Annotated in this window: 111 protein-coding genes, 1 tRNA gene, 1 other RNA gene and 4 pseudogenes; 83 read left to right on the top strand and 34 right to left on the bottom strand. The window is 63.5% G+C overall.

From position 1 onward, the window contains the following. Positions 1-18 precede the first annotated feature (18 nt). The gene (gene fsa / locus X739_RS150505) at positions 19-675 is read right to left on the bottom strand and encodes a fructose-6-phosphate aldolase (protein ID WP_023771766.1); all 657 of its coding nucleotides are present in this window, start codon (positions 673-675) and stop codon (positions 19-21) included. A 91-nt stretch (positions 676-766) separates the two neighbouring features. Here fsa and X739_RS150500 point away from each other — a divergent pair, with 91 nt between their 5' ends. The 8 genes from X739_RS150500 to X739_RS150465 all read left to right on the top strand — a co-directional run bounded on the left by X739_RS150500 (position 767) and on the right by X739_RS150465 (position 9,636). Further along, positions 767-2,950 carry a primosomal protein N' gene (locus tag X739_RS150500; protein ID WP_023794832.1) on the top strand — a complete coding sequence of 728 codons (2,184 nt, stop codon included), beginning with the start codon at positions 767-769 and terminating at the stop codon, positions 2,948-2,950. A gap of 49 nt (positions 2,951-2,999) precedes the next feature. Further along, complete coding sequence (locus tag X739_RS150495; protein WP_023771765.1) at positions 3,000-3,695, top strand: aspartate/glutamate racemase family protein; 696 nt, start codon at positions 3,000-3,002, stop codon at positions 3,693-3,695. Positions 3,696-3,791: 96 nt separating this feature from the next. After that, complete coding sequence (locus X739_RS150490; RefSeq protein WP_023771764.1) at positions 3,792-4,187, top strand: DUF4345 family protein; 396 nt, start codon at positions 3,792-3,794, stop codon at positions 4,185-4,187. Positions 4,188-4,433: 246 nt separating this feature from the next. Next, complete coding sequence (locus tag X739_RS150485; RefSeq protein ID WP_023771763.1) at positions 4,434-4,994, top strand: F0F1 ATP synthase subunit delta; 561 nt, start codon at positions 4,434-4,436, stop codon at positions 4,992-4,994. Then, positions 4,994-6,523, top strand: a complete 1,530-nt coding sequence (gene atpA / locus X739_RS150480) for a F0F1 ATP synthase subunit alpha (RefSeq protein ID WP_015315171.1) — start codon at positions 4,994-4,996, stop codon at positions 6,521-6,523. Before X739_RS150485 ends, atpA begins: the two co-directional genes overlap by 1 nt. Before the next feature lie 46 nt (positions 6,524-6,569). Continuing rightward, on the top strand, positions 6,570-7,454 hold the full coding sequence (locus tag X739_RS150475; RefSeq protein WP_023771762.1) for a F0F1 ATP synthase subunit gamma: 885 nt from the start codon (positions 6,570-6,572) through the stop codon (positions 7,452-7,454). A 70-nt stretch (positions 7,455-7,524) separates the two neighbouring features. Next, complete coding sequence (atpD, locus tag X739_RS150470) at positions 7,525-9,117, top strand: F0F1 ATP synthase subunit beta (RefSeq protein WP_023771761.1); 1,593 nt, start codon at positions 7,525-7,527, stop codon at positions 9,115-9,117. Between the two features lie 111 nt (positions 9,118-9,228). Beyond that, complete coding sequence (locus tag X739_RS150465) at positions 9,229-9,636, top strand: F0F1 ATP synthase subunit epsilon (RefSeq protein WP_023771760.1); 408 nt, start codon at positions 9,229-9,231, stop codon at positions 9,634-9,636. 112 nt (positions 9,637-9,748) lie between these two features. Here X739_RS150465 and X739_RS150460 read toward each other — a convergent pair whose 3' ends face one another. Further along, positions 9,749-11,281: a mannitol dehydrogenase family protein gene (locus X739_RS150460; protein WP_023771759.1), complete on the bottom strand. Its 1,533-nt coding sequence runs from the start codon at positions 11,279-11,281 to the stop codon at positions 9,749-9,751. 151 nt (positions 11,282-11,432) lie between these two features. Here X739_RS150460 and uxaC point away from each other — a divergent pair, with 151 nt between their 5' ends. The 8 genes from uxaC to X739_RS150420 all read left to right on the top strand — a co-directional run bounded on the left by uxaC (position 11,433) and on the right by X739_RS150420 (position 18,596). Continuing rightward, positions 11,433-12,845, top strand: coding sequence for a glucuronate isomerase (uxaC, locus tag X739_RS150455; protein WP_031252060.1), 1,413 nt, complete (start codon positions 11,433-11,435; stop codon positions 12,843-12,845). A 33-nt stretch (positions 12,846-12,878) separates the two neighbouring features. Next, positions 12,879-13,856: a TRAP transporter substrate-binding protein gene (locus X739_RS150450; protein WP_023771757.1), complete on the top strand. Its 978-nt coding sequence runs from the start codon at positions 12,879-12,881 to the stop codon at positions 13,854-13,856. Positions 13,857-13,918: 62 nt separating this feature from the next. Continuing rightward, a complete protein-coding gene (locus X739_RS150445; RefSeq protein WP_023771756.1) occupies positions 13,919-14,443 on the top strand; it encodes a TRAP transporter small permease in 525 nt (174 codons plus the stop codon). A gap of 3 nt (positions 14,444-14,446) precedes the next feature. Continuing rightward, positions 14,447-15,727, top strand: a complete 1,281-nt coding sequence (locus tag X739_RS150440; RefSeq protein ID WP_023784229.1) for a TRAP transporter large permease — start codon at positions 14,447-14,449, stop codon at positions 15,725-15,727. Between the two features lie 111 nt (positions 15,728-15,838). Further along, complete coding sequence (locus X739_RS150435) at positions 15,839-16,612, top strand: FadR/GntR family transcriptional regulator (RefSeq protein WP_023771754.1); 774 nt, start codon at positions 15,839-15,841, stop codon at positions 16,610-16,612. Positions 16,613-16,634: 22 nt separating this feature from the next. Next, the gene (kduI, locus tag X739_RS150430; protein WP_023771753.1) at positions 16,635-17,486 is read left to right on the top strand and encodes a 5-dehydro-4-deoxy-D-glucuronate isomerase; all 852 of its coding nucleotides are present in this window, start codon (positions 16,635-16,637) and stop codon (positions 17,484-17,486) included. Next, the gene (gene kduD, locus X739_RS150425; protein WP_023771752.1) at positions 17,483-18,247 is read left to right on the top strand and encodes a 2-dehydro-3-deoxy-D-gluconate 5-dehydrogenase KduD; all 765 of its coding nucleotides are present in this window, start codon (positions 17,483-17,485) and stop codon (positions 18,245-18,247) included. The genes kduI and kduD overlap by 4 nt, the downstream gene beginning before the upstream one ends. 10 nt (positions 18,248-18,257) lie before the next feature. Next, positions 18,258-18,596, top strand: a complete 339-nt coding sequence (locus X739_RS150420) for a cupin domain-containing protein (RefSeq protein ID WP_023771751.1) — start codon at positions 18,258-18,260, stop codon at positions 18,594-18,596. Positions 18,597-18,750: 154 nt separating this feature from the next. Here X739_RS150420 and X739_RS150415 read toward each other — a convergent pair whose 3' ends face one another. Next, the gene (locus X739_RS150415) at positions 18,751-20,172 is read right to left on the bottom strand and encodes a coniferyl aldehyde dehydrogenase (protein WP_023771750.1); all 1,422 of its coding nucleotides are present in this window, start codon (positions 20,170-20,172) and stop codon (positions 18,751-18,753) included. 237 nt (positions 20,173-20,409) lie between these two features. Here X739_RS150415 and recQ point away from each other — a divergent pair, with 237 nt between their 5' ends. Continuing rightward, a complete protein-coding gene (gene recQ / locus X739_RS150410) occupies positions 20,410-22,245 on the top strand; it encodes a DNA helicase RecQ (protein ID WP_023771749.1) in 1,836 nt (611 codons plus the stop codon). A gap of 56 nt (positions 22,246-22,301) precedes the next feature. Here recQ and X739_RS150405 read toward each other — a convergent pair whose 3' ends face one another. The 3 genes from X739_RS150405 to X739_RS150390 all read right to left on the bottom strand — a co-directional run bounded on the left by X739_RS150405 (position 22,302) and on the right by X739_RS150390 (position 24,667). Beyond that, positions 22,302-23,645, bottom strand: coding sequence for a phospholipase D-like domain-containing protein (locus X739_RS150405; protein ID WP_023771748.1), 1,344 nt, complete (start codon positions 23,643-23,645; stop codon positions 22,302-22,304). Position 23,646: 1 nt separating this feature from the next. Continuing rightward, complete coding sequence (locus tag X739_RS150400; RefSeq protein ID WP_348524172.1) at positions 23,647-24,090, bottom strand: low affinity iron permease family protein; 444 nt, start codon at positions 24,088-24,090, stop codon at positions 23,647-23,649. A gap of 487 nt (positions 24,091-24,577) precedes the next feature. Continuing rightward, positions 24,578-24,667: transfer RNA gene (locus X739_RS150390), tRNA-Ser, on the bottom strand. Positions 24,668-25,069: 402 nt separating this feature from the next. Between X739_RS150390 and X739_RS150385 the strand changes: the two genes are divergently transcribed. From X739_RS150385 to X739_RS150375, 3 genes are all read left to right on the top strand, one after another. Continuing rightward, positions 25,070-25,741 carry a 50S ribosomal protein L21 gene (locus X739_RS150385; protein WP_023771745.1) on the top strand — a complete coding sequence of 224 codons (672 nt, stop codon included), beginning with the start codon at positions 25,070-25,072 and terminating at the stop codon, positions 25,739-25,741. Between the two features lie 100 nt (positions 25,742-25,841). Next, positions 25,842-26,111, top strand: coding sequence for a 50S ribosomal protein L27 (rpmA, locus tag X739_RS150380; RefSeq protein WP_015315190.1), 270 nt, complete (start codon positions 25,842-25,844; stop codon positions 26,109-26,111). 119 nt (positions 26,112-26,230) lie between these two features. Next, positions 26,231-26,818: a GNAT family protein gene (locus X739_RS150375; protein WP_023771744.1), complete on the top strand. Its 588-nt coding sequence runs from the start codon at positions 26,231-26,233 to the stop codon at positions 26,816-26,818. A 99-nt stretch (positions 26,819-26,917) separates the two neighbouring features. Here the strand turns inward: X739_RS150375 and X739_RS150370 are convergent, their stop codons facing one another. Continuing rightward, positions 26,918-27,787 carry an endonuclease/exonuclease/phosphatase family protein gene (locus X739_RS150370; protein ID WP_023771743.1) on the bottom strand — a complete coding sequence of 290 codons (870 nt, stop codon included), beginning with the start codon at positions 27,785-27,787 and terminating at the stop codon, positions 26,918-26,920. 132 nt (positions 27,788-27,919) lie between these two features. Between X739_RS150370 and obgE the strand changes: the two genes are divergently transcribed. The 5 genes from obgE to X739_RS150345 all read left to right on the top strand — a co-directional run bounded on the left by obgE (position 27,920) and on the right by X739_RS150345 (position 33,412). Continuing rightward, positions 27,920-28,951, top strand: coding sequence for a GTPase ObgE (obgE, locus tag X739_RS150365; protein ID WP_023771742.1), 1,032 nt, complete (start codon positions 27,920-27,922; stop codon positions 28,949-28,951). Positions 28,952-28,955: 4 nt separating this feature from the next. Continuing rightward, complete coding sequence (gene proB / locus X739_RS150360) at positions 28,956-30,092, top strand: glutamate 5-kinase (protein ID WP_023771741.1); 1,137 nt, start codon at positions 28,956-28,958, stop codon at positions 30,090-30,092. A 3-nt stretch (positions 30,093-30,095) separates the two neighbouring features. Beyond that, positions 30,096-31,382: a glutamate-5-semialdehyde dehydrogenase gene (locus X739_RS150355; protein WP_023771740.1), complete on the top strand. Its 1,287-nt coding sequence runs from the start codon at positions 30,096-30,098 to the stop codon at positions 31,380-31,382. 27 nt (positions 31,383-31,409) lie between these two features. Beyond that, positions 31,410-32,042, top strand: a complete 633-nt coding sequence (locus X739_RS150350; RefSeq protein ID WP_023771739.1) for a nicotinate-nucleotide adenylyltransferase — start codon at positions 31,410-31,412, stop codon at positions 32,040-32,042. Positions 32,043-32,113: 71 nt separating this feature from the next. Then, a complete protein-coding gene (locus tag X739_RS150345; RefSeq protein WP_023771738.1) occupies positions 32,114-33,412 on the top strand; it encodes an MFS transporter in 1,299 nt (432 codons plus the stop codon). On the opposite strand, the pseudogene X739_RS01000000166140 reads toward X739_RS150345, so the two are convergent. Then, a pseudogene (locus tag X739_RS01000000166140) lies at positions 33,413-34,334 on the bottom strand (mechanosensitive ion channel domain-containing protein). Between the two features lie 242 nt (positions 34,335-34,576). Between X739_RS01000000166140 and rsfS the strand changes: the two are divergent. From rsfS to X739_RS150305, 8 genes are all read left to right on the top strand, one after another. Further along, on the top strand, positions 34,577-34,954 hold the full coding sequence (gene rsfS / locus X739_RS150340) for a ribosome silencing factor (RefSeq protein ID WP_015315198.1): 378 nt from the start codon (positions 34,577-34,579) through the stop codon (positions 34,952-34,954). 82 nt (positions 34,955-35,036) lie between these two features. Continuing rightward, positions 35,037-35,519, top strand: a complete 483-nt coding sequence (gene rlmH / locus X739_RS150335) for a 23S rRNA (pseudouridine(1915)-N(3))-methyltransferase RlmH (RefSeq protein ID WP_023771736.1) — start codon at positions 35,037-35,039, stop codon at positions 35,517-35,519. Positions 35,520-35,676: 157 nt separating this feature from the next. Beyond that, on the top strand, positions 35,677-37,026 hold the full coding sequence (locus X739_RS150330) for a murein hydrolase activator EnvC (RefSeq protein WP_023794834.1): 1,350 nt from the start codon (positions 35,677-35,679) through the stop codon (positions 37,024-37,026). A gap of 1 nt (position 37,027) precedes the next feature. Continuing rightward, positions 37,028-38,359 carry a S41 family peptidase gene (locus X739_RS150325; RefSeq protein ID WP_015315201.1) on the top strand — a complete coding sequence of 444 codons (1,332 nt, stop codon included), beginning with the start codon at positions 37,028-37,030 and terminating at the stop codon, positions 38,357-38,359. A gap of 184 nt (positions 38,360-38,543) precedes the next feature. After that, positions 38,544-39,725 carry a divergent polysaccharide deacetylase family protein gene (locus X739_RS150320; protein WP_023794835.1) on the top strand — a complete coding sequence of 394 codons (1,182 nt, stop codon included), beginning with the start codon at positions 38,544-38,546 and terminating at the stop codon, positions 39,723-39,725. Positions 39,726-39,762: 37 nt separating this feature from the next. Further along, a complete protein-coding gene (locus tag X739_RS150315; protein ID WP_023771733.1) occupies positions 39,763-40,284 on the top strand; it encodes an RNA pyrophosphohydrolase in 522 nt (173 codons plus the stop codon). A 72-nt stretch (positions 40,285-40,356) separates the two neighbouring features. Then, a complete protein-coding gene (alr, locus tag X739_RS150310; RefSeq protein ID WP_023794836.1) occupies positions 40,357-41,502 on the top strand; it encodes an alanine racemase in 1,146 nt (381 codons plus the stop codon). Positions 41,503-41,593: 91 nt separating this feature from the next. Next, positions 41,594-42,850, top strand: a complete 1,257-nt coding sequence (locus X739_RS150305; RefSeq protein ID WP_023771731.1) for a D-amino acid dehydrogenase — start codon at positions 41,594-41,596, stop codon at positions 42,848-42,850. A gap of 60 nt (positions 42,851-42,910) precedes the next feature. On the opposite strand, the gene X739_RS150300 is transcribed toward X739_RS150305, so the two are convergent. From X739_RS150300 to X739_RS150290, 3 genes are all read right to left on the bottom strand, one after another. Beyond that, the gene (locus tag X739_RS150300) at positions 42,911-45,055 is read right to left on the bottom strand and encodes a phosphatidylserine/phosphatidylglycerophosphate/cardiolipin synthase family protein (protein ID WP_023794837.1); all 2,145 of its coding nucleotides are present in this window, start codon (positions 45,053-45,055) and stop codon (positions 42,911-42,913) included. Beyond that, entirely contained in the window at positions 45,052-45,495 is a 444-nt protein-coding gene (locus X739_RS150295) for a hypothetical protein (protein ID WP_023794838.1), read from the bottom strand. The genes X739_RS150300 and X739_RS150295 overlap by 4 nt, the downstream gene beginning before the upstream one ends. A gap of 188 nt (positions 45,496-45,683) precedes the next feature. Then, a complete protein-coding gene (locus tag X739_RS150290; protein WP_023794839.1) occupies positions 45,684-46,565 on the bottom strand; it encodes a LysR family transcriptional regulator in 882 nt (293 codons plus the stop codon). Between the two features lie 159 nt (positions 46,566-46,724). Here X739_RS150290 and X739_RS150285 point away from each other — a divergent pair, with 159 nt between their 5' ends. Continuing rightward, a complete protein-coding gene (locus X739_RS150285) occupies positions 46,725-48,221 on the top strand; it encodes a CoA-acylating methylmalonate-semialdehyde dehydrogenase (protein WP_023771728.1) in 1,497 nt (498 codons plus the stop codon). 235 nt (positions 48,222-48,456) lie between these two features. Further along, positions 48,457-48,762, top strand: coding sequence for a hypothetical protein (locus tag X739_RS150280; RefSeq protein ID WP_023771727.1), 306 nt, complete (start codon positions 48,457-48,459; stop codon positions 48,760-48,762). A 25-nt stretch (positions 48,763-48,787) separates the two neighbouring features. On the opposite strand, the gene X739_RS150275 is transcribed toward X739_RS150280, so the two are convergent. Then, positions 48,788-49,480 (bottom strand): GntR family transcriptional regulator, encoded by a 693-nt coding sequence (locus tag X739_RS150275; protein ID WP_031252061.1) that lies wholly within the window; start codon positions 49,478-49,480, stop codon positions 48,788-48,790. 69 nt (positions 49,481-49,549) lie between these two features. Here X739_RS150275 and X739_RS150270 point away from each other — a divergent pair, with 69 nt between their 5' ends. From X739_RS150270 to X739_RS150215, 13 genes and pseudogenes are all read left to right on the top strand, one after another. After that, positions 49,550-50,443: a dihydrodipicolinate synthase family protein gene (locus tag X739_RS150270; RefSeq protein ID WP_023794840.1), complete on the top strand. Its 894-nt coding sequence runs from the start codon at positions 49,550-49,552 to the stop codon at positions 50,441-50,443. Positions 50,444-50,489: 46 nt separating this feature from the next. Continuing rightward, a pseudogene (locus X739_RS01000000166145) lies at positions 50,490-51,828 on the top strand (FAD-dependent oxidoreductase). A gap of 14 nt (positions 51,829-51,842) precedes the next feature. Further along, positions 51,843-52,844 (top strand): 4-hydroxyproline epimerase, encoded by a 1,002-nt coding sequence (locus tag X739_RS150265; RefSeq protein WP_023794841.1) that lies wholly within the window; start codon positions 51,843-51,845, stop codon positions 52,842-52,844. A gap of 333 nt (positions 52,845-53,177) precedes the next feature. Further along, positions 53,178-54,080: a branched-chain amino acid ABC transporter permease gene (locus tag X739_RS150260; RefSeq protein ID WP_023784250.1), complete on the top strand. Its 903-nt coding sequence runs from the start codon at positions 53,178-53,180 to the stop codon at positions 54,078-54,080. Between the two features lie 4 nt (positions 54,081-54,084). Beyond that, on the top strand, positions 54,085-55,680 hold the full coding sequence (gene livM / locus X739_RS150255; RefSeq protein ID WP_023771721.1) for a high-affinity branched-chain amino acid ABC transporter permease LivM: 1,596 nt from the start codon (positions 54,085-54,087) through the stop codon (positions 55,678-55,680). Continuing rightward, complete coding sequence (locus X739_RS150250) at positions 55,680-57,161, top strand: ATP-binding cassette domain-containing protein (protein WP_023794842.1); 1,482 nt, start codon at positions 55,680-55,682, stop codon at positions 57,159-57,161. The genes livM and X739_RS150250 overlap by 1 nt, the downstream gene beginning before the upstream one ends. Further along, positions 57,161-57,889: an ABC transporter ATP-binding protein gene (locus tag X739_RS150245; RefSeq protein ID WP_015315220.1), complete on the top strand. Its 729-nt coding sequence runs from the start codon at positions 57,161-57,163 to the stop codon at positions 57,887-57,889. The genes X739_RS150250 and X739_RS150245 overlap by 1 nt, the downstream gene beginning before the upstream one ends. A gap of 16 nt (positions 57,890-57,905) precedes the next feature. Next, on the top strand, positions 57,906-58,253 hold the full coding sequence (locus X739_RS150240) for a DUF6867 family protein (protein WP_023771719.1): 348 nt from the start codon (positions 57,906-57,908) through the stop codon (positions 58,251-58,253). A 137-nt stretch (positions 58,254-58,390) separates the two neighbouring features. Further along, the gene (locus X739_RS150235) at positions 58,391-59,509 is read left to right on the top strand and encodes a branched-chain amino acid ABC transporter substrate-binding protein (RefSeq protein ID WP_023771718.1); all 1,119 of its coding nucleotides are present in this window, start codon (positions 58,391-58,393) and stop codon (positions 59,507-59,509) included. Between the two features lie 289 nt (positions 59,510-59,798). Further along, positions 59,799-63,257, top strand: a complete 3,459-nt coding sequence (gene pyc, locus X739_RS150230) for a pyruvate carboxylase (protein ID WP_023794843.1) — start codon at positions 59,799-59,801, stop codon at positions 63,255-63,257. A gap of 157 nt (positions 63,258-63,414) precedes the next feature. Next, entirely contained in the window at positions 63,415-63,675 is a 261-nt protein-coding gene (locus X739_RS150225; protein WP_015315223.1) for a DUF2312 domain-containing protein, read from the top strand. A gap of 49 nt (positions 63,676-63,724) precedes the next feature. Further along, positions 63,725-64,165, top strand: a complete 441-nt coding sequence (locus X739_RS150220; RefSeq protein ID WP_023771717.1) for a hypothetical protein — start codon at positions 63,725-63,727, stop codon at positions 64,163-64,165. Then, positions 64,166-64,465, top strand: coding sequence for a hypothetical protein (locus X739_RS150215; RefSeq protein ID WP_023794844.1), 300 nt, complete (start codon positions 64,166-64,168; stop codon positions 64,463-64,465). 66 nt (positions 64,466-64,531) lie between these two features. Here the strand turns inward: X739_RS150215 and msrB are convergent, their stop codons facing one another. The 4 genes from msrB to X739_RS150195 form a co-directional block, all read right to left on the bottom strand. Continuing rightward, positions 64,532-64,936 (bottom strand): peptide-methionine (R)-S-oxide reductase MsrB, encoded by a 405-nt coding sequence (gene msrB / locus X739_RS150210; RefSeq protein WP_023771715.1) that lies wholly within the window; start codon positions 64,934-64,936, stop codon positions 64,532-64,534. 103 nt (positions 64,937-65,039) lie between these two features. Next, a complete protein-coding gene (locus X739_RS150205; protein ID WP_023794845.1) occupies positions 65,040-66,230 on the bottom strand; it encodes a VWA domain-containing protein in 1,191 nt (396 codons plus the stop codon). A 6-nt stretch (positions 66,231-66,236) separates the two neighbouring features. Then, entirely contained in the window at positions 66,237-66,683 is a 447-nt protein-coding gene (locus X739_RS150200; protein WP_023771713.1) for a GNAT family N-acetyltransferase, read from the bottom strand. A gap of 88 nt (positions 66,684-66,771) precedes the next feature. Further along, entirely contained in the window at positions 66,772-67,608 is an 837-nt protein-coding gene (locus tag X739_RS150195; protein ID WP_023794846.1) for a MoxR family ATPase, read from the bottom strand. 259 nt (positions 67,609-67,867) lie between these two features. Between X739_RS150195 and X739_RS01000000166150 the strand changes: the two genes are divergently transcribed. The 8 genes and pseudogenes from X739_RS01000000166150 to X739_RS150165 all read left to right on the top strand — a co-directional run bounded on the left by X739_RS01000000166150 (position 67,868) and on the right by X739_RS150165 (position 72,300). Next, positions 67,868-68,173, top strand: coding sequence for a DUF4345 domain-containing protein (locus X739_RS01000000166150; RefSeq protein ID WP_245273868.1), 306 nt, complete (start codon positions 67,868-67,870; stop codon positions 68,171-68,173). Positions 68,174-68,198: 25 nt separating this feature from the next. Next, a non-coding RNA gene (ssrS, locus tag X739_RS1000000168055) (6S RNA) lies at positions 68,199-68,354 on the top strand. A gap of 95 nt (positions 68,355-68,449) precedes the next feature. Then, on the top strand, positions 68,450-69,037 hold the full coding sequence (locus tag X739_RS150190) for a 5-formyltetrahydrofolate cyclo-ligase (RefSeq protein ID WP_023771710.1): 588 nt from the start codon (positions 68,450-68,452) through the stop codon (positions 69,035-69,037). Between the two features lie 63 nt (positions 69,038-69,100). Continuing rightward, positions 69,101-69,925 carry a YmdB family metallophosphoesterase gene (locus tag X739_RS150185; protein WP_023771709.1) on the top strand — a complete coding sequence of 275 codons (825 nt, stop codon included), beginning with the start codon at positions 69,101-69,103 and terminating at the stop codon, positions 69,923-69,925. Positions 69,926-69,993: 68 nt separating this feature from the next. After that, positions 69,994-70,761, top strand: a complete 768-nt coding sequence (locus tag X739_RS150180) for a TerC family protein (RefSeq protein ID WP_031241363.1) — start codon at positions 69,994-69,996, stop codon at positions 70,759-70,761. 34 nt (positions 70,762-70,795) lie between these two features. Continuing rightward, positions 70,796-70,954, top strand: a pseudogene (locus X739_RS150175) (transcriptional regulator); the annotation flags it as partial. Between the two features lie 253 nt (positions 70,955-71,207). Continuing rightward, positions 71,208-71,957, top strand: coding sequence for a YebC/PmpR family DNA-binding transcriptional regulator (locus tag X739_RS150170; RefSeq protein WP_023794848.1), 750 nt, complete (start codon positions 71,208-71,210; stop codon positions 71,955-71,957). 16 nt (positions 71,958-71,973) lie between these two features. Then, on the top strand, positions 71,974-72,300 hold the full coding sequence (locus X739_RS150165; RefSeq protein WP_023771705.1) for a SelT/SelW/SelH family protein: 327 nt from the start codon (positions 71,974-71,976) through the stop codon (positions 72,298-72,300). Between the two features lie 30 nt (positions 72,301-72,330). On the opposite strand, the gene X739_RS150160 is transcribed toward X739_RS150165, so the two are convergent. Further along, positions 72,331-72,807, bottom strand: coding sequence for a DUF1772 domain-containing protein (locus tag X739_RS150160; protein ID WP_023794849.1), 477 nt, complete (start codon positions 72,805-72,807; stop codon positions 72,331-72,333). Between the two features lie 145 nt (positions 72,808-72,952). Between X739_RS150160 and X739_RS150155 the strand changes: the two genes are divergently transcribed. Further along, positions 72,953-73,582: a TetR/AcrR family transcriptional regulator gene (locus X739_RS150155; RefSeq protein WP_023771703.1), complete on the top strand. Its 630-nt coding sequence runs from the start codon at positions 72,953-72,955 to the stop codon at positions 73,580-73,582. Positions 73,583-73,665: 83 nt separating this feature from the next. Here the strand turns inward: X739_RS150155 and rpmE are convergent, their stop codons facing one another. Next, complete coding sequence (rpmE, locus tag X739_RS150150) at positions 73,666-73,887, bottom strand: 50S ribosomal protein L31 (protein WP_010912060.1); 222 nt, start codon at positions 73,885-73,887, stop codon at positions 73,666-73,668. A gap of 205 nt (positions 73,888-74,092) precedes the next feature. On the opposite strand from rpmE, the gene X739_RS150145 reads away from it, so the two are divergent. Continuing rightward, on the top strand, positions 74,093-75,892 hold the full coding sequence (locus X739_RS150145; RefSeq protein ID WP_023771702.1) for an ABC transporter transmembrane domain-containing protein: 1,800 nt from the start codon (positions 74,093-74,095) through the stop codon (positions 75,890-75,892). A 49-nt stretch (positions 75,893-75,941) separates the two neighbouring features. On the opposite strand, the gene X739_RS150140 is transcribed toward X739_RS150145, so the two are convergent. Beyond that, the gene (locus tag X739_RS150140; RefSeq protein WP_023794850.1) at positions 75,942-77,432 is read right to left on the bottom strand and encodes a carboxypeptidase M32; all 1,491 of its coding nucleotides are present in this window, start codon (positions 77,430-77,432) and stop codon (positions 75,942-75,944) included. 140 nt (positions 77,433-77,572) lie between these two features. Here X739_RS150140 and X739_RS150135 point away from each other — a divergent pair, with 140 nt between their 5' ends. Then, positions 77,573-77,926 carry a DUF1304 domain-containing protein gene (locus X739_RS150135; RefSeq protein ID WP_023794851.1) on the top strand — a complete coding sequence of 118 codons (354 nt, stop codon included), beginning with the start codon at positions 77,573-77,575 and terminating at the stop codon, positions 77,924-77,926. Positions 77,927-78,029: 103 nt separating this feature from the next. Here X739_RS150135 and X739_RS150130 read toward each other — a convergent pair whose 3' ends face one another. The 9 genes from X739_RS150130 to X739_RS150090 all read right to left on the bottom strand — a co-directional run bounded on the left by X739_RS150130 (position 78,030) and on the right by X739_RS150090 (position 86,166). After that, entirely contained in the window at positions 78,030-78,455 is a 426-nt protein-coding gene (locus X739_RS150130) for a hypothetical protein (protein ID WP_023771700.1), read from the bottom strand. A 251-nt stretch (positions 78,456-78,706) separates the two neighbouring features. Then, positions 78,707-79,738, bottom strand: a complete 1,032-nt coding sequence (locus X739_RS150125; RefSeq protein WP_023784262.1) for a peptidoglycan -binding protein — start codon at positions 79,736-79,738, stop codon at positions 78,707-78,709. Between the two features lies 1 nt (position 79,739). Continuing rightward, a complete protein-coding gene (locus X739_RS150120) occupies positions 79,740-80,765 on the bottom strand; it encodes a MotA/TolQ/ExbB proton channel family protein (RefSeq protein ID WP_023771698.1) in 1,026 nt (341 codons plus the stop codon). Positions 80,766-80,885: 120 nt separating this feature from the next. Continuing rightward, positions 80,886-81,572 carry a hemolysin III family protein gene (locus X739_RS150115; RefSeq protein ID WP_023794852.1) on the bottom strand — a complete coding sequence of 229 codons (687 nt, stop codon included), beginning with the start codon at positions 81,570-81,572 and terminating at the stop codon, positions 80,886-80,888. A 132-nt stretch (positions 81,573-81,704) separates the two neighbouring features. Beyond that, positions 81,705-82,505, bottom strand: a complete 801-nt coding sequence (locus X739_RS150110) for an inositol monophosphatase family protein (RefSeq protein WP_023771696.1) — start codon at positions 82,503-82,505, stop codon at positions 81,705-81,707. An 89-nt stretch (positions 82,506-82,594) separates the two neighbouring features. Beyond that, positions 82,595-83,161 (bottom strand): elongation factor P, encoded by a 567-nt coding sequence (gene efp / locus X739_RS150105; protein ID WP_015315249.1) that lies wholly within the window; start codon positions 83,159-83,161, stop codon positions 82,595-82,597. 276 nt (positions 83,162-83,437) lie between these two features. Then, complete coding sequence (locus X739_RS150100; RefSeq protein WP_023794853.1) at positions 83,438-84,478, bottom strand: tetratricopeptide repeat protein; 1,041 nt, start codon at positions 84,476-84,478, stop codon at positions 83,438-83,440. Between the two features lies 1 nt (position 84,479). After that, complete coding sequence (locus tag X739_RS150095) at positions 84,480-85,127, bottom strand: thiamine phosphate synthase (RefSeq protein ID WP_023771693.1); 648 nt, start codon at positions 85,125-85,127, stop codon at positions 84,480-84,482. A 133-nt stretch (positions 85,128-85,260) separates the two neighbouring features. Next, entirely contained in the window at positions 85,261-86,166 is a 906-nt protein-coding gene (locus tag X739_RS150090) for a DMT family transporter (RefSeq protein ID WP_023771692.1), read from the bottom strand. A 131-nt stretch (positions 86,167-86,297) separates the two neighbouring features. Between X739_RS150090 and X739_RS150085 the strand changes: the two genes are divergently transcribed. The 3 genes from X739_RS150085 (at position 86,298) to X739_RS1000000169335 (ending at position 87,591) form a co-directional block, all read left to right on the top strand. Further along, entirely contained in the window at positions 86,298-86,747 is a 450-nt protein-coding gene (locus tag X739_RS150085; protein WP_023771691.1) for an Lrp/AsnC family transcriptional regulator, read from the top strand. A gap of 186 nt (positions 86,748-86,933) precedes the next feature. Next, on the top strand, positions 86,934-87,200 hold the full coding sequence (locus tag X739_RS150080) for a hypothetical protein (RefSeq protein ID WP_031247822.1): 267 nt from the start codon (positions 86,934-86,936) through the stop codon (positions 87,198-87,200). Positions 87,201-87,414: 214 nt separating this feature from the next. Then, positions 87,415-87,591 (top strand): hypothetical protein, encoded by a 177-nt coding sequence (locus X739_RS1000000169335; protein WP_023771688.1) that lies wholly within the window; start codon positions 87,415-87,417, stop codon positions 87,589-87,591. Positions 87,592-87,694: 103 nt separating this feature from the next. Here X739_RS1000000169335 and X739_RS1000000169340 read toward each other — a convergent pair. Beyond that, positions 87,695-87,805 (bottom strand): annotated as a pseudogene (locus X739_RS1000000169340) (transposase); the annotation flags it as partial. 220 nt (positions 87,806-88,025) lie between these two features. Here X739_RS1000000169340 and X739_RS150070 point away from each other — a divergent pair. After that, positions 88,026-88,796 (top strand): sulfite exporter TauE/SafE family protein, encoded by a 771-nt coding sequence (locus tag X739_RS150070; protein ID WP_023794855.1) that lies wholly within the window; start codon positions 88,026-88,028, stop codon positions 88,794-88,796. A gap of 14 nt (positions 88,797-88,810) precedes the next feature. Here X739_RS150070 and X739_RS150065 read toward each other — a convergent pair whose 3' ends face one another. Further along, on the bottom strand, positions 88,811-89,362 hold the full coding sequence (locus X739_RS150065; protein WP_023794856.1) for a DUF2269 family protein: 552 nt from the start codon (positions 89,360-89,362) through the stop codon (positions 88,811-88,813). A 326-nt stretch (positions 89,363-89,688) separates the two neighbouring features. Here X739_RS150065 and X739_RS150060 point away from each other — a divergent pair, with 326 nt between their 5' ends. The 8 genes from X739_RS150060 to X739_RS150025 all read left to right on the top strand — a co-directional run bounded on the left by X739_RS150060 (position 89,689) and on the right by X739_RS150025 (position 95,123). After that, positions 89,689-90,069 (top strand): hypothetical protein, encoded by a 381-nt coding sequence (locus X739_RS150060; RefSeq protein WP_023794857.1) that lies wholly within the window; start codon positions 89,689-89,691, stop codon positions 90,067-90,069. A 384-nt stretch (positions 90,070-90,453) separates the two neighbouring features. Further along, a complete protein-coding gene (locus tag X739_RS150055) occupies positions 90,454-90,987 on the top strand; it encodes a DUF1465 family protein (RefSeq protein ID WP_015315258.1) in 534 nt (177 codons plus the stop codon). A 94-nt stretch (positions 90,988-91,081) separates the two neighbouring features. Beyond that, positions 91,082-91,594 carry a crossover junction endodeoxyribonuclease RuvC gene (gene ruvC / locus X739_RS150050; RefSeq protein WP_023794858.1) on the top strand — a complete coding sequence of 171 codons (513 nt, stop codon included), beginning with the start codon at positions 91,082-91,084 and terminating at the stop codon, positions 91,592-91,594. Between the two features lie 13 nt (positions 91,595-91,607). Beyond that, entirely contained in the window at positions 91,608-92,228 is a 621-nt protein-coding gene (gene ruvA, locus X739_RS150045) for a Holliday junction branch migration protein RuvA (RefSeq protein ID WP_023794859.1), read from the top strand. A gap of 68 nt (positions 92,229-92,296) precedes the next feature. Continuing rightward, positions 92,297-92,581: an AbrB/MazE/SpoVT family DNA-binding domain-containing protein gene (locus X739_RS150040; RefSeq protein ID WP_023794860.1), complete on the top strand. Its 285-nt coding sequence runs from the start codon at positions 92,297-92,299 to the stop codon at positions 92,579-92,581. After that, entirely contained in the window at positions 92,578-92,982 is a 405-nt protein-coding gene (locus X739_RS150035) for a type II toxin-antitoxin system VapC family toxin (protein ID WP_032924243.1), read from the top strand. The genes X739_RS150040 and X739_RS150035 overlap by 4 nt, the downstream gene beginning before the upstream one ends. After that, the gene (gene ruvB / locus X739_RS150030; protein ID WP_023794862.1) at positions 92,979-94,016 is read left to right on the top strand and encodes a Holliday junction branch migration DNA helicase RuvB; all 1,038 of its coding nucleotides are present in this window, start codon (positions 92,979-92,981) and stop codon (positions 94,014-94,016) included. Before X739_RS150035 ends, ruvB begins: the two co-directional genes overlap by 4 nt. Before the next feature lie 210 nt (positions 94,017-94,226). Continuing rightward, positions 94,227-95,123 (top strand): metallophosphoesterase, encoded by an 897-nt coding sequence (locus X739_RS150025; protein WP_023771678.1) that lies wholly within the window; start codon positions 94,227-94,229, stop codon positions 95,121-95,123. A gap of 8 nt (positions 95,124-95,131) precedes the next feature. On the opposite strand, the gene X739_RS150020 is transcribed toward X739_RS150025, so the two are convergent. Next, a complete protein-coding gene (locus X739_RS150020; RefSeq protein WP_023794863.1) occupies positions 95,132-96,382 on the bottom strand; it encodes a cellulase family glycosylhydrolase in 1,251 nt (416 codons plus the stop codon). Between the two features lie 55 nt (positions 96,383-96,437). On the opposite strand from X739_RS150020, the gene ybgC reads away from it, so the two are divergent. The 9 genes from ybgC to ftsH all read left to right on the top strand — a co-directional run bounded on the left by ybgC (position 96,438) and on the right by ftsH (position 106,459). Further along, entirely contained in the window at positions 96,438-96,917 is a 480-nt protein-coding gene (gene ybgC, locus X739_RS150015) for a tol-pal system-associated acyl-CoA thioesterase (protein WP_023794864.1), read from the top strand. 269 nt (positions 96,918-97,186) lie between these two features. Then, positions 97,187-97,897 (top strand): protein TolQ, encoded by a 711-nt coding sequence (gene tolQ / locus X739_RS150010; protein WP_023771675.1) that lies wholly within the window; start codon positions 97,187-97,189, stop codon positions 97,895-97,897. Between the two features lie 9 nt (positions 97,898-97,906). Beyond that, a complete protein-coding gene (gene tolR, locus X739_RS150005) occupies positions 97,907-98,362 on the top strand; it encodes a protein TolR (RefSeq protein WP_023784270.1) in 456 nt (151 codons plus the stop codon). A gap of 7 nt (positions 98,363-98,369) precedes the next feature. After that, positions 98,370-99,527, top strand: a complete 1,158-nt coding sequence (locus tag X739_RS150000; protein WP_023794865.1) for a TonB family protein — start codon at positions 98,370-98,372, stop codon at positions 99,525-99,527. A gap of 40 nt (positions 99,528-99,567) precedes the next feature. Further along, the gene (gene tolB, locus X739_RS149995; RefSeq protein WP_023771672.1) at positions 99,568-100,878 is read left to right on the top strand and encodes a Tol-Pal system beta propeller repeat protein TolB; all 1,311 of its coding nucleotides are present in this window, start codon (positions 99,568-99,570) and stop codon (positions 100,876-100,878) included. A gap of 248 nt (positions 100,879-101,126) precedes the next feature. Further along, positions 101,127-101,633 carry a peptidoglycan-associated lipoprotein Pal gene (gene pal / locus X739_RS149990; protein WP_015315272.1) on the top strand — a complete coding sequence of 169 codons (507 nt, stop codon included), beginning with the start codon at positions 101,127-101,129 and terminating at the stop codon, positions 101,631-101,633. A gap of 212 nt (positions 101,634-101,845) precedes the next feature. Continuing rightward, a complete protein-coding gene (gene ybgF, locus X739_RS149985) occupies positions 101,846-102,940 on the top strand; it encodes a tol-pal system protein YbgF (RefSeq protein WP_023771670.1) in 1,095 nt (364 codons plus the stop codon). Between the two features lie 58 nt (positions 102,941-102,998). After that, positions 102,999-104,408 (top strand): tRNA lysidine(34) synthetase TilS, encoded by a 1,410-nt coding sequence (gene tilS / locus X739_RS149980; RefSeq protein ID WP_023794866.1) that lies wholly within the window; start codon positions 102,999-103,001, stop codon positions 104,406-104,408. A gap of 122 nt (positions 104,409-104,530) precedes the next feature. Next, positions 104,531-106,459, top strand: coding sequence for an ATP-dependent zinc metalloprotease FtsH (gene ftsH / locus X739_RS149975; protein WP_023775386.1), 1,929 nt, complete (start codon positions 104,531-104,533; stop codon positions 106,457-106,459). Between the two features lie 67 nt (positions 106,460-106,526). Here ftsH and X739_RS01000000166155 read toward each other — a convergent pair whose 3' ends face one another. Continuing rightward, positions 106,527-106,895: a helix-turn-helix domain-containing protein gene (locus tag X739_RS01000000166155; RefSeq protein WP_023794867.1), complete on the bottom strand. Its 369-nt coding sequence runs from the start codon at positions 106,893-106,895 to the stop codon at positions 106,527-106,529. Positions 106,896-107,078: 183 nt separating this feature from the next. On the opposite strand from X739_RS01000000166155, the gene X739_RS149970 reads away from it, so the two are divergent. Together X739_RS149970 and X739_RS149965 are read left to right on the top strand one after the other, a co-directional pair. Beyond that, entirely contained in the window at positions 107,079-107,843 is a 765-nt protein-coding gene (locus X739_RS149970; protein WP_023794868.1) for an SDR family oxidoreductase, read from the top strand. A 28-nt stretch (positions 107,844-107,871) separates the two neighbouring features. Next, complete coding sequence (locus X739_RS149965; RefSeq protein WP_023794869.1) at positions 107,872-108,741, top strand: NAD(P)-binding domain-containing protein; 870 nt, start codon at positions 107,872-107,874, stop codon at positions 108,739-108,741. Positions 108,742-108,810: 69 nt separating this feature from the next. Here the strand turns inward: X739_RS149965 and X739_RS149960 are convergent, their stop codons facing one another. Both X739_RS149960 and X739_RS149955 read right to left on the bottom strand, forming a co-directional pair. Next, positions 108,811-109,263 (bottom strand): hypothetical protein, encoded by a 453-nt coding sequence (locus X739_RS149960; RefSeq protein ID WP_023794870.1) that lies wholly within the window; start codon positions 109,261-109,263, stop codon positions 108,811-108,813. Between the two features lie 291 nt (positions 109,264-109,554). Then, positions 109,555-110,427, bottom strand: coding sequence for a hypothetical protein (locus tag X739_RS149955; protein WP_023794871.1), 873 nt, complete (start codon positions 110,425-110,427; stop codon positions 109,555-109,557). Positions 110,428-110,795: 368 nt separating this feature from the next. Here X739_RS149955 and glmM point away from each other — a divergent pair, with 368 nt between their 5' ends. Further along, the gene (glmM, locus tag X739_RS149950; RefSeq protein ID WP_015315278.1) at positions 110,796-112,151 is read left to right on the top strand and encodes a phosphoglucosamine mutase; all 1,356 of its coding nucleotides are present in this window, start codon (positions 110,796-110,798) and stop codon (positions 112,149-112,151) included. Positions 112,152-112,383 lie beyond the last annotated feature (232 nt).

Raw genomic sequence — 112,383 nt, forward strand, 5'->3', positions numbered from 1 at the left:
CATTGGAGCTGAATAGTCTCAGCCGATTTTCTGGCCGGTCTTGGCCCAGTCGGCGGTGAACTGCTCCAGACCCTTGTCCGTAAGCGGGTGCTTCACCAATGCCTTCAGTGTCGCCGGCGGTGCGGTCACGACGTCGGCGCCGATGAGCGCCGCCTGCTTGATATGGTTCACCGTGCGCACCGAGGCGACAAGGATCTCGGTCTGGAAATCGTAATTGTCGTAGATCTGGCGGATCTCCTGGATCAGTTCCATGCCGTCCGCGCCGGTATCGTCGACGCGGCCGACGAAAGGCGAGATGAAGGATGCGCCGGCCTTGGCCGCGAGCAGCGCCTGATTGGCCGAGAAGCACAGCGTGACATTGACCATTCGGTTCATCTCGGTGCGGATCGTCTTGCAGGCTCTCAAGCCGTCCAGCGTCAGCGGCACCTTGATGCACACATTGGGCGCGATCTTGGACAGCACCTCGGCCTCGGCCATCATCTGCTTGTACTCGCTCGCCACGACTTCCGCCGAGACCGGACCTTTGACGATGTCGCAGATCTGCTTGGTGACCTCGGCGATCTTGCCGCCGGATTTCAGGATCAGCGACGGATTGGTGGTGACGCCATCGAGCAGCCCCAGATCGTTCAGCTCACGGATATCCTTGACGTCGGCGGTGTCGACAAAAAATTTCATGGCGGGTCTCCTGACGATTTCGTCGTGCTTGGGAAGGCACGTTCAGCCTTGCTCTTTGATCTAGACCAAAGTCGGGGCAAGGTCACGCCTCATGATCGAAGATTCGCCCTTTGTCGCAGCCGCACCGGTGCTGGTGCCGATGCCGGCCGAACGCCCCTACACTTATGCCGTGCCGGCCGGCATGCGGGTGGTGCCGGGCTCGATCGTGCGCGTGCCGCTTGGGCCGCGCCAGGTCGCCGGCATCGTCTGGGACGGCGTGGTCGAGCAGGTCGATGCCAGGAAATTGCGCCCGATCGAACAGGTTTTCGACTGTCCGCCGATCGACCGCGCCATGCGCCGCTTCGTCGACTGGGTGGCGCAATACACGCTGTCGGCGCCGGGCATGGTGGCGCGCATGCTGTTGCGTGCGCCGGAAGCTTTCGATCCCGAACCCTGGATCGAAGGGCTGCAGCGGACACTCGTCATGCCGGATCGGATGACCGATGCGAGGACGCGGGTGCTGGAGACAGCCGAAGGAGGGCTTGCCTGGACGCGCTCGGGGCTGGCGCACGCCGCCGGCGTGTCGTCGACCGTAATCGAGGGGCTGAAAGCGCAAGGCGTGTTCGAAACGGTGATGATCCCGCCGCGCCCTGTGGTGGCCGCACCCGACCCAAGCTATGCCCTGCCGGACCTGATGCCGGACCAGAACGACGCCGCGTCGATGCTGCGCGCCAATGTCGCGGCCGGCGCGTTCAATGTCTCGCTGCTCGATGGTGTTACCGGTTCGGGCAAGACCGAGGTCTATTTCGAGGCGGTGGCCGCCGCGCTCGATCAGGGCAAACAGGTGCTGATCCTGCTGCCGGAAATCGCGCTGACGCATGCTTTCCTCGAACGGTTCCAGGGGCGCTTTGGCGCCAAGCCGGCCGAGTGGCATTCCGACCTGCCGCCCAGGATGCGCGAAAAAGTCTGGCGGCAAGTGGCGGAAGGGGGCGTGCGTGTCGTCGCCGGCGCGCGCTCGGCGCTCTTCCTGCCGTTCAAGCAGCTCGGCCTGATCGTCGTCGACGAGGAGCACGACCCGGCCTACAAGCAGGAAGACCGCGTTTTCTACAATGCGCGCGACATGGCTGTCGTGCGCGGCCATATTGGCGGCTTTCCCATCGTGCTGGCGTCGGCAACGCCTTCGGTCGAGAGCCGGGTCAACGCCAGCCAGGGCCGCTATGCCAGGGCTGTGCTTTCCGCCCGCTTCGCCGAGGCGGCACTTCCCGATCTCAAGTCGATCGACATGCGCCGCGCGCCGCCGGCGCGTGGCGGCTTCCTGTCGCCGGTGCTGATCGACCATATGCGCAAGACGCTGGAGAAGAAGGAGCAATCGCTGCTGTTCCTCAACCGGCGGGGCTATGCGCCGCTGACGCTATGCCGGGTCTGCGGCCACCGTTTCGGCTGCCCGGTGTGCTCGGCCTGGCTGGTCGAACACCGCTTTCGCGGCCAGTTGGTGTGTCATCACTGCGGTCACAATGAGCGCCGGCCGGAAGCCTGCCCCGAATGCGGCACGCTCGACCATCTGGTCGCTTGCGGGCCGGGGGTGGAGCGCATCGCCGAAGAGGTCGTCACGCATTTCCCGGACGCGCGCACCATCGTGCTGTCGTCGGATATCATGGGGGGTGTACGGCGGTTGCGGCTGGAACTGGAGGCTATCGCCAATGGCGAGGCCGATATCGTCATCGGCACGCAACTGGTCGCCAAGGGTCACAATTTCCCGAACATGACGCTGGTCGGCGTCGTCGATGCCGACCTAGGCCTTGCCAATGGCGATCCGCGTGCCGCCGAGCGCACCTTCCAGCTGCTCAGCCAGGTGACCGGCCGTGCCGGCCGCACCGGCAAGAAGAGCCTTGGCCTGCTGCAGACCTTCCAGCCCGACCATCCGGTGATGCGGGCGATCGTCTCCGGCGATGCCGAGTCTTTCTACCAGCGCGAGATTTCAGAGCGCGAACGCGCTGCCTTGCCGCCCTTCGGCCGGCTGGCAGGCGTCATCGTCAGCGCGGTGACGCGGGCGGAAGCGGAAGCCCATGCACGCGGCCTGCGCCGCTCCGCACCGGAGGCGTCGGATCTGTTCGTGCTAGGGCCGGCGGAAGCGCCATTATCGTTGCTCGGCGGTCGCCACCGCTTCCGCCTGCTGATCCAGGGCGAACGGCGCGCCGACATGCAGGGGTTCATCCGCACCATGCTGGCCAACGGTCCGAAACAGCGCGGCTCGGTTCGGGTGCAGGTCGACATCGACCCGCAGAGCTTTTTGTAGGAACACAAATTCAGCTCCAGCTGTCACGACGAGAGAAACGGAAGATCTGATGAAAACCTTAGGCCTGCTCGGCGGCATGAGTTGGGAATCGACCGCCATCTACTACCGCCTGCTCAACGAGATCGTGCGCGAGCGGCTGGGCGGCCTGCATTCGGCGAGGCTGCTGCTCTGGTCGTTCGATTTCGCCGAGATTGCCGAACGGCAGCATGATGGCGACTGGGACGGTGCCGGCGCGCTGCTGATCGATGCCGCGCACAAACTTGAGGCCGGCGGTGCGGAGGGCCTGCTTCTGTGCACCAACACCATGCACAGACTGGCCGACCAGGTGCAGGCGGCTGTGTCGATCCCGCTCATCCATATCGCCGACGCAACCGCGGCCACGGTCAGGCAGGCCGGCCTGCGGCGGCCAGCGCTGCTGGCAACGCGGTTCACCATGGAGCAGGACTTCTACAAGGGCCGGCTTGCCGACAAATATGGCTTGTCGCCAGTGGTGCCAAATTCGGCCGGGCGCGACATGGTGCATCGCGTCATCTACGAAGAACTCTGTCAGGGCATCGTCACAGAAGCCTCGAAGGCGGCCTATGTCGCCGAGGCAAACCGCTTGCGCCGCGACGAAGCCGCCGACAGCCTGATCATGGGCTGCACCGAGATCACCATGCTCATCGGCCAGGAGGATTTCGACATTCCGGTTTTCGACACGACGCGCATCCATGCCGAGGCGGCGGTGGAATTCGCACTGAGTTGATGCGCGTCTCCTAAAGTGGCTGAAGCCATCTGGCGCCGGGTCTTTCCTTCGCTAGAATGTCGGTGATTTTCAAAACAGGGCATTTCGAGGGACACGATGGATTTTGCGCTTCCATGGCCGACGAGCCAGGGCGAATGGCTGGCCTGGTCGAGCGCGGTCTTCACCGTGCTGCTCGGCCTTCTGTTTTTCCTGGCGCCGGGGCTGGCGTTCCGTATCCTGCGCCTGCAGGCGAAACCCGAGAAGGCGGCGGCGATCGCCGAGGGGCGCGGCCGCATGTCGGGCTTTTATCTCGGAGTCGGCCTGTGCTGCATCCTGCTCGCGCAGCCGCTGGTCTACATGGCGCTCGGATTTTCATGGCTGTTCACTGCCTTCGGCCGGCTGCTGTCGATGATGTCGGATGGCGCCAATACACCTTTCAATTGGATTTCCATTGTGGTGGAATTGGCGCTCGCGGCCTTGCCGCTCGCCTTTGCCTTCGGCTTTGTGCCCTGAATCCTGGGGTATTCAGGCGCGCGGGACGCTGATCTTTCGCCGGATGCGACAATAGTGCCTGAAAACCATGCGGAACGACGCATTGCGGTCTTAAAATGCCTGTGCTAGACGGCAATCGACTTTCGGCCGGGGATAGCGGAAGCCGCGCCTCCGTGCTTGAAAAAATGCAGTAAGGTCAAAGATTTAGCCAGAGTTTTTGCTCGCGCCAACAATCTGCGGCCTGTCAGACAAGAGAAAAGACGGTCCGTGGCTCAATCGTCATCGCCAATCTCAGGTGTCGCAGAACGCTATGCCGGTTCGCTGTTCGAACTGGCATCGCAGGCAAATTCCGTCGCCAAGGTCGAGGCCGATCTCACCAGTTTCGAGGCCATGCTCGCGGGCAGTGGCGACCTCACCCGGCTGATCAACAGCCCGGTATTCTCCAGCGAGGACCAGGCCAAGGCCATCGGGGCGATCGCCGACAGGGCCGGCATCATCGGTCTGACCGGCAATTTCCTGCGCGTCGTCGCCAAGAACCGCCGCCTGTTCGCGGTGCCCGGCATGATCAAGGCATTCCGCCAGATCGCCGCTGAGCACCGTGGCGAGGCTGCCGCCGAGGTGACGTCGGCTCATGAGCTGACCGCGGCCCAGCAGACCGAACTCAAGGCCGCGCTGAAGGGCGTTGCCGGCAAGGACGTGGCCATTTCCGTCACCGTCGATCCATCGCTGCTCGGCGGGTTGGTGGTCAAGATGGGCTCGCGCCAGATCGATACGTCGCTCAAAACCAAACTCAATTCGCTCAAGCTTGCACTGAAAGAGGTCGGCTGATGGACATCCGCGCCGCGGAAATTTCCGCAATTCTGAAAGATCAGATCAAGAATTTCGGCAAGGAGGCCGAGGTCTCCGAAGTCGGACAGGTGCTGTCCGTCGGTGACGGTATCGCCCGCGTCTATGGCCTCGACAATGTCCAGGCCGGCGAAATGGTCGAATTCCCAGGCGGCATCCGCGGCATGGCGCTCAACCTCGAAGCCGACAATGTCGGCGTCGTCATCTTCGGCGCCGACCGCGACATCAAGGAAGGCGACATCGTCAAGCGCACCGGCGCCATCGTCGACGTTCCTGTCGGCCCCGGCCTGCTCGGCCGCGTCGTCGACGCGCTTGGCAACCCGATCGACGGCAAGGGCCCGATCAAGGCGACCGAACGCAAGCGCGTCGACGTCAAGGCACCAGGCATCATTCCGCGCAAATCGGTCAACGAGCCGATGTCAACCGGCCTCAAGGCCATCGACGCCCTGATCCCGGTCGGCCGCGGCCAGCGCGAGCTGGTCATCGGTGACCGCCAGACCGGCAAGACCGCCATCATCCTCGACACGATGCTCAACCAGAAGTCGGTGCACGATAACGGCCCGGAAAAGGAAAAGCTCTACTGCGTCTACGTCGCCGTCGGCCAGAAGCGTTCGACCGTCGCGCAGTTCGTCAAGGTTCTGGAAGAGCGCGGCGCGCTCGAATACTCGATCATCATCGCCGCCACCGCTTCCGACCCGGCGCCGATGCAGTTCCTGGCGCCGTTCGCCGGCTGCACCATGGGCGAATATTTCCGCGACAACGGCATGCATGCGCTGATCAGCTATGATGATCTGTCGAAGCAGGCCGTCGCTTATCGCCAGATGTCGTTGTTGCTGCGCCGCCCGCCAGGCCGCGAAGCCTATCCCGGCGACGTCTTCTACCTGCACTCGCGCTTGCTCGAGCGCGCCGCGAAGCTCAACGACGATCTGGGCGGCGGATCGCTGACCGCCCTGCCGATCATCGAGACGCAGGCCAACGACGTGTCGGCCTATATCCCGACCAATGTGATCTCGATCACCGACGGCCAGATCTTCCTCGAAACCAACCTGTTCTTCCAGGGCATCCGTCCGGCCGTCAACGTCGGCCTCTCGGTCAGCCGCGTCGGCTCGGCCGCGCAGATCAAAGCGATGAAGCAGGTTGCCGGCTCGATCAAGGGCGAGCTCGCGCAGTACCGCGAAATGGCGGCCTTCGCGCAGTTCGGCTCGGATCTCGATGCCGCCACGCAGCGCCTGCTCAACCGCGGATCGCGCCTGACCGAACTCCTGAAGCAGCCGCAGTTCTCGCCGCTGAAGACGGAAGAGCAGGTCGCGGTGATCTTCGCCGGCGTCAACGGCTATCTCGACAAGCTGCCGGTCAACCAGGTCGGCAAGTTCGAGCACGGCCTGCTCAGCCACATGCGTGCGGCGGGCAAGGACGTTCTCGACGCCATCCGCAAGGAAAAGGCGCTTTCGGACGATCTGCGCGCCAAGCTCAAGGCCGAGATCGACGCCTTCGCCAAGACCTTCGCCTGAGCGAAGCGCCAGTCCGGATGAGACAAGACGGGATCAGGTTTGAAGCATGCCTTCATTAAAAGACCTTCGTAACCGTATCGCCTCGGTCAAGGCGACGCAGAAGATCACCAAGGCGATGCAGATGGTCGCCGCGGCGAAGCTGCGCCGTGCGCAAGAGGCGGCGGAAGCGGCGCGCCCCTATTCGGAGCGCATGGGTTCCGTGCTGGCCAACATCACCCAAGCGATCGGCGGTGGCGGCGATGCGCCGGCGCTGATGACGGGCACCGGTAAGGACGCCGTGCATCTGCTCGTGGTCTGCACCGCCGAGCGCGGCCTGTGCGGCGGTTTCAATTCGCAGATCGCCCGTCTTGCCCGCGATCACATCCGCCGGCTTCTGGCCGATGGCAAGCAGGTCAAGATCATCTGCGTCGGCAAGAAGGGTTTCGACATCCTGCGCCGCGACTATGCATCGATGATCATCGACCGCGTCGATTTGCGCGAGGTCAAGACGCTCGGCTTCGTCAATGCCGACGCGATCGCCAAGAAGGTCATTCATCTGTTCAACGAGGGCGCCTTCGACATCTGCACGCTGTTCTATTCGCAGTTCAAGTCGGTGATCAGCCAGATCCCGACCGCGCAGCAGATCATCCCGGCCGGCGTCGCTTCGGCTCCGGCCGCGGCGGTGGATGGCGGCAGCGCCGTCTATGAATATGAGCCGGAGCCGGGCGAAATCCTCTCCGACCTCATCCCGCGCAACATCTCCGTGCAGGTTTTCCGGGCGCTGCTCGAAAACGCCGCCGGCGAAATGGGCGCCAAGATGAGCGCCATGGACAATGCGACGCGCAACGCCGGCGAGATGATCAACAAGCTGTCGATCACCTACAACCGCCAGCGGCAGGCGCAGATCACCAAGGAACTGATCGAAATTATTTCGGGCGCCGAGGCGCTCTAGGCGCGGTCCGCGGGTGACTTTCCCGCGAACCGGACCGCGTGAGAAACAAAGGACGAAAAGGGTAAAGACGATGGCGAAAGCAGCGACCCCCCAGAAGGCAACTCCGAAGACGGCAGCCCCCAAGGCAGCAGCCCCCGTGAAGGCGGCCAGGGCTCCGGCGGCGGCAAAAGCTGCTCCGGCCAAGGCAGCAGCAGCGCCGGCCAAGGCCGTGGTTGCCAAGACGCAGGCCGTGGTCACGAAAGCCACCGGCGTTGTCGGCAGGGTTCGGCAGGTCATCGGCGCCGTTGTCGACGTGCAATTCGGCGATCACCTGCCGGCGATCCTGAACGCGCTCGAGACGACCAATGTCGGCAACCGCCTGGTGCTCGAAGTTGCCCAGCATCTGGGTGAAAACACCGTGCGCTGCATCGCGATGGACTCCACCGAAGGTCTGGTGCGCGGCCAGGAAGTGCGCGACACCGGCGCTCCGATCACCGTGCCGGTCGGCCCGGGCATGCTCGGCCGCATCATCAACGTCATCGGCGAACCGGTCGACGAAGAAGGCCCGGTCGACGCAATCGAAATGCGCTCGATCCATCAGCCGGCGCCGACCTATGTCGAGCAGTCGACGGAAGCCCAGATCCTGATCACCGGCATCAAGGTGCTCGACCTCTTGGCGCCTTACGCCAAGGGCGGCAAGATCGGCCTGTTCGGCGGCGCCGGCGTCGGCAAGACCGTGCTGATCCAGGAACTGATCAACAACATCGCCAAGGCGCATGGCGGCTACTCGGTGTTCGCCGGCGTCGGCGAGCGCACCCGCGAAGGCAACGATCTCTATCACGAGTTCATCGAATCCGGCGTCAACAAGAAGGGCGGCGGCGAAGGCTCCAAGGCAGCGCTGGTGTACGGCCAGATGAACGAGCCGCCGGGCGCGCGCGCCCGTGTCGGCCTGACCGGCTTGACGGTCGCCGAATATTTCCGCGACCAGGGCCAGGACGTGCTGTTCTTCGTCGACAACATCTTCCGCTTCACGCAGGCGGGTTCCGAAGTGTCGGCGCTGCTCGGCCGCATCCCGTCGGCCGTGGGCTACCAGCCGACGCTCGCCACCGACATGGGCGCGCTTCAGGAACGCATCACCACCACCACCAAGGGCTCGATCACCTCGGTGCAGGCGATCTACGTGCCGGCCGACGACTTGACCGATCCGGCACCGGCGACCTCGTTCGCTCACCTTGACGCGACGACGACGCTCAACCGTTCGATCGCCGAGAAGGGCATCTATCCGGCCGTCGATCCGCTGGACTCGACTTCGCGCATGCTCGACCCGCTGGTCGTCGGCGACGAGCATTATGGCGTCGCCCGCCAGGTGCAGTCGATCCTCCAGCGCTACAAGTCGCTGCAGGACATCATCGCCATCCTCGGCATGGATGAGCTCTCGGAAGAGGACAAGCAGACGGTGGCCCGCGCCCGCAAGATCGAGCGCTTCCTGTCACAGCCCTTCTTCGTCGCCGAAGTGTTCACCGGCGCGCCTGGCAAGCTCGTCGACCTCGCCGACACCATCAAGGGCTTCAAGGGCCTCTGCAACGGCGACTACGACCACCTGCCGGAAGCCGCCTTCTACATGGTCGGCGGCATCGAGGAAGCGGTCGAGAAGGCACAGCGCCTCGCGGCAGAAGCGGCGTAAATCAAGCGAATAGGGAGTAGTGGGCAGCGAGAAGAGAATAGCGGCGTGACCTGGGCGTTTCGTGCTCCCATCACTATCGACTACTCACTATTCCCTACCCGCTAAATTGACATGGCTGAAGCTTTCAAGTTCGAACTGGTTTCGCCGGAACGCCTGCTGGTTTCCGCCGAGGTCGAATCCGTCGTTATTCCAGGCGCCGAAGGCGAGATGACCGTCATGGCTCATCACGCGCCGGTCATGACCACGATCAAGCCGGGTGTCGTCACGGTGAAGAGCGCCTCGGGGAGCGAGGAACGCTATGTCGTGTTCGGCGGCTTCGCCGACATCGTCCCGGCCGGCTGCACGCTGCTGGCGGAATCGGCTGTCGCGGTGAAGGACGTCGACCGCGCCGATCTCACCCGCCGCATCCAGGAAGCCAGGGAAGATGCCGCGGACGCCAAGGACGATCAGTCGCGCAGCAAGGCCGAACAATTCCTTAGCCAGCTCACCACGCTGGAAGGCGCGATCCTGCCGGCCTGAAACTCGTCTCAAGGTGACGGATTGGAGCGGGGCCTTGCCCCGCTTTTTTTGTTTGTCGGGCTATTGTGGCGTGAGAGTTGGTGTGGCGGCGGTGCTGGAGGTGCACGACGAATCAAGGTTCTGTACCGCTCGCGCCTTGCTGTCCTTCAGCTTCTATGCCGAGCGCGGCGAAGGCCAAAGTCGGGCCGTCTCGTCGCAGGTGGACGAGATGGACGGCCACGAGTTCCATCAGCGTCTGGCGCTCGGCGTGATCCCGGGCGAAGCCGGCCATGTCAAACACCGCCGTCACGGTTTCGTTCGCCGGCAGCTGCTGGTCCAAAAGCGCGGTCATCGGCGCATCGAGCGGATCGGTGAAATGGCCTTCCGGCAACGCCTTTCCGCGCGCCGCGCAGGCGGCGATCCAGGCAGCCACCACCAGCGTGAGATGGACCAGCTCGGTGCCGGCTTCGAGGCACTCGACAGCCGAGGCGATAATGCGCTGCGGCAGTTTCTGGCTGCCGTCATTGGCGATCTGCGCCGTGCGGTGGGCAAGTGCCGTGTTTGAAAAACGCTCCGCAAGCTCAGCCGTATACGCTGATGGGTCGAGGCCGGCATCGTCCGGCAACGTTGTTATGGCCTCTTGCCATAGCGCGTCGACGAACCGCCGGATCGCCGGATCGGCGAAGGCGCTGTCGACCGTCGCGTGGCCGCTGAGCAGGCCGAGATAGGCGATGCCCGAATGCGCGCCGTTGAGCAGCCTCAGCTTCATGTCCTCGAAGGGAGCGACATCCCCAACCATGGTGACGCCGAATTTTTCCCAGGCCGGACGGCCCGTCGGGAAATCGTCCTCGATCACCCACTGGCGGAAGGGTTCCGTCATCACCGGCCAGGCGTCGTCGACACCAAGTTCGCCCGCTATCCGCGCCCTGCCGGCATCGGTCGTGGCTGGCACGATGCGGTCGACCATGCTTGACGGAAATGCGACGTGACCGGCGATGTGGTCGGCCATTCCGGCATCGGCCGCCGAACCGGCACCGGCATCGCGCCGCGTGGCGAATTCGATCAGCAGCCGGTGCAAGGTGGCGCCGTTGGCCGGCAGGTTGTCGCAACAAAGCACGGTAAAGGGCGGTGTGCCAGCAGCCAGCCTCCGGGCGAGCGCTTCGGTCAGAAAACCATGCGCCGTCTTCGGTGTTCGCGGGTTGTCAAGGTCGTGGACGATGTCGGCATGCGCCGCGTCCAATCCGCCTCCGGCCGCCCGCAAATAGGCTTTCTCGGTGATCGTCAGCGTCACGATGCGGGTCCGCGGATCGGCCAGCACCGCCAGAACCGCTTCCGGGTCTTCCGGCGCCACCAGCAGCGAGCCGATCGAGCCGATGACATGCAGCTTCTCGCCGCCGCTGCCGCGCACCGCCAAGGTGTATAGCCCGTCCTGCGGCGCCAGCGCGTCGCGCGTATCGGCGCTGCGCAGCGACACGCCTGATATGCCCCAGTCCGTTTCGCCGGCCGCCAGGCATTCATCGATATAAGCGGCCTGGTGGGCGCGGTGAAAGGCGCCGACGCCCAGATGAACGATGCCCGGCGTGATCGCGCCACGATCATATCGAGGCGCGGCGACCTTGACCGGCAATGCCTGCGCCGTGCGGTTGGAAAGGCGGCGGTCTGTCATCAATTCGGCACTCATCTCATGGAACGGTTTGCGGGGTAACACTGACGGCGTCCGCCGACAATGCTTAGCTTCGCTTAGGAGTCATCATACAACAACCAGATTTTTGTATGTTGACATTATTTCTGACCGATCCTACCCATGGAGCCGGAGGATGGCCGTGGCACTGACCAATGCGGATTTGCTGTTTTCAGCCGAGGCGCGTCCGCTGTCGATCGCCCGCGCTCTCTACGCCGGCATCAAGGACCTGCCGATCATCAGTCCTCACGGCCATACCGACCCGCGCTGGTATGCGTTGAACGAGCCGTTCCCCGATCCCGCGCAACTGCTCATCGTGCCGGACCACTATATTTTTCGCATGCTGTTCAGTCAGGGCGTGCGGCTGGAGGCTCTCGGCGTGCCGACCCTCGATGGTGCGCCCGTCGAGACCGACGGCAGGGCGATCTGGCGGCTGTTCGCCGAACACTATTACCTCTTCCGTGGCACGCCGACCCGGTTGTGGTTCGACCATGTCCTTGCGCATCTGTTCGGCATCGAAGAGCCTTTGAGCGCCGCGACCGCCGACCGTCATTACGATACGATCGCAACGCTGCTGCAGTGGGAGAACTTCCGCCCTCGGGCGCTGTTCGAGCGCTTCAACATCGAGGTCATCGCGACGACCGAAGGCGCGCTCGACGATCTCAAATGGCACCAGATGATCCGCGACAGCGGCTGGGAGGGCCGTGTTGTCACCGCCTATCGGCCGGACGCCGTCGTCGATCCGGATTTCGAAGGCTTTTCGGCCAATCTCGATCGGCTCGGCGAGATCACCGGCTGCGACACCGGGACCTGGGCCGGTTATCTCGACGCGCATCGCCAGCGGCGCGCCTTCTTCAGGAGCTTCGGCGCGACGTCGTCGGATCACGGTCATCCGACGGCGGAGACCGCCAATCTTTCCGACGCGGCGGCGCAGGAGCTGTTCAACCGGGTCCGCGCCGGCTCGCAGGATGAGCGCGAGCGAAAATTGTTTCGCGCGCAGATGCTGACCGAGATGGCCAAGATGAGCCGGGACGACGGGCTGGTCATGCAGATCCATCCCGGCTCCATGCGCAATCATTCGGCTTCTGCTTTCCAGAAATTCGGCAGGGACAAGGGTTTCGATATCCCGGCCCGGACCGACTATGTAACGGCATTGAAGCCATTGCTGGACTGCGTCGGGCTGGAGCGTGACCTGACCGTCATCCTGTTCACGCTGGATGAGACCAGCTATGCGCGCGAACTGGCGCCGTTGGCCGGCGTCTATCCGGCGCTGAAGCTCGGGCCGGCCTGGTGGTTCCACGACAGCCCGGAAGGCATGCGCCGGTTCCGCGAGATGACCACCGAGACCGCCGGCTTCTACAACACGGTCGGCTTCAACGACGACACCCGCGCCTTTCCGTCGATCCCGGCCCGCCATGACGTGGCACGGCGGGTCGACTGTGCGTTCCTGGCGCGTCTCGTCGCCGAGCACAGGCTGCGTGAGGAGGAGGCGCATGAACTCGCGAAGGAGCTTGCCTACACGCTTGCCAAGAATGCGTACCGGCTCTGAGCCGGGCGTTTCGATTTTCAATGGGAGGAAGTCATGTTGCATTTTTCGAAATTGACGGCCGCGACATTCGCCATCGGTTCGCTGCTGATCGGCGCTGCCAACGCCGAAACCGTGCTGCGATCCTCGGATACCCATCCAGACGGCTACCCGACCGTCGAGGCGGTCAAGTACATGGGCGACCTGCTCAAGCAGCGCACCGCCGGCCGCTATTCGATCGAGGTCTATCACTCGGCGCAACTCGGCGAGGAAAAGGACACGATCGAGCAGACCCAGGCCGGCGTCATCGACCTCGACCGTGTCTCGATGGGACCGTTCAACGGCATCGTGCCGGAGACCGCCGTGCCGTCGCTGCCCTACATGTTCCGCTCCGTCGAGCACATGCGCCACGTCATGGACGGCGGTGTCGGCGACCAGATCCTGAAGGCCTTCGAGGCGCATGATCTCGTCGGCCTCGCCTTCTACGATTCCGGTGCTCGGTCCTTCTACAACACCAAGAAGGACATTACCTCGATGGCGGACATGAAAGGCATGAAGTTCCGCGTCATCCAGTCCGATGTGTTCGTCGACATGGTCAACGCGCTAGGTGCCAACGCCACGCCGATGGCCTATGGCGAAGTCTATTCGGCGCTGCAGACCGGCGTCATCGACGGCGCCGAAAACAACTGGCCGAGCTTCGAATCCGCCAAGCACTACGAAGTGGCCAAGCATTACACGATGGACGAACACCAGATCGTGCCGGAAGTGCTGGTCATGTCGAAGGCAAGCTGGGACAAGCTCTCGCCCGAAGACCAGGCGATCGTGCGCCAGGCAGCCAAGGACAGCGTCGTCAAGATGCGCGAACTGTGGGACGCGCAGGAGAAGAAGTCGCGCGGCATCGTCGAGGCCGCGGGCGTCAAGGTCAGCCAGATCGACAAGCAGCCGCTGATCGACGCGATGAAGCCCGTCTACGACAAGTACTTGTCGACGCCTGAATTGAAGGACCTGGCCGCCCGCATACAGGCCGAGAAATGAACGGCAGGGGCAATGGATCGAGCGGCGCGGAGACCTCCGCGCTGCCTTCGGACGCGTCGGCCATGCGAGGATTCTGGCTGGGTGCGGAGCGGGTCCTGTCGGGACTTGCCAGGCTGGCGCTTTGGATCAGCGGCGCCGGCTTGACGCTGATGACGATCATCATCTTCTGGCAGGTCTTCTCGCGTTATGTGCTGAACCGTTCGCCAAGCTGGACGGAACCCTTCTCGGTACTGCTGATGGGCTGGTTCATTTTTCTCGGCGCCGCCGTCGGCGTGCGCGAACGCACCCATCTCGGCTTCGACGTGCTGCTCTATGTCCTGCCTGTTTCGGCCAAGGCGGTGCTGCGCAGCATTTCCGACCTTGTCGTGCTGGCCTTCGGCGCCGGCATGATCGTCTATGGCGTGCAATTGGCCAGGCTAACCTGGAACACGGTCATGCCGTCACTTGCCCTGCCGGGCGGCGCCAGCTTCCTGCCGGTCATCCTGGGTGGGGCGCTGGTCTGCCTGTTTTCGCTGGAACGGCTGGCCGGGCGCTTTGCCGGCCTGCCCGTCGACGCCGACATTCATGCAACCGGCGAGGAGCCCTGAACCATGGCCCTGATCGTCCTGTTCGGCACCTTCGTGTTCCTGCTGGTCATCGGCACGCCGATCGCCTTCTGTCTCGGCGTCGCCAGCTTCGCCACGATCCTCACGCTTGGCCTGCCGCCGGTCGTCGTGTTCCAGCGGCTCAATTCCGGCGTCGCCGTGTTTTCGCTGATGGCCATCCCGTTCTTCATCTTCGCCGGCGACCTGATGGTGCGCGGTGGTATCGCCGCTCGGCTGGTCGCGCTGGCAGGCTCCCTGGTCGGTCATTTGCGCGGCGGTCTGGGGCAGGTCAACATCGCCGCATCGACCATGTTCGGTGGCATCTCCGGCTCGGCCGTGGCGGATGCGTCGGCGGTCGGCGGGCTGATGATTCCGCAGATGAAGGCGCGCGGCTACGGCATCGACTATGCCGTCAACATCACCTCTGTCGGGGCCATCATCGCCCTTCTCATTCCACCGTCCCACAACATGATCATCTATTCGATCTCCGCCGGCGGCCGTATCTCGATCGCCGACCTGTTCACGGCTGGCGTGCTACCGGGTCTGCTGCTGGCGCTGTCGCTGATGATAACGGCCTATTGGGTCGCCAGCCGCCGGGGATATCCGACGGAGCCCTTCGCCGGCTTCGGCCGGGCCTTGCAGCTCCTTGTCGCCGCCATTCCCGGGCTCATCCTGATCGCCATCATCTTCGGCGGCGTCAGGTCCGGTGTCTTCACCGCGACCGAGAGCTCCTGCATTGCCATCGTCTACGCGTTCCTGGTGACGCTGATCATCTACCGCTCGATGAGCTGGGGCGATTTCGTCGCGGCGACGACGGCCTCGGTGCGCACCACGGCCATGGTGCTGATGATCATCGGCTGCGCGGCGGCCTTCGGCTGGCTGCTCGCCTATCTCAGGGTGCCGGCGGCGCTGGTCGCCTTTCTGCAGTCGGTGTCCGACAACAAGCTGGTGATCCTGCTGCTGATCAACGTCGTCCTGCTCATCCTCGGCACCTTCATGGACATGTCGCCGCTGATCATCATCACGACACCGATCTTCCTGCCGGTGGTCATGGCCTATGGCGTCGATCCCGTGCATTTCGGCGTCATCCTCATCCTCAATCTCGGCATCGGGCTTTGCACGCCACCGGTCGGCGCGGTTCTATTCGTCAGCTGCGCGATCGGCCGCATTCCGATCTGGACCGCGATGCGCTCGATCTGGCCATTCTACGGCGCCGCCTTCGCCGTGCTGATGCTTGTCACCTACGTCCCGGAAATCTCATTGTGGCTGCCGGGCCTGTTCCATTAGAGCGGTTCAGCGATCGTTAGAATCGCTGAACCGTAACTCTTTGTTTTTACGCAATTCACGACGAAAAACCGCTACGCGCTTGTCCTGCAATTGCTCTAGGAGGTCACCGAGGTGTCCGATACCGCAAACGACCTCAGGGTCGAGAGAAAACCCAAGCTGTCGGAAACCGTCATGGGGGCGATCCGCAAGCAGCTGCAGGCGGGCGAGATCCTGCCCGGCCACAAGCTGCCGACCGAGGGCCAGCTGACCGAAACCTTCGGCGTCAGCCGCACAGTCATCCGCGAGGCGCTGGCCAAGCTTGCCGCCGACGGTCTGGTCGAGCCGCGGCAGGGCGCCGGGGTGTTCGTCACCGAGCATATTTCGACCATGTTCGGGGCGCTGGCCGCCGACATGGGAGCCAAGGATTCGGTCGCGCTCAACGTGCTCGAGGTGCGGCTGGCGATCGAGATCGAATCGGCTGGGCTCGCCGCCATCCGCCGCAACGCCGCGCAGGAGGCGGCGATCCAGGAAGCCTTCTTCGAGTTCGAGCGGCTGCTGCTCGGCAGCCAGCCGACCGGCCCGGCCGACCTGGCCTTCCATCGCGCCATCGCCAGCGCCACCAACAACCCGTTCTATGTCGAGATGCTCGACGTGCTCGGCCGGCGCGCCATTCCATGCGACGTGACCTCGCCCTGGTCGACCGAACTGGCGCAGTCCGACAGCTACCAGCGCGGGCTACAGCGCGAGCATCTGGTGATCCTGAACGCGATCACGGCCGGCGATGCCGAAGCCGCGCGCGAGGCGATGCGCGCCCATCTCGGCGCCAGCCAGCAGCGTTATCGCGCGCGCCTGCAGGCGCGACAGGCCTATTACGCCAGTTCGGTCAAGGCGGCCGCGGGCGAATGATCCACCGAAAGCCAGGACAGAGATGAGCCAGAACCACATCGACTATACATCGCGCTTCGCCATCGACCCGGCGGCCGCCGCCGCCATGGGAACGGACGAGCTGCGCCATAATTTCCATATCGAGGACCTCTTCCAGCCCGGCCGCATCAGCCTGACCTACACGCACTACGACCGCATGATCGTCGGCGGCGCCATGCCCGTGGGAACGGCATTGCCATTGGAAGCGATCAAGCCGACCGGCACCAACGGGTTTCTCGACCGGCGCGAATTGATCGCCGCCAACATCGGCGGCGCCGGCACGATCGAAGCCGGCGGCCAGTCCTTCGACCTGCGGGCGCGCGACATGCTCTATCTCGGCATGGGCGCTGACACGGTTTCCTTCGCTTCCGCCGATAAGAACGACCCCGCCAAGTTCTATCTGCTCAGCGCGCCGGCGCATCAGGCTCATCCGAGCCGGCTGATCCGCCTCGATGACGCCAAGCGCCTCGATCTCGGCAGCAAGGAGGCCTGCAACGAGCGCTCGATCTTCCAGTTCATCCATGCCGGGGGAACAAAAACCTGCCAGCTCGTCGTCGGCATGACCCAGCTGGCGCCGGGCTCCATCTGGAACACCATGCCGTGCCATGTGCATGACCGGCGCATGGAGGCCTACCTCTATTTCGACCTGCCCGAGGCGGCGCGCGTCTTCCACTTCATGGGCGAGCCGGACGAGACACGCCACATCGTCATGCGCAACGAGGAGGCGGTGCTGTCGCCGGGCTGGTCGATCCACTCTGGCGCCGGCACCTCCAACTATGCCTTTATCTGGGCGATGGCCGGCGACAATGTCGACTACACCGATCTCGATCCGGTGGCGATGGACATGCTGCGGTGAGCGACCTCACAGCCTTCAGCCTGGCCGGCAAGCGCATCCTGGTGACCGGCGCCAACACCGGCATCGGCCAAGGCATCGCGGTCTCGATCGCGCGCGCCGGTGGCGCCGTGATCGGCGTCGGCCGCTCGTCGATGGACGACACCGTGAGCAAGGTCGGCGCGGTGGGCGGCCAATTCGAGGCGATGAGCATCGATCTTGCCGACACGGCAGCAGTCGGACCGATGCTGGACCGCGTCTGGGACCAAAACGGTCCGATCGACGGGCTGGTCAACAATGCCGGCATCATCCGGCGAGCCGATGCCGTCGATCTCGGCGAAGCCGACTGGGACGACGTGATCGACGTCAATTTGAAGTCCGTCTTCCTGCTGTGTCAGTCCTTTGCGCGGCGCGTCCTTGCCGGTGGACGCCAGGGCAAGATCGTCAACATCGCCTCGGTGCTGAGTTTCCAGGGCGGCATCCGCGTCGCGTCCTACACGGCCTCCAAGCATGGCGTGCTCGGCCTCACTAGGCTGCTCGCCTGCGAGTGGGGGGCGAAGGGCATCAACGTCAACGGCATAGCGCCGGGCTATATCGACACCAACAACACACAGGCGCTGCGCGCCGATCCCGACCGCAGCGCGGCCATCCTTGGGCGCATTCCCGCCGGCCGCTGGGGCGAGCCCGGAGACATTGGCGATGCCGCCGTCTTCCTGCTGGCGCCGGCCTCGAACTATATGCATGGCGCGGTGGTGCCGGTGGACGGGGGATGGCTTGCGCGATGAGGAGAAGACAATGACCGAGCCGAAGATGTTCGCGCATGCCGGCCAGGGTGCCTGGACCCCGACCCCGGACGGCAATCGCCGGCGGGTTCTCCTCTCCACCGACGAACTGATGATGGTCGAATTCGGTTTCGATAAGGGTGGTGTCGGCGCCCTGCATTCGCATCCGCATGTGCAGGCGAGCTATGTCGCCGAAGGCCGCTTTGAGGTGACCATCGACGGCCGGACCGAAATCGTCGAGACCGGCGGCAGCTTCATCGTGCCGTCCGGCCTGGTGCACGGCGTCAAGGCGCTCGAGGCGGGGCGGCTGGTCGACAGTTTTACGCCGCACCGCGCCGATTTCCTCGCCTGACCGCGTCGCCGACGATTTCTCGGCCAACGAAAAAACCCGCGCCTCCAAGGAAGCGCGGGTTTGTTGCCTGGGCGCCAACGGAGCCCGCGGTACTCCAAACATCACCGCAGGTGCGAAAGCTACCGCATCATGGTGAAGATAGACTTAATGAACGTCAGGTGATGCGCCTGAGCAGGCCGAAAAGCCGTTCGAACGTCTTGCCATAGGGCGGCCGCAGAAGGCTCCCCGCGCTCAAGCGCGACTGCAGGAACACCGGTTTCTCCTTGCTGAAGGTGCGGAAACCCCATTCGCCGTGATAGGCGCCCATGCCGCTGGCGCCGACGCCGCCAAAGGGCTGGTTCTCCTGCACCAGATGCAGCATGCAGTCGTTGATGGTGACGCCACCGGCGACCGTCTCACGCAGGATGCGCTGGCGGTTGCCGCTGTCGTTGCCGAACCAGTAGAGCGCCAGCGGCCGGTCGGCCCGGTTCACATGGCCGATCGCATCGTCGACCGTGGCGTATTCGACGATCGGCAGCACCGGGCCGAAAATCTCCTCGCGCATCAGCCGCAGATCGGGGCCGGCGTTGCTGACCAGGGTCGGCAGGAGCTTCCGGCTCGTGGCGCCGAACGCTTCGCCGGCCGGATTTATTTCGGTGACGTCGGCGCCGGCCTCGCGGGCTTCCGCGACCATGGCGCGCAGGCGCTGGTAATGCCGGTCGCTGATGATGGCGGTATAGTCGGGGTTGTCGCGCAGCGAGGGGTAGAGCCGCGCCATGGCGATGGCGAGCTTCGCGGCGACCGTACCGGCTTGTCCCTTCGGCACCAGCAAATAGTCCGGCGCGATGCAGGTCTGCCCGGCATTCAACAACTTGCCATAGGCGACGCTGGCGACCGCAGTGTCGAGATCGCAGGAGGGATCGAGGATCGCCGGCGACTTGCCGCCGAGTTCGAGTGTGACGGGGGTCAGGTTGGCGGCGGCGGCGATCGCGACCTGGCGGCCGACCGCGGTCGAACCGGTGAACAGCAGATGATCGAACGGCATCGAGACGAAGGCCTTCCCCGTATCGGCATCACCGGAAATGACGCTGAGTTCGTCCGGAGCGAAATGTTCGCCGGCCAGCTTGGCCAGCAACCCAGAGAAGGCCGGCGTCAGTTCGGACGGCTTGACCAGCACGCGGTTGCCGGCGGCAAGCGCTGCCGTAACCGGCGCGACGGCGAGCTGGAAGGGATAGTTCCAGGGCGACACGATGCCGACGACCCCGAGCGGCTGCGGCACGAGGCGGTTCCTGCCTGGCAGGAACGGCAAGGTGGTGGCAATCCGGCGCTCCCGCATCCAGCCGCCGACATGGGCGAGCGCATGGCGAATGCCTGCGCGCACGACGAACAGTTCGGCCAGGCGGGTTTCATGCGCCGAGCGGCCGCCGAAGTCGGCGTCGATCGCCGCGCAGATTTCAGTCTCGTGCCGCTCGGTCAGCGCCAGCAGGCGCCTCAGCCGATCCTTGCGGACGCCAAGGTCGGGAAATGGTTGTGCCTTGAAGGCGGCGCGCTGCAGCCGGAACCGTTCGTCCAGCAAATCCTGTCTCACCTGCAGCATCGCGCCCCTCCTGGCGTGTCGGCGAAGGCAAGCTTACATCGCAACGCGGCGGAATCCATCAGGGGTGCGTTTGCCGCTGGGGAAGGCGGCGCCGGCAGTGTTGCCGAGGGCATTGAAAGGGCGGTTGTGATGGGATGAGCGGTGGGCTACTCCAATGCCTCACAAGGAGTTGCCCTTGACCATCTTCCCCGATCTCTCCCGTACGCGAAATATCGCTTGCCGCCAGGTGGCCGCCTGATGCCGGCACAGGCGGCGAGCATGCTGGCCGGCGATTCCAAGCGGCGCGTCCTGAAGGACGTGTTCGGCTTCGACGATTTTCGTCCCGGCCAGGCCGACGTGATGGATGCGCTGCTGGCCGGGCGGCATGTGCTGGCCGTCATGCCGACGGGCGCGGGCAAATCGCTCTGCTACCAGGTTCCGGCGCTGGTTTTGGGCGGGCTCACTCTCGTCGTCTCGCCGCTGGTGGCTCTGATGCAGGACCAGGTCGCGGCGCTGCGGCTTGCCGGCGTGGCGGCCGATACGATCAATTCCTCGCTCGACCGCGAGGCCAACGTCGCCGCCTGGCGCCGTGTGGCATCTGGCCAGACGCGGCTGCTCTATCTGGCGCCGGAGCGGCTGATGACCGAGCGCATGCTGGACGCCCTCTCCAGGCTCCACGTCAGCTTGATCGCCATCGACGAGGCGCATTGCATCTCGCAATGGGGTCCGGCGTTCCGGCCCGAGTATGAGGATCTCTCCCGGTTGCGCGGTATCTTTGCCAATGTGCCGATCGTCGCGGTGACGGCGACGGCCGATGAGAGTACGCGCACCGACATCGCCGCCCGCCTGTTCGCCGAGCAGGTCGAAACGCTGGTGCTGGGTTTCGACCGGCCCAACATCAAGCTGGCCATCGCGCCCAAGCAGGACAGCAAGCGCCAGCTGCTCGGCTTCATCGAGCGCCATGCGGGCAAGAGCGGCATCATCTATTGCTTGTCGCGCAAGAAAACCGAAGAGATGGCGGCCTTTCTGAAGCGCAACGGCGTCACCGCGCTCGCCTATCACGCCGGCATGAACAAGGAGGCGCGTGAAGCCAATCAAAACGCCTTCATGACCTTGTCCGGCGTCGTCATGGTGGCGACCATCGCGTTCGGCATGGGCATCGACAAGCCTGACGTCGCCTATGTCTTCCACACCGATATGCCGGGCAGCTTGGAAGCCTACTATCAGGAAATCGGCCGAGCCGGCCGCGACGGACGCGAGGCCGAGGCGCATATGCTTTACGGCCTTGGCGACATCCGCATGCGCCGGCTGTTCATCGACGACGAGGATGCCTCGTCAGAGCACAAGAGGCGGTCGCACCGCCGGTTGGACACGCTGATCGGCTATTGCGAGACCGCGCAATGCCGCCGCCAGGTGCTGCTCGGTTATTTCGGCGAAGAGGCTCAAGCCTGCGGCAATTGCGACAACTGCCTCGATCAGGCGCCGCGCGCCGATGGCAGTACCGAAGCACGGAAGATCCTCGCGGCAATTGCAGAGAGCGGTGAGCGCTTCGGCGCGTCCCATGTCACCGATATCCTGCTTGGCCACGAGACCGAGAAGGTGCTGGCGAGAGCTCATCAAACACTCAGCAGTTTTGGCGCCGGCGCCGCGCACAGGAAAACAGTGTGGCTGTCGCTGATCCGGCAACTGGTGGCCGGCGGGTTCCTCATGCCGGATCCCGAGGGCCATGGCGGTCTCGCCATCTCCGAAAGCGGCCGCGCGCTCGGCCGTGGCGAGATTGCATTCCAGTATCGCGTCGAGGCGCGGGATCCTTTCGTGCGGGGCAGGAAGCGTCCCGGGGAAGGCGCCGCCGCGGAAGCCGAGGGCGTCGATGCTTCGCTGCTGGCGGCGCTCAAGTCGCTGCGGCTGCGGCTCGCCAAGGAGCGCCAGGTGCCGGCCTATGTGGTGTTTTCCGACCGCACGCTCATCGACATGGCCGCCCGCCGCCCGCGCGACCTCGATGCGTTTGCCGAAGTGAATGGCGTGGGAGGGGCGAAGCTCAAGGAGTTTGGCGCGATTTTTCTGGCCGCGATCGCGGCGCAACAGGCTGGTTGAAAGCTTGACGGCGAGGGCTGATCTGGCTGATCCAACGAGCAGTATAGGCTAGGTTATCAAAGTTGGGAGCGCAGCCTGCTGGCCAGCCAGTCCGAAATTTTTTCCCGCAGGGGACGCGCTTCCCATTCAGCCAGGGTGATCCGCCGGGATCTCCCAAGGTCCTGGTTGAACAGGTCGATCTGCGTGTTTGCGAAATCCCTGCCGTAGACGTTCAGACTGGCTTCATCGTTCAGCCGCAAGGAGCGTTCGTCCAGATTGGTGGAACCAAAGCTCGTCCAGACGTCGTCAACGATCAGCAGCTTGGGATGATACATGGTGGGCTGAAACTCGTAGATATGCACACCGGCCCTAAGCAAGTCGCCCCAGAAATAGCGCGAGCCCTTCCGAACCAATGGCACGTCCGTCAGCGCGTTCGGAACGATCACATCGACAGACACGTCTCGCTTCCTGGCGTCCAGAATCTGCTGGAGGGCGATGTCGTCGGGGACGAAATAGGCCATTCCGATCCGCAGGTGATCCTTGGCGGCGGCTATCGCGGCCAGCATCATCAATTCCATGTTCTCCGAGCCATTTGGCTGCGAAGAAAGTATCAGCTGGGCGCCGAGCGACCCCGCGGGTTCGGGCGGAGGGTAGAACTTTTGACCTTGCAATGCCTCACCGGTCGTCTCCAACCAATTTTCGGCAAAAGCCGCCTGGAAAGCAGGCACGGCGGTCCCTTCGATCCGATAGTGCGTATCGCGCCATTCATCCGGATTGCGGGCGTCTCCGCGCCAATTGTCGGCGATGCCGACGCCACCCGTAAAAGCCACCCGTCCGTCGACGATGAGCAGTTTGCGATGGGTCCGGTTGTTCACACGGTCCAACGTATACCAATGGATCGGCCGGTAGCGTTGGAACCTCACGCCGGCTCCTGTCATGATGTGGATGAGATCTTCATCGAAAGGCAGACTGCCGACCCAGTCGACAAGCACCCGGACCTCGACACCTTGCCGCGCCTTGGCCGCCAAGGCTTGTGCGAATTCATTTCCGACGTCCCCAGACCAATATATATAGGTCTCAAAATCGATGGTGGACCGGGCCGCGCCGATCGCCTGGAGCATCGAAGGAAAAATCTCGTCGCCGTTCACAAGGGTCTGCACCGCGTTCGCGTTTGACATCTGTCCCAGCGAGTAGCTGCTCATCGACCTGGCGAACTGGGGGTCCGATGCGTCGAAACGATGCGCGACGATCGTCCGCAAAACGCGCGGTTCAGGGGTCAGGTTTATGGCCGCCAACGTGACCAGACCGGCGACAACCGCAACGGCCACATAGCTTAGTGTCTTGAGCAGCGGGCTGAACTTTCGGCCCAACCGCGTTGGCTTCGCGCCTCTCAGCAACGCCACGAAACCGGTAGCGCGCATGTCAGTCGCCCTGCTGCTTGCGATCGCGATGTTTTTCGATGTCCTCGGGCTCTTCATCGTCGATGCGGGTGATGGTCGAAGCAGAATTGTTTGATCTCAGCATTTCGTCCAACTTGGCATGAATGGCCTGGGTATCGCGATGTTCAGCCCGCTGAATGAAGAGCGTCATGGCCCAGGTGAGGAGTGTGGCCGCGCCATGCCAGTTCAAGCTTTGCCGATCGAAAACGATCCAGAAGATCGCATAGGCCAGCAGAACCAGGAATGCTGCCGGACGGGAGGTCCACGTGCCGATCGAGGTGAGGGCGCCGGTAATGGGGTGATTTGCCATCAGCAGGAACTTTCCACGGTAACGCAGGTTCCCGCGAGCGCGTCGGCGAAGGCTGCCGTGCAGCACGGTTGTCTGGCGGGAGCCATCAGGCCCTGACCATCCGTATTGGTTGGGCATTGTCTCGAATGGCTGAAGCGTCAGAGGTTGCAATGGGAGCCTTGCGATCGCGGGCCTTTCTCGGAGCGCCCCAGCGTCGGGACGTTCTCAAGGCAGCCCGGCGAGTACTGCGCCAATACCCTTTCCAGACGCGCGAGCAGAACTTTCCTGGACTTTATCTCGTACCCCAACCGCAATGTGCCTCCCACGCTTTTGCGGTTGGTGGTCAGCTCCTGCTGCAGAATGCCGATGTGGAGGCGAACCTCATCGGCCTGTGCTCGAAGTGCTGCCTTGATTGGCCCTCGACCTTGCATGCTGAACTCGATCTCCGTGGAAACGGATATCGAACTTGAGGGACATGCTTTGGTTCCTCGGCATCGCTTCTTATTTTCCGATCCGCGACAGCCGGTCGCGTCCCGCCGCACGCATGCCAGCGCCTGTCTCCAATCGGGGACAAGCCAGCGAATTGGCGTGAGCCGATGCCGGCGGCATTTTTAACTTGGGGGAATGGCGGAGAGGGAGGGATTCGAACCCCCGATGGGCTTGCACCCATGCCGCATTTCGAGTGCGGTGCATTCGACCACTCTGCCACCTCTCCGCGGTCATGGTCGGCCGTTGCCGGCGCGGCGCACTAGATAACGGCTGAACGGGCAGGTTACAAGGCCAAATCCGTGAGTTATTTGGCTTCCCGGAAAAGCCGCGGATTCACAGCGGTGCTTGCGGCGGGGCCGGTGCGGATTTCCCGCCGTCCCGCATCCTCGCGCTGCTGGCGACGGGAGCGTCGTGCGGTCTTCTCGACCCGGCCCGTGCTTGGCCGCCAATAACAGTTCCGCGCGGCTGTCTGCCTTGACTCCCACGCAACCTTCGGTTAGGGACAGCGCGCAATCGGCGTGGAGGGTTCTTCCACGCCGCTTGTTTTTTGAACCCGCAGACTGACAAAAAGACGGCCGAACCGCTAGAGGCGGTTCATCAAGGCCGACCGAACAGCGAAAGGCAAAAAATGTTCGCAGTCATTAAAACGGGCGGTAAGCAGTATCGCGTTGCCGCCAACGATCTCCTGAAGATCGAAAAAGTCGAAGCCAATGTCGGCGACATCGTCGAGATCGGCCACGTGCTCGCCCATGGCGAGGGCGAGAATGTCACGTTCGGCGCGCCGTTCGTCGATGGCGCCCTGGTGACCGCCGAAGTCGTGGAGCAGGGCAAGAACCGCACGGTCATCGCTTTCAAGAAGCGTCGCCGCCAGAATTCGCGCCGCAAGATCGGCCATCGCCAGCTTTTGACCACCGTGCGGATCTCCGAGATCCTGCTGGGTGGCGCCAAGCCCGCCAAGAAGGCGGCCGTCAAGGCGGAAGCCAAGGCTGAGGTCGCTCCCGAGGCGGCGCCGAAGGAAGCCAAGGCCAAGAAGGACGCCGCCCCCAAGGAAGACGCGAAGGCCGAGGCCGTCGCCGCGCCGCTGTTCAAGGCGCCGAAGGGGGAACCGGACGACCTGACCGTGATCAAGGGCATCGGCCCGGTCGCCGCCAAGGATCTCGCCGAGCAGGGCATCATCACCTTCGCGCAGCTCGCCAAGCTGACCGAGAAGGACGTTGCCAAGATCGACGAGAACATGCCGTTCAGCACCGACCAGATCAAGGACTGGCGCGAGCAGGCCAAGGAACTGGCTAAGAAGTAAGGCGAACCGGCGCGAAACGTCGCCGGATCGGACTTGAAACGGAACGCGAACGCGTTCATAAGACCATTCAAGCGCCCATGGGCGCATCGGAGTTAGTTAGATGGCACACAAGAAAGCTGGCGGCTCGTCGCGCAACGGTCGCGACTCGCATTCCAAGCGTCTGGGCGTGAAAAAGTTCGGCGGCGAAGCCGTCATCCCGGGCAACATCATCATTCGTCAACGCGGCACCACCTGGCATCCCGGCGTCAATGTCGGCATGGGCACGGACCACACCCTTTTCGCGCTCGAAACCGGCGCCGTGACGTTCAACAAAAAAGCCAACGGCCGAACCTACGTATCGGTCAACCCGATTACCAAAGCCGCGGAGTAGCCGGTTCCGCACTAGAAACACCGGCGCCCATCTCGGGACCGGTGTCTGGCAAAACCAGGAAAAGGATCAGGGGAGATGGGTTTCCATCTCCCCTTTTTCTTGTGCCTGGAGGACTTCAAATGGTTGCCGAAGCGGAAGACTCAGAAGACGAAAGTTACGCGATAGATTGCCCGGTGCTGGTCACCGAGCGGCTGGTGATGCGCGCTCCCGATGAGCGGGATATCGCGCAACTGGTCGAGCTTGCCGACAACCGTCACGTTGCCGAGATGCTGGCGCGCATGCCGCACCCCTATGGGGAGGCCGAGGGACGTGCTTTCCTCGCCATGACCAAGGCGCGGCGCGCCGGCATCGCCTATGCGCTGACGCTGGCAGGCACCGACACTTTCGTCGGCTGCGCCGGGCTGAACACCACCGATCGCGGCCTTGAGCTCGGCTACTGGATCGGCGAGCCCCACTGGAAGAAGGGCTACGCGACGGAGGCAGCGCACGCACTGGTCGACCTCGCCTTCCAGAAGACGTCGATCCAGGTGCTGCAGGCCTCGACGAGGGTCATCAATCCGGCTTCACGCCGCGTCATCCACAAATGCGGTTTCCAATATGCCGGCCAGGGCATGCTGAATTCGATCGTTGCCGGCCAGGTGCCCGTCGAGCGTTATCGGCTCGACAGGAAAACCTGGACGAGCCTGCGCAATTGGATCCACTTCTAGGTGCGTCGATATTCAGGTGAGGCCGGCCTGACCTGAATCTCGGCACTCTTGGCACATGGGGCGGAACAGGACAAAATCAGCTGGGGAGCAGACTTGGGCTTAGCCCAGTTCGACCCAGACCGGCCGGTGGTCGGAACCGACTGACTGCCTGTCGACCCACAGGCGCTTCAGCGACCGAGCAAGCGATGCGCTGGTGAAGACGTAGTCGATGCGCTTGTGGCGGCTGGCGTTGGTGGGGTCCTTGGGATCGACCCAAGAGACGAGATCGTCGCCAGCGACATCGAGGCGCAGGGCGGCATCGACGGCGAAATCGGCGGTCAGCGGCATGCCGAATTCATGGTCGGGCCGGCCGGCAAGTTCGACATATTCGGGCGAGCCAGCCAGCATGTTGAAATCGCCCATGCCGACAAAGGCTTCCGGATGCGGCAGTTCCGGCAGGCCGATCTCGGCAACGCCGGACAGCGCGCCGCCTTCGAGCGCGTAGTTCAACAGGCGCCGGCGCAGGAACTGGATCTGGCTGGCGCGTTCGATCGGGCTGCGGTGATCGAGATGGATGGAATAGAAGCGGATGAACCCAAGCGGCGTCTCGATCAGGGCTTCCAGCGCGCCGCGCTGGAAGTTCATCATCTCGAAGCTGCGGCTGCGCGGCAACAACAGGTTGCGCGACAGATGAATGGGCGTTTTCGACAAGACCATGTTGCCGAGCTGGAAGGTCGTGGTGATGGCGCGGCCGTCCTCGATGCCCGAGCCGATATTGGCCTCGAAATTGCTGCCATAGACGGCGAAATAATCGGGCAGCGCCTCGCCGATCTCGGCCACCATGTCGCGGCTGCCGTTCCGGGGATTGTTGCGGGTGACCTCCTGCAGCGCGATGACGTCGGCGCCGCGCACCGCGTCGGCGATGCGCCCGACATCGTAGCGTCCATCGAGACCGATGCCGTACTGGATGTTGTAGGTTACAAGCTTCATTCCGACGTCTCTCCGGCCAACCCCGCGCGGCCATCGTCACAAAACGGCCTCGCCCTTCGCCGCGCCTTGGTTTAGAGCAAGGCCCAAGGTTTAGAGCAATGCCGCAAGGCCAATAAAAGAAACCGCAGTCCCATGAAATTTCTCGATCAAGCCAAGGTCTATGTCCGCTCCGGTGACGGGGGCGCCGGTTCGGTGTCGTTCCGGCGCGAGAAGTTCATCGAGTTCGGTGGGCCGGATGGCGGCGATGGCGGCCGCGGCGGCGATGTCTGGCTGGAAGCGGTCGACGGGCTGAACACGCTGATCGACTATCGCTACCAGCAGCATTTCAAGGCCAAGACCGGAGTCCACGGCATGGGCCGCAACATGACCGGCGCCAAGGGCGCCGATGTCACGCTGAAAGTGCCGGCCGGAACGCAGGTCTTCGAAGAGGACAATGAGACGCTGATCTGCGACCTCACCGTCGTCGGCCAGCGCTTTCTCCTGGCCAAGGGCGGCAATGGCGGCTTCGGCAACCAGCATTTCAAGACCTCGACCAACCAGGCGCCGCGACGCGCCAATCCCGGCCTTCCCGGCGAAGAACTCAATATCTGGCTCAGGCTGAAGCTGATCGCCGATGCCGGGCTGGTCGGGCTGCCGAATGCCGGCAAGTCGACATTCCTGGCCGCGGTCACCGCGGCCAAGCCGAAGATCGCGGACTATCCGTTCACGACCCTGCATCCGGGCCTCGGTGTCGCCCGCATCGATGCGCGCGAATTCGTCATCGCCGACATTCCAGGTCTGATCGAAGGCGCGCATGAGGGCGTCGGCATCGGCGACCGCTTCCTCGGCCATGTCGAGCGCACGCGCGTGCTTTTGCACCTGGTTTCGGCGCAGGAGGAGAATCCGGGCAAGGCCTACAAGACCGTGCGGGCCGAGCTCGACGCCTACGGCCATGGCTTGACCGATAAGGCCGAGATCCTGGCGCTGAGCCAGGTGGACACGCTCGACGCAGACGCGCGCAAGAAGAAAGTCGCCTCGCTGAAGCGTGCCGCCGGCCGCGCGCCGATGCTGCTGTCGGCGGTCACCGGCGAAGGCGTCGAGGCGGTGCAGCGGGCGTTGATGGCTGTCATCGCGGAGGCGCGCGCGCAGACCACACCCGTGGTCGAGACGCGCTGGGAAAAGTAAGGTCATGCAGCCGCTCAGGAAATACCGGCGCATCACCGTCAAGATCGGCTCGGCGTTGCTCGTCGACCGCGCGAGCGGCCTGAAGCGCGACTGGCTGGCCTCGCTCGCCGACGACATCGCGGTGCTTGCCCAGGGAGGAGCCGAAATCCTCGTCGTGTCGTCGGGCGCCATCGCGCTCGGCCGCACCATCCTTGGCCTTGGCAAGCGCGCCCTGAAGCTCGAGGAGAGCCAGGCCGCCGCCGCCGTCGGCCAGATCGCGCTCGCCGGCGCATGGTCGGACGCGCTCGGCAAGGGTGCCTTGAAATCGGGCCAGATCCTTTTGACGCTTGGCGATACCGAGGAGCGCCGGCGTTATCTCAACGCGCGGGCCACCATATCGACGTTGCTCAAGATGAAGGCGGTGCCGGTCATCAACGAGAACGACACGGTGGCGACCTCCGAAATCCGCTATGGCGACAATGACCGGCTGGCGGCCCGTGTCGCCACCATGATGGGCGCGGACCTTTTGGTGCTGCTCTCCGACATTGACGGGCTCTACACCGCGCCGCCAGCATTGGACCCCGGTGCGAAGTTCATTCCGGTGGTCGAGCGCATCACATCAGACATCGAAGCGATGGCCGGAGCCGCCGCGTCCGAGCTGTCGCGCGGCGGCATGCGTACCAAGCTCGATGCGGGCAAGATCGCCACCGCGGCGGGCACGGCGATGATCATCACCTCCGGCACAAGGCTGTCGCCGCTGATGGCGATCGAGCGCGGCGAGCGCGCGACATTCTTCAAGCCCAGCGCCAATCCGGTGAAGGGCTACAAGACCTGGATCGCCGGCCAGCTCGAACCGGCCGGGCGGCTGACCGTCGATGCCGGCGCCATCGGCGCGCTAATTTCGGGCAAGTCGCTGCTGCCGGCCGGGGTCAAGCTGGTCAGCGGCAATTTCTCCCGCGGCGACACGGTGGCGATCCTGTCGCCCGAGGGCCGCGAGATCGCGCGCGGGCTGGTTGCCTACGATGCCACCGATGCCGTAAGGATCGCAGGCCTGAAGACGGGCGAGATCGAGACCGTGCTCGGTTACGAGGCGCGTTCGGCGATGATCCACCGCGACGATCTCGTCGTAAGTCACGCCGGCGACGACACAGGCGGAGGATGAGCCATGCTGAAGCTGCATGAAAAATCCGGGGACGACACCGTGGCGCTGATGGCCGATATCGGCCGCCGCGCTCGCGCTGCCGCCCGACCGCTGGCCATCGCCACCGCCGCCGGCAAGAACGCCGCGCTTGTCGCTATGGCCGACGCGATCATTTCCCGCGAGCGGGACATTCTCGACGCCAACGCCATCGATGTCTCGAATGGCCACGAATCCGGACTTTCCGGCTCCTTCATGGATCGGCTGAAGCTCGATCCGGCACGCATCCGCGCGATGGCGGACGGCATTCGCGAAATCGCTGCCCTGCCCGATCCAGTCGGTGATGTCATCGCCGCGTGGGAGCGGCCGAACGGTCTGCACATAGAGCGCGTGCGCACGCCGCTCGGTGTCGTCGGCGTGATCTATGAAAGCCGGCCGAACGTGACGGCGGATGCCGGCGCGCTCTGCCTCAAGGCTGGCAATCCGGTGATCCTGCGCGGCGGCTCGGATTCGCTCAATTCCTCCTCGGCGATCCATGCGTGCCTTGTCGAAGGACTGAAGGCGGCCGGTATGCCTGAGGATGCCATCCAGCTGGTGCCGACCACCGATCGCGCCGCGGTCGGCGAGATGCTCAAGGGCCTTGGCGGCACGCTCGACGTGATCATCCCGCGCGGCGGCAAAAGCCTTGTCGGACGGGTGCAGGGCGAGGCACGGGTGCCGGTCTTCGCCCATCTCGAAGGCATCTGCCATCTCTATATCGACCGCTCCGCCGAGCTCGACATGGCGGTGCGGGTCGCCGTCAACGCCAAGATGCGGCGCACCGGCGTCTGCGGTGCCGCCGAAACGCTGCTGGTCGACCGTGCGGTCGCCGCCACCCATCTGATGCCGATCCTCGACGCGCTTCGCGCCGCCGGCTGCGAGATCCATGCCGATGCCGAAGTGATGAAAATGTTTTTCGACGCCAAGCCGGCGACCGATGCCGACTGGGTGACCGAATATCTCGACGCCATCATCGCGGTGAAGCTGGTCGACGGCATCGGTGGCGCGATCGAGCATATCGAAACTTTCTCCTCGCATCACACGGAGGCGATCGTCGCCGAGAATGCCAACACCGTTGAGCGCTTCTTCAACGAGATCGATTCGGCGATCCTGCTGCACAATGCCTCGACGCAGTTCGCCGATGGCGGCGAGTTCGGCATGGGTGCCGAAATCGGCATCGCCACCGGCAAGATGCACGCGCGCGGGCCCGTCGGCGTCGAGCAATTGACCTCGTTCAAATACCGCGTGCGCGGGTCGGGACAGGTGAGGCCTTGACGTCTTTCGTTGCTAGAGCCTGAGGCGATGCTGGCGTCTTCTGAACCGGCAATATCCTCCGCTTATCTGAAAATGCCGCATGCCGAGAAGGGCCTTGCCGTCGGCCTGTTCGGCGGTTCGTTCAACCCGCCTCATGCCGGCCACGCATTGGTCGCCGAAATCGCTTTGCGGCGTCTGGGGCTGGACCAGCTTTGGTGGATGGTGACCCCAGGCAATCCGCTGAAGAGCACACGCGAGCTGGCGCCGCTGGGCGAGCGCATCGCGTTTTCCGAGAAGGTCGCCAAGAACCCGAAGATCAAGGTCACAGCCTTCGAGGCGGCACACAATGTGCGCTACACCGCCGACACGCTGGCGCTGGTCAAGGCGCGCAATCCCGGCGTCGACTTCGTCTGGATCATGGGGGCCGATTCCCTGCGGGACTTCCATCGCTGGCAGCGCTGGCGCGAGATCGTCATGACCTTTCCGATCGCGGTCATCGACCGACCGGGCGCCACGCTGTCCTTTCTGTCGTCGGTTGTCGCCAAGACCTTCGATTACGCCCGCATCGACGAAGGCGACGCGCCAAGGCTGGCGCGGATGAAGGCGCCGGCCTGGACCTTCATTCACGGGCCGCGTTCCTCGCTGTCGTCGAGCGCCATTCGGCAAATGACGAAGGGTTGAGCGTCTCGTCCATCCGGCCATGTCGTTTTTACAGCGGCGTCCGCCTGACCCATGGGCGATGCTGATCAGCCATGGCGATTCAGAAGCAAACCCATCCCACGATCGGCCCCGACCAGGGCAACACGCCTGCGCCGCTGATCGCGATTGCCAGTGTCATCGTGTCGATGGCGCTGATTGCTATCGGCAACGGGCTGATGTTCGCCTATATCCCCGTCCGGCTCGGCATCGAGGGATTCGATCCAGTCTGGGCAGGGCTGATCGTCACCGGCCTGTCGGCCGGCGGCCTCGCCGGCTGTATCCTGACCGGCCCGCTGGTGCGCAGGGGCGGCCACGCACGTGCCTTCATGGTGTTGTCGGCGCTGATCGCGCTGTCCAATGCCGCCATCGGCGCCGGCCCGCACCCGCTGCTGTGGATCGTGGCGCGCGCACTTTACGGCTTTGCGATATGCGGCCTGTTCATCGTCGCGCAGAGTTGGCTCAACGATGCACTGCCGAACGCCGTCCGCGGCCGGGTGATGGCTGTGTTCTATGTCGCCTACATTGCCGGTCTTGGCGTTGGTTATGCGACGCTTGCCGTGATCGACATTCACACGGCCGCCGCGTCGCTGATCGGCATCGCCTTTACCGCTCTGTCGATCCTGCCTGTCGGCATGACACGCCTTGCCCAGCCGCCGGCGCCGCAGGCTGCTTCGGTGGCGTTGCGCCAAGCCTGGCGGATTTCGCCGGTCGGCGTCGCCGGCATGCTGGCGGTCGGCGGCCTGTCGATGATCATTTCCGGCTTCGCGCCCATCCACGCCACGGCCAAGGGCTACAGCGAAGCCGATGTCGCGCTGCTGCTGTCGGCAATGCCGGTCGGCACGCTGATCCTGCAGATACCGCTCGGCTGGCTCTCCGACCGTACTGATCGGCGCTACGTGCTTGCCGGCGCCGCGGCGCTGGCGGTCGTTGCCAGCGTGCTCGCCATCGCCTTCGACGGCGGTGCGCTGATGGCTCTGGTGGTGATCTACCTGATCTGGGACGGGGCGGCGGAATCGATCTATGCGCTCTCCAGCGCACATGCCGCCGACCGCGCCAGGAAGGATGAACTGCTGGCGCTGTCGAGCTCGATGCTGTTTGCCTGGTCGCTCGCCGGGTTCATCGTGCCAGGCATCGTCACGGCGCTTTCCGCCGTCTTCGGCACGGCAACCTTCATCTATGTCGGCATCGTCATCGCCTCGGTATTCTGCCTTTTCGTGCTGTGGCGGGTGATCGCGGCTGGCCGCGTTCCGGCGGCCGCCACGGGCAGTTTCGCGCCGATGTCGGCGCATGCGCCCTTGCCGGTCGAACTCGCCTTCGCGCCGGACGAAGCGGTCCGCCACAGGGGCGACTGATTACTGCTTGCGGGCCTCGGGTGGCGGTGCCTCCGGAGGCGGCTGCGGGATCGAGATGCCCTCGCTGTCGAAGGCCTGCTTGGCGCGTTTCGTCATGTCGGTGGCGAAATGGTCCGCCGCCGCGGTCCAGTAGCGCAAGGTGAGCGAAACGGTCGTATCGCCGAGCCCGGCCACGAAGGCGATCGGCGCCGGTTCGCGGCGGATGCGCTTCTCGGCACCGGCAATGGCAAGCAATGTCTTCTGGGCGCCGTCCATGTCGTTCCAGGAGCCGATGCTGAGTGTGATGTCAGTGCGGCGCACGCCGTTGCGGGTGAAATTGCGCACCGGCTGATTCCACAGCGTCGAATTGGGCGCCAATATGTAGATGCCGTCGGCGGTTCTGAGCTTGGTGGCGAATAGGCCGATTTCCTCGACCGAACCGGCAATGGAACCGACCTCAACGGATTCGCCAATGCGGAATGGCCGCAGAGCAAGCAGCATGATGCCGGCGGCGATGTTCTGCAGCGTGCCTTGCAGGGCCAGACCGATGGCGAGGCCGATGGCGCAGATCGCGGCGATGATCGATGCCGTCTGCACGCCGAACTGGCCTAGCACCNAGACCGATGGCGAGGCCGATGGCGCAGATCGCGGCGATGATCGATGCCGTCTGCACGCCGAACTGGCCTAGCACCATGATGACGACGAGGATCAGAATGGCGTAGCGCGCGATCTTCGAAAAGAAATGCCGCAGAGTCGCGTCGAAACCATGGATATGGCCGAGGCCAGCCGAGATCGAGCGCTCGGCAAGGTTGGCAACGCTGTAGCCGACCACCAGGAGGATGACGGCGCCGAGGGCGGAAAAGGAATAGGAGACGATCAGCGTACTCAGCTGCGCGAGCCCGGTCTGGACGGTGAGAAAGGTGTTTTGTGGGTCGATCGGCATGGCGGGGTTCCGGTTGGTCGGTCAGCCGGTAATCGCTGCGGAAGGGCTGGGTTCCGATGTTTTTGCGTCTCGCGTGGAACAACATTCCAGTCGGCGAGTTCGCGTCGATCGGGGCTCCGTCTTGAAACTGCAACGGAACTCTGCCTATCTAAGTGGTGTCACCTGCTTTAAGGGGTGATTTGGTTGTTCTTGCTGCGAAAGGAAATACACTGAGAACAGCACTGCGGAAGAAGGCCGACATCGTGCCTTCGCCGGCCAGGATCAGCGTAGACGACGCCGTGTCCCGTGCCATCAAGACAGTCCTTGCCAGTCTGGAAGACTCCAAGGCCGAAAACATTGTCTCAATCGACATTCAGGGGAAATCGAGCCTCGGCGACTACATGGTCGTTGCGTCGGGCCGATCGCACCGTCATGTCGCGGCTGTCGCCGATCATCTCCTCAAGGCGCTCAAGGATGCCGGTCTCGGCACCGCGCGCGTCGAGGGACTGTCCGGCGCCGACTGGGTCCTGATCGATTCTGGTGATATCATCGTCCATGTCTTCCGTCCCGAAGTCCGCGAATTCTACAATCTCGAAAAGATGTGGCAGGCGCCGGATCTCGAGGAAGAGACCCTCCACTAAGCCGATTGTGTTCGATGCATGTCGTTGCCGTAAACCGGTTCCCTCTGTCGGGTGACATGCATTAGCGGCTATAGAGGCGAGGATGAAGATTTCAGTTCATGCCGTGGGCCGAATGAAAGCCGGCCCCGAGCGGGAGTTGGCCGACCGCTATTTCGAGCGCTTCGCCAAGAGCGGCCCCGGCGTGGGGCTCGAATTCGCCGGGATCACCGAGATCGCCGAGGGCCGCGCGCAGAGCGCCACCGAGCGCCAGCGCGACGAAGGTTCGCGGCTGCAGGCACAGCTGCAGCCAGGCACGGCCCTCATCCTGCTCGATGAGCGAGGCAAGAGCCTGTCTTCACAGGATTTCGCCGGCCGTCTCGGACAGTTGCGCGACGGCGGGCGCAAGGCGCTGGTCCTCGCCATCGGTGGCCCCGACGGCCATGATCCGTCGCTGCGCGGCCAGGCCGAGCTGGTGATGTCGTTCGGGGCGCTCACCTGGCCGCATCAGCTGGTGCGGGTGATGCTGGGTGAACAACTCTACAGGGTAGCGACGATCCTGTCGGGTCATCCCTATCACCGATCCTGAAAGCCGCCGGATCGCACCGAATTTGGCCCCAAATGCCGCGCAAGATTCGACGTGGGCCTGTTTTTCCGTTGCATTGCGTTATTGCGAACCCTTTGGGCGACAGGCGCTAACATGGTTGATGATTCGTTAACGAAGGCGCGGATAGAATCGATCGCGAATGTCTGAAGGCTGGAAATCGACGACGGGCTCATCGACGGGGGGCTCCTGGCGCGTGCGCTGCGGTATCGCCGCCGCGGCGGCGCTTCTGTCGCTGCATGCGGTGCGGGCCGAAAATACGCTCGATATGGCGCCCGATCCGGACCAGAGCCGTGCCGAATACGAGCAGGTTTCGAAGGAAATAACGCTGTCGTCCGAACGGCTGGCCAAGCTCGCCGCCGATATCGCAACGGTCAAGAAGGACCACGCCTCGATCACGGCGGCACTCATCCAGTCGGCGATGACCGAGCAGAAGCTCGGCCAGGACATCGAGGACATCGGCGCCAAGCTGGAAGGGCTGAAGGGCCAGCAGCAGAAGATTCGCGCTTCGCTGGCGGCGCGACGCGACGTGCTGGCCGAAGTGCTGGGTGCCCTGCAGCGCATGGGGCTCAACCCGCCGCCGGCGATCCTGGTGAAGCCGGAAGATGCGCTGTCGTCGGTGCGCAGCGCCATCCTGCTCGGCGCCGTGGTGCCGGAACTGCGCCAGCAGACCGACAGCCTGCTGGCCGATCTCAAGGAGCAGACCCGGGTGACGGCTTCGATCGAGGCCGAACGGGCGCGGCTGACGGCGGCGGTCGGCGATCAGACGGCGGAAAAGAAGCGGCTCGGCATGCTGCTCGAAGCCAAGCAGAAGCTCGAGACCGACACGAAGGCGCAGATGGCGGCCGAACAGCAGCGTTCCGAGCAATTGGCGGCCAAAGCCAGTAGCCTGAAGGATCTGATCGCCTCGCTCGAAGCGCAGGCGGACAAGAACCGCAGGGCCGCGGACGCCGCGAAGACAGCCGCCGCTGGCCAGGCCGGCGGCACCGAGCCCGGTGGCGACCAGACGGCATCGCTGCCGGTTCCCGAAGGCAACAGGTTGACCGCCGCGGCGCCTTTCTCGGCGCTGCAAGGACAGGTCGCCCTGCCGGTCACCGGTCGCATCAAACGCAGGTTTGGCGCCGACGACGGTAACGGCGCCTTGATGCTTGGGGACATGGTTGCGACACAATCGGGAGCCATCGTTACCGCGCCGGCGGATGGGAATGTGCTTTATGCGGGGCCGTTTCGCTCCTACGGTCAACTCTTGATCCTCAATGCCGGCGACGGTTATCATGTCGTCTTGGCTGGGATGAGCAGAATCAGCGTCGCGACTGGCCAGTCGGTGCTTGCAGGAGAGCCGGTCGGCGCGATGGGAGAAGCCCGGGTGGCAAGCACCTCGGTTTCGAAGAATGGAAATGCCACGCCGGAGCTCTATGTCGAGTTCCGCAAGGATGGAAAACCCGTCGATCCGGCCCCATGGTGGGCGGACCGTTTTTCTGGAAGGACGTGAAATGATGCGGAAACTGTCGCTTCTGTTTGCCGGTGCGCTGATGGGCGCGTCCGCCATGAGCCTTGTCTATGGCGCACCCGGCTCGGCGGCGAACGCTGCGGGGTCTGAGACCTACAAGCAACTGGCGATCTTCGGCGACATCTTCGAGCGGGTGCGGGCGCAGTATGTGACCCCGCCCGACGACAAGTCGCTGGTCGAGAACGCCATTAACGGCATGCTTTCCTCGCTCGACCCGCACTCCTCCTACATGAACGCCGAACAGGCGCAGGACATGCGCGTGCAGACCAAGGGCGAGTTCGGCGGCCTCGGCATCGAGGTCACCATGGAGAACGACCTGGTCAAGGTGATCACGCCGATCGACGACACGCCGGCCGCCAAGGCTGGTGTGCTGGCCGGCGACTATATCGCCAAGATAGACGGCGAGGAGGTTCGCGGCCTGACGCTCAACGACGCGGTCGACAAGATGCGCGGCCTGGTCAACACGCCGATCAAGCTGACCATCCTGCGCCAGGGCGCCGACAAGCCGATCGAGCTGACGGTGGTGCGCGACATCATCAAGGTCAAGGCGGTCAAGTTCCGGGTCGAGAACGATATCGGCTACATGAAGATCACCTCCTTTACCGAAAAGACCTATGACGACCTCGAGAACGCCATCGAGACCATCAAGAAGCAGGTGCCGGACGACAAGCTGAAGGGCTATGTGCTCGACCTGCGCCTCAATCCGGGCGGCCTGCTCGACCAGGCGGTGAGCGTGTCGGATGCCTTCCTCAAGCGCGGCGAGATCGTCTCGACGCGCGGACGCGATCCAAAGGACGTCACCCGCTTCGACGCCAAGCCGAAGCAGACCGACGACATCAACGGCAAGCCGATGATCGTGCTCGTCAATGGCGGCTCGGCCAGCGCCTCGGAAATCGTCGCCGGCGCGCTGCAGGACCTGCGCCGCGTCACGGTGGTCGGCACGCAGTCCTTCGGCAAGGGCTCGGTGCAGACCATCATTCCGCTCGGCGAGAATGGCGCGCTCAGGCTGACGACGGCGCTCTATTACACGCCGTCGGGCAAATCGATCCAGGGCAAGGGCATCACGCCCGACATCAAGGTCGACCAGCCGCTGCCGCCCGAACTGCAGGGCAGGGACCTGACGCGCGGCGAATCCGATCTCAAGGGCCATATCAAGGGCGCCGACGAGAGCAAGACCGGCTCGGGTTCCGCAGCCTATGTGCCGCCGGATCCGAAGGACGACCTGCAGCTCATCTATGCCGAGCAGCTGCTGCGGGGCCAGAAGACCGATCCGGCCTTCCCGCCCAATCCGGAAAAGGCCGTGCTCAACCAGTAAGGCAACCGGTCTGGCCGGTTGAACGAAGCGATGCGATGCTGCCGGGACCGAAAGGTTCCGGCAGTTTGATTCGGGGGGCAGGACCAAGCCTCCAGATACGGCGCCAAGGGGCGCCAGGATTGATGAATTCGTGCATGTGTTGCGGAAGGAGGTCGCCTTCGGAACCGTGCATCGGGGACAGGGCTTGGCTGATATCGGCAAGGACATCGAACGCCCGCTTGGACAGGCCGTCCGGGCGCCTCGCGCCGCCGGCAAGATCAGCGTCGGTGTGATCGCGATGAGCGCGATCGTGCTTGCCGTGGTCGGCGTCTCGGCCGCGATCGCGTTCAGGGAAAAGCCGTTTCGAAAGCCGCAGGAAGTCGCCGTCTCGACGCCGAAAGTGACCGCGGCGGCCGAGCCCGCCGCGTCGCCTCCCGCATTGGCCCCGGCGGCGACGCCAAAGGTGGAGATGCCGGCCAAGACGGGCGGTCCGCAAATCATTCATGTGCAGACCGAAGAAGGCGACAGCCCGCCAAAGGCGGCGATCGTCATTCGCGATCCATCGACCGTCGGCCAGAACCTCAAAATCGCGCATATTCCCGACAGGGCGCTGATAGAAACCAGTGAAACCGGGCCCTTGCCGATGCGCTCCGCCGACGGAAGGCGACCCTTCGACGTCTATGCGCGGCCATGGTCCGGCACGCGTGGCGCACGTGTGGCGATCATCATCGGCGGGCTCGCGGTTTCACAGACCGGCACCCAGGCGGCGATCGCCAAGCTGCCGGCGGAAGTGACGCTGGCCTTCGCGCCACAGGGCAATAGCATCGGCCGTTGGATGCAGGCCGCAAGGCAGAGCGGGCACGAAGTCGTCATGCAGGTGCCGCTCGAGCCGTTCGACTATCCCAAGGTCAACCCCGGCCGCAACACGCTGACGGTGGCGGCGAGCGCGGAAGAAAACCTGAAAAACCTGCACTGGGCGCTGTCGCGGACGACGAACTATACCGGTGTCATGAACTATATGGGCGCGCGGTTTTCCGCCGACTCCGCGGCGATGGAGCCGTTCATGGCCGAACTTGGCAAAAGGGGCCTCGCCTATATCGACGACGGCTCGTCGGCGCGCAGCCTGGCTCCGGACATGGCGCTGAGGGATGGTGTGCCTTTCGTCGCCGGCGACACGGCGATCGACGCGGTGCAGGATCGCGGCGCCATCCTGAAGAAGCTCGACAGTCTCGAAGCGACCGCGCGTGCCAAAGGCACGGCCGTCGGCATCGGCTCGGCTTTCGACCTGACGGTCGACACGGTGTCGTCATGGGTGGCCGAGGCCAAGAAGCGCGGCATTGAGATCGTGCCGATTTCAGCGGTGGCCGTCGATCCGCAAAAGGGTTAGCCAAGGCCTTCGGAAAGGCGACTGGAGAGACTGAGTGATGCCGCAGACGAAAAAAGTCGACCGCGAAACGCTGCCCTACCGACCCTGTGTCGGGCTGATGATCCTCAATGGCGAGGGGCTGGTCTGGGTCGGGCATCGCATTGCCGAACCCGACAGCGAGTTCGCCGGCACAACGCAGCTCTGGCAGATGCCGCAAGGTGGCATCGACAAGGGCGAGGAGCCGTTGCAGGCCGCCGAGCGCGAGCTCTATGAGGAGACCGGCATGCACAGCGTCTCGCTGTTGGCGGAAGCGCCGGACTGGATCAACTATGACCTGCCGGACCACCTGGTCGGTATCGCCTTCAAGGGGCGGTATCGCGGCCAGACGCAGAAATGGTACGCCTTCCGCTTCCATGGCGATGCCAGCGAGATCCAGATCAATCCGCCGCCGGGCGGCCACACAGCCGAATTCGACAAATGGTCATGGCGGCCGATGCAAGACCTGCCCGACCTGATCGTGCCGTTCAAGCGCAAGGTCTATGAAGATGTGGTGGCGGCGTTCAGACATCTGGCGCGATAGCCGCGCGGCCCTGGCCGAGGTTGCCGCGCCGGTGCGGTGGTCGTATTGGTCGTCGATGCAACGAGGCTCGCCATGAACGACGCCGTCAACGGGGATGCTTCGAAAACCGCCACCGGTGGGCCAGTCAGCGAAGCGGCAGCCGGGGCGATTCTGACCATCGATCTCGGTGCGATCCGCGAAAACTACCGGCGGCTGAATGCAAGGCTGGGTGGCGTACGCTGTGCCGGCGTGGTCAAGGCCGACGGCTATGGTCTAGGTGCGGGCCAAGTGGCTTCGGCGCTGATGAAAGAAGGCTGCGACATCTTCTTCGTCGCTCTGCTGGCCGAAGGAATTGCGCTCCGCAAGGCGATCGGGACCGGACCCGAGATCTATGTGCTGAACGGTCTGCCGCCAGGCTCCGAGGGGGAAGCGGTCGCGTCTGGTCTCCGCGCGGTCATCAACAGTGGCGCACAGTTGAGAGCCTGGCGCGCGGCGGGACACCGTGTTGGCCAAAGACTTCCGGCCGCGATCCAGGTCGACAGCGGCATGTCGCGACTTGGCATGGCGCCGCCCGAAGTCGAGGCGATGGCCGGCGACACCGCCGCGTTCGATGGCATCGGCGTCAGATATGTGATGAGCCACCTGGCTTGCGCCGACGAGCCGCACCATCCCGCCAACGAACAGCAGCGGCGGGCCTTCGAGCGGTTGCGTGCCATGCTGCCCGGGGCACCCGCCTCGCTCGCCAATTCCTCCGGCATCTTTCTGGGACCATCCTATCATTATGATCTCGCTCGCCCTGGCGCCGCGCTCTACGGCATCAATCCGACGCCTGCCGAACCCAACCCGATGCTGCCCGTGGTGCGGCTGCAGGCCAAGGTGGCGCAGACGCGCGGCGTCGAAAAGGGCGCCGGCATCGGCTATGGCCACACCTTCCATGCGGAAGGGCCGCTCAGCCTGGCGACGATCTCGTTCGGCTACGCGGATGGCTGGCTGCGCCGGTCCGCGTCGGCCGCCTGGTTCGAGGGCACGCGCCTGCCCTTCCTCGGACGCGTGTCGATGGATTCGATCATTCTCGACATCTCGGCCCTGCCGCCCGGCAAGCTTCGCGAAGGGGATCTCGTCGAACTGCTCGGCCCTTCGCAAAGCGTCGACGACGCCGCCGGCCATGCCGGCACGATCGGCTACGAAATCCTGGCCAGCCTCGGGACGCGGTTTCACCGGCGCTATGTCGGCGGGTAACCCTTGGGACTAACCCCTTGGCGGGTGCGGCAAAATCCGGCAGACAGTGGATGGCATGCCCGGTGTCCGTGGCGGCGTGGAGCGTGATGCGATGAAGATCATGGTGCTGGGCGGTGGCGTCATTGGGGTGACCACGGCCTATTATCTTGCCGAGGCCGGCCATGAGGTGACTGTGATCGACCGCCAGAAAGGGCCGGGGCTGGAAACCAGCTTCGCCAATGCCGGTGAGATTTCGCCCGGCTATGCCTCGCCCTGGGCCGGCCCGGGCATTCCGCTCAAGGCGATCAAGTGGCTCTTGATGAAGCATGGCCCGCTGGTGGTGCGGCCGGCGTTCGACCCACACATGTGGACCTGGCTGGTCAAGATGCTGCGCAACTGCACCGCCGAGCGCTACGCGATCAACAAATCGCGCATGGTGCCGCTGGCCGAATACAGCCGTGACACGCTTAAGGCGCTGCGCGAGGCGACCGGCATCGCCTATGACGAGCGGACGCAGGGCACGCTGCAACTGTTTCGCACGCAAAAGCAGCTCGACGGCACATCAGGCGATGTCGAGGTGCTGAAGAAATATGGCGTGCCCTATGAGGTCCTTGATCCCGACGGCTGCATCGCGGCGGAACCGGCGCTGGCCGGGGTGCGCGAGAAATTCGTCGGAGGCCTGAGGCTGCCGCATGACGAGACCGGCGACTGCAAGATGTTCACCGACAGGCTGGCCGAGCTCTGCGTGGCGCGCGGCGTCAAGTTCGAATACGACACGACGATATGGCGCGTCATCCGCAGCCGCAACCGCGTCAACAGTATGAGCACCAGCAAGGGCTGGCTGACCGCCGACGCCTATGTGATGGCGCTGGGCAGCTATTCGGCGGACTTCATGCGCCGGATGAAGCGACCGATCCCGGTCTATCCGGTCAAGGGCTACTCGATCACGGTGCCGATCAAGGACGCCGCCGCCGCACCCGTGTCGACCGTGATGGACGAAACCTACAAGGTCGCGATCACCCGGCTCGGCGATCGCATCCGCGTCGGCGGCACGGCCGAGATTTCCGGATTCGACCTCAGGCTGCATGAATCGCGCCGGCGCACGCTCGAACACTCGGTCGGCGACCTTTTTCCGGGCGCCGGCGCGATGCGGGAGGCAACGTTCTGGTGCGGGCTGCGGCCGATGACGCCGGACGGACCGCCGCTGATCGGCCGCACGGAGCTGTCCAACCTCTATCTCAACACCGGCCACGGAACGCTCGGCTGGACCATGGCCTGCGGCTCGGCCAAGGTGCTTTCCGACATCATCTCGAACCGGGTGCCTGACATCGACGTGCGTGCCTTGGCGCAGGAGCGTTACCTGAAATAGCAGCCGCGCGTCTCGCGTTTTTGTTCCTTGCTTATATCATGGCCCGGAACCGGGGCGATATCAGAACGCCTGGCTGACCCACGCCTCGTCGAACAGCAGCCGGTACGCCCACGGGATCGTCACATTGGTGGCGACCGGGTTCGAGTGGGCGAGGTAGTCGTCATAGACCGGCTTCATCCTGGCGTAGAAGGCGGGGTCGAGCACCATCATGCCGTTCTCCGAATCGTGGAAGAAGCTGCGGTTGTTGAGGTTGACCGAGGATATGGCGACCAGCCTTTCATCGATCATCATGATCTTGGAATGCAGGACCACGTCAGGCGCCTTGAACTCGCGGATATTGATACGGTCGCCATATTTCTCGACGAACAGCTTGTTGAGCGCGGTGAGGAACTTGCCGCCGATATCGCCCTTGAGGTCGATGCGGCCGACAATGTCGATCCTGACGCCGCGGGCGAGTGCCCGGTCAAAAGCCTTGGCGAGGCTCGGCGTCGGATTGAGGTAGGGGTTGACGATCTGGATATGGTGCCGGGCGGCATCGACCAGCTCGACGAAATAGGCCTCCAGCGCATGGTCATCCTCATAGGGCACCGAGATGAAATGCCGGGCATTGCCCCGAGGGCCATCTCCGCGGACCGGGATGGAGAAGGGGCGCGCCAGGTTGGTGTCTGCGTCGCGCAGCCATATCGTCGACAGCTGCGCGGCGAGCGTCTCGACCGTCGCCCGGTCGGCGAACTCGATGTCGAAGTCGCTCCAGTTCGAATAGTAGTTCAGCGAAAACCCGTCGGTCTTGCCGTATTGCTCGAGATCCGGATAGCGCGTCAGATCGATCGGCTGGTGGAACAGGAAACCGTCATGGATGTTGCGGCCGCCGATGATGACGCGCGAGCGCGCGGGGTCCTGCGCCAGCGTCGCCAGCATCTTGACATGATGCACCTTGTGCAGTTGTGAAATCTGCTCGTCGATCGGCGCGCCGTGGTCCGCCCGCCAGCGATATTCCTGCAGCTCCACATTGGGGAATTCGGCGGCCAGCCGGTGCAGCATGGCGTCGTCCTTGTCGCGCTCCAGCACGTCGGTGACCATGATGCGCACCTTGGTGCCAAGCGCTGCATGATTGCGGATCAGCCGTTCGATGACGCGGCCGGAAAAGTCGGCCTTGAATTCCAGCGAGGACAGATAGATCAGCTTCAGCCTCGGCGCCTTCGAGAAATCGAGCGGCAGTTCCGGATCGCCTCTGTCTATTGCCGCATCTGACAGCGGCGCGCCCATTAGCGCCTCGACCTTGGCGTTGAAGCCGTCGCGCGACTTGCGCAGCAGCCTGGGCTCGCCGATCGGCATGGCGCAGGTCTGCGACAGCCATCGACTGGCATAGAAGGCGCGCTCGAGCGCATCGAGGCCGGCAACGCCGGGGATTGGGCAGCGCTGGTAGCGGCTGTCCAAACTGGCAAGCGCCGGATCCGCGGTTTCTTCGCGCCGGATGGTGAGCGGTGTACTGGCGGGCGCAAGGCTGGAGCGGATCCTCGCCGTGCACCGGTTCAGGCCGTCGCCCGGGAACAGGCTGACCGTGTCGTCCTCGCCGGAGAGGTGAAAACCGAATGCCGCGCCGGCGGCGATGGTGCGTGTGGCCGCGCCAGCGCGGAGCGCCAATGCGCCGTCGCAACTGCCTTCGATGTCGGCCGGCTGTTTGCCCGCCTGGCGGACGACGATCTCGGTGCTGTGTGCCTGCAAGCCGGAGAAATCGAAAATCCTTGGGGCCGAGGGCCGCGCCGCCGCATCGATATAGAGCGTCTGCCGCGACACCCGCCAGCGGCCCTCGAAATAACCGTCGCCGCTGCCTCCACCGGCCGGCGGCAGATGAGCGTTGGCGACCGGTCCGGCCAGGTGCTGGAGCGTCGAATAGGTCGCCTGGAAATCGCGGTTCTGGACATCGAGGCGGTTGCGCCCGAAGGGGCCGGTGCCGTTGGCACGGTCCATGGCGCCGAGCTGGTTGCGGGCGAGCAGTGCCAGGAACCGTCTTTCATAGTCGCTGCCGCCGTCATTGCCGAAGAACTGCTCAGCCGCGATCCGCGACCCGGGCGTGCCAGCCGACAGCGAGGGCCGCGCGCAAGCCTCCTGCCCAGCCGGGAGCTCGCAGGCATTGCGGCCCGCACCGCAGCCGGCAAGGGCGGCCAACCCGAACAGGGCGAGGATGGCCGTGCGGATATTCACCCCGCCGCCCCGGCCTTCATGACGCTCAACTGCGCCGGGTCGCGGGGCGGCATGAAACCTTGCGGGAAAACCTTGCAGACAGGGATGGCGAAGGTGGCGATCAGCAGTTCCGCCTCGCTGCGCATCTTGCGCGGCGCCGTCATGTCATCGCGGATCGCCCTCGCCGAGGCGACAAGGGCGCCGTCGCAGTCGCAATGGTTGCGACGGGCGATGTAGCAGGCGTCATGAGTTCGGCAAACGGCGTCGAGGCGATCGACAGGTCGGGCCGACAGATCGCCGGTGCGGGTGCCGGGACCGCAATAATTGCCGATGACGAAAGGCGAGGGACGCGCCATGGCGAAGCGGATCGGTTTCGGCAATTCGGCTTCCGGCACTTTTGTCCACGGGTTGGCGCATGCGGAAACGAACAGCAGCGGCAGGATGGCAAGAACGGCTCGCATGTCTATCCGCGCCAGCTTTCTGAAAGATGCCCCACCCCGACCTGTCCCATGGCCGGCGACCGCACGCCTGATGCCACACTGGTCGGTTTTGTGGCAAGGAAAAGGCGGCGTGGGTGATCCAGGCCCGCGTTATTGTGATGTCGGCACCCTGCCTGAAGGGCGCGAAACCCGCAGGCATTTGAGGGAAATCAGGTAAACAACCCCCGCTCCCGTTCCACCGCCTTGGTGATGAAGCCGGCGACGATCTGGACGCGGCGCAGCGGCCTCACCGATTCGTGATAGACCAGCCAGTAGGCGCGGCGGATGGGCGCGACCACATCGACGGCCACCATCTCCGGCATCGAGCGGGCGACGAAGGTGTGCAGGATGCCGATGCCGGCGCCCGAGCGCACGGCTTCGGCCTGGCCAAGTGCGGAGGAGATGGCAAAGCTGGTCCGCCAATCGGCGCTGAATTCGGCGGCGTAGTCGAGCGACGGGCTGACGATCAGGTCAGGCACATAGCCGATAAGGGTGTGCTGGCCAAGTTCGGCGGCGGTTTTGGGCAGGCCATGCGCGTCGACATAGCCGCGGGAGGCAAACAGGCCGAGCGAGTAGTCGACCAGTTTCCCCGCCACCAGCCGGCCTTCGGTCGGCCGCTCGACGGTTATGGCAATGTCGGCCTCGCGCCGCGACAGGGAGAAGGAGCGCGGCACCGGGACGAGTTGGATGGTGAGTTCGCGGTGCTGGGCGGTGAGTTCGCCCAGCCGCTTGGCCAGGAAGGCGACGCCGAAGCCGTCGGGTGCGCCGATGCGCACGGTTCCGGAAACATCGTCGCCTTCGCCCGATATGGTCGAGCGGGCGGCGATCATGTCGCCTTCCATGCGCTCGGCGATGTCGAGGAAGCGCTCGCCGGCCGGGGTCAGTTCGCTGCCGGTGGTCAGCCGGCGGAAGAGTTTCGTGCGTAACGCGTCTTCGAGGGCCGCGATGCGGCGCGAGACGGTGGCGTGGTTCAGCTCAAGCCGCCTGGCGGCGCCAAGGATCTGGCCGGCCCGCGCCACGGCGAGGAAGATGCGGACGTCATCCCAGTTCATGGCCTTCCCCTGATGGCGATCTCAGGCGAGTATTTGCGAGAATTGATGCTCACGCGTCAATCGATATCTATTTTACGCACAACGGTTGCGTTCTCCCTCGCGTTGCCATCGGCCAGCCAAAGGCGGACAATGCGACATCACAAACCAGGGAGAGAAATCATGATCGACTACGGTCATTTCATCGGCGGCAAGCGTGTCGCCGGCACCAGCGGCCGCAAGCAGGACGTCATGCAGCCGATGGACGGCACGGTGCGCGGCACGGTGGCGCTGGCCTCGCAGGCGGAATTGCGCGCGGCGGTCGAGAACGCCAAGGCCGCACAGCCCCAATGGGCCGCGACCAATCCGCAGCGCCGCGTGCGCGTTCTGATGAAGTTTCTCGAACTGGTCGCCCGCGACTATGACGAACTGGCCGAGATCCTCGCGCGCGAACATGGCAAGACCATCGCCGACGCCAAGGGCGACATCCAGCGCGGCCTGGAAGTGGTCGAGGTCTGCATCGGCGCTCCGCACATGATGAAGGGCGAGTTCACCGACGGCGCCGGCCCCGGCATCGATGTCTATTCGATGCGCCAGCCGCTCGGCGTCGTCGCCGGCATCACGCCGTTCAATTTCCCGGCGATGATCCCGTTGTGGAAGATCGCGCCGGCGATCGCCTGCGGCAACGCCTTCATCCTGAAGCCTTCGGAGCGTGATCCGGGCGTGCCGATGCGCATTGCCGAACTCTTCATCGAGGCCGGTCTGCCGGCCGGCATCCTCAATGTCGTCAACGGCGACAAGGATGTCGTCGACGCCATCCTCGACGATCCCGACATCAAGGCCATCGGCTTTGTCGGCTCGACGCCGATCGCGCATTACATCTATTCGCGCGGCACGGCGGCCGGCAAGCGCGTGCAGTGCTTCGGCGGCGCCAAGAACCACATGATCATCATGCCCGACGCCGACATGGACCAGACCGTCGACGCGCTGATCGGCGCCGGCTACGGCTCGGCCGGCGAGCGGTGCATGGCTATCTCGGTGGCCGTTCCGGTCGGCAACGACACCGCAAACCGGCTGATGGAAAAGCTGATCCCGCGCGTCGAAAGCCTGAAGGTCGGTCCCTCGACGGATTCGGCAGCGGATTTCGGCCCGCTGGTTACCGCCCAGGCGCTGGAGCGCGTCAAGGGTTACGTCGACACCGGTGTCAAGGAAGGCGCCAAGCTTGTCGTCGACGGTCGCGGCTTCAAGATGCAGGGCTATGAGGACGGCTACTATATGGGCGGTTGCCTGTTCGACAATGTCACGGCCGATATGCGCATCTACAAAGAAGAGATCTTTGGGCCGGTGCTCTCGGTGGTGCGCGCGCCGACCTATGAGAACGCCATCAAGCTCGCCAACGACCATGAGATGGGCAATGGCGTCGCCATCTTCACCCGCGATGGCGACGCCGCGCGCGACTTCGCCAGCCGTGTCCAGGTCGGCATGGTCGGCGTCAACGTACCGATCCCGGTGCCGATCGCCTATTACACTTTCGGCGGCTGGAAGGCATCTTCCTTCGGCGATCTCAACCAGCATGGCCCGGACGCGTTCCGCTTCTACACCAAGACCAAGACGGTGACCTCGCGCTGGCCGTCCGGCATCAAGGACGGCGCCGAGTTCGTTATCCCCACGATGAATTGACCGGACGCTTTTTTATCTGGTCTTCCTCCCTGCAAGGCGGATGAGAAGATCGATTGAACCTGAGGCCTAAGTCCCCGGACTTAGGCCTTTTGTTTTTGCAAACGCTAATGTGATGGAACCCGTGGGGATTGCGCGACTTAGGGCTGCAATCCTGCCGTGGAGGAGGCGCGGCAGACAACCAGGGCGCCGACGGCGGGCCGGTGGCATTGCATCGTCCGGCGCAAGGAGGTGTCAAATGACACGACGTCTTACGGCGACAATGTTCGTTGCGGCGATGGCGATGTGCTTGGGTGCTGCCCAGGCAAATGCAGCTGGGCAATGCGCGGCACGCGCCGATATCGTGAAAGCGCTCGGCGAGAACTTCCACGAAAGCGAAGCCGGGCGCGGCCTGATCAACCCCAATGTGGTCCTCGAGGTCTTCGTTTCGGAACAAGGCAGCTGGACGGTCTTGGCGTCCGACACGAAAGGCCAGAGTTGTATCCTGTCGGTCGGCGAAGGCTGGGACAGCCCGACACTCAAGGCGGCCTTGCCGGGCGCCTGAGCGATTTGCCTTCGCGCTCTTGCAACTAGCGCGTGGCGGCGACCTCGGCATGGCCGCGCAGCAGTGCCATCAGTTTCTTGGCGTCCTTGGCGGCGCCTTCCTCGTCGCCGTCCAGGATCGAGCGGATCAATGCAACATGGTGCTCGGCGGATTCCGCCAGCCCGGTGTCGGCCTTGTAGCGGAACCAGAAGCGGCGACTGTGGGTCTGCAGCGGGGCGGCCAACCGGGCGGCGAACGGGTTGTCGGCGGCCAGCGCCAGCGCCTCGTCGAGCGCCTTGTCGGCCTGGATGAAGGCGAGCACATTGCCTGATATCACTGCTTTCTGCATGGCGAGCGCCGCCTCGTGGAACATGTCGGCGGCCTCGCGGGTGACGAAGCGTGCGGCCGAACGGGCGAGCACCACCTCGACGCCACGCCTTGCGTCGAGCACACGCAGCCAGTCGCCGGGGTGCAGTGGCGCGATCGCGATGCCGGCGCGGGGCCTGACATCGAGCAATCCCTCCCAGGCCAGCCGCTGGATCGCCTCGCGCACCGGCGTGCGGCCGAGCGCCAACCGCTCGATCAGGGAACCCTCGGTGACAAAACTCGCCGGGGCCAGTTCGAGCGTGACGATCATGTGTTCGAGGACGCGATAGGCCCTGGTCGCTGCGGGTTCGGACACGGTGCTTGCTTCCATGGATATCAAAGGTCCTCTCCTGATATATCTAGAATATATCATAACAGATTCCGTATTGACAGCAGCTTTCCTAACAGATATACGGCTGATATATCAGATGGAGAGATAGCCATGTGGACCGGAGTTTTCCCCGCCGTCACGACCAAATTCACCGCCGACGATCGGCTCGACCACGCCGAGATGGAGCGCTGCTTCGGCCTGCAAATGGATGCCGGCTGCGATGGCATCATTGTCTGCGGCTCGCTCGGCGAGGGACCGATGCTGTCACCTGACGAGAAGATCGAGGTGCTGAAGACCGCGCAGAAGATCGCTGGCAAGAAGCCGGTGCTGCTCACAGTCAACGAGGCTGGCACTCGCGAGGCGGCCGGCATCGCCAAGCGCGCCGCCAAGGAAGGCGCCAATGGCCTGATGGTGGTGCCGAGCCCGATCTACCACACCAACGCGGAAGAGACGGTGGCGGCGCTGCGCGCGGTGGCGGAAGCCGGCGACTTGCCGGTCATGATCTATTCCAACCGGCTCGCCTACCGCGTAGATGTAAGCGTCGACCAGATGGAGGAGCTGGCATCGGACAAGCGCTTCGTCGCCATCAAGGAATCCTCCGACGACATCCGCCGCTCGACAGAGATCATCAACCGCCTGGGCAGCCGCTACGACCTGTTCACCGGCGTCGACAATCTGGCCTTCGAGGCGCTGTCCGTGGGTGCCATCGGCTGGGTGGCCGGTCTGGTCACCGCCTTCCCGCGCGAGACCGTCGCCATCTACCAGCTGATGAAGCAGGGACGTCGCGAAGAGGCGCTCGCCATCTACCGCTGGTTCCGGCCGCTGCTCGACCTCGATGTCTCGACCTATCTGGTGCAGAACATCAAGCTTGCCGAAGTGTTAGCAATCAACACCAATGACCGCGTGCGCATGCCGCGCATGCCGCTGTCGGGCGAACGCCGCAAAGCGGTCGAGAAGATCATCAAGGATGCGCTGGCGGCGCGACCGACACTGCCGCGGTTCTAAAGAGGGTTCTCTTCTCCGTTCACGGGGAGAAGATGACGGCAGCCAGATGAGAGGCAGCGCCCAGGTGCAAGGAAAGTCCAAATCGACAGACGAGGGGCGGCGCTCCTCATCCGCCCTTCGGGCACCTTCTCCCCGTGAACGAGGAGAAGGGAGAGACATCGCCATCATCGGCGGCGGCATCATCGGCATTTGCGCTGCTGCCTTCCTTGCCGAGGCAGGACTGGACGTCACGGTCTTCGACCGCACGGGCATCTGCGAGGAGACGAGCTCCGGCAACGCCGCCGCCTTTGCCTTCTCCGACGTGCTGCCGCTGGCGCACAAGGGAATGATCCGGCAGCTGCCAAAATGGCTCGCCGATCCACTCGGCCCGCTCAGCATTCCGCCCGCCTACCTGCCGAAGCTGCTGCCCTGGCTGATCCGATTCTGGCGCGCCGGCGCGCCTGGGAAATACGAAGCGAGCCTGACGGCGCAGGCCGGCATGATGAAGCTTGCCGAGGCCGAATGGATGGATCTGCTCGATCGCTCAGGCACCCGGCCGATGCTGCGCGAGGACGGTTCGCTCGAACTTTACGAAGGCGAGGCGGAGTTCCGCGCCTCGCTGTCGGGCTGGGCGGCGCGCGAGCGCTTCGGCATCGGCTTCCGCCATGTCGAGGGCGAGGACCTGGCGGACCTGCAGCCGGGGCTGTCACCGCGCTTCGTCAAAGGCACTTTCGTCCCTGGATGGAAGACGGTCGCCGATCCAAAACTGCTCGGCAAGGNCTCGGCAAGGCGGTGTGGGCGTACGCGCAGTCCAAGGGCGCCCGCTTCGAGATGGCCCGCATCGACCGCATCGCGGCGGATCAGGATGGCCCGACACTGACACTGGCCGACGGCACGAGCAGGCAAGCCGGACACATAATCATTGCCGCGGGCGCCTGGTCGCACCTGCTGGCGCGGCAGCTCGGCGATCGCATTCCGCTGGAGACCGAACGCGGCTACAACACGACGCNGACGTGTGCTCTTCCGATCTGTTGATCTTTTCCGGCCATGGCTTCGTCATCACCCCGCTCGAAACCGGCCTGCGTGTCGGCGGTGCCGTGGAACTCGGGGGCATCGAGCGGCCGCCCAATTTCAATAGGTCGAAAGCGCTCTTGCGGAAGGCGCGGGAATTCCTGCCGGGGCTCGATCCCTCGGGTGGGCGCGAATGGATGGGGTTCCGGCCCTCGCTGCCGGATTCGGTGCCCGTCGTCGGCAAGGCGGCGCGAAGCCGGTCGGTGATCTACGCCTTCGGCCACGGCCACCTCGGCCTGACGCAGGCCGCGGCAACCGGGCGGTTGATCAGGGAATTCGTTCTGGGGCAGACTTCGTCCGTTGATCTGGCCCCCTTCAGTCCACAACGGTTTTGATCTCAAGGAGCCACATGGCCAAGAAATCCTTCTTCTGCATCGACGGCCACACCTGCGGCAATCCGGTGCGGCTGGTCGCCGGCGGCGGCCCTTTGCTGCAGGGCTCGACCATGATGGAGCGACGGGCGCATTTCCTGGCCGAATACGACTGGATCCGCACTGGCCTGATGTTCGAACCGCGCGGCCATGACGTGATGTCAGGCTCGATCCTCTACCCGCCGACGCGCGAGGATTGCGACATCGCCATCCTGTTCATCGAGACGTCCGGCTGCCTGCCGATGTGCGGCCACGGCACCATCGGTACGGTGACGATGGCGATCGAGCACGGGCTGATCAAGCCGAAGACGCCGGGTGTGCTCAGGCTAGACACGCCGGCCGGGCTGGTCATCGCCGAGTACAAGCAGGTCGGCGAATATGTCGAGGAAGTAGGCATCACCAACGTGCCCTCCTTCCTGCACGCCGAAGGGTTGACGGTCGAATGTCCAGGTCTCGGCGAGATCACCGTCGATGTCGCCTATGGCGGCAATTTCTACGCCATCGTGGAGCCGCAGGCGAACTATCGAGATATGGCCGACTATTCCGCCGGCGACTTCATCGCCTGGAGCCCGGTGGTGCGGCAGCGGCTCAACGAGAAGTATTCCTTCGTGCATCCGGAGAATCCCGGGATCACCGGGTTGTCGCACATGCTGTGGACCGGCAAGCCGACGGTTGAGGGAGCCGATGCCCGCAATGCCGTCTTCTACGGCGACAAGGCGATCGACCGCTCTCCATGCGGCACCGGCACCTCGGCGCGCATGGCGCAGCTCCATGCCAAGGGCAAGCTCAAGGCGGGGGATGCGTTTGTCCATGAATCGATCATCGGCTCGCTGTTCAAGGGCAAGGTTGAAAAGGACGTCACGGTCGCCGGTAAGCCGGCGATCATCCCTTCGATCGGCGGCTGGGCCCGCATGACTGGACTGAACACGATCTTCATCGACGACCGCGATCCGTTCGCGCATGGTTTCGTGGTCAAGTAGGAGAATCCTGACGCCGCGGAAAGGAGCGTGACGAAAAACGAAACGTGTCAGGAACGCAACGATTCCTCTCATCACCTAATCTTGACGGTGATTTCTTCGAAAGCGAGCGCATGATGCGGCTCAATCGTCAAAGACATTGCGTTATGCCAATGATAGGGTCCGCGATAGTCCAGGGGCTGGGTGCGAAAACGGGCGATCGGGAAGACGTGACTTGCGAACACGCGGGGCGGTCAAAAAAATCACGTTGCAATCCGGGCTCGAAACTTTACGACTAGGGGAAATACGAAAAGGAATGCGTCTGCATGGGCGACATTCCAGGGGAGCCATGTACACATGCAGTACTTTGTCCAGCAGCTTATCAACGGGCTGACGCTGGGATCGATCTATGGGCTGATCGCGATCGGCTACACGATGGTCTACGGCATTATCGGCATGATCAATTTCGCCCATGGCGACATCTTCATGGTGGGCGCTTTCTCGGCGCTGATCGTCTTCCTCATCCTCGGCGCGCTGTTTTATTCGGTACCCGTGGTCATCGCGCTGCTGGTCATGATGATCGTGGCGATGCTGCTCACCAGCCTCTACAACTGGACGATCGAGAAAGTGGCCTACCGGCCGCTGCGCGGTTCGTTCCGGCTGGCGCCGCTGATCACCGCCATCGGCATGTCGATCGCGCTGTCGAACTTCGTCCAGGTGACGCAAGGCCCGCGCAACAAGCCGATCCCGCCGATGGTCAGCCAAGTCTACAACATCAACGGCGTCAGCGTGTCGCTTAAGCAGATCATCATCGTCATCGTCACCGCTTTGCTGTTGGCGCTGTTCTGGTACTTGGTCAACAAGACCTCGCTTGGCCGGGCGCAACGCGCCTGCGAGCAGGACCGCAAGATGGCCGCACTGCTGGGCATCGACGTCGACCGCACCATCTCGATCACTTTCATCATGGGCGCCGCTCTTGCCGCCGTCGCCGGCACGCTGTTCTTGATGTACTACGGCGTCATCGCCTTCTCGGACGGCTTTACCCCCGGGGTCAAGGCATTCACGGCGGCGGTTCTAGGCGGCATCGGTTCATTGCCAGGTGCGGTGCTGGGCGGCCTCCTGATCGGCTTCATCGAGAGCATGTGGTCGGCCTATTTCTCGATCGACTACAAGGACGTCGCCGCGTTCTCGATCCTGGCAATCGTGCTGATCTTCCTGCCTTCCGGCATATTGGGCCGGCCAGAAGTCGAAAAGGTCTGAGACCATGGCCGTGACCGTATCTCCAGAGCGCGACACTGTCGCCAGCCCCATGCAGCGCGCGCTGCGCGAGGGCTTCTATGCCGGCGCCATCTCGCTTGGCCTGTTCGTGCTGTTCATCGGCCTCAAGACCGACCAGAACATCTCCAACGAACTGGTCTTGGTGAAGCGCTGGGGGCTCTTGGCCGCCGTGGTGATCGCCACGGCTGTCGGGCGTTTCCTTTATGTCGCCTATGGTCAGCCCTTCATGGCCAACCAGAAGATCGCCGATGTCGCCACCGGCCTGTTGCCGGCCAGCGCGGCGTCGCGCTTCTTCCTGTTGCCGGCGTTTGTCGTGGCGATCATCGCGGTGGTGCTGCTGTTCGTGTTCAACGGCTCGCTTGCCGGATGGGTCGGAGCAGAGGCGGCCGGCTACCTGCAGTTCCTGCGCGCGCTCGCAATCATCTATGCGCTGGCCTGTGTGATCTACTATTTCCGCGGCTTCATCCACGCCAACTTCACCAAGCTCGGCATTGCCGCGCTGGTGCTCTATCCGATCCTTGTCGTCGTCGTGCTGTCGCTGATGTCGTGGTCGGTCGCCACCGGACTGCAGGGCTCGCTGAAATGGGTCGACAATTTCGGCATCCAGATCCTGATCTACGTGATGCTGGCCTGGGGGCTGAACATCGTCGTAGGCCTCGCCGGCCTGCTTGATCTCGGCTACGTCGCCTTCTACGCCGTCGGCGCCTATGCCTATGCGCTGCTTGGCACAACCTACGGCCTGTCGTTCTGGATACTGCTTCCGGCGGCTGGCGCCATGGCCGCCTTCTGGGGCGTGCTGCTCGGCTTTCCGGTGCTGCGCCTGCGCGGCGACTACCTGGCGATCGTTACCCTTGCCTTCGGTGAGATCATCCGCCTGGTGCTGATCAACTGGCGCGATGTGACCAACGGTTCGGCCGGTATCTCCGGCATTCCGAAGGTCACCTTTTTCGGCCTGATGACCTTCAACGTCTCGGACCCCAACTACATCGCCAAGGTCCTGCACCTCGCGACCTCGAGCGCCTACTACAAGATCTTCCTCTATTACCTGATCCTGGCGCTTTGCATGCTCACCGCCTTCGTCACCATCAGGCTGAGGCGCATGCCCGTGGGGCGCGCCTGGGAAGCGCTGCGCGAGGACGAGATCGCCTGCCGCTCGCTCGGCATCAACACCACCACGACCAAGCTGACGGCGTTTGCCACGGGTGCCATGTTCGGCGGTTTTGCCGGGGCGTTCTTCGCCGCGCGGCAGGGTTTCGTCAGCCCGGAATCCTTCGTCTTCCTGGAATCGGCCATCATCCTGGCCATCGTCGTCCTTGGCGGCATGGGGTCGCTGGTCGGCATCGCCGTCGCCGCCATGGTGATGATCGGCGGCACCGAGGCGCTGCGCGAGCTCGACTTCCTCAAGCAGGTCTTCGGGCAAGATTTCACCCCCGAACTCTACCGCATGCTCCTGTTTGGCATGGCCATGGTCATCGTCATGCTGTGGAAGCCGCGCGGCTTTGTCGGCAGTCGTGAACCGACAGCCTTCCTCAAGGAGCGCAGGGCTGTCTCAAGCTCCTTCACCAAGGAGGGTCACGGCTGATGAATGCGAACGCACAAATGAACGACTCCATCCTGCAGGTCGATCATCTGTCGATGAAGTTCGGCGGCCTGGTCGCCATCGGCGACCTGTCCTTCACCGCCAGGCGCGGCGAAATCACCGCGCTGATCGGCCCCAACGGCGCCGGCAAGACCACCGTGTTCAATTGCATCACCGGCTTCTACAAGCCGTCGGAAGGCATGATCACGCTCAACCGGGCCGATGGCTCCAGCTACCTGCTGGAACGGCTGCCCAACCATGAGATCCCGGCGCGCGCCAAGGTGGCGCGCACCTTCCAGAACATCCGCCTGTTCTCGGGCATGACGCTGCTGGAGAACCTGCTCGTCGCCCAGCACAACAAGCTGATGAAGGCATCCGGGTATACGATCCTGGGCCTGTTCGGTTTCAGCGGCTACCGCAAGGCCTCGGCCGAATCGGTGGAGCTTGCCAAGCACTGGCTGGAAAAGGCCGATCTCGTCGATCGAGCCGACGATCCGGCCGGCGACCTGCCCTACGGCGCACAGCGGCGGCTCGAGATCGCGCGCGCCATGTGCACCGGTCCCGAGCTTCTGTGCCTCGACGAACCCGCGGCCGGTCTCAACCCGAAGGAATCGGCGGCTCTCAACGAACTGCTGATGGGGATCAAGCACACGACAGGCACCTCGATCCTCCTGATCGAGCACGACATGTCGGTGGTCATGCAGATCTCCGACCATGTCGTGGTGCTGGAATATGGCCGCAAGATCTCCGACGGCAATCCGCAGTCGGTGCGCACCGACCCGCGTGTCATCGCTGCCTATCTTGGCGTCGACGACGAGGAAGTCGAGACCGTACTTACCGAAGTCGGCGACGAGGACGTCATCGAACAGCTCGACATCGGTCCCGACTCCGCGCATGGCCCGGGGACATCATCCTCGTATCTGGCCGGACCGGTGAGCGACACCGTCGGCCATAGCCAAGGCGAACGCGTAACCGTGTCGAAAGGCGCCTCGAAGGCAGCGCAGGTCGATGCCCGCGCCGCCAGCGTGGCAAGCAGGCCTGTCGCCCCGACACCGGCACAGGCCAGGCCCGCCGCGAAGAAAGCGGCGCCAAGGAAAACGGCCGCCAAGGCGCCCGCCGCGAAGGCCGAAGGCGTTTCGAACCGGCTCGCTGCCCCCCGTGGCGGCAAGGCCGACAATCTGACCCGCATCAAGGGCATCGGCACGGTCAACGAGAAGAAGCTCAACGAACACGGCATCTTCCACTTCGACCAGATCGGCGCCTGGAAGAAGGCGGACGTCGAAGCGGTCGAGGCCTATCTCGCCTTTGACGGACGCATAGCGCGCGAGGAGTGGGTCAAGCAGGCTAAGCTGCTCGGCCAAGGCAAGGATACGGAATTCTCAGGCCGCGTCGATGCAGGCAAGGTGGCGACCAGTCATGTTTCCGGCAAAGCCAAGGCGAGCACAGCCAAGCCCGTTCAGGGCAAGCGTGGAGGGGGCAAGTGATGGCCACGACAACGCTGCTCGATATCAAGGGCGTGGAGACCTATTACGGCAACATCCGTGCGCTGAACGGCGTCAATGTCAGCGTCAAGCAAGGTGAGATCGTGGCGCTGATCGGCGCCAACGGCGCCGGCAAGTCGACGCTGATGATGACCATCTTCGGGGCTCCACGCGCCCGGACGGGCACCATCACTTTCAACGGGACCGATATCACCCAGTTGCCGACACACGAAATCGCGCGCATGCGCATTGCCCAGTCACCCGAGGGCCGGCGCATCTTTCCGCGCATGACGGTGATGGAAAACCTGCAGATGGGCGCCAGCCTCGACAACCTCAAATATTATGGCGAGGACGTCGAGAAGGTGTTCACGCTATTCCCTAGGCTGAAGGAGCGCATCGCCCAGCGTGGTGGTACGCTGTCGGGCGGCGAACAGCAGATGCTGTCGATCGGACGCGCACTGATGGCGCGGCCGAAACTGCTTCTGCTCGACGAGCCGTCGCTGGGTCTGGCGCCGCTGATCGTCAAGCAGATCTTCGATGCCATCCGCGAGTTGAACCGCACCCAAGGGCTGACCGTGTTCCTGGTCGAGCAGAACGCGTTCGGCGCGCTCAAGCTCGCCACGCGCGGCTATGTCATGGTCAACGGCAATGTGACGATGAGCGGCACCGGCAAGGAGCTGCTCGCCAATCCGGAAGTGCGCGCCGCCTATCTCGAAGGCGGACATCACTGAGTTCAGGAGACTTCCCATGCAAGGCATTCTCTACGAGGAACCGTCGATCTGGCAGTTCTTCTTCGTCACTTGCCTGCTCGGCGGATGGGCGGCATGGATGACCGGCAAGGCCAGTGCCCAGACTTGGCGCAGCTTCATCCAGCTGTTTGCCTATTTGCTCGGGCTCGGCATCGGCATCCGCTTCATCCATCACGCGCTGTTCGACGGCACGATGTTCTCGCTGCATTACTATATCGTCGACACCGTCGTGCTGATGATACTAGGCTTCGTCGGCTATCAATACACACGAACCAACCAGATGGTCACACAGTATAATTGGCTCTACGAAAGAGCTTCAATCTTGAGCTGGAAATCGAAAGGTTGACGTTCATCATTAACGCCGCGTCAGGGATGAATCGGCGTGACAAGTGCCTGAAAATCGGCAAACTATGCTTTCTGCGATAAGGGTGGGCATCGCATGAAAGCTTCATCCACGCCCACTCCGTTAATGGGAGCGTTTAAATGAAAAAGTCACTCTTGTCCGCCGTGGCCCTGACCGCGCTAGTCGCGTTCGGCGGCAACGCGTGGGCTGATGTAATGTTCGGCGTTGCCGGCCCGATCACCGGCCCGAACGCTGCCTTCGGCGCACAGCTGCAGAAGGGCGCCGAAGCGGCCGTCGCCGATATCAATGCCAAGGGCGGCATCAATGGCGAGCAGATCAAGCTCGAAGTCGGCGACGACGTCTCTGATCCGAAGCAGGGCATCTCGGTCGCCAACAAGTTCGTCGGCGACGGCGTCAAGTTCGTGATCGGCCACTTCAACTCCGGCGTGTCGATCCCGGCCTCCGAGGTCTACGCGGAAAACAATATCGTCGAAATCACCCCGGCCGCAACCAACCCGAAGTTCACAGAGCGCGGCCTGTGGAATGTGTTCCGTACCTGCGGACGCGACGACCAGCAAGGCAGCATCGCCGGCGCCTATATCGCGGCTAACTTCAAGGATGCCAAGGTTGCCGTGATCCATGACAAGACCCCTTATGGCCAGGGCCTCGCGGACGAAACCAAGAAGGCGATGAACGCCGCGGGCGTCAAGGAAGTGATGTATGAAGGCGTCAATGTCGGCGACAAGGACTTCTCGGCGCTGATCGCCAAGATGAAGGAAGCCGGCGTCACGTTGATCTACTGGGGAGGTCTGCACACCGAAGCCGGCCTGATCATCCGTCAATCGGCGGACCAGGGCCTCAAGGCCCCGATGATGTCGGGTGACGGCATCGTGACTGACGAACTCGCCGCCATCGCGGGCGACGCCGTCGCCGGCACGCTCAACACGTTCGGCCCCGACCCGCGCCTGATCCCGGCCAATAAGGAACTCGTCGAGAAGTTCCGCGCGCAGGGTTTCGAGCCGGAAGCCTACACGCTCTACGCCTATGCCGCCGTGCAGGTGGTCGCCGAGGCGGCCGCTGCCGCCAAGACGAACGATCCGCAGGCAGTCGCCAAGGCGATGCATGAAAGCGGACCGTTCCCGACCGTTCTGGGCGATCTCGCCTATGACGCCAAGGGCGATCCGAAACTGCCAGGCTACATCATGTACGAATGGAAGAAGAAGGACGACGGGAAGTATTCCTGGTTCCCGAAGTCGTAATTCATTCGGATACGAAACCAACGATGCCCGGCGCCTCGCGCCGGGCATTTTCTTTGATGCGCGCCGGCAGCCGGGTTGCGTCGTGGGCGAGCCTTCCTTAGCCAGGAAGATCGCATCCAGGATCGAAATTGTCGCCATTGTTCCGCCCGTACGAACTGATGCGTGCGAGTGTTGGCCGGATAATCGATCTAAATCGGTTTAAATGAGCGTCGATTTTGTTTGCACTGCAGCATTTTCCCGCTAATCATTGCCCCGATTTCCTCTTCCTTCCGCTGCTGGAGCCCAGTCCTTGGCCATCACGAAGATACTCGTCGCCAACCGGTCCGAAATCGCCATCCGCGTCTTTCGCGCGGCCAACGAGTTGGGCCTCAAAACCGTGGCGATCTGGGCCGAGGAAGACAAATACTCGCTGCACCGCTTCAAGGCCGATGAGAGCTATCAGGTCGGGCGCGGCCCGCATCTCGGCAAGGACATGGGGCCGATAGAGAGCTATCTGTCTATCGAGGAGGTGATCCGCGTCGCCAGACTTTCGGGCGCCGATGCCATCCACCCCGGCTACGGGCTGCTGTCGGAAAGTCCCGAATTCGCCGAAGCCTGCGCGCAAGCGGGCATCACCTTCATCGGCCCGAAGCCCGACACGATGCGCCGGCTGGGCAACAAGGTCGCCGCGCGCAATCTCGCCATCGAGGTCGGCGTGCCCGTGGTGCCGGCGACCGATCCGTTGCCGGACGACATGGAGGCGGTCAAGGAACTCGCCAAGACGGTCGGTTATCCGGTCATGCTGAAAGCCTCGTGGGGTGGCGGTGGCCGCGGCATGCGCGCCATCCGCTCCGAGGCCGACCTCGCCCGCGAGGTCATGGAAGGCAAGCGCGAGGCGAAGGCCGCCTTCGGCAAGGACGAGGTCTATCTCGAAAAGCTGATCGAGCGCGCCCGCCATGTCGAGGTGCAGGTGCTTGGCGACACGCACGGCAATGCAGTCCACCTGTTCGAGCGCGACTGCTCGATCCAGCGCCGCAACCAGAAGGTCGTCGAGCGCGCGCCGGCGCCATATCTCAGCGAGGAGCTGCGCCAGGAGCTTTGCGGCCACGCGCTGAAGATCGCGCGCGAGACCAGCTATATCGGCGCCGGCACGGTCGAATTCCTGCAGGACGCCGATACCGGCAAGTTCTACTTCATCGAGGTCAATCCGCGCATCCAGGTCGAGCACACCGTCACCGAGATGGTGACCGGCATCGACATCGTGAAGGCGCAGATCCACATCCTCGACGGTTTCGCCATCGGCACGCCGGAATCGGGTGTGCCGGCGCAGAGGGATATCCGGCTGAACGGCCATGCCTTGCAGTGCCGCATCACCACGGAAGATCCCGAACACAATTTCATTCCGGACTACGGCCGCATCACCGCCTATCGCGGCGCCACCGGCTTCGGCATCCGCCTCGATGGCGGCACGGCCTATTCCGGCGCGGTCATCACCCGCTTCTACGATCCGCTGCTGGAGAAGGTCACGGCCTGGGCGCCGACGCCGGCCGAGACGATCGCCCGCATGAACCGGGCTCTGCGCGAGTTCCGCATCCGCGGCGTCGCCACCAACCTCACCTTCCTCGAAGCGATCATCAATCACCCGAACTTCGCCGACAATTCTTATACGACCAGGTTCATCGACACGACGCCGGAGCTGTTCCAGCAGGTCAAGCGCCAGGACCGCGCCACCAAGCTGCTCAACTACCTGGCCGACGTCAGCGTCAACGGCCATCCCGAAACGCGCGGGCGGCCGACGCCAAAGGCCGACGCGGCGGCGCCCGTGGTGCCCTATCTCAACGGCAATGTGCCAAGCGGCAGCAAGCAGAAGCTCGACGTGCTCGGGCCGGAAAAGTTCGCCGCCTGGATGCGCGAGCAGAAGGAAGTGCTGGTCACCGACACGACGATGCGCGACGGCCACCAGTCGCTGCTGGCCACTCGCGTGCGCACGCACGACATTGCCGGCATCGCCGGCACCTATGCGCGCGCCTTGCCGCAGTTGCTGTCGCTCGAATGCTGGGGCGGCGCCACTTTCGACGTCGCCATGCGCTTCCTCACCGAGGATCCATGGGAGCGGTTGTCGCTGGTGCGGGAGGCTGCCCCCAACCTGTTGCTGCAGATGTTGCTGCGCGGCGCCAACGGCGTCGGCTACACCAATTATCCCGACAATGTCGTACAGCATTTCGTCAAGCAGGCGGCGTCGGGCGGCGTCGACTTGTTCCGCGTCTTCGACTGCCTGAACTGGGTCGAGAACATGCGCGTCGCCATGGATGCGGTCGGCGCCGAGGGCAAGCTGATCGAAGCGGCGATGTGCTATACCGGTGACATTCTCGATCCGGCGAGGGCTAAGTACGACCTGAAATATTATGTGGGGCTCGCCAGGGAATTGCAGGCCGCCGGCGCCCATATCATCGCGGTCAAGGACATGGCCGGCCTGTTGAAGCCGAGTGCTGCCCGTGTGCTGTTCAAGGCGCTGCGCGAGGCGACCGACCTGCCGATCCATTTTCATACCCACGACACGTCGGGCCTGTCGGCGGCAACCGTGCTGGCGGCGGTGGAGAGCGGCGTCGACGCCATCGACGCGGCGATGGACGCCTTCTCCGGCAATACGTCGCAGCCTTGCCTAGGTTCGATTGTCGAAGCGCTGAAGGGCACCGAGCGCGATCCGGGCCTCGACCCGCAATGGATCCGCAAGATCTCATTCTACTGGGAAGCCGTTCGCAATCAGTACGCTGCTTTCGAGAGCGACCTGAAGGGCCCGGCTTCCGAGGTCTACCTGCACGAAATGCCGGGCGGGCAGTTCACCAATTTGAAGGAACAGGCGCGTTCGCTGGGGCTCGAGACACGCTGGCACGAAGTGGCGCAGACCTATCACGACGTCAACCTGATGTTCGGTGACATCGTCAAGGTGACGCCGTCCTCCAAGGTCGTGGGCGACATGGCGCTGATGATGGTGAGCCAGGACCTGACAGTCGCCGACGTCGAGAACCCGGGCCGCGACATCGCCTTCCCGGACTCCGTCGTTTCGATGCTGCGCGGCGATCTTGGCCAGTCCCCGGGCGGCTGGCCGCAGGCGCTGCAGAAGAAGGCGCTCAAGGGCGACAAGCCGATCACGGCGCGCCCCGGCTCATTGCTCAAGCCGGCTGACCTCGAGAAGAGCCGCAAGGAGATCGAGGACAAGCTCGAGCGCAAGCTGTCGGAATACGAGTTCGCCTCGTGGCTGATGTATCCGAAGGTGTTTTCCGACTTCGTCGCCGCGCAGGAAACCTACGGCCCGGTCAGCGTTCTGCCGACGCCGACCTATTTCTACGGCATGAGATCGGAAGACGAGATCTTCGTCGATATCGAAAGGGGCAAGACCTTGGTCGTGCGCTGCCAGGCGTTCGGCGATGTCGACGACAAGGGCATGGTCACGGTGTTCTTCGAGCTCAACGGCCAGCCCCGGCGCGTGAAGGTGCCCGACCGCGCGCATGGTGCGTCAGCGGCCAAGGCGCGCCGCAAGGCGGAGCCCGGCAACGAGGCGCATGTCGGGGCGCCGATGCCGGGTGTGGTCTCCGCACTTTCGGTCGCCGCCGGCCAGGCCGTCAAGGCTGGCGACGTGCTGCTCTCCATCGAAGCGATGAAGATGGAGACGGCGTTGCACGCCGAGCGCGACGGGACGGTCGCCGAGGTGCTGGTGAAGGCCGGCGACCAGATCGATGCGAAGGATCTCCTGATCGCGTTCAACTGAGAGCTCGCAAGGAACGGGCAGGCGTCGGCTTGGCGGCAGGCCTTGGCGAGCTGTTCGATAACGGCTTGACCCGCCGGCCCCGGTCGGGCATCGAACCGCTGAAATTCGCCGCGGCACGTTCCCCGAGTCGCGGCGCGGAACCGATTTGGAGAAAAACATGGCCGACGATATCACCGAGACCAGCCAGACTGTTGCCGCCGGCCAGCTGCGTGCCTTGATCGAGCGCATTGAGCGGCTCGAGGAAGAAAAGAAGACGATTTCCGACGACATCAAGGAAGTCTTCGCCGAAGCCAAGGGTACCGGCTTCGACACCAAGGCAATCCGCACCATCATCCGTCTGCGCAAGAAGGACCAGGCCGAGCGCCAGGAGGAGGACGCCATCCTCGATCTGTACATGGCCGCCCTCGGCATGGTGTAAGACTAACCGGCCGGTGCCCGACGCGGTTGCCGGAGATACGGTTCGAACCATGAGCGAATTCGACTTCGGCGGCCGCCGCGCCTTGGAATTCCGCCATCGCGGCTTCTGGTCGCTGTTTGCCGAACGGCATCCGGAAGAAAGAGCCCGGCTAGCGCGGCGCGGGCCCTGGTTCTGGCAGCGCGGGCTGCCCGACTTCGCACTGGTGCTTTCCATGTATGTCGCGCCGGCGCAGAACCATGTCGGCGTCTTCTTCGGCCGCAACGAGAAGTTCGGCGCCACGCAAAGCTGGTCGCGGCTGGAGCCGTTCCGGCCGGCGATCGAAGACAGGCTGAAGCTTCGGCCGGAACAAAGCTGCGAAGGCCTTGGCATCAATTCGATGTGGCGCGTCAACTGCTTTGCCGAGGACAACTGGCCTGCCATGACCGACTGGCTGGTGACGGAATGCTCGCGGGTCGAGTGCGCCGTGACCGAAGTGCTGAGGCAGGGGTAAGTGATCGCGGATTTCTTCCGCTCGCGTTGGCTTGGCGAGGTGCCGATCGACCGGCTGTTCTGGCGCGACCTGATGCTTGTCGGAACCGCGATCAATATTGCGTCGTCTGCCGCGGCGCTGATCCTGCTTGGACTGAAGATGCCGCTCGGCCTTGTCCTTGCGGTGCATTTCGCACCGGTGGCCTACAGCATCTTCCTGGCTTTGGCGGTCTGGCGCACGGCTGACAAGGCAGGTGGCGCCAAGGCTTCGCTTTTCATGCTGGGATCAGCGCTCTGGCTGATCGCCACGATCGTCGTCTGACGAATCCGCCCTTACGAAAAAAAGGGCGGCCGGAGCCGCCCTTGGCAAACATTCATGACGCCTTGTTCAGACGGCCGGCTCGAATTTCAGCGCCACGCCATTGATGCAGTAACGCAGACCGGTCGGCGGCGGGCCGTCCTCGAAGACATGGCCGAGATGGCTGCCGCAACGGGCACAATGGCATTCGGTGCGGACCATGCCGTAGCTGCGGTCGACGGTGTTCTCGACGGAGCCCGGCACGGGATCGTTGAAGCTCGGCCAGCCGGTGCCGCTCTCGAATTTCAGCGTGGATTGGAACAAGGGCTGGTCGCAGCCGACGCAGGAAAAAGTACCGGCGCGCTTCTCGTACAGCAGGGCGCAGCTTCCCGGCCGCTCGGTGCCATGGTTGCGCATGACGGCGTATTGCTCCGGCGTCAGCCGGGCGCGCCATTCGGCGTCGGTGCGGGTGACGGGGTAGGTATGGGTGTCCATTTCATCTCCTCAGCCTTGGCGGCTCGTTCTTGGTTGCAACCGGATATTCGCGACAAGATAGGGGTTTGTTACAGACCTGCGCAGTCCCGAGCGCTTCGGACTTTCAATGTTTGCGCGACAATTGCCTGGTGGCGCCTTCCAATCCGGTCAGTGTCAGTGGGAACATGCGGCCGCCGAAGATGTCACGGATCATCGCGATCGAATGGGTAAAGCCCCAGTTCTTTTCGCTCTCGGGGTTAAGCCACACCGCGTTCGGCCATTGCCGCAGCAGCCGGCCGAGCCAGACGGCTCCGGCCTCGGGGTTCCAGTGTTCCACCGAGCCGCCGGGGTGGGCGATCTCGTATGGGCTCATCGAGGCATCGCCGACGACGATGACGTTATAGTCGGGGCCATATTTGTGGATGAGGTCGAAGGTTGAAATCGTCTCGGCATGGCGGCGACGATTGTCCTTCCACACGCCTTCGTAGAGGCAGTTGTGAAAGTAGAAATATTCGAGCTGGCGGAATTCGGCGCGAGCGGCCGAAAACAGCTCCTCGACGCTTTTGATATGGTCGTCCATCGAGCCGCCGACATCGAAGAACATCAGGAGCTTCACCGCATTGCGGCGCTCGGGCCTGGTTTTGACGTCGAGATAGCCGTGCTCGGCGGTGGCGTGGATGGTGCCGGGCAGGTCGAATTCTTCCTCCGCGCCCTCACGCACCCAGCGGCGCAAGCGCTTCAGCGCGACTTTGATGTTGCGGGTGCCGAGTTCGACGGCATCGTCGAAATTCCGGAACTCGCGCTTGTCCCAGACTTTCACCACGCGACGGTTGCGGCTTTCGTGCTGGCCGATGCGCACGCCTTCGGGGTTGTAGCCATAGGCGCCGAGGGGGGAGGTGCCGCCGGTGCCGATCCATTTCGAACCGCCCTGGTGGCGGCCCTTCTGTTCCTCGAGCCGCTGCTTCAGCGTCTCCATCAGCCTGTCGAAACCGCCCAGCGCCACGACCAGTTTTTTCTCTTCCTCGGTCAGGTGCTTTTCGGCCAGCCGGCGCAGCCATTCCTCGGGAATATTGGCGACGTCGACCGCATCCGGTCCGCCCAGCGCCTCGACGCCCTTGAAGACATGCGCAAAGACCTGGTCGAAGCGGTCGATATGGCGCTCGTCCTTAACCAGTGCGGCGCGGGCAAGATAGTAAAAACCCTCGACGTCGTAATCGACCAGCCCGGCGTCCAGCCCCTCCAGCAGCGACAGATATTCCCTGAGCGAAACGGGAACACGGGCAGCTTTCAGCTCGAGGAAGAAGGGGATGAACATGGCCGGTTACAGCAAATCATACTCGATAAAGCCCGTCCTGCGCGCGACGTGGTCGTAGAGCTTGCGGGCGGTGGCATTGGTTTCGTGCGTCATCCAGTAGACGTTCTTCACGCCGATCTTGGCGGCCTCCTGTTTCACCGCCTCGATAAGGGCAGCGCCGATGCCTTTGCCGCGCACATCCGGATCGGCGAACAGATCCTGCAGGTAGCAGTTGTTTTTCTCCGACCAGCCGGAGCGGTGGTAGAGATAATGGGTGAGGCCGACGGCCTTGCCGCCCGATGTGGCGATAAAACCCTTCGGCTCGAACTCGCCTTCGGTGAACAATCGTTTCCAGGTGATGGCATAGACCTCTTCCGGCAGCTTGGTTTCGTAAAAGGTTAGATAATCGGTCCACAGGCGGTGCCAGTCGGCGTGGTCGGATTGCGCGAGGGGGCGGACAACGATCTCAGACATTTTATCTCCTCCGAAGGGTTCTGGCCGAAACTGACCTTCTCTTCGGCCCGCGGCAACGGTCCACAGCCGGGGAAAGCGCTGCTTCTGCCTATTGTCTTCTCGCCATGAAGGCCAGCCGCTCGAATAGATGCACGTCCTGCTCGTTCTTCAACAGGGCGCCATGCAGTTTGGGCAATGCGTTCTTCGGGTCGGCGCGCAAATCCTCCGGCGCGATGTCGTCGGCGACCAGCAGGCGGATCCAGTCGAGCGCCTCGGAGGTCGACGGCTTCTTCTTCAAGCCTGGCACGTCGCGGATTTCATAGAACTGGGTGAGGGCCGCGCGCACAAGGTTCTGCTTGATGCCGGGATAGTGCACGTCGACGATTCTGTGCAGCGTGTCGACGTCGGGAAAGCGGATGTAGTGGAAGAAGCAGCGGCGCAGGAAAGCGTCCGGCAACTCCTTCTCGTTGTTTGAGGTGATGATGACGATCGGGCGAACGGAGGCGTGAATGGTCTCGCCGGTCTCGTAGACGAAGAACTCCATCCGATCGAGTTCCTGCAGCAGGTCGTTGGGGAATTCGATGTCGGCCTTGTCGATCTCGTCGATCAGGAGCACGACCTTCTTGTCAGCCGCGAATGCCTCCCAAAGCTTGCCGCGCTTGATGTAGTTCTTGATGTCGTTGAACCTGACATCGCCAAGCTGGCTGTCGCGCAGCCGCGACACCGCATCGTATTCATAGAGGCCTTGCTGCGCTCGCGTCGTCGATTTGACGTGCCACTCGATCAGGTCGAGGCCGAGTGCCGCCGCCACTTGGCGGGCGAGTTCCGTCTTGCCGGTGCCGGGCTCGCCCTTGACCAGCAAGGGCCGCTCCAGTGCGATCGCCGCGTTGACCGCCACCATCAGATCCTTGTCGGCGACATAGGCCGCCGTGCCTTCGAAACGCATTTTTGCTCCTTGGTTGGTTGACGCGACCGTAAGGATGCCGCCGCGGCTGTGCAAGGGTTGCGCCGGATGCGACGAATGGCTTGAAACCCCAGACGAAAAATTCCCGTTGCTGCGCACGGCCGCTCGGCAGGCCGAGGGGCGGGGAGCATGAACGAAAAGATGTCAGGCAAGGCGGCGCTCCAGGTCGTCGTTGGCGTGTTGGCGGCAACGCCGGTTCTGGTGGGCGTGGAAGGTATCGTGTCCGGTCCGGAATTCTTGCATGTCGCCGCACCATGGCCTGTCGATCTCGACGGTCATTTCCGCTTCCTGTCCGGGTTTTCCTGGCCATTGGCCTTGCAGTTGCATTCCCAGCATCGAGACCAAGACGGAACGGTTCCGGCTGCTTGCCGCCTGCACGTTTGCCGGTGGCCTGGCACGGCTTGTCTCGCTGCTGTTGGTCGGCGCGCCATCGCTGGGGCACGTCGCCGGTCTCTGTATCGAACTGCTGGCGGTGCCGGCGCTGGTCTGGTGGCAGGGGCACGTCGTGAATAAAGCCAGCGGGACGGGCCAATTCTCTGGCGCTTGAGCCACCAGCGGCCTATATTGGGGAGGACGGTCTGTGCTTCCCGGCAGGAGAACATTTTCCCCGGGGCCTTAACGATCCTTAGGGAGCTGTCCCTGGGAAGACCCGTGGGTTTTCTCACACGGCGCCCACCTACTTTGTAGGTTCCCGGGATCGCTCTCTCCACCGGTTGTGTGGATCGTCACTTATCGCAAGGCGTCCCACGCATCTTGGTGGATGTTGCGGTGGGAACGTCCCACTTGAGGCCCGCAAAACTTTGACTTTTTCTACGTTGGCCGCATGACCTCTCCCAAAGACCTGAAAAAAAAGCTGCGTCTCGAGGCACTCGCCCGCCGCGACGGCCTCGATGCATTCTGGCGGGTGGAGGCTGCGCTCGAAATGGCGGAGACGGCGCGCGACCATCTGGAGATCGGGCCCGGTCAGATCGTCTCCGGCTTCTGGCCGATGCGCTCGGAGGTCGACGTCAGGCCGCTGATGTTCGCCTTGCGAGAGAAGGGCGCACGGCTCTGCCTGCCGGCCATTCTCGACAAGACCACCATCGTCTTTCGCGAACTGGTGCGCGGCGCGCCGATGGTGGATATGGGCTTTGGCACGGTCGGGCCCCACGCGGAGGCCGAGGTACTCGATCCCGCAGTCATGCTGGTGCCGCTCGCCGCCTTCGACGCGCGCGGTCACCGCATCGGCTATGGCGCCGGCTATTACGATCGGGCGATCGGCAAGCTCGTCGACAAGGGGTTCGCGCCCCGGCTCATCGGCATCGCCTTCGACTGCCAAGAAGTTTCGCAAGTTCCAGACGAACCCCATGACGTGGTCATCCCGGAAATACTCACCGAGAGCGGGTTGCGCCGCTTTGCGCCAAAATTGTAGATAGTTCTTTGAAACGCATGATCTTTGCCGAAAAGTCATGCAACTTTTCGGGATCACGCATAGATGCGACTTCTTTTCCTCGGGGACATGGTCGGCAAGACAGGGCGCACCGCGGTGTGGGAACAACTGCCTGGCCTGATCTCCGACTTCAAACTCGATTTCGTCATCGTCAACGGCGAGAACGCGGCTGGCGGCTTCGGCATCACCGAAGAGATCTTGCGTGAGACGATCGCGGCGGGCTGCGATGTCGTGACCACCGGCAACCATGTCTGGGACCAGCGCGACGCGCTGGCCTTCGCGCCGCGCGAGCAGCGGTTCCTGCGGCCTTCCAATTTCCCCAGAGGCACTCCGGGGCGCGGCTCCGGTGTCTACATCGCCAAAAACGGCGCGCGCGTGCTGGTCGCCAACATTATGGGCCGGGTGTTCATGCACCCGGAACTCGACGACCCGTTTCAGGCCGGCGAACGCGAGCTTGCCGCCTGTCCGCTCGGCGAGCAGGCGGATGCGGTGGTGATCGACTTCCATGCCGAGGCAACCTCGGAAAAAATGTGCTTCGCGCATTTCGTCGATGGACGCGCCAGTCTCGTCGTCGGCACCCACACGCACCAGCCCACCGCCGACCATCAGATCCTCAATGGCGGTACCGGCTACCTGTCGGATGCCGGCATGTGCGGTGACTATGATTCATCGCTCGGCATGGACAAGGAAGAACCGCTCAACCGGTTCCTGTCGAAAGTGCCGAAAGGGCGTTTCGAGGCAGCGACGGGACCGGCGACATTGTGCGGCGTCGGCGTCGATATTTCCGACCGCACGGGGCTCACCGAGAAGATCGCGCCGTTTCGTCGCGGGCCAAGGCTTGAAGAAACGGCTCCGTCCTTCTGGGCGTGACATTGATATAGGGGTTCGCAGTACCTAATTGCCGGCGACACTGCTCTAGATCGTAGGGGACGACCTCCATGCAGCTTATCGAATTCCTGGCGCCGCATTTTCAATTCGTTTCCGACCCGACCGCCTGGGTCGCGCTGCTGACGCTGGTGGTGCTCGAGATCGTGCTCGGCATCGACAATCTGATCTTCATCTCGATCCTGACCAACAAGCTGCCCGTGGAGCAGAGGGCACGCGCGCGGCGTCTTGGCATCTCGGCGGCGCTGGTCATGCGCCTGGTGCTGCTCGCCACCATTTCCATCATCGTCCAACTGACGACGCCGGTCTTCACGGCGTTCGGCCACGGCTTCTCCTGGCGCGACCTGATCCTGATCGCCGGCGGTCTGTTCCTGGTGTGGAAGGCGACCAAGGAGATCCACCACACGGTCGATCCCGACGATCATCAGGACACGATGCTGGGCGAAACGCTTAAGATCTCGCTTGCCGGCGCGATCTTCCAGATCCTGCTGCTCGACCTCGTCTTCTCCATCGATTCCATCATCACCGCCGTCGGCATGACCGACGAGATCGCCATCATGTATATCGCGGTCATCGCGGCCGTGACCGTGATGATGCTGGCGGCCGGACCGCTGGCGGACTTCATCGCCAAGAATCCGAGCATCGTCATGCTGGCGCTGGGCTTCCTGCTGATGATCGGCATGACGCTGATCGCCGACGGCATGGGCTATCATGTGCCCAAGGGCTACATCTACGCGGCGATGGGTTTTTCGGCGCTGGTCGAGGGGCTCAACATGCTGGCGCGGCGGCGCAAGAAAGCGAAAACCGGCGACCGGCACTGAGACCGATCGGCGCGGGGCGAGGCTAATGCCCCCGGAGGAGGCGGACCTGAACGTCGCGCGCCGCGACGGACGCGAGCGCTGGAAACATCTCAATGCGTTGCCGATCAAGCAGATTCACGACCGCTTGATCAGCCAGTATGACGGCCATGCGCTCAGTATCATCGACCGGCTGATGTCCGATCTGGAAGGGTAGGCCTCCGATCTCGAAGGGTAGGACAAAGGCCGGGCGAAACCTGCTTGCCGGGCCGCCGCATGCCGAGTGCCTGGCAACGCGGCGCGGCTGGACGAATTGAGCCGATTTATCTATAAGCCGGCCATTCCGACACAGAGCGCCGTACGTTCACCCGGACGCATCGGGACGCTCTGAAATTGAATTCGAGCCTTTTGCAAAGGCGAGATGACGCATCTCGCGGCAAGACGCTCTAGCCGAACACGACAGGGGTGCCATGGCTGGCCATTCACAGTTCAAGAACATCATGCACCGCAAGGGTCGTCAGGACGCGGTGCGGTCGAAAATGTTTTCCAAGCTGGCGCGCGAAATCACCGTCGCCGCCAAGAGCGGAACGCCGGATCCATCGATGAACCCGCGTTTGCGGCTGGCGATCCAGAACGCCAAGGCGGTGTCGATGCCCAAGGACAACATCCAGCGCGCCATCAACAAGGCCTCGATGGGCGACGCCGAAAACTACGAAGCCGTGCGCTACGAAGGGTATGGGCCGGGTGGCGTGGCCGTGATCGTCGAGGCGCTGACCGACAACCGCAACCGTTCGGCGTCCAATGTCCGCGCCGCCTTCACCAAGGCCGGCGGCGCGCTCGGTGAAACAGGATCGGTGTCGTTCATGTGGGACCGTGCTGGCGAAATCCACTATCCGGCCTCGGCTGGCAGCGCCGACAAGATCATGGATGCGGCCATCGAAGCCGGCGCCGACGATGTCGAATCGGACGAAGAAGGCCACACGATCTATTGCGCCTTCGAGACTCTCGGCGAGGTGTCCAAGGCGCTTGAAACCTCGCTCGGCGAGGCCGAATCGGTCAAGGCGATCTGGAAGCCGCAGAACAATGTCCCGGTCGACGAAGAGCGGGCGCAGTCGCTGATGAAGCTGGTTGCGACGCTCGAGGACGATGACGACGTACAAAGCGTGTACGCCAACTTCGAAGTCGACGACGAGACGATGGCCAAGCTCAGCGCGGCGTGAGCGAAGGTCGTCCGACATGAGTAAAGCTCAGTTGCCGGCCATCCGCATCACCTACTGCACGCAATGCCAGTGGCTGTTGCGTGCCGGCTGGATGGGGCAGGAACTGCTCTCCACCTTCGGCACCGATCTCGGCGAGGTGACGCTGGTGCCGGGCACCGGCGGCATCTTCACCATCTCCTGCAATGAAGTGCTGGTCTGGGATCGCAAGCGCGACGGCGGCTTTCCGGACGCGGCGAAACTCAAGCAGCTGGTCCGCGACGTGATCGATCCGGATCGGGATCTCGGTCACGCCGACCGCAAAGGCCATAGGTCGAAGGGCGACACGCAAGAAGATCCGGCGTGAGCAAGGCCTCTTGCGTTTCGCAGAGCCTCTTTAGAGCAATGCGAAGATAAAGCAGGCCATCGCCACGATGGCCGTGATGGTACGGACGTGGTTCCACATCACCCATTGGCTCAGGTGGTTCGCCCACACGGCCGCGCCGTTGCTGCTGGCCGGATCGACGGCGGCGAGCGCATCGTTGAGCGGCACGTTGAAGGCCATGGTCACGATAGGGTTGCCGACCAGATAGAGCACCGCGCCGGCAAGCAACCAGTAGGTGCCCGAATGGCTCCAGCCCAAGAGAGCGGCGGCAATGACGACGAGGCAGATGAGGCCGGTGCCGAAAAGCGCGGTCATGAAGGTCGGGGTGATCACCGTGATGTTGATCGAATTCATCGCTGCGATGCCGGTTGGAACGGGCAGCCGGACAAGGGCTGCCATGACGAACGTGGAAAAGGCGAAGAACACGCCGCCAACGACGCCCGAGCCGATCGCGGCGACGAAGGTGAGGGTTGGAAGAAGCTTCGTCATTTCAGTTGCTCCAGACACTGGTTGCGGCGGTTTGCTCTCTGCAAATGTGAGTATGTCTCACATTTGCAGAATGTGATAAACCCTCGTATTTTGTAAGTCAAGTCATTCCCGGTGATTTTACCGGACGCGTTTGTTGGAGACAGTCATGGGGGCAACGCCGGCCAACGAGCAGATCGCTTCGCCGCGCCGGGCGCCGAGCCAGCAGCGCAGCCGCGAGCGAGTCGAGCGCATGCTTGCGGCCGCCTCGGCGCTAATTGCCGAACAAGGCAGCGATGCCATGCGCATGGGGGAAGTGGCGGAGCGGGCTGGGGTGTCGATAGGCTCGCTCTACCAGTTCTTTCCGGACAAGCGGGCGATCGTCTGGGCGCTGGCCGAACGCTACACGGCCGAGAGCCAGGCGTGCATTTCGGCGGCACTGAAGGATATCAGCGACGCCGAAGGCCTGAAGCGGGCCTTTTCCGAGCTAGTCGATATCTATTACGGCCTGTTCCTGGCCGAGCCGGTGATGCGCGATATCTGGTCGGGCACACAGGCCGACAAGGCGCTGCGCCAGCTAGAACTCGCCGACAGCCGCGCGAACGCGGAATTTCTGATCGCGGTCCTCAAGCGCCTGCGGCCCGATGCCGATCCGGTGGCGCTCGACACGACGGCATTCTTGGTCTGGCAGATGGGCGAGGCGGCCATGCGGCTGGCGATCTCGGTCGAGCGGCAGGAGGGCGACAGGCTGGTCGCGGCCTACAAGCGCATGGCACTCAGGGAATTGCTGGCCGAATAAGGGGCCGAAAACCCAGCCTTCGGCCAAGCAACAAAAAACCCGCCACAAGGGCGGGCTCTTGATCCGCGAAAAAACTCTTCGCCTTAGAGGCCGAAACCTTCGAAGCGCTTCTTGAATTTCGACAGGCGGCCGCCGCGGTCGAGCAGGGTCTGCTGGCCGCCGGTCCAGGCCGGGTGGGTGGTCGGGTCGATATCGAGGTTCATCGTATCGCCTTCCTTGCCCCAGGTCGAACGGGTCGTGTATTCGGTGCCGTCGGTCATGACGACCTTGATGGTGTGGTAGTCGGGATGGATTGCGCTCTTCATGGCTCTGTTCCTGGCTTGCCGGCGCGGCGGACGGGCATAAGCCTGCGTCGATGCGCCTCTTTTTAAAACTCGAAGCCGCAGCTATTGAGGAGCCACGGCTTCTAAAACGGTCGGCGTGCCTATACATCAGCCGGAATTGAATCACAAGGCCGCGGCAAGCGCATATTGAAGCGCATGAGCTGAAGTGGCTAGAGGAAACACCGAGATGGCGCAATCAAGCAGCGCAGACGAGCGCCGACGCTCGCTCAAGCCGCTCAGACGCCTGTTTCCGTATATCGCCGGATATCGCACGCTGGTCATCGGCGCCCTTATCTCACTGGCCATCGCGGCGGCAACGACATTGGCACTGCCGCTGGCCGTCCGGCGCATGATCGACCACGGTTTCTCGTCGGCCAGCACTACCTTCATCGCCGAATATTTCGGCGCCCTCGTGGCGATGGCCGCCGTGCTGGCTGCGGCGTCGGCCGGCCGCTACTATTTCGTCATCACGCTCGGCGAGCGCGTCGTCGCCGACATCAGGCGCGATGTCTTTGCCCATGTGACGACGCTGTCGCCGGCCTTCTTCGACACCGCCCAGTCTGGGGAAATCGTGTCACGGCTCGCCGCCGACACCACGCAGGTCAAGTCGGCGGTAGGCGCTACCGCATCCGTGGCGCTGCGCAACGTCATCCTCGGTCTCGGCGCGGTGGGCATGATGGTCATCACCAGCCCGAAACTCTCCGGCCTAGTCATTGCGGCGATCCCCGTGATCGTGCTGCCGCTGGTCGCCTTCGGCCGCTCGGTGCGGCGCAAGTCAAGGCAGGCCCAGGACACGCTTGCCGACGCGACGGCCTATGCGAGCGAGCAGATCGGCGCGGTGCGCACGCTGCAAGCCTTCACCAATGAGAGACTGGTCACCGGACGATTCTCGGGCGCGGTGGAAGCCGCCTTCGAGGCAGCGCGCGCCTCGATCTTCGCGCGCTCCTTCCTCACCTTCTTCGCCATCTTCACCATTTTCTCCTCGGTCGTGGCGGTGTTGTGGTTCGGCTCGCGCGACGTGCTCGCCGGCACGATATCGCCTGGCACGCTTGGCCAATTCCTCCTCTATTCGGTGTTCGCCGCCGGCGCGCTCGGCGCGCTGTCGGAAGTCTGGGGCGAACTCGCGCAGGCCGCCGGTGCCGCCGAACGGCTGACCGAAATCCTGGCCGAGACGCCGGCGATCCAGGCGCCGGCCGATCCGAAGCCGCTACCGGCGGTTGCCAAGGGCGCGATCGTCTTCGAGAATGTTTCCTTCTCCTATCCGGCGCGGCCCGATCGCGCCGCCGTCCACGGCCTGAGTTTTCAAGTCATGCCCGGCGAGACGGTGGCCATCGTCGGCCCCTCGGGTGCCGGCAAGAGCACGGTGTTCTCGCTGATCCTGCGCTTCTACGATCCCGAGACAGGCAAGATCCTGATTGACGGCGTCGACGTGCGCGAGGCCGATCCCGTCGCGGTCCGGCAGCGCATCGCCATCGTGCCGCAGGACGTCACCATCTTCGCCGCGAGCGCGCGCGACAATATCGGTTTTGGCCGGCCAGGTGCCAGCAAGGCCGAGATCGAGGCGGCGGCCAAGGACGCATTGGCGGACGAGTTTATCCTCAGGCTCGAGAACGGCTATGACAGCCAGGTCGGCGAGCGCGGCGTGACGCTGTCCGGCGGCCAGCGCCAGCGTGTGGCGATCGCACGTGCCATCCTGCGCGACGCGCCGATCCTGCTGCTCGACGAGGCGACCTCGGCCCTCGACGCCGAAAGCGAGACATTGGTGCAGACCGCGCTCGAGCGGCTGATGCAGGGGCGCACCACCATCGTCATCGCCCACCGGCTGGCGACTGTGCTGAAGGCCGACAGGATCCTGGTCATGGATGGCGGCCGCATCGTCGAGGAAGGCACGCATCAGAGCCTGGTCGCCAAGGGTGGCATATATGCCAGGCTCGCCAAGCTGCAGTTCGAGACCGGCGCCAGCGCCTTCAGGGGCGCGGCGGAGTAGCAGGTTCAGTTCGTCTCGGCGAAACGAAAATTGTCATCCAGGCGGCATCTCATCCGCCGTAGCGCTGCTTCAGATGATTGACGAAATACACGGCGTTGAGCTTCTCGCCGGTGGCGCGCTCAAGCAGGTCCGGCGTCGACCAGCGCGATCCCTGCGACCAGATCTTCTCGCGGCGCCAACCGTTGATCGCCTCGAAATTCCCCTTTGCAAGGTCTTCGTCGGCTGAAGGATGCTCGCGCGTCAGCGCGGCCCATTGCTGCGCCGCCATCATCGCGCCCAGCGTATAGGACGGGAAGTAGCCGAAGGCAGCACCCGGCCAATGGACGTCCTGCATCGGCCCGTCGGCGGGGTTGTCGATGGTCGAGATACCAAGATAGTCGCGCATCTTGGCATCCCAGGCTTCGGGCAGATCAGCCACTTCGAGGCTGCCCGAAACAAGCTCCTGCTCCAGTTCGTAGCGCAGGATGACATGCAAGGGATAGGTCACCTCGTCGGCGTCGACGCGGATCAGGCCACGTTCGACACGATGCACATGCGGCAGGATATCGTCGAGCGACCAGGCTTCGCCGAGATGCTTCTCCACCACCGGCAGCGCCCAGCGCCAGAAGGCAGGATTGCGGCCGATCTGCTTTTCGACGAACAGGCTCTGGCTTTCGTGCACGGCCATGCCGCGGGCCTTGCCCAGCGGCCAGTGCGACCACGTCTTGGGCAGGTTTTGTTCGTAGAGCGCATGGCCGGTCTCGTGCAGCACGCCCATCAGCGCCGACAGGAAATCCGATGTCTTGTAACGTGTGGTGATGCGCACGTCGCTCGGCACGCCGCCGCAGAAGGGATGGTGCGATACCGACAGCGAGCCATGCGTCAGGTCGAAACCGACCGCAGCCATCATGGCAAGGCCGAGTTCACGCTGCTTGTCGATCGCGTAGGTGCCCGAAAGCGGCTNCGGCTTCAGCGGATGCTTGCGCAGCCGCGCCTCCTGGATCGCCACCGCCTCGGGCACGAATCCCTTGAGGAAAGCCTTCAGGTCGGCGAAGACGGGGGTGATGTCGGCGGTGCGATTGCCGGGATCGTATTGCTCCATCAGCGCGTCATAGGGAGCTAGGCCGAGGACATCGGAGCGCAGGGCCGCCTCTTCGCGCACCAGCGCCACCACGCCTTCGAGAGCCGGCTGGAAGCCAGCCCAATCGTTCTTGGCGCGCAGGGCGCGCCACAATTGCTCGCAGCGCATGCGCGCCGTCGTCTGGCGCTCGACGAATTGGACCGGCAGGCAGGTCAGGTTGGTGTATTGCCGCCGCAACTCGGCGAGAGCCGCCCGCTGCTCATCGTCCAATGCCTCGCCTTCGGCCGCGGCGATCCAGTCCGATATTTCCGGCGCGGTCGCCCTGGTGTGATACATGCCGGCAAGGGCTGCCATCGCCTCGGCGCGCTTCTCGCCACCACCGACGGCCATGTGGGTCGCCTCATCGGCGCCGAGGATGGCCAGCGCATGCTCAAGCGCTTCGAGCTTGTGGCCGAGATCGTCGAGTTTGTGAAAGGACATGGCGGCTTCCGTGGTTGAGGACGGGCGAAAAGACACCAACGCAAAAGCATTGGCAACCCTCGGATACCATCCGGCAGATGCAGCTTGCGCAAGCGAGGTTCGGCATGAAATGCTGTCGGCGACGGATGAAGGGGAGCAGAATGATCGGCAACATCCTGGTTGGGCTGGTGGCCTTGATCCATGTCTACATCGTCTATCTCGAGATGGTGCTTTGGGACACGCCGCGCGGGCACAAGACATTCCGCCTGACGCCAGAATTCGCCGGCGCCTCCAAAGTGCTCGCCGCCAATCAGGGTCTCTATAACGGCTTTCTCGCCGCCGGCCTGATCTGGGGGATTTACCTCGGCGCCGCCGGTTTCCAGGTCAAGGTCTTCTTCCTGTTGTGCGTGGCCATTGCCGGTCTCTATGGCGCGGCGACGGTCGGCCGCAAGATCCTGTACATCCAGACCGTGCCGGCGGTGGTCGCCCTGCTCGCGGTCTGGCTCGGTTGGTAGGCAAGATGGGCTGGTAAGGAAAGAAAAAGGACGCCAGCGGGATTGGGGTCCCGAAGGCGTCAATGGGTCCCTTCCTCCAGGACGTTTCCAGGCCGGAATAGCCTCAGCCGTTCGGATAGTTTCCGCCGTCGGCACCATCACCCATCAGGAAACCGCTGCCGGTGTCGACCATCAGACGCTGATCCACATTGTCGAGCCGGCGCAGCAGGTCATGGTACTGCGCGGCCGGGATCCTGCCGTGATCCGACGCGGCTATCCTCTCGGCGACCTGACTGATGCGGGCGGTGCGCATTTCGAGGCGCTCCGCGACTGCCGGGGTGATGTGGTTGGCTTGCCTGGCGTCGACGATGCCCTGATGAACACCCCGGACCTGCTCAACGAGCGCCTTGACACGGGGGCCTGCCATGTCGGTGGGGGCGGTTGCATCGAGAGCACCCTTGTGGTGGCCCGCGGCATAGGCGCCGGCGAGCGGGACGGCAATGAGAATTGCGGCAAGTGTTGCAGTCTTGAGAGATGCTGATGAGCGCATGGTGCGCTTCCTCCTGCTGGGAAGGGAGAGCGGCCGCGCCGCCTCGCCTTCCGACCATTTTGGGTCGTCCAGTCCCGTCGCGTCGCGATGGGAGGCATCGCCGGCGGTTCTCGGCCCTGCGCGGCAAGCTAGGAGCGCTTCGGCGGGAAGTGTAATTAAAAAAAGATAATCTTTTCAGGCCTTGCCGGCCGATGTCGGCGCCCTAGAGTTGAGCCGGCGAACAATTTCGCGTGAGTTCGCGTGATGATGGATCAACGTTCGGTGAGCTTAAGTTCAATGCGGCGGTTCTTGTTGCGCGCCTCTTCCGTGTCGGCGGGATCGAGCGGCTGGAATTCCCCGAAGCCGGCGGCGACGAGCCGGTTGGCCGGTACGCCATTCTCGATCAGGAACTTGACCACCGAGGTCGAGCGCGCCGTCGACAGTTCCCAATTGTCGCGATAACGGCCGGTGCCGGACAGCGGCTTGTTGTCGGTGTGGCCGTCCACGCGCAGCACCCAGTTGATCTCCGGCGGGATCTCTTTCTGCAGTTCGATAATGGCGTCGGCGAGCTTCTTCATCTCGACCTTGCCGGCATCGTTGATCACTTCGGATCCGGTCGGGAACAGAACTTCCGACTGGAACACGAAGCGGTCGCCGACGATGCGGATGTTCTCGCGATCGGCCAGGATTTCGCGCAGACGTCCGAAGAAATCAGAGCGGTAGCGGTTCAGTTCCTGCACACGCTGCGCCAGCGCCACGTTCAGGCGACGGCCGAGATCGGCGATCTTGGTGTTGGAATCGCGATCGCGCGTTTCGGAGACGTTGAGGGCATCCTCGAGCGCGCCGATCTGCTTGCGCAATGCCGCGATCTGCTGGTTGAGGATCTCGACCTGGCTCAGCGCCTGCTGGCTGATCTGGCGCTGGTTGTCGAGTTCGCCGCCCAGCGCCGCGGCTCGCTGGTTGGCGGCGTCGCCGGCACCCGCACCTTGTGCCAGCAACTGTTCGAGCCGGCTCTTCTCCGCCTCCGCCGCCGACAGCGACGCCTGCAGATTGGCCAGCGAATCCTCCTTGTCCTGTGCCGTCGAGCGCTCCAGCGCCAGAAGCTGCGTCAGTTCGTTGATCTGCGAATTGAGGCGCGACAGTGCCGTATCCTTGCCGGAGATTTCGCGCCCGAGCAGGAACTGCGCCAACACGAAGACGGTAAGCAGGAACATGATGGCGAGCAGCAGAGTCGACAGCGCGTCGACGAAACCCGGCCAATAGTCGATGCGGCGATCGGTACGCCGGCCCCTGGCAAGCGCCATCCTAGTGCACCCCGGGCTTCTTCAGCGCGTCGGCGATCTTTTCCAGCGTGTTGCGCATCGCCTTTTGTTCGTCTGACTGGGCTTCGACCCAGTCACGCATGATCTGCTGTTCGGAGCGCATGTTCTTGACCAAGCCCGAAATGCCGTCGGCGAGATTGGCCATGGCGGTGGCGACGCGCGGGTTGGAGCCGCCGCCATTCTCCTGCAAGCTGCGCAGCCGCTCCGACAGGACGCGTATCTCGTCGGAAGACTCGGCCTTGGCCGGGTCGGAAACGACGATATCGGACGACAGATCCGTGACCGAGGACAGCCAGTTCTCGAGCTCGGTGTAGAAGCGCGTCTGGGCGCGGCCGGCCTGCAAGTCGAGGAAGCCGAGCACGAGCGAGCCGGACAGGCCGAACAGCGAGGATGAGAAGGCGGTGCCCATGCCGGCCAGCGGCGCCGACAGGCCCTGTTTCAGCGAATCGAGAACCGCGGCTGCATCACCCGTGCCGGGATCGAGCGATTCGATGGTCTCGCGAATCGAGCCGATCGTATTCAACAGGCCCCAGAAAGTGCCAAGCAGGCCGAGGAACACCAAAAGGCCCACAAGGTAGCGCGAGGTGTCGCGGCTTTCGTCGAGGCGCGTGGCGATGGAATCGAGCATTGTGCGCATCGATGAGGTCGAAAAGGCCATGGACGAGGAACGGCCGATCATCGCCTTCATCGGCGCTAGCAGCACCGGTTCGGTGGTCTCGGAGCCGGCTCGGAAAGAGTTGACCCAGCGGACCTCGCGAAACAGCCGCCCGACCTGCGTGAAGGCCAGCAGGATACCGACGACGAGCACGCCGACGATCAGGCCGTTGAGGCCCGGGTTGGTGACGAAAGCGGTGGTGACCTGGCGGGTCAGGATGGCGGCGATGAAAGCGACGATGGCAAGGAAGATGACCATGGTCAGCAGGAAGACCTGCGGACTGGACAGCTTATGGGGGTCGTAGATCAGCACGTCGGAGCGCCTGCCCATGCCGAAGGATCTGAGAAAAGCCATCCGTGCCCCGTTTCCGATGCCGCTGCCGCCGATCACGTAGTTGGCGACTCTAAACGGAATTGTGACCGAATTGAATGGTGCTTGGCAATATTGCCACAGGCGGACTTTGGAGCCGGCGCATCAGAGGCGGTTCATGACCAGGCAGTCCACCATGGCCGCCAGATGCAGGCCGGCACCGGTCACGACGAAGCCGTGCCACAGTGCGTTGTGGAAGCGTAGCGCCTTCCAGGCGAAGAAAATCACGCCGCAGGAATAGACGACGCCGCCGGCGACGATGAGCACGATCGACGTGGTCGGCAGCGTCTCGACGAGCGGCTTGACGAGAACGATGCCGCTCCAGCCGATGGCAAGATAGAAGACGATCGCCAGCCTGTCGAAGCGGCCGGGGAAAACCACCTTGATGGCAATGCCCGTCGCGGCCGCGGTCCAGACCAGAACGATCATCCAGCGCGCCAGCGGCGAGTTTCCCAACTGGGCGAGAAAGGGTGTGTAGGTGGCGGCGATCAAGAGGTAGATCGCGGCATGATCGAAGCGGCGCAGGATCCATTTCGCCGGCGAGGTCACCGGCCACAGATTGTAGGTCAGCGATACCGAGAGCACGGTGAGCAGCGACACGACATAGAAGGCGGCGGCGATATATTCGCCCGGCCCGACCCGGAAGGCGGCTAGCGCCAGCAGCGCCGAACCGGCCGCGATCGCCAGCACGATCCCGACAGCATGGACAATCCCGTCGGCGATCGTCTCGGCGCGCGAATAGTGCCAGCGTCCGATGAACGGAATCTCGATCTGTGGCGGGGTGTTGGTCATCTATCGTCCTGCATCACCCCATATCTGGGCAGCCGACGGACAGTATTTCAAGCTTTGTTTGCGGTTTTACGACTGCGCGCTTGCCTTGACGCAATTCCGGACGGAACCGCGAACACTTTTCCTGGAATTGCTTCAGCGCGGCGGGAGCGGCTTTTTCACCGTCTTCAGCAAGGCGCGCTGGATGATCTCGTTGCCGGCGACGACCGTGCCGGTGTCCAGCATGTCCTGTCCGCCATCCATGTCGGAGGCGAAGCCACCCGCTTCGCGGATCAAGAGCAGGCCGGCGGCCATGTCCCAGGCCGACAGGCCCACTTCCCAGAAGCCGTCCATGCGCCCGGCGGCGACATAGGCAAGATCGAGCGAGGCGGAACCCATGCGGCGAACGCCCGAGACCTCGGCCATGACGTTGCGCAGTTCGACCAGGAAATTGCCGTGATGGCCGCGGCCGAGATGCGGCACGCCGCAGCCGATCACCGTGTCGACAAGCTTGGTGCGGCCGGCAACGCGCAGGCGGCGATCATTCATGAAGGCGCCGCCGCCGCGCTCGGTGGTGTAGAGCTCGTCCATGGCAGGATTGTAGACGACGCCGGCAACGATCTGGCCCTGGCGCTCCAGTGCGATCGAGACGGCGAACAGCGGAATGCCGTGCAGGAAATTGGTGGTGCCGTCCAGCGGGTCGACGATCCAGCGGTGCTGGCTGTCTTCGCCGGCGACGGCGCCGCGCTCTTCCATCAAGAAGCCGTAGCCGGGACGTGCCTTCGACAGTTCGGCGAAAACGATGTCCTCGGCCTTGCGGTCGGCCTGGCTGACATAATCGCCGGGGCCTTTCATCGAGACCTGCAGGTTCTGGACTTCGCCGAAGTCGCGCGACAGCGAGCGGCCGGCCTTCATTGCGGCCTGGACCATGACGTTGAGGAGGGCTGAGCGTGCCATAGTGCTTCTTCCTGGTGCGGCGCTTTAAATTCTGTCTCGATGCATGCCGGTGACCCAAACCGCGGCCACTTCCGAGCGACATGCATGCATCAGTCGGCGCGGCGCACGTAAGTGATTTCGTTGGTGTCGACGATGATGCGTTCGCCGGCGCCGATGAAGGGTGGCACCAGCACGCGAATGCCATTTTCCAGCACCGCCGGCTTGTAGGAGGATGCCGCCGTCTGGCCCCTCACCACGGGATCCGCCTCGGTGATGGTCAGAGTCACGTAATCGGGCAGCGAAATGCCGATCGGCCGCTCCTCGTAGAGCTGAACCGTCACCATCATGCCGTCCTGCAGGAACGCGGCGCGGTCGCCGACGAAATCCTTGTTCAGTTCGAGCTGCTCGTAGCTTTGGGTGTCCATGAACACCAGCGCGTCGTCCTGCTCATAGAGGAAGGAAAAGTCCTTCAGGTCTAGCCGGATCTGCTCGACCGTCTCGGCCGAGCGGAAGCGCTCGTTGAGCTTGGTGCCGTTGATGAGGTTCTTCAGCTCAACCTGGTTATATGCGCCGCCCTTGCCGGGTTTGACGGTGTTGGTCCTGACCGCCACCCAGAGGCCGCCATCGTGTTCGATGACGTAGCCGGGGCGGATTTCGTTGCCATTGATCTTGGCCATGATGATGGGATCCGGGATGCTGCCAACGGCCGGGCCATTGGTATGGGATGTTCGCCGTGACAGGCGATTTAAGGCTCCAAGACCACAAATCGCCCAGAGAGGCAAGGGAGGGCGGGTTGCGGCTGAGCAACGGGGGCGGGCACCGGCCGGTTTCGCCTACCGCCATCNAGGCCGTGGTATGGGATGGTCGCTGCGAAAGCGATTTCGGGCTCCCAAGACCACAAAATGCCAGAAGAGGCAAGGGAGCGCCAAGTCGGGGTCGGGTTGGAGAGGCCGCTACGGCAGGCGGTTCGCCTTCTGCAGGGCCTGCTTGGTCTCGCCGTCGCTCAGCCCCTGCAGGAAATCGTCCATCTGCGGATCGATGAGGCCGGCGCGGCGGGCGACGATGTACCAGGCGCCGGCAAGGACGAGATCCGGATCGGTGCCGATGCCTTGCATATAGAGTTTTGCCAGCCGGTTCTGGGCCGCGACATTGCCGCCTTCGGCGGCCTGCTTCGTCCAGCCGAAGGCCGATTTCAGGTCGCGCGCGCCGCCCCGGCCCTCGATCATCCAGGCGGCGAGATCGATCTGCGCGGTGTCGTAGTTCTGACGGGCGGCTTGCGCCAGAAGCCGCCGTGCCTGTGCATCGTCGTGCGGCTTGCCGCCGACGCCATTGGCATAAATCTGCGACATGGCGTACTGCGCGTCGGCGAGACCGGTCGCGGCAGCGCGCTCATAGTAGGAAACCGCCTTGGCCAGGCCGGCATCGCCTGGATCCTGCTGGACCAGTATCTGCGCGAAATTGAACTGCGCCAGCTGGTTGCCGGCTTCGGCGGCAGCCTGCATCAGGGCATAGGCTTCCTTCGCGTCCTTCTTGACGTAGCGGCCGTCGAGCAGCATCAGCGCATATTGGAACTGCGATTCCGGCACACCCTGCTCGGCGGCAAGTGCGTACCATTTCGCGGCCTCGGCCGCGTTCAACGGCACGCCCAACCCACGCGACAGGATCTCGGCCACCAGCGTCTGCGCTGCCGGGTCGCCATTCTGCGCACGGACCAGCGCCAGATTATAGGCGGTTTTGTAAAGACCACGCTGGAAGGCACCATAGGCAGCGTCCGCCGGCTTGGCGCCAAAGCGGTTGGGATTGACGCTATCGGCCGACGGCAACGGCGCGGGTTCCGATGTAGTGGCGGGCTGCGGCAGCTGCTTTTCGATCGGCTTGTCGGTGTGCACGCCGGTTTCGGGCTTGGGCTGCGGCAAGGGTATGGTTTCGGCGGCGGCGGCCAGGATCATTGCCGCCGCAAGCAGAGCCTGAAGGGAAAGCCTTGCCAGGAACACGTCAATCCTCGAGGCGCGGCGCTGTTTCGTCGAGCAGCGCATTGGCCCGCGCGATCGCCACCTTCGGATCGACGCCGTCGGCGAAAACGGCGCTCGACAGCGCGACGAATTCGGCGCCGGTGGCGGCCACGGTTTCGACAGAGGCAAGATCGGAACCGGCCTCGACGATGCAGGGAATCTGGATCATCTGCGCCCACCATTCCCCCATTGACAGGTTGCGCGGATGCGGCTCGGGCTTGTTGTCGTAGCCGAACCGGCCGAAGAAAATGTAGTCGGGCCGGGCTTCGCCGAGTTCGAGCGCGTCGTCACGCGTCTTGGCGCCGCCGGCGCCGACCGTCATTTTCGCCTGGAAATGTTCAATCGTCTCGGCGAGTTCGGCCTTGGAGACCTCGACATGGATGCCGTCGGCCTGGACGCGGCCCGCGATGCGGGTGTCGCCAGCGATAATGACGGCCACTCCGGCGGCCTGCGCTGCCGGCACGATACGCTCGGCGAAGGCCTGGAAGGAGGCCTCATCCATGCCATTTTCGGGCAGGATCAGCGAGGCGACATCGCCGCCGTCGAACGCGGCCGTGATCCTATCCACCGGTACGCCGGACGGCGCGATCAGCACGATGCGGCAGCGGTTGGGGGGCGTTGCGTCATTCATGGTTCTTCGATCCCGGGTTTCGCCTATGCCGGGCGAAGATGGTTGGATTGCGGCATAGAGCAAACTGCCCGCTTTGAACAGGCGGGCAGCCGGGATCGCGATTTTTGATCCGCCGGACAGCCGGCGCGTCGCCTTACTTGATCGGCTCGGGGCTCGCGGCGGCCGGTCTCGGTTTCCACAACGTCCAGCCGAGGTTCATGCCGGCGGCCGCGATCAGGATGGCGGCGGCGCCGACGACCTGGCTGAGGTGCAGCCGATGGCCGAAGGCGGTGACATCGACCAGGATGGCAACGACCGGATAGATGAAGGACAGCGACCCCTGCAGATGCGTCGGCAGCTTCTGGATGGCGCCGTACATGAGGATGTACATCAGGCCGGTGTGTACGATCCCGAGCGTTGCCAGCATGGCCCAGCTCCATGGATCGCCGGGAAGATGCGCCAGATTGGCGAAGGGCGCCAGCATGACGACGCCGACGCAGACCTGAATCAGCGCGATCAGATGCGGCGGCGTGCCCTTGAGCTTCTTGGTGACGATTGCCGCGACGGCCCAGAAAAAGGCGGCGGCCAAGGCCATCAGGATGCCGGCGAAATAGTTCGTGCCGACATCAGCGGCATCGGGAGCAGCGGCGACGATCAGCAGCATGCCGGCGAAGGCGATTGCCAGCCATGTCAGCTTGGTCAATGTCAGCCGCTCGGCGAACAAGAGCGCGCCGAAGCCGACCAGCATGAAAGGTTGCGTGTTGTAGACGGCGGTGGCGATCGAGATCGACGCGCGCGAGAAGGCGCTGAACAAGAGCAGCCAATTGATGACGATCGCCGCACCCCCAAGCGCCGCAAGGCCGATGACGCGCAACGAAAGCCTGTTTCGCAGCAATCCAAGCGAAGCGCAGATAAAGAGCAGCGTCAGCGCGCCGAACGCGCAGCGCCAGAACACGACGTCCATGATCGGCTGACCGGACATGACGACGAACCAGCCGATCGTTCCCAGGATCGCCATTGCGGCCGACATTTCGACCGTGCCTCGCACCGTATCGTTCATAATAGCCCCTGAATTCGTTGAGGCGGCATAATCTCATGTGAGGCCTGGGCTATCCACCTCCTAGAAAAGGCGTTATGATGATATTACCTAATTAAATTAGGCATCCGCTCGAAATCTGCGAGAAATAGAAAATGCTGGATGATTTGGACCGAAATCTGCTGGAAATCCTGGTCAGGGATGCGCGAACCTCGCTGAAGGATCTGGCGGCCCAGGTTGGGCTATCGTCGCCGAGCGTTTCGGAGCGGCTGCGGCGCCTCGAGGAGCGCGGCGTCATCCGGGCGTTCACCGTCGAGATCGAACCGCTGGCGCTCGGCTATACGCTGCAGGCGATCGTGCGGATCAAGCCTCTGCCGGGCAAGCTGCACATCGTTCAGAAATTGATCGAGGAGATTGAGGCGTTTGGAGAATGCGACAAGGTAACCGGCGACGACTGCTTCGTCGCCAGGCTGTTCGTGCGCTCGATCGGCGACCTCGACGGCATTCTGGATCGCATCGCCGACAAGGCCGAGACCAGCACCGCCATCATCAAGTCACAGCCGATCCGGCGGCGACCGCCGCCACTGGGATTGCCGGCGGCCTAGTAGGCCTAACACCGTGTGCCGTGGTGGAAAGGGGCGGCCACCAGTGTCAGTCTTCCGCCGGATGACCGTCCGAGGAGAGGGCGATTACTATATTTGGCAGACCATGGCCAATCGAGGCTTCCTTCGTATTAAACCGTACGCGTAAAGCCGAAGCGGAACAAACGTTGACCCTTCACGTTCGCCGTGATGGTGCTCTACTATCTCGACCTCACCGACAACGGAACCGCATACCCGGACACGGGAGGAACCGATCTTCCGAGCCTGGAATCGGCTGAAAACGGGGCGGCAAAGGCACTCCTGGAGATAGCCAAAGACAAGATTTCGGACGGCACCTTCCGAAAAGAGGTCGCCTTGCATGTGCATGACGGTTCGAGCAAACCAATCCTTGTGGTGAAGGTTACGTTCGAGCTAGTTCGAAACAGGCCTGAGAACGATGGAGCCTTGGGAGCCTGACGATTACTTCAATGTGAGCGCGCGCCTCTATCAGCAACGGGCGGTGGCACATGTTGAGAACTTGCGCTCAGATATCGAAGAGACGCGCCGTATAATCGAGGAATCCCGCAAGCTCCTAGACCGGCTTGCCGCCAATTTAGGCGCTATCGTGCCGTAGGAAAGGTCCTGACAGGCGGCGTTTCGTTAACTTGGGATAAGGGTGCTACAATCGGGCATGAGCAAAAACCCGGCCTTCATCGTCTATCGCCCGCCTGCCAAGGGGTTCCCCTTTCTGGCCGTGATCCTAAAACCAGACGGCACAGCTACTGCCCACCCCTTCAACACCGAAGAAGAGGCTTTACTCTTCAACCGGGAGGCAGCGACAGCGCTTGGGCACGGCATCAAACATTAGGCCAGCCGTTATCGCCCGGAAGAACGAAGACCGAACAGATTCATGCGGTAACGCTCCGAGTCCGCGTTGACTCAGTTACACAGCTCCACGATGCTCGGGGGTGTTCGGCACAATGCTGGTAAACACCTTTCATGCCGCGCTTAAAGACCGAATAGTAGCCTTCCAAGGTGTTGGTGTGCACGACGTCGCGAACGTATTCCTCACGACCATGGTTGATGGTGCCGTGCGCCGCGAACTTCGGGCGGATATTGTCATACACGCGGCCAAACCGGACCTGGCTGAAGAACTCGAGCGGCCGATGTTCCTGCTGGTGTCGGCGCGCCGCTGGTCAAGGTGTCATGGCTAGGCGGGCGGCTTGCTTTTGCTGTCGCTCGGCTCAAGATTCTAGGCTATTCAAGCGTTGACGCGCCTTCCCTCCAGATCAGTTCCTCCTCATGTCAGGCCTGCTTCTCGATCCGTGGTTCTACGCGGCCGCCATTCCGGCGGTCATCCTGGTCGGCCTGTCCAAGGGCGGCTTCGGCGGCGCGGTCGGTTTCGTCGGCGTGCCGCTGATGGCGCTCACCATGCCGCCAGTTCAAGCGGCCGCCATCCTGCTGCCGATCCTGTGCCTGATGGACATCGTCTCGGTGTGGACATGGTGGGGCGTGTACGATCGCAAGATGCTGGTCGACATGATGCCGGGCGCTGTTCTCGGCATCGGGCTTGGCTGGCTGACGGCGGCACTGGTCACCGAGGAAGCGGTGCGGCTCATCGTCGGCGCCGTTGCCATCCTCTTCGTGCTGCGCTGGCTTTACCTGCAAGTTCGTCATGGTTCCGACCATGCGGCCGCACCTAATCGCGTGGCCGCGGCCATGTGGGGCACGGTCGCAGGCTTCACCAGCTTCGTCGCCCATGTCGGTGGCCCGCCTTTCCAGGTCTATGCCTTGCCGATCCGGCTCGACCCCAAGGTGCTGTCGGGCACGGCAGCAATCTTCTTTGCCGCCACCAATGCGCTGAAACTCATCCCCTATTTCGCACTCGGCCAGTTCGACACCGCCAATCTGACGGCGTCCGCCGTGCTGATGCCGCTGGCGCCACTGTCGACCATCGCCGGTGCTTGGCTGGTGCGGCGGATGCGGCCAGAGATTTTTTATCCCTTCACCTATGCGACCGTGGCGGTCGTGGCAGTGAAGCTTCTGTGGGACGGGATCGCCGGCATCATGTAGCGCTCCAGCCCGCGTCAGGCGGCGCTGGGCACCATGCGTCTTGGCCGGCTGAGCGCCATTGTCGCACCGGCGGCAAGGACCACCACCATGCCGGCGAGAATCACGACGTCGTGCAGGGTAGGCTTCAGAACCATGTCTGTGATGATGACGAGCATGACCGCATAGTCGAAGCGGGCTGCCCGCAGGATGCGCTGTCCATAGCCAAGTGCCGCCGGCGTCACGCCATCCCTGGCGATCATCGCGGCCATGCGGTCGGCGGTCGGCTTGAAGACGAACATGCCGATGCAGAAGGTCGTGGCGTAACCGGCAAGCCCGATCAGGACCCAGAGATCGGAGAAGCCGATCCAGAACCAGCACATGATCAATCCGAAGACCAATGTCAGCATCGACATCGGCGCGAAGAAGCGGTTGCCCAGCTCGCCGGTGGCACGCATCGCCTGCAGCGTTCCCTGGATGTTGCCGGCACGATCCGCCAACGTCGCCTGCACCATCAGCGTGAAGCCGCCCCCGACCCAAAGCATCGCCGAAAGGATGTGCAGCAATTTGACGATGGAATACCAATCCATGGCTTTGTCCCCCGATGCCCAATGATTAGTGGCGAGGCCGCGCCATTGCCCGCCCGCCGCTTCGATGCCTCAGCGTTTAGAGCCGCGGCTGTTTCGGAACGATGTCGAGGAAAAGCCAGCTGTGTTTCAGAGCGCCGGCTAATGAAAGCAGAAACCAATATGATGAACCGCCGCCCGGGTTTTTTGCTATCGTCGGCAGCGTCGGGGGGCGACATCGTCCGGAAACACTGTCGATGCTAGTGCCGACGCCGGAAATCCGGCGGCGACAGCGCTCGCCTGACGATCAACCATTCCCAGCTTGGGAAAAGGCAATTCGGGGGACTAATATGCAAGGGGTAGCACGGAATTTCTTCACGCTGGCGATCATCTACGCGCTGTGCGGCATGGCGCTCGGCATCCACATGGCGATCAGCGAAGACCACGGCCAGATGCCGACCCACGCCCACACGATGGTGGCCGGTTGGCTGATGTCGGCGGTCTTCGCGTTCTTTTACCACCTGTTTCCGGCTGCCGGGCAAAAGACGTTGGCCCTCGTCCATTTCTGGCTGACGGCAATCAGCGGCATCGGGCTGATGATCGGCCTTTATATACTTCTCGCCGGAAATCCGGGGATCGAGCCGTTGCTGGGGATATCTGCGATCGGCTTCTACGCGGGCATGCTGCTGTTCGCCTTCATTGCCTTGCCAGTGGTGTGGAAAAAAGCCTGAGTGGAGGCTGAACTCGGCCGGTACGGCTGTGTTGTTACGGCACAGGAGCACGATGTTGGGTAAAAAAACATCACGGCCGTTAAGGGTTCATTAAGCTTTACAGGCGTTTACTATGTCCATCCAGTGATCTGGATTCTTACCGAGTGGTTGGAGCCACTTTGTTTGACGCCTCCCTGTTAAACTCCTGAGAGCCGCCTTATCCGCGGCTCTTTTTTTGTCCACGTTCAGGCGGCATTCCGCACGGCCGATAGCCGTTAACCTTCTGTTAAACATGTGCTTGCCTTCACCTCGGACGAAGCGCATTTTCAAGCTTCAGTTTTGTAGGGTCACGGGTGTATCGGCAGAGAGCCGAATCGGCCGGTTGCAAGTGCAGGGGCGTTATCAATGAACGAGCCTTCGAAGGGCATTGCGAAAACCGTCAAACTGGCGGAACGCCGGGTGTTTTCGCACTCCTTCAAACCGCTTTACCAAGAAGGCATGGGCCTGGTCGAACAGGCGGCGGAGTATCTCGACGGCAAGGGCCGGGCAGAAGCCAAGAAACTGTCGCGGCTGGCGGCCACGCTCTACGCGGCCGAATCGATGCGGCTAACCACCAGGCTGATGCAGGTTGCCTCGTGGCTGCTTTTGCAACGTGCGGCGAATTCCGGCGAGATGACCCGCGATCAAGTCGCTTCGGAAAAATCCAAGGTGCGTCTCGACACCGCTTCCGCCCATGACGAGGCGGCCGGCTGGGCCGAACTGCCGACCGATTTCCTCGATCTCGTCAACCGATCGTTGCGACTGCAGGCATTGGTGCGCCGCATGGACGAAGAGATCTATGGCGCGGGGGCCGTGGTCGACATGCAGCCCGTGGCTCGCCGGCCCAATCCGGTCTCGGACCAGATCAGTCTCCTCAACACGGCGTTTGCCCGCAACTGAGAAACGTCGAGGCCTTCTCGGTTGGGCTGGGTGAGCGTTTCCGGTTTGTTCACTTTTCGCTGGCATCGCTGTCCGCCGGAGGTACACTCACGGCATGGGGGACGCGATTCGCATCATCGGTATCGATCCGGGGCTCAGGCGCACCGGTTGGGGCATCGTCGAGAGTCTCGGCAATTCCTTGCGCTTTGTTGCTGCGGGGACCGTGCGCTCGGAGGACAAGGCGGCGCTGGCGACGCGGCTCTGCCAGCTGCATGACGGGCTCGCCGAAATCCTGCATCGGGCCATGCCGCATGAGGCCGCGGTCGAACAGACCTTCGTCAACAAGGATGCCGTGGCGACGCTGAAGCTCGGCCAGGCGCGCGGCATCGCCATGCTGGTGCCGGCGCGCGCCGGCCTCGTCGTCGCCGAATATGCGCCGAACGCGGTGAAGAAAGCGGTGATCGGCGTCGGTCATGGCGACAAGAAGCAGATCCACATGATGGTGAAGGTGCTGCTGCCTAAAGCGATCTTCGACACCGAACATGCCGCCGACGCGCTGGCCGTCGCCATTTGTCACGCGCATCACCGGCAAAGCGTGGCGTATCGCATGGCGGCATTGGCGTCATGAGGGGCCGCGGCGAATGATCGGCAAGCTCAAGGGTACGCTCGACGAGGTCGACGAAGACCATTGTCTCGTCGATATCCACGGCGTCGGCTACGTCGCGTACTGCTCGACCCGCACGCTTGCCGCGCTGCCTTCGCCCGGCGAAGCGGTGGTGCTGTTCATCGAGACCTATGTGCGAGAGGACATGATCCGGCTCTATGGTTTCCAGTCGCGGCTCGAGCGCGAATGGTTTCGGTTGCTGATGAACAATGTGCCGGGAGTCGGCGCCAAGGTGGCGCTGGCCATCTTGTCGACGCTGGCGCCGGCTGATCTTGCAAATGCCATTGCACTGCGCGACATCGCCATGGTTTCCCGCGCGCCCGGCGTCGGCAAGAAGGTGGCCGAGCGCATCGTCACCGAGTTGAAGAACAAGGCGCCTGCCTATGCGGGCGCCGCCACCGGCACCATTGGGCTCAAGCAGGAACTCGGCGAAGGCGTAGCGCCCGCGCCGATCACCGACGCAGTCTCGGCACTGGTCAATCTCGGCTATTCCCGCGACACCGCCGCCAACGCGGTGTCGGCAGCGCTGAAGACGGCGGGCGAGGGCGCCGACGCGTCCAAACTGATCCGTTTTGGGCTGAAGGAACTGGCACGGTGATATGGTTGTTGGAAAAGAAAGTTCCGACTATCTTGTGATCGGCAGAAAATTTCTCGGAAAGTAAGAAAATGGGCGCTTATGCTAGTCTGACCTCGAAAGGCCAGCTCACAATACCAAAGGATGTGCGGGACGCGTTGTCACTGAAAACAGGTGATATGATCGCCTGGACGGTCGTCGACGGCAATTTGATTGGGACGCCTCGCAATCTCGAATTCGCCGACCTCGCCGGATTTCTGGGAGATCCGCCCGGTGGCCCAGCTTCGCTGGAGGAAATCGACGCCGCGGTGCAGGATGCCGTTGGCCGGCATGTTTTCGGAGACAAGCTGCGGAGCGGGAAAGAGGGCGACGCGTGACGTCGATAGGCATTGATACGAACGTTCTGCTTCGAATGGTGCTGAACGACGATGCAGAGCAACGCGCAAAGGCTCTCGCATTCGGCGAAAGCCTCAAAGAGGACAAGTCCGGCTTTGTGAGCCTGATCGTGCTAGTCGAATTCAGCTGGTCGCTGAGTTCGCGCTACAGGCTGCCTAAAGAACAGGTGCTGACTGCAATCCAGCGACTGCTAAAGATCAGGACGTTGGTCTTTGAGGATTTCGATGCCATCGTAATTGCGCTCGAAAGATCGAATTTGCCGCACGTGGATTTCGCCGATGCGCTGATCTCCGAGCACAATCGAAATCTCGGTTGCGCCCATACAGTTACGTTCGATCAGCGGGCCGCCAGATCCATTGCCGGTATGGAATTGCTCGCATGAGCCTTTCCCCCCGCCTCATTGCACCGGAAAAGCGCGGCGAGGATGCCGAGCAGACCTTGCGGCCGCAAACACTTGACGATTTCGTCGGCCAGGCGGCGGTGCGGGCCAATCTCAAAGTCTTCATAGAGGCAGCCAAGGGCCGCAAGGAAGCGCTCGACCATGTGCTGTTCGTCGGACCGCCGGGGCTGGGCAAGACGACGCTGGCGCAGATCATGGCGCGCGAACTCGGTGTCAATTTCCGCTCGACCTCGGGTCCGGTCATCGCCAAGGCCGGCGATCTCGCGGCATTGCTTACCAATCTCGAAGAAGGCGACGTGCTGTTCATCGACGAAATCCACAGGCTCAACCCGGCCGTGGAGGAAATCCTCTATCCGGCGATGGAGGATTTCCAGCTCGACCTGATCATCGGCGAGGGACCGGCGGCGCGTTCGGTGAAGATCGACCTGGCGCGCTTCACGCTGGTCGCCGCCACCACGCGGCTCGGCCTGCTTACCAATCCGTTGCGCGACCGCTTCGGCATCCCGGTGCGGCTCAATTTCTACACCGTCGAGGAGTTGGAGCAGATCGTCCGGCGCGGCGCGCGCATCCTGCAGATGCCACTCGGCGACGACGGTGCGCTGGAAATCGCACGGCGCGCGCGCGGCACGCCGCGCATTGCCGGCCGGTTGCTGCGGCGCGTGCGCGATTTCGCCTCGGTCGCCGGCGACGGCCATGTCGACCGCCTGATCGCCGACGAGGCCTTGACCCGGCTCGAAGTCGACGCGCTCGGCCTCGACGCCCTCGACCGCCGGTATCTCAGCATGATCGTCCGGAATTTCGGCGGCGGTCCGGTCGGCATCGAGACCATCGCCGCCGGCCTGTCCGAGCCGCGCGATGCCATCGAGGACATCATCGAGCCCTATCTGATCCAGCAGGGATTTATCCAGCGTACGCCGCGCGGGCGCGTGCTGACCGCCAATGCCTGGCGCCATCTCGGCCTCGATGCGCCGAAAGATCTGGCGCAGCAGCAGATCAATCTGTTCCAGGAAGAATAGCCACGCAAGCGATCGGGCGCGGGTTTCCCGGACCAGCGATCAAGCATCAGTGAACGGGCCTGCGCAAATTCTCCTCATCTTCGCCGGTTTACCGGCGTATTGCTGGATTGTATCGGGTGCGCTGCATCCCTGCATGTCCTCCTCCCGACCGAGATCGCTTTTGGGTGACATGTAGCAGCGCATGCCGAAGTGAGGTGCCGGAGCCACTTGATGATAACCAGACGCGGGTTCCTGCGCTTTATCGGCGGGTCGTTCCTGTCGGTCGCCTCCTTCAGCGCCTACGCCGTCGGCATCGAGCCGATGCTGCTGACGCATGTGAAGCGCTATGCGCTGACGCCACCGCATTGGCCGGCCGGATTGAAGCTGCGGGTCGTCGCGCTGGCCGACATCCATGCCTGCCGGCCGTGGATGACGCCGGAGCGGATCGCTTCGCTTGCCGAAGAGGCGAATGCCCTTAAGCCGGACCTGATCGTGCTACTCGGCGACTACATAGCCGGCATGCGCCTGGTGTCGCAAAGGGTGACGCCGCCGGAATGGGCTGGCGCCCTGTCGGGCCTCAAGGCGCCGCTCGGCGTGCTGTCGATCCTTGGCAATCACGACTGGTGGGCCGACGGCTTCGCGCAGCGTGCCGAAGTCGGCCCGACGATCGCGCGCAAGGCACTGGAGAAAGCCGGCATCACGGTGCTGGAGAACGACGCCGTGCGTCTGGAAAAGGACGGACATGGCGTCTGGATCGCCGGCCTCGCCGATCAGTTGGCGCTGTTGCCGAAAAAGAAGCACGAGCCTCCCAGGGGATTGGATGATCTCGACGGCACGCTGGCCAAAATCAGCGACGCCGCGCCCGTCATCCTGCTGGCGCACGAACCGGACATTTTTCCAAAAGTGCCGTGGCGTGTGTCGCTGACGCTATCGGGACACACCCATGGCGGGCAGGTGCGCCTGTTCGGCTATTCGCCGATCGTGCCGTCCCAGTTCGGCAACCGCTACGCCTATGGCCATGTCGTCGAGAACGACCGCAACCTGATCGTCTCGGGCGGGCTTGGCTTCAGCAATTTGCCGATCCGTTTCGGAATGCGTCCGGAAATCCTGCAGATCGACCTCGGCTGACCAGCGCGTCAGGGCAGGCTTCGGATTGCGTCCAGCACGTCAGGCTCGGCCTTGTCGCCATTGAACGCGCCGACGACGCCGAAAGCCCCGCCATAGCTCCACACCGACCATGAGAAGCCATGCGCTTCGGCCCGAGCGATCATGTCCCTGACATAGGCGGCCCGATATTCGGCCGGCATCACATAGGCATTGCCATACTCCTGGCGGATCATGCCGAACTCGCCCAGCGTGATGTCTTCCGGCTTGATGCCGTTGGCCTTCGCCCAAGCTTCGACAGCCTTGAACGGCGCATCCATCAAGCCAAGCAGCTTGTCGGCGCTGTCCATGCTGGCGACCTGCTCGTCGAGATAGGCAAGCAGGCCATTCTGACGTGTCCACGGCGCCTCGGCCTTGATCCGGGCGCGGATGGTGTCCAGCGTCACATCAAGCTGCGCCTTCGGCACAGCGGTCAAAGGATAGGGAAGGCCGGTCACATAGGGAATGAAGTCGCCGGCCCAGGTCGCGCCCTGATGGGTGAGCAGGAACGGGTCGTAGGAGTGGAAGGTCCAGATGACGTTGTCGTCGGGGATCGTCTTCGGGTCGATCTTTTCCAGAGACGAAGCAGCGGAATAGCAAGCTCCGGTCAGGACCAGCGTCAGTTTCGTCGCCGAGGCGCGCGCCGCCGCGAACAGCTTGCGCTGGCGGTCGGGCCACAGGCTGGTGCCGTCGCTGTCGCAATCGACGATCGGCTCGTTCATCGGCTCGAAAGCGACCTTTTCGGGATCTTCGGCGGCCAGCTTGCGCGCCATGCCGCGAACCACCTCGACATAGCGGTCGAAGGTCGCGGGGCCGTCCATCACCTCGCCCATGCCGATCTTGCGGCCGCCGCCGGCCGGAATCAGGTGCATGTCGACGATGACCTTCAGCCCGGCGCGATTGATCATGCGCGCCGAGTCCAGCACGCTGGCATAGAGTTGGTCACGAAGGTCCGTTGTCTTGTCCGAGAGGAAAGGCGACGGATCGACCGGCATGCGCAGGAAATCGAAGCCGGCATCCTTCAGCGCCTTGAGGTCGTCCTCGTTGAGGAATTGGCGCCATTCCGGGTAGGGCAGGATGGCCTTGGCATCATCCCACTGATCCTCACCGGGCCAGGTGACCCACTGGTCGAGATTGAGACCACGCTTCATGGAGAAGGTCGCCGCCTCTCCCGAAAGTGTAGAAGCGGCCAGCGCCAGCACGACCGCCATCAAGCTCTTGATCATCGTCGTCAACAGTGCCATCGGGTTCATGCGCCAAGAAAATACCTGCCGCGTCGGCATCCAAAAGGGAAGCGCAATGGGCGATCATGGTGAATCCGCGGCATTGCTGGCCGGGCTTTCCGGTGCGCTGACCGAGTTCGGCCACCGGCTGATGGCGCGGGTCTATTATGCCGATACCGATTTCTCGGGCGTCGTCTATCACGCGCGCTATCTCGAATTCCTCGAGCGCGGCCGCTCCGACTATCTCAGGCTCACCGGCGTGCATCACACCGAACTCGCCGACGGCAAGCACGGCGAGAAGATCGTGTGGGTGGTGCGCCGCATGGAGATCGACTTCCGCATCCCCGCCCGTATCGATGACATCCTGACCGTCGATACCCGCACCGAGACCATTTCCGGCGCGCGTCTCTTCATGGCACAGCAGCTCAAGCGCGGCGACGAGGTGCTGGTCGAGGCCAAGGTCGAGGCGGCGATCATCGGCGAGAACGGCCGGCCGAGGCGTTTTCCCAGGGAATGGGTGGCGGCGTTCATGCCCAAGGTCTTTCCCCAAGACTGATTGGACGGATCGCGTGCTGACTTCGCCGGCGGCGCCGCTGGGGCGCGGCAATGCGCCGCGCCTTATGGACTAACCCATCCTTAACCATAACGGTTCATGAAGAGATTGGTGAAGATTGGCGTTATCCAGCGCCTTCCTTTCACCAATATTTGCCCCGAAAAGGCCGCTAACGGCACGGTTTGGGGTGTCCGGTAGCTTCGTGCGAACCGACCACAAGGGATGCCATGGGCCAGCCGCCAGCTTCGCCCGGAAATCTTAAGGACGTAACGATGGAAAATATCGCACTCGCCGAACCGGGCGCGCAATTGTCGATTTGGGCCTTGTTCATGCAGGCCAGCTGGGTGGTCAAGCTGGTCATGATCGGGCTGCTCTGCGCTTCGGTGTGGACATGGGCGATCATCGTCGACAAGCTGGTTGCCTATGGCCGCATGCGGCTGGCGCTGAATCGCTTCGAGCAGGTGTTCTGGTCCGGACAGTCGCTGGAAGAACTTTACCGCACGCTCGCCGACCGCAAGACGACAGGCATGGGCGCCATTTTCGTCGCGGCGATGCGCGAGTGGAAGAAGAGCTTCGAGAAGGGCGCCAAGACGCCGCTCGGGCTGCAGACCCGCATCGACAAGGCCATGGACCTGGCGCTGACCCGCGAGATGGAGAAGCTGGAGGGGCGCCTCGGCTTCCTCGCCACCACCGGTTCGGCCGCCCCCTTCATCGGCCTGTTCGGCACGGTCATCGGTATCATGACCTCCTTCCAGGCCATTGCCGGCTCCAAGAACACCAGCCTCGCGGTGGTTGCGCCCGGTATCGCCGAGGCGCTGCTGGCGACAGCCATCGGCCTGCTCGCCGCTATCCCGGCGGTCATCGCCTATAACAAGCTGTCATCGGATGCGAGCAAGATTGCCGTGCGCATGGAAGGGTTCTCCGACGAGTTCTCCGCCATACTCTCGCGCCAAATCGATGAAAAAGTCGCGCCGAAGGCCTGAGGGACGATCATGGGAATGTCTGTAGGCGCAGGTGGTGGACGTGGCGGCCGAGGTCATAGACGGCGTGGGCGCCACCATGCACTGATGTCGGAGATCAACGTGACGCCGATGGTCGACGTCATGCTGGTGCTCCTGATCATCTTCATGGTCGCGGCACCGATGCTGACGGTCGGCGTGCCGATCGACCTGCCCGACACGCAGGCCAAGGCGATGAATGCCGACACTCAGCCGATCACCGTCTCGATCGACGCGACCGGCAAGATCTTCCTGCAGGAAACCGAGATCCCGATCGAGGAGCTGGTGGCCAAGCTGCAGGCGATCTCGAAGACCGGCTATGAAGAGCGCATCTTCATCCGCGGCGACAAGTCGACCGACTACGGCACGGCGATGAAGGTGATGGCCCGCATTTCGGCCGCTGGCTACAAGAACATCGGCCTGGTTTCACTGCAGGAACAGGATCAATAGACGCACGATGAGGACCGGCCTCACCACATCGGTGATCTTGCATACGGCGGTGCTGGCCTTCGGCCTGTTCACGCTGTCGGCGCCTGCCGCGCTTCCGTCCGCTGATGTCGAGTCGGTCGCGGTCGATATCGTGCCGATGGAATCAATTGCGCAGACGCTGCAGGGCGACAAGAAGGCCGTCATGCATGAAAAGCCGGCGCCGTTGTCGACGCAGCGTCCCGATATCGTGCCGAATGCGCAGAAGGTCGGCGAAAACAGCGTCGATACCGACAAGCCGATAACGCCTGAAGCCAAGCCGAAACCCGTCGACACGACCTCGGCTCCGGCGCCAGCGCCGACCCCGAAGGAGATCCCGAAGACCGAGGACGTGCCGAAGCCGCAGGAAAAGCCCAAGCCCATTCCGGCGACGGAAGTGGCGCCAGCGCCGACGCCCAAGGAAGAGGTCAAGCCCGAGCCGGTCAAGCAGACCGAGCCCAAGCCGACTCCGGCAAAGCCCGCGCCGACACCGCCGCCGCAGGACAAGACCGCCGCCATCGATCCGACGCCCGAGGTCAAGCCGGACGCCGTCGCCGAGGCCATAGCCAAGGACCCGCCCACCGAGGAGACGCAGTTGCCGAATTCGGCGCCCGCGCCCGAGGCCCGGCCGAAGCCGCAGCCGGCACAGGCCGAAAGCGCCAAGGCGCCGGAACGCAAGGATGCCGACAAGCCAGTCAAGGAAGCCTCGTCCAAGCCAAAGTCGGACGACAAGCAGTTCAACGCCAATGAGATTTCCGCCCTCCTGGACAAGCAGAAGCCGTCCGGCGGCGGCGCCAAGCGCTCGACGCAGCAAGCGTCGCTCGGCGGCGACAAGGATCAGGGCCAAAAGCTGTCGAAGTCGGAGCAGGGTGCCCTGGAAAGCCAGCTCGGCGGTTGCTGGACCTTGCCGGCCGGGCTTGAAGGTTCGGAGAATTTCGTCGTCGTCGTCCGTTTCAACCTGAACAACTCCGGCAAGCTCGACGGCCGTCCGTCCGTTGAAACATCGAGCGGCAACAGGCAGTTCGACGAGAGCGCGGTGCGCGCGGTTCAGAAATGCGACATGGCCGGCCTGCAGGTTCCCGCCGGCAAGCAGGACATCTGGAACGACATCCGGGTCACCTTCGATCCAAGGGAGATGCTCGGCCTCTAAGGCCCTGTCATCCAAAAATCAGTATGAGAAGCGAGAAGACATGAAATCAATCCTCAAGCCGCTCCTGATGATCGCAGCCATGGCGATGGGCATGACCGCTGCCGGCACGCTGCCGGCGCTGGCGCTCGTCGAGCTCAACGTCAACAAGGGCAATGTCGAGCCGCTGCCGATCGCCATCACCGATTTTCAGGGCGGCGACGCACTTGGCGCCCAGATTTCCCAGATCGTCACCGCCGATTTGAAGCGCTCCGGCCTGTTCGCGCCGATCGACAAGAGCGCCTTCATCGAGAAGATCGCCAATCCGGACGCAACCCCCCGCTTCGACGACTGGAAGGTGATCAATGCGCAGGCTCTGGTCACCGGCAGCGTCAGCAAGGAAGCAGACGGCCGCATCCGCGCCCAGTACCGGCTGTGGGACACATTCGCGGGCCAGCAGATGGCCGGTGAGCAGTTCTTCGCCAACGACGCCAATCAGCGCCGCGTCGCCCACATCATCGCCGACGCCATCTATGAGCGGCTGACCGGCGAGAAGGGCTATTTCGACACGCGCGTCGTGTTCATCGACGAGTCCGGCGCCAAGAACGCGCGCAAGAAGCGCCTCGCCATCATGGACCAGGACGGCGCCAACGTCCGCTATCTTTCGGACGGCAGGTCGATCGTGCTGACGCCGCGCTTCTCGCCGAACCGGCAGGAAATCACTTACATGTCCTATGAGAGCGGCCAGCCCAGGGTCTATCTCCTGCAGATCGAGACGGGGCAGCGCGAACTGGTCGGCAATTTTCCAGGCATGACGTTTGCACCGCGCTTCTCGCCCGACGGCCAGAAGGTGATCATGAGCCTGCTGCGCGACGACGGCAATTCCAACATCTTCGCCATGGACCTGCGCAGCCGTTCGACGACGCGACTGACCAACTCGACAGCCATCGACACCTCGCCCTCCTATTCGCCCGACGGCAGCAAGGTGGTGTTCACCTCCGACCGTGGCGGTCGCGCGCAGATCTACGTCATGGGCGCCGACGGATCGGGCCAGACCCGCATCTCGTTCGGCGACGGCGTCTATTCGACGCCGGTGTGGTCGCCGCGCGGCGACCTCATCGCTTTCACCAAGCAGAGCGGCGGCGAATTCCAGATCGGCGTCATGAAGACCGACGGCTCGGGCGAGCGCATCCTGTCGTCCGGGTTCCAGCAGGAAGGCCCGACCTGGGCGCCGAATGGCCGCGTGCTGATGTTCTTCCGCGACGCCAACGGCGGCCCGAAACTGGTTTCCGTTGATCTCACCGGCCGCAACGAGCAGCCGATCCCGACGACGAATTTCGCTTCGGATCCGGCCTGGTCGCCGCTGCTGGAATAGGGTCGGCTGAATTGCCGCACACGTCGAAAAGGGGCCATTTCGCCCCCTTTCCATGCCTTCGTCGCGTTTTAGCCGCATTTCCGCCTAGGGTCCGCGCCAACTGTGGCCTATGACAAAACAGCTGCGGACGGGCAGCCTAAACCAAATTTTAACCGTGTTTCTTGAATGCCAGTTAACCCAAACGTGGTTACTGGGTGATCAACGAAATCACTCGAAACATGATCACTCGAATACGAAGGAGAGGCGGCATGGGCCGTATCGCAGCACTGACCAGAAACCCGGCCATGATCGCGCTGGTGGCGATGCTCGCCATCACCGGTTGCGCTTCGAAGAAGACCCCGAACAGCGCTGCTGACCTTGGCCTCAATGGCGCGGGTGCCGCAACACCCGGCTCGGCACAGGACTTCACCGTCAACATCGGCGACCGCATCTTCTTCGATACGGACTCGACCTCGATCCGTGCCGACGCACAGACGACGCTGTCGCGCCAGGCACAGTGGCTGAACCAGTACAAGCAGTATGCCATCGTCGTCGAAGGCCATGCCGACGAACGCGGCACGCGCGAATACAATCTTGCGCTCGGTGCCCGCCGTGCCGCCGCCACGCGGGACTTCCTGGTTTCCAAGGGCGTTTCGGCGAGCCGTCTCAAGACGATTTCGTACGGCAAGGAACGTCCGGTCGCCGTATGCGACGACATCTCCTGCTGGTCGCAGAACCGCCGCGCCGTCACCACGCTCAGCGGCGCTGGCTCCTGAGCCGTCGCGCGCCGAAAGGCGCGCACGGCACAGATGGCAAAAATACAACACCTCTTTGCGAAAGGCGGCCCTCGGGCCGCCTTTTTCATATCCTGACGCCCGAAACAAAATTTGGCCGAAGTCTCGCGTCCTGCTATGAGCCGAGGGCGCTTGGCTGGTCTCACATCGATTGGAAGGCGCGAACAAGCTAACGATTGGACGGCGAGAGACACATGCATTTGAGATCGGTTCTGAGCGGCACGCTTGCGCTGCTGCTCCTATCAGGCCTAACCGCTTCGGCGAGCGGTACAGGGCAATCAGCCGAGCCCGGCTTTTCCTTCCATCTGCCGACACTCGAGTTGCCCAGCCTTTTCGGCGAGAAGAAAAAGCAGGATCAGGTCCAGCTCGCCCAGTCGAGCGGCGCCGGCGTGACCGGGCTCGAGGACCAATTGCGGCAGCTGACCGGCAAGGTCGAGGAACTCAATTTCCAGATCCTGCAGATGCAGGAGCAGATCCGCAAACAGCAGGAAGACAACGAGTTCCGCTTCCAGCAGCTAGAAGGCGGCTCGCAAGGTGGTCAACCGCCGGCGCAGAAGAAATCAGACGCCACCACCGGGACCAACACCGACGTGGCCTCGGCCCCGGCAACCCAGGCGCCGGCCGATGCCGGCGCCGCGCCGGGCGGCGATCAATCCACAGGCGGCAAGACGGTCGAGGACGTCATCGTCGAATCGCCCGACGGTGACCCCGGCAAGGTGATCCCCGGCAAGGGAGCGCCCGAAAAGACCTTTGGATCCATCACTGTCGACAAGAACGGCAATGTGATCGATGCCGGCGGCAGCACGCAGGCGACCGCGCCGGCACAGGACACGGCACCAGCCGCCAGCGCGCCGGCCAAGGCCGGCAAGTCCGGCGGCACGGTGGTCGCGGCGCTGCCCGCGACCAACAATCCCGAAGAGCTTTATCGCAACTCCTACCAGTTCATCCTGTCGGGTGACTACGGCACCGCCGAACAGGGTTTCCGGGATCATATCTCGCGCTTCCCCAAGGACGCCAAGGCGGCGGACGCGCATTACTGGCTGGGGGAATCGCTGCTTGGCCAGCAGAAATACCGCGATGCGGCGGAAGTGTTCCTCGCCGCCAGCAAGGACTATCCCAAAGCCAAGAAGGCGCCCGACATGCTGTTGAAGCTGGGCGTGTCGCTGGTCGGCCTCAAGCAGCACGATGTTGCCTGCGCCACCTTCAGCGAGGTCGGCAAGCGCTATCCCGACATTTCCAGCACACTCAAGGAACGGGTCAAGCAGGAGAAGGCCTTGGCTGCGTGCTGATCGTTCGCAGGGATGTCGCAGCCCCAAAGCCGGGACCGCTTTTTGGCGACATGGATTGATGCTCGATACCGGGCCTGATCTTTCGACTGGACTCTTTTCGCATATCGATTTTTCCAACGGCGCCGTCGCGGCCGTATCCGGGGGCAGCGATTCGACTGCGCTCCTTCTCCTTCTCAAACAGCATCTCGACAAAACCGCACCGTCCGCGAAGCTGCTCGCGGCCACGATCGACCACGGCTTGCGGCAAGGTTCGGCCGATGAGGCGCGGACCGTGGCGAAGCTTTGCGCGGATCGCGGCGTCGCCCACCGCATCCTGGCCTGGTCAAGCGCCAAGCCGTCGACCGGCCTGCCGGCGGCGGCGCGCGAGGCGCGCTACCGGCTGCTGGCCAGCGCCGCCCGGGCGGAAGGGATCGGCCTGATCGTGACCGGGCATACCGCGGACGACCAGGCCGAGACGGTGCTGATGCGGCGCGATCGCAACGATGCGACCCGCGGCGAGGGACGGGGCCTGGCCGGCATGGCGCCCGCCACCCTGCATGCCTGGCGCGACTGGANCGGCATGGCGCCCGCCACCCTGCATGACTGGCGCGACTGGATCTTGCGGCCGCTTCTTGGCGTGCGGCGCCATGCGCTACGCGACTTCCTGCGGCTCCAACAAGTCGGCTGGGCCGAGGACCCGACCAATGCCGATAAAGCCTTCGAGCGGCCCCGCATGCGCGCAGCCCTTGCCGGGGAGGCTGGCGCACAACGCATGAACGACGCGCTGGCGTTGGCCGCGCGGCAGGCCGGCGACCGGACGCGGCTTGGCGGTGAGGCAGCCCGTCTGATCGAGCGCTTTGCCAGCCAGCCGGCGGCGGGCCTCATCCGGCTCGATCCGGCCCTGCTCGGCGCCGGCGCCGATCGGGCGGCCGTATACGCACTGCGCGTTCTCCTGGCGACGTCAGGTGGGGTTGCCTTCCTTCCGGACCAGGCCCGCGGCGAAGCGTTGTTCGCCCGGCTGAAAGCCGGATTTCTTTGCGCCACATTGTCGCGGACAGTGATCGACTTCCGGCGCGCCGGCATCTTCCTGCGTCGGGAGATGCGCGGCTTGCCGGCAGCGGCGGTAACGATCGACGGCGCCATCTGGGACGGGCGCCGCCAAATCACATTGAACGACGCCGGCGGCGCATTGTTGATCGCGCCATTCGGGGCAATGGCGGCGAAGCGGCTGGCTGTAGGCGGGGGCGAAACCCCGCCAAGCCTGCTGCGTGCGGCCTTGGCGGCGGAACCAGGATGGCCGCAACCCGTCGAGAAGGTGGGTCCGGAGCCTGATAGGCCGACATCGCAAGGGTTCGCGGCCTCGGCGGTCGTTGCTCCCTTTGCCCGTTTCCTGCCGTCCTTCGACCTAGCCCCGGCGCGCGCCGTCGCCGAGTTGATCGGCGCGGCGCCGCTTCCCGCCTTGCCATTGCGTGGTCACAGTGTCGGTTGATGCTAGCCGAAAGCTTAACCCAGACATGCTGTTCTGCTTGGCAAGGGGGTACGGTCTCCCTATGTTAGGCCCAAGTTTCCTCTCATGATGCTGTCCGCTCGCGGACGCCAACGGGACAATTGATGAATCCGAACTATCGCAACCTCGCGCTCTGGGCGATCATAGCGGTCCTGCTCATCGCCCTCTTCAATCTGTTCCAGACGCCGCAGACGCGCGGGGCTTCGAGCGATGTGCCTTATTCGCAGTTCCTGCAGGATGTCGCGGCCGGCCGGGTCAAGACGGTGACCATCGCGGGCGCCCGCATCACCGGCACCTACACCGACAATTCCAGCGGCTTCCAAACCTATTCGCCCGGCGATCCCCAACTGGTCTCGCGGCTGCAGGACAAGAACGTCACCATCAATGCGCGGCCCGAGACCGACGGCTCCAATTCGCTGTTCGGCTATCTAATCTCGTGGCTGCCGATGATCCTCATCCTCGGCGTGTGGATTTTCTTCATGCGCCAGATGCAGTCCGGCTCCGGGCGCGCCATGGGCTTCGGCAAGTCGAAGGCCAAGCTGCTTACCGAGGCGCATGGCCGCGTCACCTTCCAGGACGTCGCCGGCGTCGACGAAGCCAAGGAAGACCTCGAGGAGATCGTCGAATTCCTGCGCGATCCGCAGAAGTTCCAGCGCCTCGGCGGCAAGATTCCGCGCGGCGTGCTGCTGGTCGGCCCTCCCGGCACCGGCAAGACGCTGCTTGCCCGCTCGGTCGCTGGTGAAGCCAACGTGCCGTTCTTCACCATTTCGGGTTCGGATTTCGTCGAGATGTTCGTCGGCGTTGGCGCATCCCGTGTCCGCGACATGTTCGACCAGGCCAAGAAGAATGCGCCCTGCATCATCTTCATCGACGAAATCGACGCCGTCGGCCGCCATCGCGGTGCCGGCCTCGGCGGCGGCAATGACGAGCGCGAGCAGACGCTGAACCAGTTGCTGGTCGAGATGGACGGCTTCGAGTCCAACGAAAGCATCATCCTGATCGCCGCCACCAACCGGCCCGACGTGCTCGATCCGGCGTTGCTGCGTCCAGGCCGTTTCGACCGCCAGGTGGTGGTGCCGAACCCAGACATCGTCGGCCGTGAGAAGATCCTCAAGGTGCATGTGCGCAACGTGCCGCTGGCGCCCAATGTCGACCTCAAGGTCGTCGCTCGTGGTACGCCCGGATTCTCCGGCGCAGACCTGATGAACCTAGTCAACGAATCCGCGCTGATGGCGGCGCGGCGCAACAAGCGCCTCGTCACCATGGCCGAGTTCGAGGACGCCAAGGACAAGATCATGATGGGCGCCGAGCGCCGCTCGTCGGCCATGACCCAGGCCGAGAAGGAACTGACCGCCTATCACGAGGCCGGACACGCCATCCTGGCGCTCAACGTGCCGTCGGCCGATCCGCTGCACAAGGCGACCATCATCCCGCGCGGCCGCGCACTCGGCATGGTCATGCAGTTGCCGGAAGGTGACCGCTACTCCATGAGTTACAAATACATGGTCTCGCGCCTCGCCATCATGATGGGCGGCCGCGTCGCCGAGGAGTTCAAGTTCGGCAAGGAGAACATCACGTCCGGTGCTTCCTCCGACATCGAGCAGGCGACCAAGCTGGCGCGCGCCATGGTCACGCGCTGGGGCTTCTCCGACAAGCTCGGCCATGTCGCCTATGGCGACAACCAGGAGGAAGTGTTCCTCGGCCATTCGGTGGCGCGCACGCAGAACATCTCGGAAGAGACCGCGCAGATAATCGACGGCGAAGTGCGCCGCCTGATCGACGAGGCCTATTCGACGGCGAAGTCCGTGCTGACCAAGAAGAAGAAGGAATGGATCGCGCTGGCGCAGGGCCTGCTCGAATACGAGACGCTGTCCGGCGAGGAGATCAAGCAGCTGATCGCGGGCAACAAGCCCTCGCGCGACCTCGGCGACGACACGCCGCCGAGCCGTGGCTCGGCCGTGCCGAAGTCCGGCGGCCGCCGCAAGAAGGGTCCCGAGCCCGAAGGCGGCATGGAGCCACAGCCGTCAAGCTGAGCTGAGATCACCGGGTTCAAGAAAACGCCGCGGCTGTAACCCGCGGCGTTTTGCTACTCGGCGCTGATTACAACGCGTGGGGCGCCGGCGCGTCGGCCTTGCCGGGCCGCTGCCGGTCCGTTCGCCCGGCGTGTTGCATGCCCCATATGGCAAGTGGGATCAGCGCATTGTCCAGTTCGATACCAAAGTCGGTGATCGAATATTCGACCCTGGGCGGCGCTTCGGGGAAGACCTGGCGATGGACGATGCCGTCCGCCTCCATTTCGCGCAGCTGCTGGATCAGCATTTTTTCGCTGATGTCGGACACCAGCCGTTTCAGTTCCCCGAATCGCGCCGGTGCCTTGTGGATCTGCCAGAGCAGCAACGCTTTCCATTTGCCGCCGATCACCTCCAATGCCGGCCCCAGTCCGCAACTATCTGGCTGTTTCTTTCCCATATTTCATCCAATTCTGAGCAATCGGTGGGTGGCTTACATTTTTGTCGGTACTTGAGAAAAACCAAGTCGGTCCATAGCTTCGGATCAGATCGCCAACACCGGCGAGCACCACAACACCATATCGGTACCCCGCTTCGGCCTGCAAAGGCCGTTGATGGCGGGATTTTGTCAAAAGGATGCATCATGACGCGATACGCAAACAGGAAAGCCGTGGTCGTCGGCGGGACGCACGGCATCGGGCTCGCTGTCGCCGAAGCGCTGGTCGAGGGCGGCGCCGAGGTGCTGGTCACCGGCCGTGACGAACGCAACATCGATGCCGCACGGGCCAGGCTGTTTTCGCGCGCCCATGTGGTGCGGTCCGACATCGGCGACATGGCCGCTATCGTTACACTCGGCGCCGAGGTCGGGCAGAAGCTCGGGCATATCGATTTCCTGCACATCAATGCTGGGGTCGCCAATCTGGAGCCGGTGCCGCAGGTGACCGAGGACAGCTACGACCGCATCTTCAACATCAATATCAAAGGCGCCTTCTTCACCGTCCAGCGGCTTTTGCCCCTGATCAGGGATGGCGGCGCCATCGTCTTCACCTCGTCGGTCGCCGACGAATCCGGCACCAGTGGCATGAGCGTCTATTCCGGATCGAAGGCAGCCCTCCGTGCTTTCGCCAAGGTGCTGGCCGCCGAGCTTCTGCCGCGCCGCATCCGCGTGAATGTGGTCAGCCCCGGCTTCATCGACACGCCGACCATGGGTGTGGCCGGTGCGTCCGAGGAAGAACGCGCAGCCTTCATGAGGATAGGTGATGCGGTCACGCCGATGAAGCGTCACGGCACGGTTGAGGAGGTGGCGCGGGCGGTGCTGTTCCTGGCTTTCGACGCGACCTTCACCACGGGTGCGCGGCTGACCGTCGATGGCGGCCTTGGGCAGGATCTGAGCCTGATGCCGGCGTGACCGGCAAAGCGAACAAAGGAGAAGCAGAATGAGTGATATCGCTGTAGTCGGGCTCGGCGCCATGGGCACGGCGCTCGCCGAAGCCTTACTGGACAAGGGACACGCGGTGACGGTGTGGAACCGTTCAGCGGCAAAGTCGGAGGTCGTCGGGGCCAAGGGCGCCATTGTGGCCAGGAATGTCGAGGAGGCCGTCAGGTCGAGCCCGCTGGTCGTGGCATGCCTTCTTGTCTATGACACTGTCCATGAGGTGCTCGGTCCCGCGGGGAACGCGCTCTCGGGCCGCACATTGGTCAATCTCACCAACGGTACACCCGAACAGGCGCGGGCGATGTCCGCCTGGGCCGCCCGATGCGGTGCCGACTACATCGACGGCGGCATCATGGCGGTACCGCCGATGATCGGCGGGCAGCATGCCTTGATACTCTATAGCGGGTCCAGGCAAGCATTCGACGCTCATGCAGGACGGCTCGATGCGCTCGGCACCAGCAAGTATCTTGGCGAGGATGCCGGTCTCGCGCCGCTCTACGACATCTCGCTCCTGGCCGGCATGTACGGGTTGTTCGCCGGTGTCCTGCAGGCATTGGCTTTGACGGGCAAGGCTGGGATTCCTGCCGGCGAATTCATGCCGCTGCTGACATCGTGGCTTAAGGCGATGCAAGGCGCGTTGCCGATATGGGCGCAACAGGTCGACAGCGGCGACCACACCAGCAACGTCGTTTCCAACCTGGGCATGCAGGCAGATGCCTATGTCAATCTGGTCGATGCCAGCCGGGCGGCTGATGTCAGCATCGAACTCGTCTTGCCGATGCAAAACCTTATGCGACGCGGTGTGGCGGCTGGCATGGCCAATGCCGATCTTTCAAGCTTGGTCGGGCTCCTCTCCAAACAAGACACTTGAGCTGGCCATTGCCTAGCAAAAAGCCCGCGAACCTTGCGGCTTGCGGGCATTGTTTTCAGATGCAGACGATCAGCCCTTCAGCTTGGCATTGCAGAGGCTGTAATAACCGCCGCCCTTCTGGATCCAGCGAAGGCCGTTCAACGTACCTGCCTCCTTGTTGCCATGGTAACCCTGCAGGCATGTCTTCATCCGTGCCTTCGCGGGCTTTTCGGTCTCGAACTCGGCGGCGAGGGTGGTCGGGAACGTTACGCCCGCGGGCGCTACAGTGGGGACAAGTGCCGCGCTGGTTTCCTTGTTCGGCTGTGGCGCGGTTTCGACCGTATCCGCGCTGACACTCTCCGCAGTGGTCGTCGCGCATTTCTCCTTGCGGAAAGCGGCCCAGTCCATGCCGTTCAGAGTGCCGCTCTCCTTGGCTGTCCGATACGTCTCGCCACATTCCTTCATCGTCAGTGCGCTTGCAGGGGCGACGCCCCAAGCAATCGATGCCGTCACAGCCAATACCGCCAATTTCAAACTGGGCATAAGATTCTCCTGGTTGATGACAAGGTAGATGCTTTTTGTATACTGTTTGTTCCCTTTATGTTCAATCAGAATTTTTGTGAGTTACCGACAGCCTTGCGGAGGGCAGTGGGAGCGAATTGATGATGCACAGCTCCCGCGATATGCGGACGCGAGCAAGACCCGGGCGTCTTCGCGCAACAAAAGGCCCGCGAGCAGATGCATCGCGGGCCTTGCCTGTCTTGCCAGATTTTCCGTCTAATTCAATTCGATCTCAACCGTCATGCTCCATGGATCCGGGGAATGCCACGTGGCTCAGCCCTTCAGCTTGGCATTGCAGAGGCTGTAAAAGCCGCCGCCCTTCTGGATCCACTTCAGGCCGCCGAGCGCGTTGGCGTCCTTAAGGACATAGTACTGATCAAGGCAGGTATGCATGCGGCCTTTTCCGGGGGTCTCGCTGGCATATTTCGCCGAGATCGCGGACGGGAAGGTGACACCCTTGGGGGCAACCGTCGTCGGCTTTGCGGGTTCCTTGGTGTAGCTCGCCTCGCTTGGAGCGGGCACGCTGTCGTCATCCGAGGCACTAGCGCCGCACTCGCTCTTGCGGAAGTCGTTCCACTTCATGCCCTTCAGCGTGTTCGCCGTCTTGGCAGCCTGATACTTGGTGCTGCATTCGGCCATGCTCAGGCCCTTGCCAGAAGCCGCGGCAGGCGCGGTCGTGGTCGCAGCCTTGGTGGTCGCCGGTTTGGTGGTGTCGGCGGATGCGCCAGCGGCGCATTCGGCCTTGCGGAAGTCGTTCCACTTCATGCCGTTCAATGTGCCGGCGGCCTTCGCCGCCTGGTACTTGGTGCTGCATTCCTTGGCGGTCAGGCCCTTGGCCGTGCTGTCGGTGGCCGCCGCGGCGGCCTTGGTGGTCTTGGCCGGCTTGGTTTCGGCCGGCTTGGCTTCGGCCGCCTTGGTCGTGGCCGCCTTGGTCGTGGCCGCCTTGGTGTCGGTGGTGGCAGCGGCGTCAGTGCCGCACTGTGCCTTGCGGAACTGGTTCCAGGTCGCCCCGGCGAGTGTCCCCGCGTCCTTGGCGGCATTATACTTCGTGCTGCACTCGGCCATCGTCAGCGCGTTGGCTGGCGCGGCCAGGAACAACGTCGCGACCGCAAGGCCGGTCAGAGTAGCAATTCGGTGGATGAGCATAGCGTTTCTCCGTGGCTGCAGCCCATTATACGTCCCAGCGAATCAATACCGCTCAACGGTCGGTTGCGCCAGATGCCAGGCGGCTTATATATCGCCGAAAATCGCTTTCTGACGACAAGGTGATGAAATCATTCGGCCTGACTGCCGCCGAGGCAAGAATTCTCGGGGTGCATCCGCGCCGAATGGCTCGCAAAACTGGTATATGTGACGCTACAGCCTCTCCGTGCTAGGCTGCGGCCATGTTGTGTGCACCGCACAACAATGATTTTCTAAGGATTGGTAACATATAATCACACAATGTGATCGAGGCACGACGGCCAATTGTGGCATGACGTGCCGGCTAAGGACAACCAAGGAAACTGACTGGCATGGCAGGGAATTACTTCGGCACGGACGGCATTCGCGGGCGCGCCAACAAGTTTCCGATGACGGCGGAAATCGCCATGCGGGTCGGCATGGCCGCCGGCCTTTCGTTCCAGCGCGGCAGCCATCGCCATCGCGTCGTGCTCGGCAAGGACACCAGGCTGTCCGGCTATATGATTGAAAACGCGATGGTGGCCGGCCTTTGCGCCGCCGGCATGGACGTGTTTCTGCTCGGCCCGATCCCGACGCCCGCGGTTGCCATGCTGGTGCGCTCGCTGCGCGCCGACATTGGCGTCATGATCTCGGCCTCCCACAATCCCTACTACGACAACGGCATCAAGCTTTTCGGCCCAGACGGCTACAAGCTGTCCGACGAGATCGAAGAGCGCATCGAGAGCATGCTCGACAAGGATATCGAACTGGCGCTCGCCGATTCCGACGGGCTTGGCCGCGCCAAGCGCGTCGACGGCGTGCATGACCGTTACATTGAATTCGCCAAGCGCACCTTGCCGCGCTCGATGTCGCTTTCGGGTCTACGGATCGTCGTCGACTGTGCCAATGGCGCGGCCTACAAGGTGGCGCCCGAGGCGCTGTGGGAACTGGGCGCCGAAGTCGTGGCCATCAATGTCGAGCCCAATGGCTTCAACATCAACAAGGAATGCGGCTCGACCCATCCAGCCGATCTGCAGAAAAAGGTGCACGAAGTGCGCGCCGACATCGGCATAGCGCTTGATGGTGATGCAGACCGGGTCGTCATCGTCGACGAGAACGGCGCCATCGTAGACGGCGACCAGATCATGGCGCTGATTGCCGAGTCCTGGCACCAGAGCGGGCGGCTGGCTGGCGGTGGCGTCGTTTCGACGGTCATGTCCAATCTCGGCCTCGAGCGCTTTCTCGGCGACATGAAGCTGCAATTGCACCGCACCAAGGTCGGCGACCGCTATGTCGTGGAGCATATGCGCGCGCATGGGCTCAATGTCGGCGGTGAGCAGTCGGGCCACATCGTGCTGTCCGACTTCTCGACCACGGGCGACGGGTTGGTCTCGGCATTGCAGGTGCTGGCCTGCATCAAGCGGCAGGGCCGCCCTGTCAGCGAACTGTCGAAGAAGTTCGAGCCGGTCCCGCAACTGCTGAAGAACGTTCGCATCGCCGGCGGAAAACCGTTGGAGGAAGCCCCGGTCAAGGCCGCGATCGAGGACGCCCGCCATCGTCTCGGCAAGGCCGGGCGGCTGGTCATCCGTCCATCCGGCACCGAGCCGCTGATCCGTGTGATGGCCGAGGGCGACGATCCGCAACTGGTCGAGGCCGTCGTCAACGACATCGTCGGGGTCATCTCGGAAACCCGCAGCAGCGCTGCCTGATCCCCGCCCGCCCGGAAGGCGTCACGCCGCCGCCTTCATTGCATCCAAGCCTCCCTCCGGCGGGTTTTTGTTGGTGGAGGGTCGGTCTCCCTCTGTCGAAATCTTCGCCGGATCTCTGGGATTTTAGAGATTCGTGGTTAATCGACAGGGTTAAACGCCTTTTAACTTTTGCAATTCATTATCCACGCCTGAAAGCCAATCTTATTCGGACACGATCGCCGTTCCGAGGTTT

It is taken from the genome of Mesorhizobium sp. LNHC209A00, from assembly GCF_000502915.1.
In the GTDB taxonomy this organism is placed as follows: Bacteria; Pseudomonadota; Alphaproteobacteria; order Rhizobiales; family Rhizobiaceae; genus Mesorhizobium.

What these genes read in the sequence shown, in the direction of transcription:
- ftsH (WP_023775386.1), top strand. Translation starts at nt 104,531, where the DNA reads ATGAATCCGAACTATCGCAACCTCGCGCTCTGGGCGATCATAGCGGTC.
- pal (WP_015315272.1), top strand. Translation starts at nt 101,127, where the DNA reads ATGGGCCGTATCGCAGCACTGACCAGAAACCCGGCCATGATCGCGCTG.
- X739_RS150290 (WP_023794839.1), bottom strand. Translation starts at nt 46,565, where the DNA reads ATGAACTGGGATGACGTCCGCATCTTCCTCGCCGTGGCGCGGGCCGGC.
- X739_RS150275 (WP_031252061.1), bottom strand. Translation starts at nt 49,480, where the DNA reads ATGATATATTCTAGATATATCAGGAGAGGACCTTTGATATCCATGGAA.
- X739_RS150325 (WP_015315201.1), top strand. Translation starts at nt 37,028, where the DNA reads ATGATGCGGAAACTGTCGCTTCTGTTTGCCGGTGCGCTGATGGGCGCG.
- X739_RS150415 (WP_023771750.1), bottom strand. Translation starts at nt 20,172, where the DNA reads ATGCTGCAGGTGAGACAGGATTTGCTGGACGAACGGTTCCGGCTGCAG.
- X739_RS150185 (WP_023771709.1), top strand. Translation starts at nt 69,101, where the DNA reads ATGCGACTTCTTTTCCTCGGGGACATGGTCGGCAAGACAGGGCGCACC.
- X739_RS150315 (WP_023771733.1), top strand. Translation starts at nt 39,763, where the DNA reads ATGCCGCAGACGAAAAAAGTCGACCGCGAAACGCTGCCCTACCGACCC.
- X739_RS150120 (WP_023771698.1), bottom strand. Translation starts at nt 80,765, where the DNA reads ATGGCTTTTCTCAGATCCTTCGGCATGGGCAGGCGCTCCGACGTGCTG.
- livM (WP_023771721.1), top strand. Translation starts at nt 54,085, where the DNA reads ATGGCCGTGACCGTATCTCCAGAGCGCGACACTGTCGCCAGCCCCATG.
- rpmA (WP_015315190.1), top strand. Translation starts at nt 25,842, where the DNA reads ATGGCACACAAGAAAGCTGGCGGCTCGTCGCGCAACGGTCGCGACTCG.
- X739_RS149955 (WP_023794871.1), bottom strand. Translation starts at nt 110,427, where the DNA reads ATGCTCATCCACCGAATTGCTACTCTGACCGGCCTTGCGGTCGCGACG.
- X739_RS150020 (WP_023794863.1), bottom strand. Translation starts at nt 96,382, where the DNA reads ATGGCACTGTTGACGACGATGATCAAGAGCTTGATGGCGGTCGTGCTG.
- X739_RS150165 (WP_023771705.1), top strand. Translation starts at nt 71,974, where the DNA reads ATGAGTAAAGCTCAGTTGCCGGCCATCCGCATCACCTACTGCACGCAA.
- X739_RS150130 (WP_023771700.1), bottom strand. Translation starts at nt 78,455, where the DNA reads ATGCGCTCATCAGCATCTCTCAAGACTGCAACACTTGCCGCAATTCTC.
- X739_RS150125 (WP_023784262.1), bottom strand. Translation starts at nt 79,738, where the DNA reads ATGGCGCTTGCCAGGGGCCGGCGTACCGATCGCCGCATCGACTATTGG.
- X739_RS150160 (WP_023794849.1), bottom strand. Translation starts at nt 72,807, where the DNA reads ATGACGAAGCTTCTTCCAACCCTCACCTTCGTCGCCGCGATCGGCTCG.
- X739_RS1000000169335 (WP_023771688.1), top strand. Translation starts at nt 87,415, where the DNA reads ATGAGCAAAAACCCGGCCTTCATCGTCTATCGCCCGCCTGCCAAGGGG.
- X739_RS150445 (WP_023771756.1), top strand. Translation starts at nt 13,919, where the DNA reads ATGCGAGGATTCTGGCTGGGTGCGGAGCGGGTCCTGTCGGGACTTGCC.
- X739_RS150450 (WP_023771757.1), top strand. Translation starts at nt 12,879, where the DNA reads ATGTTGCATTTTTCGAAATTGACGGCCGCGACATTCGCCATCGGTTCG.
- X739_RS150235 (WP_023771718.1), top strand. Translation starts at nt 58,391, where the DNA reads ATGAAAAAGTCACTCTTGTCCGCCGTGGCCCTGACCGCGCTAGTCGCG.
- X739_RS150220 (WP_023771717.1), top strand. Translation starts at nt 63,725, where the DNA reads ATGAGCGAATTCGACTTCGGCGGCCGCCGCGCCTTGGAATTCCGCCAT.
- X739_RS150070 (WP_023794855.1), top strand. Translation starts at nt 88,026, where the DNA reads ATGTCAGGCCTGCTTCTCGATCCGTGGTTCTACGCGGCCGCCATTCCG.
- X739_RS150225 (WP_015315223.1), top strand. Translation starts at nt 63,415, where the DNA reads ATGGCCGACGATATCACCGAGACCAGCCAGACTGTTGCCGCCGGCCAG.
- X739_RS150330 (WP_023794834.1), top strand. Translation starts at nt 35,677, where the DNA reads ATGTCTGAAGGCTGGAAATCGACGACGGGCTCATCGACGGGGGGCTCC.
- tolQ (WP_023771675.1), top strand. Translation starts at nt 97,187, where the DNA reads ATGGAAAATATCGCACTCGCCGAACCGGGCGCGCAATTGTCGATTTGG.
- X739_RS150250 (WP_023794842.1), top strand. Translation starts at nt 55,680, where the DNA reads ATGAATGCGAACGCACAAATGAACGACTCCATCCTGCAGGTCGATCAT.
- msrB (WP_023771715.1), bottom strand. Translation starts at nt 64,936, where the DNA reads ATGGACACCCATACCTACCCCGTCACCCGCACCGACGCCGAATGGCGC.
- ruvA (WP_023794859.1), top strand. Translation starts at nt 91,608, where the DNA reads ATGATCGGCAAGCTCAAGGGTACGCTCGACGAGGTCGACGAAGACCAT.
- X739_RS01000000166155 (WP_023794867.1), bottom strand. Translation starts at nt 106,895, where the DNA reads ATGGGAAAGAAACAGCCAGATAGTTGCGGACTGGGGCCGGCATTGGAG.
- proB (WP_023771741.1), top strand. Translation starts at nt 28,956, where the DNA reads ATGCAGCCGCTCAGGAAATACCGGCGCATCACCGTCAAGATCGGCTCG.
- X739_RS150295 (WP_023794838.1), bottom strand. Translation starts at nt 45,495, where the DNA reads ATGCGAGCCGTTCTTGCCATCCTGCCGCTGCTGTTCGTTTCCGCATGC.
- X739_RS150460 (WP_023771759.1), bottom strand. Translation starts at nt 11,281, where the DNA reads ATGACAGACCGCCGCCTTTCCAACCGCACGGCGCAGGCATTGCCGGTC.
- X739_RS150025 (WP_023771678.1), top strand. Translation starts at nt 94,227, where the DNA reads ATGATAACCAGACGCGGGTTCCTGCGCTTTATCGGCGGGTCGTTCCTG.
- X739_RS150170 (WP_023794848.1), top strand. Translation starts at nt 71,208, where the DNA reads ATGGCTGGCCATTCACAGTTCAAGAACATCATGCACCGCAAGGGTCGT.
- X739_RS150110 (WP_023771696.1), bottom strand. Translation starts at nt 82,505, where the DNA reads ATGGCACGCTCAGCCCTCCTCAACGTCATGGTCCAGGCCGCAATGAAG.
- X739_RS150370 (WP_023771743.1), bottom strand. Translation starts at nt 27,787, where the DNA reads ATGAAGCTTGTAACCTACAACATCCAGTACGGCATCGGTCTCGATGGA.
- X739_RS149960 (WP_023794870.1), bottom strand. Translation starts at nt 109,263, where the DNA reads ATGCCCAGTTTGAAATTGGCGGTATTGGCTGTGACGGCATCGATTGCT.
- X739_RS150060 (WP_023794857.1), top strand. Translation starts at nt 89,689, where the DNA reads ATGCAAGGGGTAGCACGGAATTTCTTCACGCTGGCGATCATCTACGCG.
- X739_RS150000 (WP_023794865.1), top strand. Translation starts at nt 98,370, where the DNA reads ATGAGGACCGGCCTCACCACATCGGTGATCTTGCATACGGCGGTGCTG.
- X739_RS150345 (WP_023771738.1), top strand. Translation starts at nt 32,114, where the DNA reads ATGGCGATTCAGAAGCAAACCCATCCCACGATCGGCCCCGACCAGGGC.
- X739_RS150135 (WP_023794851.1), top strand. Translation starts at nt 77,573, where the DNA reads ATGATCGGCAACATCCTGGTTGGGCTGGTGGCCTTGATCCATGTCTAC.
- X739_RS150080 (WP_031247822.1), top strand. Translation starts at nt 86,934, where the DNA reads ATGGTGCTCTACTATCTCGACCTCACCGACAACGGAACCGCATACCCG.
- atpA (WP_015315171.1), top strand. Translation starts at nt 4,994, where the DNA reads ATGGACATCCGCGCCGCGGAAATTTCCGCAATTCTGAAAGATCAGATC.
- X739_RS150195 (WP_023794846.1), bottom strand. Translation starts at nt 67,608, where the DNA reads ATGCGTTTCGAAGGCACGGCGGCCTATGTCGCCGACAAGGATCTGATG.
- X739_RS150280 (WP_023771727.1), top strand. Translation starts at nt 48,457, where the DNA reads ATGACACGACGTCTTACGGCGACAATGTTCGTTGCGGCGATGGCGATG.
- X739_RS149965 (WP_023794869.1), top strand. Translation starts at nt 107,872, where the DNA reads ATGAGTGATATCGCTGTAGTCGGGCTCGGCGCCATGGGCACGGCGCTC.
- X739_RS150145 (WP_023771702.1), top strand. Translation starts at nt 74,093, where the DNA reads ATGGCGCAATCAAGCAGCGCAGACGAGCGCCGACGCTCGCTCAAGCCG.
- X739_RS01000000166150 (WP_245273868.1), top strand. Translation starts at nt 67,868, where the DNA reads ATGTCGCCGCACCATGGCCTGTCGATCTCGACGGTCATTTCCGCTTCC.
- X739_RS149970 (WP_023794868.1), top strand. Translation starts at nt 107,079, where the DNA reads ATGACGCGATACGCAAACAGGAAAGCCGTGGTCGTCGGCGGGACGCAC.
- X739_RS150040 (WP_023794860.1), top strand. Translation starts at nt 92,297, where the DNA reads ATGGGCGCTTATGCTAGTCTGACCTCGAAAGGCCAGCTCACAATACCA.
- X739_RS150500 (WP_023794832.1), top strand. Translation starts at nt 767, where the DNA reads ATGATCGAAGATTCGCCCTTTGTCGCAGCCGCACCGGTGCTGGTGCCG.
- X739_RS150240 (WP_023771719.1), top strand. Translation starts at nt 57,906, where the DNA reads ATGCAAGGCATTCTCTACGAGGAACCGTCGATCTGGCAGTTCTTCTTC.
- rpmE (WP_010912060.1), bottom strand. Translation starts at nt 73,887, where the DNA reads ATGAAGAGCGCAATCCATCCCGACTACCACACCATCAAGGTCGTCATG.
- X739_RS150385 (WP_023771745.1), top strand. Translation starts at nt 25,070, where the DNA reads ATGTTCGCAGTCATTAAAACGGGCGGTAAGCAGTATCGCGTTGCCGCC.
- X739_RS150400 (WP_348524172.1), bottom strand. Translation starts at nt 24,090, where the DNA reads ATGCCCAACCAATACGGATGGTCAGGGCCTGATGGCTCCCGCCAGACA.
- fsa (WP_023771766.1), bottom strand. Translation starts at nt 675, where the DNA reads ATGAAATTTTTTGTCGACACCGCCGACGTCAAGGATATCCGTGAGCTG.
- X739_RS150095 (WP_023771693.1), bottom strand. Translation starts at nt 85,127, where the DNA reads ATGAATGACGCAACGCCCCCCAACCGCTGCCGCATCGTGCTGATCGCG.
- ruvB (WP_023794862.1), top strand. Translation starts at nt 92,979, where the DNA reads ATGAGCCTTTCCCCCCGCCTCATTGCACCGGAAAAGCGCGGCGAGGAT.
- X739_RS150065 (WP_023794856.1), bottom strand. Translation starts at nt 89,362, where the DNA reads ATGGATTGGTATTCCATCGTCAAATTGCTGCACATCCTTTCGGCGATG.
- efp (WP_015315249.1), bottom strand. Translation starts at nt 83,161, where the DNA reads ATGGCCAAGATCAATGGCAACGAAATCCGCCCCGGCTACGTCATCGAA.
- X739_RS150475 (WP_023771762.1), top strand. Translation starts at nt 6,570, where the DNA reads ATGCCTTCATTAAAAGACCTTCGTAACCGTATCGCCTCGGTCAAGGCG.
- X739_RS150350 (WP_023771739.1), top strand. Translation starts at nt 31,410, where the DNA reads ATGCTGGCGTCTTCTGAACCGGCAATATCCTCCGCTTATCTGAAAATG.
- X739_RS150465 (WP_023771760.1), top strand. Translation starts at nt 9,229, where the DNA reads ATGGCTGAAGCTTTCAAGTTCGAACTGGTTTCGCCGGAACGCCTGCTG.
- X739_RS150285 (WP_023771728.1), top strand. Translation starts at nt 46,725, where the DNA reads ATGATCGACTACGGTCATTTCATCGGCGGCAAGCGTGTCGCCGGCACC.
- X739_RS150265 (WP_023794841.1), top strand. Translation starts at nt 51,843, where the DNA reads ATGGCCAAGAAATCCTTCTTCTGCATCGACGGCCACACCTGCGGCAAT.
- glmM (WP_015315278.1), top strand. Translation starts at nt 110,796, where the DNA reads ATGGCAGGGAATTACTTCGGCACGGACGGCATTCGCGGGCGCGCCAAC.
- X739_RS150495 (WP_023771765.1), top strand. Translation starts at nt 3,000, where the DNA reads ATGAAAACCTTAGGCCTGCTCGGCGGCATGAGTTGGGAATCGACCGCC.
- X739_RS150180 (WP_031241363.1), top strand. Translation starts at nt 69,994, where the DNA reads ATGCAGCTTATCGAATTCCTGGCGCCGCATTTTCAATTCGTTTCCGAC.
- X739_RS150405 (WP_023771748.1), bottom strand. Translation starts at nt 23,645, where the DNA reads ATGCGCGCTACCGGTTTCGTGGCGTTGCTGAGAGGCGCGAAGCCAACG.
- obgE (WP_023771742.1), top strand. Translation starts at nt 27,920, where the DNA reads ATGAAATTTCTCGATCAAGCCAAGGTCTATGTCCGCTCCGGTGACGGG.
- X739_RS150245 (WP_015315220.1), top strand. Translation starts at nt 57,161, where the DNA reads ATGGCCACGACAACGCTGCTCGATATCAAGGGCGTGGAGACCTATTAC.
- tolR (WP_023784270.1), top strand. Translation starts at nt 97,907, where the DNA reads ATGGGAATGTCTGTAGGCGCAGGTGGTGGACGTGGCGGCCGAGGTCAT.
- alr (WP_023794836.1), top strand. Translation starts at nt 40,357, where the DNA reads ATGAACGACGCCGTCAACGGGGATGCTTCGAAAACCGCCACCGGTGGG.
- X739_RS150260 (WP_023784250.1), top strand. Translation starts at nt 53,178, where the DNA reads ATGCAGTACTTTGTCCAGCAGCTTATCAACGGGCTGACGCTGGGATCG.
- kduI (WP_023771753.1), top strand. Translation starts at nt 16,635, where the DNA reads ATGAGCCAGAACCACATCGACTATACATCGCGCTTCGCCATCGACCCG.
- X739_RS150205 (WP_023794845.1), bottom strand. Translation starts at nt 66,230, where the DNA reads ATGTTCATCCCCTTCTTCCTCGAGCTGAAAGCTGCCCGTGTTCCCGTT.
- X739_RS150115 (WP_023794852.1), bottom strand. Translation starts at nt 81,572, where the DNA reads ATGACCAACACCCCGCCACAGATCGAGATTCCGTTCATCGGACGCTGG.
- tolB (WP_023771672.1), top strand. Translation starts at nt 99,568, where the DNA reads ATGAAATCAATCCTCAAGCCGCTCCTGATGATCGCAGCCATGGCGATG.
- X739_RS150375 (WP_023771744.1), top strand. Translation starts at nt 26,231, where the DNA reads ATGGTTGCCGAAGCGGAAGACTCAGAAGACGAAAGTTACGCGATAGAT.
- X739_RS150305 (WP_023771731.1), top strand. Translation starts at nt 41,594, where the DNA reads ATGAAGATCATGGTGCTGGGCGGTGGCGTCATTGGGGTGACCACGGCC.
- X739_RS150270 (WP_023794840.1), top strand. Translation starts at nt 49,550, where the DNA reads ATGTGGACCGGAGTTTTCCCCGCCGTCACGACCAAATTCACCGCCGAC.
- X739_RS150155 (WP_023771703.1), top strand. Translation starts at nt 72,953, where the DNA reads ATGGGGGCAACGCCGGCCAACGAGCAGATCGCTTCGCCGCGCCGGGCG.
- X739_RS150440 (WP_023784229.1), top strand. Translation starts at nt 14,447, where the DNA reads ATGGCCCTGATCGTCCTGTTCGGCACCTTCGTGTTCCTGCTGGTCATC.
- rlmH (WP_023771736.1), top strand. Translation starts at nt 35,037, where the DNA reads ATGAAGATTTCAGTTCATGCCGTGGGCCGAATGAAAGCCGGCCCCGAG.
- X739_RS150055 (WP_015315258.1), top strand. Translation starts at nt 90,454, where the DNA reads ATGAACGAGCCTTCGAAGGGCATTGCGAAAACCGTCAAACTGGCGGAA.
- X739_RS150090 (WP_023771692.1), bottom strand. Translation starts at nt 86,166, where the DNA reads ATGAACGATACGGTGCGAGGCACGGTCGAAATGTCGGCCGCAATGGCG.
- X739_RS150200 (WP_023771713.1), bottom strand. Translation starts at nt 66,683, where the DNA reads ATGTCTGAGATCGTTGTCCGCCCCCTCGCGCAATCCGACCACGCCGAC.
- ruvC (WP_023794858.1), top strand. Translation starts at nt 91,082, where the DNA reads ATGGGGGACGCGATTCGCATCATCGGTATCGATCCGGGGCTCAGGCGC.
- uxaC (WP_031252060.1), top strand. Translation starts at nt 11,433, where the DNA reads ATGGCCGTGGCACTGACCAATGCGGATTTGCTGTTTTCAGCCGAGGCG.
- ybgF (WP_023771670.1), top strand. Translation starts at nt 101,846, where the DNA reads ATGCATTTGAGATCGGTTCTGAGCGGCACGCTTGCGCTGCTGCTCCTA.
- X739_RS150085 (WP_023771691.1), top strand. Translation starts at nt 86,298, where the DNA reads ATGCTGGATGATTTGGACCGAAATCTGCTGGAAATCCTGGTCAGGGAT.
- ybgC (WP_023794864.1), top strand. Translation starts at nt 96,438, where the DNA reads ATGGGCGATCATGGTGAATCCGCGGCATTGCTGGCCGGGCTTTCCGGT.
- X739_RS150190 (WP_023771710.1), top strand. Translation starts at nt 68,450, where the DNA reads ATGACCTCTCCCAAAGACCTGAAAAAAAAGCTGCGTCTCGAGGCACTC.
- atpD (WP_023771761.1), top strand. Translation starts at nt 7,525, where the DNA reads ATGGCGAAAGCAGCGACCCCCCAGAAGGCAACTCCGAAGACGGCAGCC.
- X739_RS150420 (WP_023771751.1), top strand. Translation starts at nt 18,258, where the DNA reads ATGACCGAGCCGAAGATGTTCGCGCATGCCGGCCAGGGTGCCTGGACC.
- X739_RS150355 (WP_023771740.1), top strand. Translation starts at nt 30,096, where the DNA reads ATGCTGAAGCTGCATGAAAAATCCGGGGACGACACCGTGGCGCTGATG.
- recQ (WP_023771749.1), top strand. Translation starts at nt 20,410, where the DNA reads ATGCCGGCACAGGCGGCGAGCATGCTGGCCGGCGATTCCAAGCGGCGC.
- X739_RS150490 (WP_023771764.1), top strand. Translation starts at nt 3,792, where the DNA reads ATGGATTTTGCGCTTCCATGGCCGACGAGCCAGGGCGAATGGCTGGCC.